The sequence below is a fragment of the Streptomyces sp. NPDC046716 genome (genome assembly GCF_040645755.1).
Taxonomy (GTDB): Bacteria; Actinomycetota; Actinomycetes; order Streptomycetales; family Streptomycetaceae; genus Streptomyces.
In genome coordinates this window covers 1-115343 of sequence record NZ_JBEYYU010000017.1, presented here as the reverse complement: position 1 = coordinate 115343, position 115343 = coordinate 1, and the positions used below count along the sequence as shown (strand labels likewise).

Here is a 115343-nt window from a genome sequence, read left to right as displayed (position 1 = left end):
GAGCGGGTCGTGCGCGCCGTACGCCTCGCCGGATCGCTCACGCAGGCGGAGATCGCGAGGACGACGGGCCTGTCCGCGGCGACCGTCTCCAACATCGTCCGGGAGCTCAAGGACGGGGGAACGGTCGAGGTGACGCCCACCTCGGCCGGCGGCCGCAGGGCCCGCAGCGTCTCGCTCAGCGGGGACGCGGGCATCGTCATCGGTGTCGACTTCGGCCACACGCACCTGCGCGTGGCGATCGGCAATCTCGCGCACCAGGTGCTCGCCGAGGAGTCCGAGCCGCTGGACGTGGACGCGTCCGCCGCGCAGGGCTTCGACCGCGCGGAGGAGCTGGTCGAGCGCCTGATCGCGGCGACCGGCGTGGACCGCACCAAGGTGGCCGGCGTCGGCCTCGGCGTACCGGGGCCCATCGACGTGGAGAGCGGCACGCTCGGCTCCACCTCGATCCTGCCGGGCTGGACCGGCACCCGGCCCGCCGAGGAGCTGAGCAGGCGGCTCGGCGTCCCGGTGCACGTGGACAACGACGCCAACCTGGGCGCGCTCGGCGAGCTGGTCTGGGGGAGCGGGCGCGGGGTCAGGGACCTCGCCTACATCAAGGTCGCCAGCGGCGTCGGCTCCGGTCTGGTGATCGAGGGCAAGATCTACCGCGGGCCCGGCGGCACGGCGGGCGAGATCGGGCACATCACGCTCGACGAGTCCGGCCCGGTCTGCCGCTGCGGCAACCGCGGCTGCCTGGAGACCTTCACCGCCGCCCGCTACGTCCTGCCGCTGCTCCAGTCCAGCCACGGCACCGACCTGACCATGGAGGGCGTCGTGCGGCTCGCGCGGGACGGCGACCCCGGATGCCGCCGCGTCATCGCGGACGTCGGCCGGCACATCGGCTCGGGTGTGGCCAATCTTTGCAATCTGCTCAACCCCAGCAGGGTCGTCCTCGGGGGCGATCTGGCGGAGGCCGGGGAGCTGGTCCTGGGGCCCATAAGGGAGTCTGTGAGCCGCTACGCGATCCCCAGCGCAGCCCGCCAACTCTCGGTCCTTCCCGGGGCGTTGGGCGGCCGTGCGGAGGTGCTCGGGGCGCTCGCCCTGGCGCTGAGTGAAATGGGCGATTCGACCCTTTTGGAAGGGATTGGCGGGGGCTCTGTTCCCGCAGCTACACCTGCCTTCACTTAGAGAACGCATGACACCGTTGCCATCTCGTTAAGTATTTACTCCTTGACGCTTGTGTTGCGGCCGAGTTGACTCCCAGCTACCTCGGCCGCAACGACGCGGCCTCGTCAGGGAGGTTTCTGAAGTGAACATGCGTATGCGTCGTGCGGCCTTTGCCTTCTGCGCCACCACCATGGCTGTCTCGCTCGCCGCCTGTGGCTCCGCCAAGGAGTCCAAGGACGACGGCGACAAGGCCAGCAGCGGCTCCAAGAAGGGCGACGCCATCACCGTCGGCCTGCTGCTCCCGGAGAACCAGACGGCTCGTTACGAGAAGTTCGACAAGCCGATCATCGAGAAGCAGATATCCGAGCTGACCAACGGCAAGGGCAAGGTCGAGTACCTCAACGCCAAGCAGGACGCTTCCCTGCAGTCGCAGCAGATCGACACGATGATCACCAAGAAGGTCGACGTCCTGATCCTGGACGCGGTCGACTACAAGGCCGTCGCCAACGGCGTGAAGAAGGCCAAGGACGCCGACATCCCCGTCGTCGCCTACGACCGCCTGGCCGAGGGCCCGATCGCCGCCTACACCTCGTTCGACAACACCGAGGTCGGCAAGACCCAGGGCAAGGCCCTGCTGGACGCCATGGGCTCGGACGCCAAGGCCAGCAGCAAGATCGTGATGATGAACGGCGCGATCACCGACCCGAACGCCAAGCAGTTCAAGGACGGCGCGCTCTCGGTGCTCAAGGGCAAGGTGGACATCGCCAAGTCCTACGACACCAAGGAGTGGAAGCCGGAGAACGCCAACGCCAACATGGAAGGCGCCATCTCCGCGATCGGCAAGGACAAGATCAAGGGCGTCTACTCCGCCAACGACGGCATGGCGGGCGGCATCATCACCGCGCTCAAGGGCGCGGGCCTGAGCAAGCTTCCCCCGGTCACGGGCCAGGACGCCGAGCTCGCCGGTGTGCAGCGCATCATCACCGGTGACCAGAACATGTCGGTCTTCAAGTCGTACCCGCAGGAGGCCGAGACCGTCGCCAAGATGGCCGTCGCGGTCGCCAAGACGGGCAAGATCGACTCCGCCGGTCTGACCACCAGCACGGTCGACAGCGGCACCGACAAGGGCATCGCCTCGGTCATCGTGCCGGTCGTCTCCCTGACGCAGAAGAACATCAAGGAGACCGTCATCGACCAGGGCTACTACACCCTGGACGAGATCTGCACGGCCAAGTACAAGTCGGCCTGCGACAAGCTCGGCCTGAAGTAAGCCGGACGGAGCCACCCCCGGGCCAGTGGGTCTTCCCGCCGGCCCGGTAACTCCTCCGTTCCGTACGGGACTTGCGCACTCCTCGCAGCAGCGCTCCCGTGGAAGACACGTCCGGCGCCCCGCCGCCGACAGCCCCGCAGCTCAACGGCGCGGCGCCGGACGGAACAACCCCCCTCATACTTCTTGGTTCAACCTCCCGCCGGGTCAGGCCTTTGGCGGCGAAGGAGATGGTTCACGTGTCCGCTACGCCTGTGCTGGCGTTGCGCGGGGTCTCGAAGCGATTCGGTGCCGTTCAGGCGCTCACCGATGTCGAGCTCGAGGTCCACGCCGGAGAGGTGGTCGCCCTGGTGGGCGACAACGGCGCCGGCAAGTCCACCCTGGTCAAGACGATCGCCGGCGTGCACCCCATCGATGACGGCGTCATCGAGTGGAACGGCAAGGCCGTCGCGGTCAACAAGCCGCACGACGCCCAGAACCTGGGCATCGCGACCGTCTACCAGGACCTCGCGCTGTGCGACAACCTCGATGTCGTCGGCAACCTGTTCCTGGGCCGTGAGATCAAGCGCCGCGGCGTCCTCGACGAGGTCGAGATGGAGCGTCGCGCCCGCGAGCTGCTCGACACGCTGTCGATCCGCATCCCGAGCGTGCGCATCCCGATCGCCTCGCTCTCCGGCGGTCAGCGCCAGGTCGTGGCCATCGCCCGCTCCATGCTCGGCGAGCCCAAGCTGGTCATCCTCGACGAGCCGACCGCGGCCCTCGGTGTCGAGCAGACCGCACAGGTCCTCGACCTCGTGGAGCGCCTTCGCGAGCGCGGTCACGCGGTCATCCTCATCAGCCACAACATGGCCGATGTGAAGGCCGTCGCCGACAAGGTCGCCGTGCTCCGGCTCGGCAGCAACAACGGCGTGTTCGAGGTCAAGACGACCTCGCAGGAAGAGATCATCTCCGCCATCACCGGCGCCACGGACAACGCCGTGACCCGTCGTGCGGCGCGCAGCAACGCGGAGGCTCAGAAGTGAGCATCGACAAGGGCTCCAACGTGAGCACCGACAAGACCGACGCCTCGCAGGCCCCGGTGGACGCGGCTCCCGTGGCCGCCGGCGCGTCCGTCGCCGCCGTCGACCCCCGCCTCCTCGTGCGCGAGCAGGGCTTCGCGGGGTACGTCAGCGAGTTCAAGCGCAAGATCAAGGGTGGTGACCTGGGTGCGATACCCGTCGTCATCGGCCTGATCGTCATCTGCGCGATCTTCCAGAGCCTCAACTCGGCGTTCCTCGGCGCGGAGAACCTGAACAACATCTTCGTCGCCATGGTGGCCACCGGCATGATGTCGGTCGGCATCATCTTCGTGCTGCTGCTCGGCGAGATCGACCTCTCGGTCGGCTCCGTCTCCGGCGTCTCCTCGGCGATCACCGCCGTCCTGAGCGTCACGCACGGCATGAACGAGTGGCTCGCCGTCCTCGTCTCGCTCGCCGCGGGTGCGGTCATCGGCGCCCTGCACGGCTTCTTCTTCGCCCGCGTCGGCGCCCCCGCGTTCGCCGTCACCCTGGCCGGCCTGCTGTTCTGGAACGGCTTCATGCTCCAGATCCTGGGCTCCAACGGCACGATCAACCTCGACAGCGACGGCGTGGTCGGCAAGCTCACCACGTACTACTTCTCGGACGTCGCCGCCGCCTACGGCCTGGCCCTCATCGCGGTCCTCGCCTACTTCGTGCCGAGCTTCCTCGCCAACCGCCGCCGCGAGGCCGCGGGCATCCCGTCCCGCCCGCTGAGCGACCTGCTGGTGCGTACGGTGCTGCTGGCCGTCGGCGTCTTCGGCGTCGCGGTCATCTTCAACAACTACAAGGGCCTGCCGCTCGCGGTGCTGCTCTTCGGCATCGTCCTCGTCGGTTCGGACTTCGTGCTGCGCCGCACCTCCTACGGCCGCAAGGTCTTCGCGCTCGGCGGCAGCGTCGAGGCGTCGCGCCGTGCCGGTATCAACGTGACGGCGGTCCGCATCTCGGTCTTCGCCATCGCGGGCCTCTTCGCGGCGGTCGGCGGCCTCTTCTGGGCCTCCAAGATCGCGGCGGCCAACCAGGGCGCCGGCTCCGGCGACCTCCTGATGAACGTCATCGCCGCGGCCGTCATCGGCGGCACCAGCCTCTTCGGTGGCCGGGGCCGCACCTGGAACGCGCTCCTCGGTGTGCTGGTCATCACCTCGATCCAGTACGGCCTGGCCCTCCAGGGCATCGCCACCCCGATCCAGTACATGATCACCGGTGGTGTGCTTCTCGCCACGGTCGTCATCGACTCGGTCACCCGCAAGACCCAGAAGTCGGCAGGCCGTGCCTGACCCCTTCTGAGCTGGGATTCCCGGACTGACTGTGCCCGGTGTCAACGGTGACGCCGGGCACAGTCATGCCCCGAACGCACGGCCCGGACGCCGCTCGCAACGGCGGAACATTAGACTCGACAGACCCGGCAAGCTCGAACAGCTCAACCAGCTACTACAGCTCTACTGCAAGGAGGCACGGGTGCCGCTGCTGACCCGCATCACGGGACCGCGCGATCTGGACCGGCTCAGCCTGGAGCAGCTGGACCAGCTGGCAGGAGAGATCCGGACCTTCCTCGTCGACGCGGTATCCAAGACCGGCGGCCACCTCGGGCCGAACCTCGGCGTGGTCGAGCTCACCATCGCCCTGCACCGGGTCTTCGAGTCGCCGCAGGACAAGATCCTCTTCGACACCGGCCACCAGTCCTACGTGCACAAGCTGCTCACCGGCCGCCAGGACTTCTCCCGGCTGAAGATGAAGGGCGGCCTCTCCGGCTACCCCTCGCAGGCCGAGTCCGAGCACGACGTCATCGAGAACAGCCACGCCTCCACGGTCCTCGGCTGGGCCGACGGCATCGCCAAGGCGAACGAGCTGCGCCGCACGGACGACCACGTCGTCGCGGTCATCGGCGACGGCGCGCTGACCGGCGGCATGGCCTGGGAGGCGCTGAACAACATCGCGGCCGCCAAGGACCGCCCCCTGGTGATCGTCGTCAACGACAACGAGCGCAGCTACGCGCCGACCATCGGCGGCCTCGCGAACCACCTGGCGACCCTGCGCACCACGGACGGCTACGAGCGCTTCCTGGCCCGCGGCAAGGACCTCCTGGAGCGCACCCCGGTCGTCGGCAAGCCCCTCTACGAGACGCTGCACGGCGCCAAGAAGGGCCTCAAGGACTTCATCGCCCCGCAGGGCATGTTCGAGGACCTCGGCCTGAAGTACGTCGGCCCCATCGACGGCCACGACATGGAGGCCCTGGAGTCGGCGCTGATCCGCGCCAAGCGCTTCGGCGGCCCGGTGATCGTGCACTGCCTCACCGAGAAGGGCCGCGGCTACCGCCCGGCCCTGGAGGACGAGGCCGACCGCTTCCACGGCATCGGCCCCATCCACCCCGACACCGGCCTGCCGATCAAGGCCGCGGGCGCCGACTGGACCTCCGTCTTCGGCGACGAGATGCTCAAGCTCGGCCAGGAGCGCGAGGACATCGTCGCGATCACCGCGGCCATGCTCCAGCCGGTCGGCCTGGACAAGTTCGCCAAGGCCTTCCCCGACCGCGTCTACGACGTCGGCATCGCCGAGCAGCACGGCGCGGTCAGCGCGGCGGGCCTCGCCACCGGCGGCCTGCACCCGGTCTTCGCGGTCTACGCGACGTTCCTCAACCGTGCCTTCGACCAGGTCCTGATGGACGTCGCCCTGCACAAGTGCGGAGTGACGTTCGTGCTGGACCGGGCGGGCGTCACCGGCACCGACGGCGCCTCGCACAACGGCATGTGGGACATGTCGCTGCTCCAGGTCGTCCCCGGCATCCGGATCGCCGCGCCGCGCGACGCCGACCAGGTCCGCGCCCAGCTGCGCGAGGCCGTCCAGGTCGAGGACGCGCCCACGGTCGTGCGCTACTCCAAGGGCGCGGTCGGCCCGGCCGTCGAGGCGGTCGGCACGGTCGGCGGCATGGACGTCCTGCGCGAGCCGGGCCCCGACGCGGCTGCCCGCCCGGACGTCCTCCTGGTCTCCGTCGGCGCCCTCGCGCCCATGTGCCTGGAGATCGCCGACCTGCTCGACAAGCAGGGCATCACCACGACCGTCGTCGACCCGCGCTGGGTCAAGCCGGTCGACGAGGCGATGGCCCCGCTCGCCGAGCGCCACCGCGTCGTCGTCACCGTCGAGGACAACTCCCGCGTCGGCGGTGTCGGCTCCTCGGTCGCGCAGGCCCTGCGCGATGCGGGCGTCGACGTGCCGCTGCGCGACTTCGGCATCCCGCCGCGCTTCCTCGACCACGCCTCCCGCAAGGAGGTCATGGCGGAGATCGGCCTGACCGCCCCGGACATCGCGCGCCAGGTCACCGGCCTGGTCTCGAAGCTGGACGGCCGCCGCGAGGCCTCCGTCGCCGAGGAGATGGAGCCGGCGCGGGACTGACGTCCGTAGCGACCGCATGGGCCGGTCGAGCCTCCTTCGGGTGGTTCGACCGGCCCATTCGCGTGAATAGCCGTGACTGACCGGGTATCCGGTGGCTACTCGTCCCGATCATGTCGGGACCGAGGACCGAGCCGCATGGAGGTATGCCGGTGACCACGCAGCCAGACTCAGGCCCAGAGCCGGGTACGCGACGGACGAGCGGCCTGTTGCGCACCAAGTCCATCGAGCAGTCCATCAGGGACACCGAGGAGCCGGAGCACCAGCTCAAGAAGTCCCTCTCCGCACTCGACCTCACCGTCTTCGGCGTCGGCGTCGTGATCGGCTCCGGCATCTTCGTCATCACCGGCACCGCCGCCACCGACTACGCGGGCCCGGCGGTGACCATCGCCTTCGCGGTCGCGGCCGTCGTCTGCGCCCTCGCCGCGCTCTGCTACGCCGAGTTCGCCTCGACCGTCCCGGTCGCCGGCTCCGCGTACACCTTCGCCTTCGCCTCGCTCGGCGAGTTCCCGGCCTGGATCATCGGCTGGGACCTGATCCTCGAACTGGCACTGGGCTGCGCCACCGTCGCCGTCGGCTGGTCCGGCTACGTCCAGTCGCTCCTCGACAGCTGGGGCATCCCGCTGCCCGAGGCGCTGCGCGGGCCGGGGGAGGGCAGCGGCTTCACCTTCAATCTCGCCGCGTTCCTGCTCGTCCTCGCGGTCATGACGGTCGTCGTCCTCGGCATGAAGCTGTCCGCCTGGGTCACCTCCGCGGTCGTCGCCATCAAGGTCACCGTCGTCCTGATCGTGATCGCGGTCGGCGCCTTCTTCATCACGGGCTCCAACTACGACCCGTACATCCCGCCGAGCAAGCCCACCGAGGGCGGCTCGGGCCTGTCGCAGACCCTCCTGGAGGGCATCGCCGGGTTCACCCCGTCGAACTTCGGCATCATGGGCATCTTCACCGCCGCGGCCGTCGTCTTCTTCGCCTACATCGGCTTCGACGTCGTCGCCACGGCCGCGGAGGAGACCCGCAACCCGCAGAAGGACGTGCCGCGCGGCATCCTCGGCTCCCTCGCCATCTGCACCGTCCTGTACTGCGCCGTCGCCGTCGTCGTCACCGGCATGCAGAACTACAAGGACCTCGACCCGGAGGCGCCCCTCGCGGAGGCGTTCAAGGCGGTCGGCCACCCGTTCTGGGCGGGCGTCATCTCCTTCGGCGCGGTCGTCGGCCTCACGGTCGTCTGCATGATCCTGCTGCTCGGCCAGAGCCGGGTCTTCTTCGCGATGAGCCGGGACGGACTGCTGCCGCCCGTCTTCAGCGCCGTCCACCCCAGGTTCCGCACGCCGTACCGCTCGACCATCATTCTCGGGGTGCTCACCGCGTTCGTCGCGGGCTTCGTCTCTCTGACGGAGCTGTCGAAGCTGGTCAACATCGGCACCCTGTTCGCCTTCGTGATCGTGGCCATCGGCGTGCTCATCCTGCGCCGCACCCGGCCCGATCTGCCGCGCGCCTTCAAGGCCCCGTGGGTGCCCGTGCTGCCGATCGCGTCGGTGGCGTGCTCGGTGTGGCTGATGCTGAACCTGTCGGTGGAGACCTGGCTGCGGTTCGCGATCTGGATGGTCGTCGGCGTGATCATCTACTTCGCGTACGGGCGACGGCACAGCCGCGCCGCGGAGGGCGCCGAAGCCCTGGGGGCCGACAACTCCCGGTAACCGGCAATCCCTTGCCTCGGCCCCGTATGTTCCGCTTCGGCGGGAACTGCGGGGCCGGATAGTTTGGCGTGATGCTCACCCAGGCGCCGCAGCCGCTACCGTCCGTGTCCGACGTCCGCCGCGCCGCCCCGCACTCCGGCCCCACCGGCCGCCCCGGCTACTGGAGACGGCTGCTCCCGCTGCTCGCCCTCCTCGCCTGTGCCACCCGCCTGCCGTCCTTCGCGCGGCCGCTGTGGAACCCCGACGAGGGCTATCTCGCCGTCCAGGCACGGATGTTGGCGCACGGCGGCGCGCTGTACGAGTCGGTCGTCGACCGCAAACCGCCGTTCCTGCCCTGGCTGTACGAGGCGGTGTTCGCCCTCTTCGGTTCGCAGTCGCTCACCCCGCTCAAGTGGTGTGCCGTGGCGGCGCAGTTGGTGACGGCGGTGCTGCTCGCGTCGACCGCCCGGCGCCGCTGGGGCGACGGCGCCGGACGCACGGCGGGCGTGCTGTACCTGCTGATCTCCGTCGGCCTCAACCCGGAGGACGCGCAGGCCGCGACCTTCGAGGTGTTCATGCTGCCGTGGACGGCGGCGGCCGTGTGGTGCGCCGACCGGCGCCGCTGGGGCTGGTGCGGCGCGGCCGTCGCGGGCGCCTTCCTCACCAAGCAGACCGGCGCGGCCGTCCTGATCCCGGTGGCCTGGACGCTGTGGCGGTGCGGGGCGCCGCGGGCGGCTGTGGTGCGGTGCGCGGTGGGCGTGACGGCACCGGTCCTCGCGGCGGCCTGCGCCACCGACCCGGCCGGCTTCCTGTTCTGGACGGTGACCGGCTCGGGCGCGTACGCCTCCTTCACCGGCTCCGAACTCCACGTCCTCGTACGGGGGTTGGTGAACGCGGCGATCCTGGGAGTCGCCTGCGCGGGCATCCTGCCGCCGATCGTCCGTGTGCTGCGCCTCGCCCGCACCGGCCACGGCGACCTGTGGCTCTGGCTCGGCTCGTCGGGCGTCGCGGTCCTGGCCGGCTTCCACTTCTTCGGCCACTACTACCTGCAACTCACCCCGCCCCTGGCCCTCCTGGGCACCGCGGCGCTCCAGATCCTGCCGCGCGAACGCGCCGTGGACGCCCTCCTCGTCTCCGCCTGCTGCTGCGCCCTCTTCATCGGCTGGGGCCTGCTCGCCCCGCGCCCCGACCTCGCCCACGCCCAACGGGTCGCCGACGCGGTGCGGGCCCGCACGCTCCCCAGCGAGCCGGTCCTGATCTGGGGCATGCACCCGGAGACGTACTGGCTGGCCGACCGCCCCCCGGCCACCCGCTTCCTGACCGCCGGCCTGCTCACCAACTACAGCGGCGGCCGGGACGGCCCGCGGGTGGGGGAGCGGTGGGCCGTCCCGGGCACCTGGCACACCTTCCGCACCGAGTTCGCGGCCCGGCCGCCGGGGCTCGTGGTGGACGACTCACGGGGCGGTCCGTACGGGGTGGGGCGGGTGGGGGCGGTGCGGCGGATGCTCGGTTCGTACGAGGAGGTTGCGCGGGTGGACGGGGCGGTGGTGTACCGGCGCCGGGGCTGAGACCGGTCGATGTTCAGGGAGCCGCACACAGGAAGACCCCACCTTGTTCACCGGGCGGCCACTCTATGATGGGACCGCTCGGTGCGCACACAGGTTCGGAAAACGTGATCGACGGCGCCCGTGAGCAGGGAAGGGACAGGTCACGTCATGCGGACCGGATCCGGGCGCGGCGCCGCCCGAGACAGAGTGACTCTCGACACGGAGCGTACGTCGGAGCCCCGTCAGCGGGCCGAAGGTCCCGTCGACGGCCGCTGGCTCGTGCTCGGCAAGGACGGTCGGCTGACCGCCTACGCACGTACCGCGAGCGCACTGCTGCGGTGGACGGAGCAGAGGCCGGGAGGCCCGGAGTGGGACGGCCCCGAGGCGTTCCCGGTGGCCGGGCTGACCCACCTCTCCGTCGCCCAGGGCGCCGATACCTACGTGCACTTCGTCGGCCGCCGCGAGGTGCGCAAGGGGGAGGGCGCTCCTGTGGTCGACATCGTCCATGCCATCCAGTACCAGACGGGGCGCGCCGTCACCGAGTGGCGCTCGCTGGGCAACCCGCACAAGGACCAGGCCAAGGCCGTCCGTCTCGGCATACCCGCAGCGGCGATCAGCTCGTCCGGCACCGTGTACGTCTTCACACGCAATGCGGGGGGCGGGGTCATGCTGCGCCGGGAACTGCCGGGCGGCAAGTGGGGTCCCTGGACCGATCTCAAGGGCAGCCAGGCGCAGGATCCGATGGCTCTGGTGGCTCACTCCTCCGGTCATGTGGAGGCGATGGTTCCAGGGAAGGATGTCGTCATGCGGTGGGTCCAGGACCAGCCCGAGGGCGATTTCCGCCAGGCTCCCAACATCCCGGTCGCCGTGGCCCGCGGTAGCGCGGTGGCGCTGGAGACGGCGCCCGGCCGGACCACGTACTTCTGGACCGACCCCACGACGGGAGGTCTCGCGGCGCACCGTCCGGGCAGTTGGGTGTTCCCGCTCGGCGGTGCCCCGGACGACAGCCCCGTGGCCGCGCTGCGGACCGTGCTGGACGGCTACGACTGCACGGTGCTGGCCCACCGGGATGTCCAGGGCCAGGTCATGCTGTCGGCCTTCGGCACGGAGAACGAGCAGGCGGGCGCGTGGTGGTCGGCCACGGGTGAGCGGTGCACAGGGGCCCCGGGGCTGGCGCGGGACGCGCACGGGAGGGTCGTGCTCGGCATGATCGGCGCCGACGGAGCGCTCCACATCGCGCGGCAGACCGGGCACGGAGGCTTCGAGATGGCCCGGTCGGAGCGCGTCTGAGGCGGCGCCGTCGGCCGGTCCGCGGCCGCGCGACGTGAGGAGGGGGTGGACCCGGCGGGTCCACCCCCTCCTCACGTGTCCGTGCCCCTCAGTTCGTCGTTCCTCCGCCGGCCGGTGACTTCTTCGCCGACTCGGGGATCTCCTCGCCCGTGCGCAGCGCCTTCCACAACTGCGTGGCCTGCGGCTCGGCGGCGACGACCCGGTTGGGGTCGGCGGTGTCGTACTGCACCGGGAGCATGATCGTCTCCATCGTCTCCGGGTCGACGCCCTTGAGGCTGCGGCCGAACTCTGCGAGCGCCTTGAGGTTCGCGAGCTCCGAGTCGGTGGTCAGCGAGGCGGTGAGGCTGTCCGCGATCTTGTACGACTTGGTGGGGCTGCCGAGCAGGTCCTGCTTCTTGATCTCGCTCAGCAGGGCGATCATGAACTGCTGCTGGAGACCGATGCGGCCGAGGTCGCTGCCGTCACCGATGCCGTGCCGGGTGCGGACGAACGCGAGGGACTCGGTGCCGTCGAGCTTGTGGGTGCCCTTGGTCAGGTCGAGCCCGCTGGACTTGTCGTGGATCGCCTGGTCGACGGTGACGTTCACGCCGCCGATGGCGTCGACGAGGTCCTTGAAGCCCGCGAAGTCGATCTCCATGAAGTGGTCGAGGCGGACCCCGGACATCTTCTCGACGGTCTTGACCACACAGGCCGGACCGGCCAACGAGTAGACGGAGTTGAACATCACGCGCTTCGCCGACGGCAGGGTGGTGCCGTCGGTCTTGGCGCACTCGGGGCGGGTGACGAGGGTGTCGCGCGGGATGCTGACGGCCGTGGCCTGCTTGCGGCCCTCGGGTATGTGCATCACGAGGGCGGTGTCCGAGCGGGCGCCCGAGACGTTGCCTGTCTTCAGCTTCGCGTTGGCGCCGGCCCGCGAGTCCGAGCCGAGGACCAGCACGTTCGTACCGCTGGTCGGCAGCTTCTCGGGGCGGTCGGTGCCGATCGCCTTGTCGAGGTCGACGCCGTCGATGTTGCCGTTGAGGTTGCTGTAGAGCCAGTATCCGGTGCCGCCCGCGGCGAGCACGACGAGCACGAGCGCCAGCAGAATCCACCGCCAGACACGACGGCGTTTCTGCGGCTTCCCCTTGCGGCGCCCGCCGGGCGCGCGCCTGGATCTCTGGTTCTCCTGCGGCTCCGTCAGGGCGTGCGTCATGCCGCGTTGTCCTCTCTCACAAGTGGCTCGGTGCGTGCGACACCGGCCCGGGATGGTGACGGGCGTGGGGGCCACGAGTGGGGGGAGAGGCCGGGCCGTGGGCCGGCCGAAGGGCCGTGCTGTCTTCGAACTATAGACCGGCTCTGTTGTCGAACGGGGCTGGAGAGGCCTTATGTCCGAATTGATCAAAGTTGCGCAAGTTATAACTGCTGTTGACATCAAGGTAAGAGAATGGTGAAGATGTGCGCGACCTTTGATGGGTTTATTCATTCGTTTTACGACCGAATACGACATCTCGTAGTTGGTCTGTGAGTGGTCGCAGTTCGAGCCGGGGGGCACGAGGGCGTGCGATCGCTGTGGCTCGTCCATGCCCCTTCGGGCAGACGAGAAGAGGAGGGTTGCCAGGTGCTGCCTGTGCGTTTCCGTGAAGGGCGGCGGCCGTGACCACCTTCTCCGAACCTGCGGTTCGGGGGACGGGGCCCGCTCCTACCGCACTGTCGAACCCGTCGGCCGGCGCCGCTCCGCGTATCGCCGCGCCGCGGTCGACCACGGCACCCTCCGGCGAGCACTCCGACGTCTACGTCGAGCAGGACCTGACCCCGCTGGCGGCCCGCGAAGCCAACCGGCGCGCCCTCACCTCACTGCTGGACACAGCGGGTGTGCCGCACTTCACGGTCCGCGGCACCTCGGATCACGGCACGACCGTCGCCGTCGCCGATCACCACCGCGAGCAGGCCCTCGCCGCGATCTTCCAGGGGCTCGGCCACTATCCCGGTCACCTGAGCGTGATCGACCCCGACGCCCTCCGCACCGCCAAACCCGTCTCGTCGCGCGACCCCCGTGCCTGGCGCGACGTCTCCGACGCCCGGATCGTCCAGGTCAGCTGGTACCGCACCGATCCCGGACGACACCTGCTCCTCGGCCACGAGTACGGCTGCGCGGTCGAGTTCTGGCAGCAGCAGGGCACGTATCTGATCGCGCCGCGTGCCAACCGGGCCACCTGGGCGGTGGCGGCCGACGGAGTCAATGTGCTCGGCGCCGCCCGGCTGTTCAGCCGCTTCGTCTCCGACTGGACGGACCCGCGCTTCGCCCCCGCACTGCCCACCCGGCCCGAGTTCCTGGTCAACAGTGCCGACGACATCACTTTCCCGGTCGACGCCGTGTACACCTGGGTCGACGGCAACGACCCGGTCTGGCAGCGTCGCAAGGCCACGGCGAAGGGCGAGGCCTATCACGCCGAGTCCGCGAGCGACGCGCGGTTCATCAGCCGCGACGAGCTGCGGTACTCGGTTCGTTCCCTGCACCTGTTCGCGCCGTGGATACGGAACATCTACATCGTCACCGACGACCAGGTTCCGCCGTGGCTGCGCGAGGACATTCCGGGATTGCGGATCGCCTCGCACCGGGAGATCTTCCACAACCCGGCCGACCTGCCGACGTTCAACTCGCACTCCATCGAGAGCCAGTTGCACCACATCGAGGGACTGGCCGAGCACTTCCTCTACTTCAACGACGACATGTTCATGGGGCGCCCCGTCGCCCCCCACGCGTTCTTCACCCCCAGCGGCGTCGCCCGCTACTTCCCGTCCCGCAACCGCATTCCGCAGGGCCCGGTCGTCGAGACCGACACCCCCGTCGACGCGGCGTGCAAGAACAATCGTGCGCTCCTGTACGAGCGATTCGGGCGTGTCATCACGCAGCCGATGGAACACATTCCGTACGCGCTGCGCCGGTCGTCGATGGAGGAGGCCGAGCGGGACTTCCCCGAAGCCTGGGCGCGCACATCGGCCAGCCGGTTCCGGGCGATGACCGACCTCTCGCCCACCTCGTCCTTCGCCCTCTACTACGCGGCGCTGCAAGGCCGGGGGCAGCCGGGTTCGATGCCCTTCACCTATCTGCAACTCGCGGTGCCCGACCTGGCCGACCGGCTGCAAAGGCTCCTCGACGGCCGTGACCAGGACTCCTTCTGCCTCAACGACGCCTTCTCCACCCCCGAGGACATCGAGGCCCAGCAAGAACTCCTGGACGGCTTCCTCACTTCCTATTTCCCGACCCCAAGTCCCTACGAGCGATGAGACGGAGTTCCTGACGTGGCAGACCAGACGTCACTGAGCTCCGCGGCTCATGTCTACCGACGCCTCGTCCCGCAGCCGGTGCGCTCCGTCGCCGCCACCACGGTCCCGGGGCGCGTCCGGCGCAAGGTCAAGCGCTCGCTCGCACAGACCCTCGTCCGCCGCGAGGCCCGGCTGCACCGGCGCGCCCTGCAGCGCGTCCGCAAGGCCGGGCTGGGCAGCTCCGAGGCGCGGGTCGACGCGCCGGACGGCCGGATCGGGCATCTGCACACCGGCCTCAGCGTCGACCTCGCCCGCCGGCTCGACCACGACCTGGTCACCCAGGCCCTGGACGCGGCCGGTGTCCCGTGGTTCGCGGTACCCGCCCTCGACGACCGGCGCATCGCGCTGGCCGTGGACCAGCGGGACAAGGGCGCGGTTCGGCGATCCCTGCGAGCCCTGCTGGAGGAGCACACCGGATACGTGGTGTCGGTGTCGCCGGCCAACAGCGACACCGAGATGATCCCCGGCAGCCATGTGAAGGCGTGGAAGCACTTCGGCAGGGCCCGGGTCATCCGCCTGGTCTGGCTGCGCACCGAACCCACCGGCAACCTGTGGGTCGGTGAGGACCAGGGCATCGAGATCGAGTTCTGGACCGTCAACAACGACCTGCCGCAGGAACGCCTCATCGGCCCTCGGCCCAACCGGGTCCAGCGTGCCGTGCCCGCGGACGCGCCCGGCGTCGACATCGGTCTGGACCGCCTCTCGGGCTACTGCGACGTCGACGGCGACCTGGAACCGACGGTCACCCTGGAGGATTTCGACGTTCCACGGCTCGAAGAGATCACCTTCCCGGTCGACATGGTCGTGCTGTGGCAGCACGCCACCCCCTGGGGCGAGGAACTGCTGCGCGCCGCGCTGCGCTCGATCCACCAGTACGCCCCCTGGACGGACGTCGTCCACGTGGTCGCCCAGGCCCCGGTGCCCGGATGGGTGCGCGCCGACGAACGGCTCACGGTCGTGCCCGCAGGCCCGGGAGCCGAATGGCGGCTGCACGAACTCCCCGACATCGCGGAGCATTTCGTGCTGCTGCGCCCCGGTGCCCTCTTCGGCCGTCCGGTGCGGCCGTTCGACTACTTCGGACCCCACGGCGTCACCCGTCCCCGCAAGGGCCGGTGGACCGCCGAGGAATCGTTCGCTCCATGGACCCGCGCCGCGTACGCGGCGACCATGAGGGTCACCGCACACAGCTACGCGGGTGGACCCCAGCCCCACCGCTGCGTGACCCTTGATCACCTTGGCGGGGCGGGCATCACCGTGCCCCCGGTCTTCGACGGCCAGGCCGTGGCCATGGTCCCCGGTGGTCACCCGATGGACAGTCTGCTCCACCACATCGCGTACGCCTCGGGACTGGCCGACCCGTCCGGCGAGACATCGACGACGCTGCACGCCGCCCTGCCCGGCATCGAGCACCGCCTGAACCGGATGCTCGTCCGCAGGGACACCCAGCAGATCCAGTTCTACGGCTTGGGGGACGCGCATGCCCTCCAGGGCGGAACCGAGGCCGTCAGCCGCTTTCTGCGCCGTTACTACCCCGTCCCCAGCATCTTCGAGTACGGGGTACCCAAGGAGTCGGACAACCAGTCGTGAGCATGGGAAATCCCGAGGCGTCAGCGGTCGTGGGGGCCTACCGCACCCTTGTCCCCAGAGGTCTGCGACGCCAGGTCGCACGCCGTGTACCGGCACGCCTGCGGAGCGGACTGAAACAGGTCCTCCGGCACCTCCAGGCGACGACTCTGATCGCGCGGCTCGTGCGGACCAGGCAGGCGCGTCGGCGCTGGCCCCACCTGTTCAACACGGACGAGCGGCTCGCCGTCCTGGCCGGCCACGGCAAGCAGATCGCGCTCATCCGGCCGACCGTGTCACCACTCGGACTGCGCGAGGCCAATCTCGAACTCGTCTCCACCCTCCTGGAAGAAGCGGGCGTCGACTACTTCGCCGTACGCGGCGACTCCGAGTTCCGATCTTGTCTGGCCGTGGCCGAGGCTGACCGGGACCGCGTGGCGCACGCCCTGATGCGCACCGCCGACACCGGCCCCGTCTACGTCAGCGCCTGCCGAGGCGATGTGGCGGTGGGCCGCAGGGCCCTGTGCGCCTCCAAGCACGGGCAGCAACTGGTGCGCACCGCTTCGGTGCTGCGTACCGGCATGGTGTGGAGCGATCCCGCGGCCTCACTCGTACTGGGTCTCGCGCACGGCTGCGACATCGAGTTCTGGCAGTTGCGGGAGGGCCGTCTGGTGGCGCCCCGGCCCAACCGCGTCACCGAGGACGTAGCCTTCGACGAGCCGCGGGTCACCGTTCCCGTCAGCAGACTCACCGCTTTCGCGGCCCTGCACACCCGCCGCACCCGGTCCGTGCGCACCATCGCGCCGTGCGCCGACGCGCTGCCCGAGGACGTCCGCTTCCCCATCGACGTCGTCTATACCTGGGTCGACGGCAACGACCCCGCGTGGCAGCGCCGCCGGGCCGCGTACGGAGAGGGCGGCTACCACACGGAGTCCGCGAACGCCGCGCGCTACATCAGCCGTGACGAACTGCGCTACTCCCTGCGCGCGTTGGAGCAGAACGCCCCCTGGGTGCGCCACGTCTACGTGGTGACCGACCGGCAGCGCCCGTCCTGGCTCACCGACCGTCATCCGCGCATCAGCGTGGTCGACCACTCGGAGATATTCGACGAGGCCGACGCGCTGCCGACCTTCAACTCCCATGCCATCGAGAGCCGGCTGCACCACATCAAGGGGCTGTCCGAGCACTTCCTCTACTTCAACGACGACATGTTCCTCGGCCGTCCCGTCACCCCGGGTGACTTCTTCCTCTCCAACGGCATGACCAGGACGTTCCTGTCGCCCTCTCAGGTACCGCGGTGGGAGCGGACGCTGGGGGACCGGCCGGTGGACGCCGCGGGCAAGAACAACCGCCGTCTCATCCATGACAACTTCGGCTCGTCTCTCGTCCAGAAGATCCGGCATGCCCCCTACGCGCTGCGTCGCAGCGTGCTCCAGGAGATAGAGCACGAGTACGCCGAGGCGCACCGGCAGACGTCCCGGAGCCGGTTCCGCAGCGCGGACGACATTTCGATCCCGTCGTCGCTCTACCACTACTACGCCTACTTCACCGGCCGGGCCGTCCCCTCCGAGATCACCTTCGCCTACCTCGACCTGGCCCGCCCCGAGATCCAGCGTCGTCTCGGCATCCTGCTGGCCCGTCGCGACCGGAAGGCCTTCTGCATCAACGACACGCTCTCCGACGGCCATGACACGGCCCGGCAGACGGCGATGCTGCGCCGATTCCTCGACGGCTATTACCCCGTGCCCAGCCCGTTCGAGCGCAAGGAGGGCGAGGTCCGGTGAAGATCTCCTTTCTCATCAACAACATCTACGGGATCGGCGGCACCAACCGCACGGTGATCAACCTCGCGGAGGCCCTCGCCGTCCACCACGACGTCGAGATCGTGTCGGTGTTCAGGCGCACCAACATCACCAAGTTCGAGATCTCCCCCAGGATCACCGTCCGAGCTCTGATCGACCTGCGCCCCGGCTCCGCGGACCGTTCGGCCGCGGGCAGCGATCAGCCCAGTGACGTGGTGCCGCGCCAGGAGGAGTACTACGCGCAGTACAGCAAGTTCACCGACCAGCGCATCATCCGCGATCTGGAGCGCACCGACGCGGACGTCGTCGTCGGCACCCGCCCCAGTCTCAACCTGTTCGTCGCCCGGTACACCCGGGACGGCGCGCTGCGGGTCGCCCAGGAGCACATGACGCATCTGGCCATTCCCCCCGCCGTGCGCGCTGAGATGGCCCGGGTCTACCCGCGCCTCGACGCGATCACCACGGTCACCGACGCCGACGCCCACTCCTTCATGGAGAACACCCCGGTTCCCGGTATCCCGGTCGTCGGCATCCCCAACAGCGTGCCCAAGCCGTCCGTGGAGCCCTCCGACTGCAGGGGCAAGGTCGTCGTCAGCGCCGGCCGCATGCACCACATCAAGCGCTACGACCTGCTCATCAGGGCGTTCGCGGCACTCGCAGACGAGTTCCCCGACTGGCAGCTGCGCATCTACGGCGACGGCGGCGAGGCAGGGAAGCTGCGAGCCCTGGTCACCGAACTCGGCCTGACCGGGCGGGCGCTGCTCATGGGCGGCTTCTCGCCGATCGAGTCCGAGTGGGCCAAGGGATCCATCGCGGCGGTCACTTCGAGCGCCGAGTCGTTCGGCATGACCCTCGTCGAGGCCATGCGGTGCGGGCTGCCCGTGGTCTCCACGGACTGCCCGGTCGGACCGCGCGAGATCCTCGCCCACGGGGAGGACGGATTCCTCGTGCCCAACGGTGACGTGGACGCGATCGCCTGGGGGCTGCGGCGCCTGATGGAGAACGACGCGCTGCGCGAGGCCATGGGCACAGCCGCGCTGCACAACGCGGCCCGTTTCGACCCCGCCGCGGTGGCGGACACCTACGTTCGGCTCTTCGAGGACGCGGCCCGCCGCCGTGCGGCAGCGGAGCGTGGCTACCGCCAGCCGGCCCGAGCCCGCCGGGACACGCACGCGGTGGCCACGGTGCCCCCGAAGTCCATCGGCGCGACCACCGTGAACGTCACCACGGACGAGGAAGGCCGGCTGCGGTTCAGTGCCGACGGCCCGGCCGAGGGCAGGCACCGCTGGCAGTTCGTCCTGCGGGACAAGCCCTCCGACGGCCACGCGCGGCCCAAGCTGCCTCTGACGACCGAGCGTGCCTTCCTGGACAACGGGGGGACCCGTTACACCGCCTCCCTCGATCCCAGTGCCCTCGACCGGCTGGGCGACGGCCGCTGGCAGGTGACCATGGACTCCACGAAGATCTCGGGGGTCCACATGAAGGCCGGACTGCGCGACACGAGGTCCCTGATCGTGGCACGTGAGCGGCTGATGGCCCGGCCGGGCGCCCATCGGCTCGGCTGGAACCTCCCGTACGCACAACCCAACGGCCGACTGATGCTCCGTACCGTGCTGCGCGAACAACACGCCGAATGCGTCGGTGTCGAGGTGACGGACACCGCCATCCACGTCGAGGGCGTGCTGTGCGGCAGCGCCGTGCTCAGGCAGGGCGCACGGTTCGTCGTCAGCCGCCGAGGACGGCACGGAACGAGCTTCTCGGTACCGGTCCGGCTGCTGGGCAGCAGACGTTTCAAGGCTGAGCCGCCGATCGAGGCCGTGGTCGAGCGACGGCTCGAACGCTGGGAGGACTGGGACTGGTGGCTGCAGCCGGATCCGGAACTCCGGCACAAGATCCGCGTCTGCCACCTCCTCGAGGACTTCCCCGACGTCAAGAGCGCGTACGCGTACCCACCGGTGCCGCTCGCGGGCGAGGAGTCCTCCCCGTACGCCGTGGTGCATCCCCAGCGCCCCGTCTGGGTGCGGCCCTACTGCTCGGCCTCGGGAGCCATGGCCATGAACGTCGTCGACCGCTAGGGGCGGATGAGAGATGAAGCGGACCGTATTCGTGCTCGGAGACTCCGTCCCGGCACCGCGCACGGACGCCGAAGCACCCATGGCGGGCTGGGGGCAGAAGATCGGGGAGTTGCTCGCGAGCCACTTCGATGTCGCCAACTACGCGCGCAGCGCGATGACGACGCGCAAGTACTTCACCGAGCGCTTCCCCGCGATGCTCAACCGAATGCAGCGGGGCGACGTCGTCCTGATCGGCTTCGGCTACGTGGACCACATGATCCACAACGGCACGCGATACGTGCCGGTTCCCGAGTACCAGGAGTTGCTGCGCCTCTTCGTGACGTACATCCATGGAGAGGGCGGGATACCCGTCCTGGTCACTCCGATGGCGCGCTACGCGTTCTCCGAGCACGGTGAGGTGCTCAACACACTCGGCCACTACCCGCGTGCCATGGCCGACGTCGCGGCCCGGCTCGGAGTGCCCCTGGTCGATCTGACCTCCCGGACCATGCAACTGTGGGCGCAGCTCGGGCCGACCCGACTGCGTCAGTACTTCTGCTGGACGGACCCGGGCGAGCACCCGCTGCATCCGGACGGCACGATCGACTCCACTCACCTGAACCACACGGGGGCCTTCGAGGTGGCCCGGCTGATCGTGGCCGAACTCTGCAACCTGGGTGTCCTCGACAAGTCCGAGGTGGACGTCGCGGCTCTCAGAGAACCTCCGATGATGCCGCCGGTCTCCGGCGAATTCACCGTTCAGTCCCCGGAGTCGGCGCTCCGGTTCACCCAGCGGACCGGTCCCGCACCGGTGATCACCAAGCCGGCTCCCGGTGGCGTCGCGGGCCCGATGGCGAAGTTCTCCGGCAGTTGTGTGCCCGGCACGGAGTACCTCCTCTTCTTCGAACAGGGCCGCTACCTCGGTGGCACCGGTGTGGGCGGCGCAGGGCAGTGGAGCTGGCGCCGGTCGGTGAGCTGGTCCGCGGGTGATCACCTCGTCCAGGGCGTCGCGCTGCGCGGGGACGCGGTCTCGGAGATTACGGAGCACGGCTTCACCGTGCGCACCGACGTGCCGAGTCCGGTTGTCACGGCACCCGTGGAGGGAGCGTTCACCGGCCCCCGACCTCGCTTCTCCGGCAAAGTGCAGGCGGGTGTCACCAAAGTGGTGATCATGGAGCGCGGTGTGCTCATCGGTGCCACAGGGGTCGACGACGAGGGAGAGTGGGCGTTCACGCACGCCCATGCCTGGCGCCCGGGAACCCACACCATCGAGGTGATCGCCCTGTTCGGCGCGACCGAGTCGGCCCCGGCACCGCGTACGTTCAAGGTCGTCGGTGTCCCGCAGGACAGCCCGATCAGGTCGGCCGGTGCCACCCGCCACGACTGTGCCGGACTGTGCGAGCACAGGCCGTTCACCGGGGATTTCTGAGGAAGGCGTTGCGGCGGTGCCGTTGAGGCGCGGAGAGGGAGAAGCGGCGACGCGCGGGAAGTTGGCCCCGTGGATCGGGTCCGGGACAGGTGTGCTGCTCGTGCTCGCCGCTCTGCTGTGGGTGCTCCCGAGTGAGAAGGACTCCACGGCGTCGGAGCCGCGGACCGTCCGCGTCGTCCAGTACAACCTCTGCGGGGCGGCACACGCCTGCCCGTGGAACTCCGGGCGATCCGGACGTGGGACGTCGGTCGCCCGGTTGGTGAAGGAGACGGTCGCGTTCAAAGCGGACGTGGTCACGGTGAACGAGGTGTGCCTCACCCAGTACGCCGAGCTCAAGCGGCAACTCTCCCGGGCACGCTGGCCGATGGACGGCACCTACGCCTCGGCGCAGGACAACGTGCCGGCGTGCGGACCCACGGGCCGGTTCGGAAGCGCGGTCCTCAGCCGCGGGAACGTACCCGACGGCCGGCAGGACTACCGCCGCTTCGTGCACTCCGGAGGCGAGACCTACGTCAACGGTGGCCGCACGGTGTCGGTCCGACGAGGTCTGCTCTGCGCCCACACCCGGTTCGGAGGCAAGCCTTTGACGGCCTGCACGGCTCACACGTACAGCCGCGCGCCGGAGCAGTTGCGGGAGATTCGCGACTGGACGGACACGTTCCCGTCGAAGGTGCCGGTGGTGCTCGCCGGGGACCTCAATCTGCCGCCGGACGCGCCCGCTCTTCGCTGCCTCATCACACGGTTCACGGAAGCCGACCACGCGAAAGCCGGACCCACTGCCGACGGCCGGAAGATCGACTACCTCTTCGCCAGGAGCGACCACGTGCGGTCCTCCGGCGCGGAGACGGTCAAGTATCCCGAGTCCGACCACTCCCTGATGCGGGGATGGTTCGTCCTCACCCGCTGACCGCAAGCATGATGTGATCATTTCGCAATGCTCAGGGGTGCAACGTGTGAAGAGATCGGGAAGTCGGAGGGGGCGTGAGAGTCTTCCTGGCCCGATGGGCGCTGAGCATCCTGGTCCTGTCCGTCGCCACGAGCGGTGCCGCCGTCGGTCCCGCCGTGGCGGACGCGAACAGCCCGAAGCTGGTGGTGGGCGGCGACCAGCCGGCGACCAGACCGGCCGTCGGCGATACGCGGCCGCTTCCCGTCGCCTTCCGCAACGTCGGCAAGGCATCCGCGAGCGGCGTGCTGATGGTCTTCCGCTTCACCGAGGGCAGCGAACCGTCCCGGCGGTTCGCCAACTGCGCCTATGGCGAGGGGCGTGGCGCCGGGGAGCGGCACATCGCGCTGTGCTCCTTCGACGTGACCGTCCCGCCGGGCGGTGAGTTCCGGCTGCCGGACGAGGCGTCGCTCAAGTTCGGCACCGCCGCCTTCCACGAATTCGCACAGGTCTCCGTCTACGCTGACGCCCCCGGCTTTCTCGCCCAACTGCGAGAAGGGCTCTCACTGGCCGCGGGCAGTGGCCCGGCAATGGAGCTGCGCCCGGTCGACGACCCGTCCGGCCAGGATTACGGCAACGACAGCACCTGGCTCTCGACCTACTACGTGACGAACACCGCGGATCTCTCCGTCACCGGCGCACGGCTCAGCGGCGGTGCCGGTGACGAGGTCGTCGCCGATCTCGTCCTGCGCAACCATGGGCCCGCCTGGCTGGGTGACGCGCAGGACCCGACGGAGTTCGCCTCACTCGAGGTCGAGCTCCCCGACGGAGTCACCGTTGTCGATCAGCCGAAGGACTGCCTGGCCGTGCCGGGACACAGGTATGTGTGCACGCTGGGAGACCTCGCCTCTGACGCCCGGGAGTCCTTCCGGTTCCGGCTGAGGATCGAGAAAACCCTGACGCAGTCGCGAGGCACCGTCCGCGTGCGGCAGGCGGAGTGGTCCGCGTACGACAAGAACGCCGACAACGACTCCGCGGACATCGACTTCATCGTCCCGGACGCGACCCCGGACGCGACCCCGGACGCGACCCCGGGCGCGGATGCCGGAGCCACGGCCGAGCCGGGAACGGGTGGGGGGACCCCCTCCGGTGACGCCTCACCCACCGCCACCGCCACCGCCACCGGCGCCACGTCCTCCGGCGGATCTGCGGGCACGGGCGGACTGGCCTCCACCGGCGCGGGCTCGGCCGCCTGGGGGGTGTCGGCCGCTGCCTTGCTGATCGGCGCAGGCATCGCCGCCCGCGCGGTGACGCGCAGGCGCCGGGCATAGCCGCTCGCCGTCGGCGGACCCGAGCGGCCGTGAGAACCCGCGCCAAGAACAGAACGCCGGTCAGGAAGAAATCAACGATGGAGAGAACGTCCGCATGACGGTACGCAACCGTGGCGGGTCGCCACTCGCTCGCGCTCTGCTGGCCGGGTCCCTGCTCGCGGCAGCGGTGCTCCTGCCACAGGCGCAGACCGGCGCCGCCGACACCGGTCGAATGCCCTTGGGCCCCGACGACGCGGTCACGCAGTACGGCGTGACGCGCACACTCGCGCCCGGGGTGACGTACCAGACCTTCACCCAGGGCGCCGCCACGGATCGCTGGACGGTCTGGGCCCGGACGAAGAGCGGGACGGAGACGTTCGGCAGCAAAGCCGCAGCCGACGCCTTCGCGGCACAGCTCGCCGACGAGGGATTCAGCGGAGTCGTCGACTCCTTCACCGCTCCGGCGTCGGCCGACGGGGACGGCGGACTGTTCGGCTACGGGGTGCGGGTCGGCTCCTTTCCCACGGACCGCAAGGATTCCGCCGACCGCCTGGCGGGCTGGCTGGCGACGGCGGGTTTCGACGGCAGCCGGGTCATCTACACGGCCCTGGACGGTGAGCCCACCACCGGACCCTGGAAAGCACACGTCCTGAGAGTCTCGCCGAGTGCCGCGGTGACGTTCAAAGCGGTCCACGGCGCCTACGTGTCCTCCTCCGAGACGGTGCGGAGCATGGCCACGGCGGAGGGAGCGCTCGCCGCCGTCAACGGCACCGAGTTCGACATCAGTACGTTCCCCGGCTTCCCGGGCTACGAGGGCGTGCCCCAGGGGCTCTACGTCCAGGACAACGTCCTCTTGAGCGCGGCCAACAACGGCCGCACCGCACTGCTCCTGGAAGGCGCGGGTGCCCGCGCCCGCATCGCCGAGGTCACGTCCAGCGTGCAGGTCACGGCGCCCAACGGCGACGTGCGCGTCCTCGACGGCATCAACCGTGCGCCCGGCAGGGTGCTCGGCTGCGGGGGAGTGGGCGGTGACCAGCTCATGATGAACGGCGTCCTGACGCAGACGGACCGCCCCTGGCGCAATCAGCTGTGCACCGACGACAGCGAGATCGTCGTCTTCCGTCCCGAGTGGGGCGCGACGACACCCCCGCCCATCAAGGAGGGTACGAAAAGCGTCGATGTCGTCATGAACGGCAATTGGGTCGTCCGGGAAGTCCGATCTCCGGCGGGCGGCGCCCTTCCGACAGGTAGCAGGGTGCTCCAGGGCATCGGAGAGGGAGCCGACTGGCTCACCGAGCACGCCAAGGTCGGCGCGGCGTTCACACCGGGGGCCTCCATCAAGGACGCGGCCGGGGCCTCCGTCACCAGCCCCACTCTGTCGGCCGTGGCCGGCGGTGGTCCGGCCCTGGTGCGCGACGGGAAGATCTTCCTCAACACCAAGGCCAATGGGATGACCAACTTCTCCTACGGCCCGAACAGCACGATGGTGCAGCGCCACCCACGGAGCATGGCCGGCGTCACCGCATCCGGTGAACTGCTCCTCGTCACGTTCGACGGTCGTGACCCGGCGGTCAGCGTCGGTGTGAGCTGGCCCGAGGCCGCAGAAGTCATGAAGTGGCTGGGGGCGACGGACGCCGTCGGTCTCGGCAACGGCGGCGACGCGACGATGGTCGTGGACGGATCCCTCGTCAACAGTCCGAAGGACGACTGGGGTTCCCGGACGGCCGAGAGAAAGGTGAGTACCGCGGTGGTCGTCGTGCCGAGGTAGCGGCGGCCGCCACGACCATCGGTGCGGTCAGCACGCGCACCCTTCCGCACAACCGAAATGATGAGAACGACGAGAGTGACGAGGACAGGGAAATGCGCGATCTCTTCTCCACCGCGCGGAGGGTTGCGGGTGCGCTGAGCGCTCTGCTGCTCGCCGCCGTCTGCGCGGCTCCCTCCGCGGCGGCAACGGCGGAACCCAAGAACCTGCAGGTCATGTCCTGGAACATGTGCGGATCGCAGCGCGACAGCTGGAACTGTGCGGGCACCGGGACACCGGCGCAGAAGATCGGCGTGGTGAAGTACCACGTGCTGAACAACTACGTGCAAGCAGCACTGCTCCAGGAGGTCTGCGAGGACGATCTCGCACAGCTCATGGGTGAGCTGGGCACGGGCTGGGACGCCAGTTTCCAGCCGTACCAGTGGTCGCAGGCCGGCGTCAGGTGGAACAGCCGGTGCGGCAACGACGACGGGCGCGCGGACCGTATCGGAACGGCTGTCGTGATCAAGGCCGGGATGGCGGACGCGCGGAGCCATCCGCTGACCCAGCCCTGGACCGGCCTGCAGAATCCGTTCCACTGCGCCACCGCGACGTACTGGAACGTGCGGCTGTGCGTCGTGCACGCGGCACGCCTGGGCAGCAATCCGGACCACCCGGACTGGGACTACCGGGACGACCAGTTCGCCGAGATCGAGGGCGTGGTGCGGTCCTTCCCGAAGGTCGTCTTCGGCGGTGACTTCAACTCGCTGTCGCCGGACGATCCGGGCAACGACGCGGCGTGGGTGTGGCCCGCGAACCTGTACTCCAAAGGGCCGGGAACCGACGGATACCTGGAATGCGACCAGGCCGGAACGGAACGGGTGGGGCGCCCTACCCACGACTACGGCGCGAAGATCGACTACCTCTTCAGCAGTGAGCCCCGGCGGTGGTGCGCGGTGGCCGACTCGGCCTACTCGGATCACCACGTCCTGATAGAGAGCGTGAGTGTGGTCTAGCGCCCCGGCGGCCACACCGTCCGCGGCCCCACACACCGCGCCCCCAGCGCCTCCACCCTCCGCCGCAGTTCACGGTCGGCGGTGACCACCACCACGGGACCCTCGGCCCGCTCGACGAAGGCCACGATGTGGTCGTCGCCGCTGCCGGGGGCGGACTCGACTGTCACGCCCGGCACCGACTCCACACCTCGCGCGGCGCCCTCGACGACCAGGACCACCGACGCCCCGGTGCGCTCGGTGTGCCCGGCGAGATGGTCCCGCAGCCGCTCGGCGGCCCCGCGCCGGTCGCGCCACCAGCCGTCCGGCACCGATCCGACGACATTGGCCCCGTCGACCAGCAAGAGTTCGTCCATGGGGACAGGATCGCAAAAGGTTGTACGCGGAGCCGTTGCGCTTTGACATAGATCCAGGGGCGGTTGCGAATCACTTCCACCGGGCGTCCGTGATGTCCGAAAGGCCGTGAAGGCATGGACCTGTGTGTGGTTAGTGTGAAGGAGTCCGACGATCATGAGAAGGCGCAGGTCACCGCCGCGCCAGGAGACAACCGTGCCAGTCAAGAACACCCGCGCCCGCAAGGCCGTCATCCCCGCCGCGGGACTCGGTACCCGCTTCCTCCCCGCCACCAAGGCGACCCCCAAGGAGATGCTGCCGGTCGTGGACCGCCCGGCCATCCAGTACGTGGTGGAGGAGGCCGTGCGCAGCGGACTCGACGACGTGCTCATGGTCACCGGCCGCAACAAGCGGGCCCTGGAGGACCACTTCGACCGTGCCTACGAGCTGGAGCACCTGCTGGAGCTGAAGGGCGATGCCGCCAAGCTGGCACACGTCCGGGAGTCCAGCGAGCTGGCCGACGTCCACTACGTCCGGCAGGGCGACCCCCTCGGTCTCGGGCACGCGGTGCTGGCCGCGGAACCGCACGTGGGCGACGCTCCCTTCGCGGTGCTGCTCGGCGACGACCTCATCGACGAGCGCGACCCGCTGCTCGCCCGGATGCTGGAGGTCCAGGAACAGCGCGGGGGCAGCGTCGTCGCCCTCATGGAGGTGGAGGACGACCGGACGCACCTCTACGGGTGCGCCGCGGTGGGCCCGGTGGACGGCGGCGCCGACGACGAACTGGTCGTGACCGATCTCGTCGAGAAGCCCGAGCCGGGCACCGCGCCCAGCAACCTCGCGGTGATCGGCCGCTACGTCCTCGCCCCGCAGGTCTTCGGGATCCTGCGCGAAACCCCGCCGGGTCGCGGCGGCGAGATCCAACTGACGGACGCCCTGCGACAGCTGGCCCTCGACCCGGCGCTGGGCGGCCCGGTGCACGCCGTGGTCTTCCGAGGCCGGCGCTACGACACCGGGGACCGCGGCGACTATCTGCGCGCGGTCGTCCGCCTGGCCTGCGAGCGCGAGGACCTCGGCCCGGAGTTCCGGACCTGGCTCGGCGAGTTCGTCCGGGAGCAGGGCATTCTGCCCGTCTGACCCGACACGGCCTTCTGTATGCGGCCGCATAAGCTGACAGTGTGAAGGGCACCTGGCTGATCCGTGGCCGCGACGGCGGCCTCTGCGTCTACGCGTGCGCCTCCGAGGGCGACGCGATCGTCTGCCGTGCCGAGATCCACCCCGGCGGTCCCTGGTCACCCCCGCGCACGGTCGGCGGCGACCAGCACGTCCATCCGTCCTTCGCCGTGGCGCGCAGCGCGAAGGGCTACGCACACCTGGTCTCCTGGCGCCCCACCGTCCCCGGCGAATCCGGTCTGGTCCACACGACCCACTTCCAGTCGCGTCTCGCGGCCCTCGACTGGACGCCCATCGGCCACCCGAACAAGAAGGGCGACCGCACGGGACCGCCCGCCGTCGCCGTCGACGCGCAGGGCCGCGCCCACGTCCTCGTCCGCAACAACGGCGGCGGGATCAGCATGCGCGCGCAGGCCGAGAAGGGCGGCTGGGAGCCGTGGCGCGACCTCAAGGGCTCGGACGTACGCGGCGAACCCGCGGCGGTGACAGGGGAGTCGGGCCTGATCGAGCTGTACGCGGCCACCTCGGACGGGCTACTGCGCTGGCGCCAGGAGAAGCCGGGCGGGGTCCCGGTCCTGGACGAGGAGGTCCAGACGGCGGCGCCCGGCCCCGACACCTTGTGGGCCCTCGCCACCTCGCCGGAACACACCACGCTCTTCTACGTGAACGGGGACGGCGGCCTGTGCGCGTGGCGCGGTGACGCCGACCCGGTCCTGGTTCTGGACGCGGCGGGCGACGGCCCCGTCACGGCGGTCCGCTGCCGCCTCGACGACGTGGACTGCACTCTTCTGGCCCAGCGGTCCCGGAACGGCCGGATCGCGTTCGCCGCGTATCCGACGGAGGTCGAGAGCGCGGGGGCCTGGTGGACGGAGTCGGGCGCCCCGCTGCCGCCGGACGCCCGCCTCGCCCTGACCGAGGACGCCGACGGCCGGGTGGTCGCCGCCGCGCATGTCCCGGGCGCTCCGGCCCGCCTGTTCCTCACCCGCCGCAAGAACGAGCCGGGGCTGGCGCTGGAAGCCTGGCGTCAGGCGTTCTGACTTCGGCTACCGGGCAGGACCTTTCCGCTTCGTACGCGGCTGACGGCCGGTGGCCGCTTCTCGCGCAGTTCCCCGCGCCCCTGAAGCGAGCGGAGCACGCCTTTCAGGGGCGCGGGGAACTGCGCGACCAGCCACGACGAGAGCCGCGGACGAAAACGACGATGGCCGCCCCCCTACGCACAGGGGAACGGCCACCGACGAAACTCCGTGCTACGCCGGGACGGAAGCCACCCCGGCCTCCAGGAACGGCTTGCCGTTCACCCGCTGCGAGACACCCTCACGGTCCAGGTACGGCGTGATGCCGCCCAGGTGGAAGGGCCACCCCGCACCGGTGATCAGGCACAGGTCGATGTCCTGCGCCTCGGCGACGACACCCTCGTCGAGCATGAGCCCGATCTCCTGGGCGACGGCGTCGAGCACGCGGTCGCGGACCTGCTCCTCGGTCAGGACGACGTCGCCCTGCTTGAGGAGCGCGGCGACCTCGGGGTCCAGCTCCGGCTTCCCGGAGTCGTACACGTAGAAGCCGCGCTTGCCGGCCTTGACGACGGCGGCCAGGTTCGGGGACACCGTGAAGCGCTCCGGGAAGGCGCGGTTCAGGGTCTCCGAGACGTGCAGACCGATGGCCGGGCCGACCAGCTCCAGAAGCACCAGCGGCGACATCGGCAGACCGAGCGGCTCGACGGCCTTCTCGGCGACCTCGACCGGCGTGCCCTCGTCGATGACGTTCTGGATCTCGCCCATGAAGCGGGTCAGGATGCGGTTCACGACGAACGCCGGGGCGTCCTTCACGAGCACCGCGGTCTTCTTCAGCTTCTTGGCGACACCGAACGCCGTGGCCAGCGCCGCGTCGTCCGTCTGCTCGCCGCGCACGATCTCCAGGAGCGGGAGGATCGCGACCGGGTTGAAGAAGTGGAAGCCGACGACCCGCTCGGGGTGCTTCAGCTTCGACGCCATCTCGGTGATCGACAGCGACGAGGTGTTCGTGGCGAGGATCGCGTGCGCCGGGACGACGGCCTCGACCTCGGCGAACACCTGCTGCTTGACGCCGATCTCCTCGAAGACGGCCTCGATGACGAAGTCGGCGTCGGAGAAGCCCTCCGCCTTGTCGAGCACACCGGAGACGAGGGCCTTCAGGCGGTTGGCCTTGTCCTGGTTGATGCGGCCCTTGCCGAGCAGCTTCTCGATCTCGGCGTGGACGTAGCCCACGCCCTTGTCGACGCGCTCCTGGTCGATGTCGGTCAGCACGACCGGCACCTCGAGGCGGCGCAGGAAGAGCAGGGCGAGCTGCGAGGCCATGAGGCCCGCACCGACGACACCCACCTTGGTGACGGGACGCGCGAGCGACTTGTCCGGCGCACCGGCGGGACGCTTGCCGCGCTTCTGCACCAGGTTGAACGAGTAGATGCCGGCGCGCAGTTCGCCGCCCATGATGAGGTCCGCGAGGGCCTTGTCCTCGGCGTCGAACCCGGCCTGGAGGTCCCCGCTCTTCGCGGCGGCGATGATCTCCAGCGCGCGGTACGCGGCCGGGGCCGCGCCGTGCACCTTGGAGTCGGCGATGAACCGGCCGCGCGCGACGGCCTGGTCCCAGGCCTCACCGCGGTCGACGTCCGGACGCTCGACCTTGACGTCGCCCTTCAGGACCTGGGCGGTCCAGATCAGCGACTGCTCCAGGAAGTCGGCGCCCTCGAAGATCGCGTCGGCGATCCCCAGCTCGTGCACCTTCTTGCCGTTGAGCTGCTTGTTCTGGTTGAGCGAGTTCTCGATGATCACCGAGACCGCGCGGTCCGCGCCGATCAGGTTCGGCAGCAGCGCGCAGCCGCCCCAGCCGGGGACGAGACCGAGGAAGACCTCGGGCAGCGAGAACGCGGGGAGCGCCTTGGAGACGGTGCGGTACGCGCAGTGCAGACCGACCTCGACGCCACCGCCCATCGCGGCACCGTTGTAGTACGCGAACGTCGGCACGGCCAGGCCCGAGAGGCGCTTGAAGACCTCGTGGCCGCCCTTGCCGATGGCGAGCGCGTCGTCGTGGTTCTTCAGCAGCTCGACGCCCTTGAGGTCGGCGCCGACCGCGAAGATGAAGGGCTTGCCGGTGATACCGACACCGACGATGTCGCCGTCGGCCGCCTCCTTCTCGACCTGGTCGATGGCGACGTTCAGGTTCGCCAGCGAGCCCGGGCCGAAGGTGGTCGGCTTGGTGTGGTCGAAGCCGTTGTCCAGCGTGATCAGCGCGAACCGGCCGGCGCCGTACGGCAGTTCCAGGTGGCGTACGTGCGCGGAGGTCACGACCTCACCGGGGAACAGCTCGGCCGCACCCTTCAAAAGCTCAGCGGTGGTGCTCACTTGTCCCCCTCGAAGTGCGGGTTTTCCCAGATGACCGTCGCGCCCATGCCGAAGCCGACGCACATGGTGGTGATGCCGTAGCGGACTTCCGGCTGCTCCTCGAACTGCCGGGCCAGCTGGGTCATCAGGCGTACGCCGGACGAGGCCAGCGGGTGACCGAAGGCGATGGCGCCGCCGTACTGGTTGACGCGCGGGTCGTCGTCGGCGATGCCGTAGTGGTCGAGCAGGGCGAGCACCTGGACGGCGAACGCCTCGTTGATCTCGAACAGGCCGATGTCGTCGATCGACAGGCCCGCCTTGGCGAGGGCCTTCTCCGTCGCCGGGATCGGGCCGTAGCCCATGACCTCCGGCTCCACGCCGACGAAGGCGTAGCTGACGAGGCGCATCTTGACCGGGAGGTTGTTCTCGCGGGCGAAGTCCTCGCTCGCGAGCAGCGACGCGGTGGCACCGTCGTTCAGACCGGCGGCGTTACCGGCGGTGACCCGGCCGTGGGTGCGGAACGGCGTCTTGAGCCCGGCGAGGTTCTCCAGGGTGGTCCCCGGGCGCATCGGCTCGTCCGACGTCACGAGACCCCAACCGGTCTCGCCCACCTCGGCGTTGGTGTTGCGCACCGAGATCGGCACCAGATCCTGCTGGATCTTGCCGTTCGCGTACGCCTTCGCCGCCTTCTCCTGCGAGCGCACGGCGTACTCGTCGGCGCGCTGCTTGGTGATGTGCGGGTAGCGGTCGTGCAGGTTCTCGGCGGTCATGCCCATGAACAGGGCGGACTCGTCGACCAGCTTCTCGCTGACGAAGCGCGGGTTCGGGTCGACGCCCTCGCCCATGGGGTGGCGGCCCATGTGCTCGACGCCACCGGCGATGACGGCGTCGTACGCGCCGAACGCGATGGAGCCGGCCGTGCTGGTGACCGCCGTGAGCGCACCGGCGCACATACGGTCGATGGAGTAGCCCGGGACCGACTGCGGCAGCCCCGCCAGGATGCCCGCCGTGCGGCCCAGGGTCAGGCCCTGGTCGCCGATCTGCGTGGTCGCGGCGATGGCGACCTCGTCGATCTTGGCCGGGTCCAGGTTCGGGTTGCGGCGCAGCAGCTCCCGGATGGACTTCACGACGAGGTCGTCGGCGCGGGTCTCGTGGTAGATGCCCTTCGGGCCCGCCTTGCCGAACGGGGTGCGGACGCCGTCGACGAAGACGACGTCCCTGACGGTACGAGGCACGATGGCTCTCCTCCAAGATGCGGGACGGCACTGCCGCGGCGCGCGACTGAGCGCGCGCTCACCCCTTCATGCTACTTGCGGGTAACCATGCTGCCCAGCCCCCTCGCCCGGAGCGGCGAACGTCACATCCGCGGGAGCCCGTCTTTCGGGTGCGCATGCCCGCGCCCCTGGGCGAGCGAAGCTCGCTTCAGGGGCGCGGGGAACTGCGCGACCAGCCACGACGAGAGCCGCGGCCGACGACGGATCAGGCGTGCGCGGTGGACAGGGCCGCGACCAGCCCCGGGGTCACCTGCTCGATCTGCCAGCGCCGGGCACCATGACCCGCCAGCGCCGCCGCAACAGACTCGGCGTCCACCGAGGACGGCGGCTCCCAGCACACCCGCCGCACGGTGTCCGGCGTGATCAGGTTCTCCTGCGGCATGTTCAGCGTCTCGGCCAGCGCCGTCACCCCGGCCCTCGCCGCGGACAGCCGGGCCGCGGCGGCCGGGTCCTTGTCGGCCCAGGCGCGCGGCGGCGGCGGCCCGGCGACCGGCTGCCCGGGCTGCGGCAGCTCGGACTCGGGCAGCTCCCGGGCCCGGTCGACGGCGGCCTGCCACTGCTCCAGCTGACGCCGGCCCATCCGGTGCCCGAACCCGGACAGCGCGGACATGGCCTGCACGTTCAGCGGCAGCGCCAGCGCGGCCTCGACGATCGCTCCGTCACCGAGCACCTTGCCCGGCGAGACGTCGCGCCGCTGGGCGACCTTGTCCCGCGCGGTCCACAGCTCCCGTACGACGGCCATCTGCCGGCGGCGCCGCACCTTGTGCATGCCGGAGGTCCGCCGCCACGGGTCCTTGCGCGGCGGCGCGGGCGGCGCCGAGGCGATCGCGTCGAACTCCTCGTGGGCCCATTCGAGCTTGCCCTGCCGGTCTAGCTCCTTCTCCAGGGCGTCCCGCAGGTCGACGAGGAGCTCCACGTCGAGCGCGGCGTAGCGCAGCCAGGGCTCGGGCAGCGGCCGCGTCGACCAGTCGACGGCGGAGTGTCCTTTCTCCAGGACATAGCCGAGAACGTTCTCGACCATGGCGCCCAGGCCCACGCGCGGGAACCCGGCGAGCCGCCCGGCCAGCTCGGTGTCGAAGAGCCGCGAGGGGCGCATGCCTATTTCGCGCAGGCACGGCAGGTCCTGGGTGGCGGCGTGCAGATCCCACTCGGCGTCGGCGAGCGCGTCGCCGAGGGCGGAGAGGTCGGGGCAGCCGACGGGGTCGATGAGCGCGGTGCCCGCGCCCTCGCGGCGCAGCTGCACCAGATAGGCGCGCTGCCCGTACCGGTACCCGGACGCGCGCTCGGCGTCGACGGCCACCGGGCCGGTGCCACGGGCGAAGGCCGCGACGACATCGGCCAGCGCGGACGGGTCGGCGATCACCGGAGGGATGCCCTCGCGGGGTTCGAGCAGGGGGACCGGTGCCCCGTCAGCAGTGACGTCGGTGTCCGGAGCCGGGTGCGTCTGCGGCTGCTGCCGCGGGGCTCCGGTGGTGCGCAGTGAGCTGTCTGCTGCGGTTTCTTGGGCGTCGGTCACCTGTCAAGGGTATCTGTGAACGGACGGCGCCCGTCGACGGAACGTTCCGTCGACGGGCGCCCAAGGTGCGTAAACCGGAAAGATCCGGCCAGCTGGCGAAAGCGGAGGTTCAGTGAATGATTCCGGTCCGGAGGGCGACCGCCACCATCCCGGCGCGGTCACCCGTGCCGAGCTTGCGGGCGATCCGGGCGAGGTGGCTCTTGACGGTCAGGGCGGACAGGCCCATCGAGACTCCGATGGCCTTGTTCGACTGACCCTCGGCGACGAGCCGGAGCACCTCGACCTCACGGCCGGAGAGCTCGCGGTAGCCGCCCGGGTGGCTCGGGGCACCCGGGGGGCGGCGGTGCATCCGGGCGGCGGCTGAGCCGATCGGAGCGGCACCGGGACGGGTCGGCATGCCGACGTTGGTACGGGTACCGGTGACGACATAGCCCTTCACGCCGCCCGCCAGGGCATTGCGTACGGCGCCGATGTCGTCGGCGGCGGAGAGGGCGAGGCCGTTGGGCCAGCCCGCGGCGCGGGTTTCGGAGAGAAGCGTCAGTCCGGACCCGTCGGGCAGGTGGACGTCGGCGACACAGATGTCACGGGGGTTGCCGATGCGGGGACGAGCCTCTGCGACGGACGAGGCCTCGATCACATCGCGTACTCCGAGCGCCCACAGATGGCGGGTGACGGTGGAGCGTACGCGCGGATCGGCCACGACGACCATCGCGGTCGGCTTGTTCGGGCGGTAGGCGACCAGGCTTGAGGGCTGCTCGAGGAGAACGGACACCAGGCCTCCTGGGGTGCGGGACGGGGCCGGCTCGGGGATGAAGCCGGGACGAACCGTGCTTTCAAGGTCACTGAGGTCTTCGGCAGCAAACCCGCCCGCCTTTAGAGAAAGATCACGATTTGGTGAGTAACAATTCACCCAATTCGGACAGGCGATCGATCATCCGAAGATCGAACCGAATCGATTCCCCCGGACAGCGGACATGCGAGAGGGGCGGTACGGCCTATGCGGCCGAAAACCGCCCCTCGAATCAGTGTGTCTGGGGACCCCTGCGCTGCGGCAGCGTCACGACCGCGCCGCCGTCACCGCCCTGCGGACCGGCCGGCGCCGGCGGCAGCCCGGCGAGCTGGCACAGCAGCTCGCACCACGCGGCCAGGTGCGCCGCCGTGTCCGGCACCCCGCCCCGCCCCTCGCGCGGCGTCCACGACGCGCGGATCTCGATCTGTGAGGCGGCGGGCCGGTCGCCGATCCCGCCGAAGTAGTGCGAGCTCGCCCGGGTGACCGTGCCCGACGGCTCCCCGTAGGAGAGCCCCCTCGCCCGGAGCGCGCCGGTCAGCCACGACCAGCACACGTCCGGCAGCAGGGGATCGGCCGCCATCTCCGGCTCCAGCTCCGCGCGGACCAGGGTCACCAGGCGGAACGTGCCGTGCCATGCCTCGTGCCCCCCTGGATCGTGCAGCAGCACCAGACGGCCGTCGGCCAGTGCCTCCGCGTCGTCCGAGTCGGGGCCCGGCTCGACGACCGCCGCCTCCAGCGCGTACGCGAAGGGGGCCAGGCGCTGGGGCGGGCGCGTGGGGTCGATCTCGATCTCCGGGCGCAGCCGTGCGACGCGCAGGGCGTCGACCGCCGTGCGAAAGGCAGGAGGGGCAGCGGGCGCCGTGTCGTCCTTCTTCTGTGCAGCGTTCATGTCCCGAGCGTTCTGCCCGTCCCTCACTGATTCACTCATTCTGTCGGCGTCGTCCGCGTGGTCGCCGGCCGCGGCCATGCCGGGAAGGTTAAGGGGAACGGAGGCCCGGCGCGGGTAGGGACACCCGTCGCGGACGCCGTTCCCGGGGTGACGCGCGAGCGTGCGAAACTCTCTCGTGTGAGTGCCAACACCGAGGCCACGGGCCAGCAGCCGTCAGCGACGACCGACGCAGTCAAGGATTCAGCTTTTCTGAAGGCATGCAGGCGCGAGCCGGTGCCGCACACCCCGGTGTGGTTCATGCGGCAGGCGGGCCGGTCGCTGCCCGAGTACCTCAAGGTCCGTGAGGGCATCCCGATGCTGGAGTCGTGCACGCGGCCCGAGCTGGTCGCCGAGATCACGATGCAGCCGGTGCGCCGCCACAAGGTCGACGCGGCCATCTACTTCAGCGACATCGTCGTCCCGCTCAAGGCCATCGGCATCGACCTCGACATCAAGCCCGGTGTCGGCCCGGTCGTCGCCAACCCGATCCGCAGCCGCGCCGACCTGGCCCAGCTGCGCGACCTGACCCCCGACGACGTCTCCTACGTCACCGAGGCCATCGGCCTGCTCACCGCCGAGCTGGGCGGTACGCCGCTCATCGGTTTCGCCGGCGCGCCGTTCACCCTCGCCAGCTATCTCGTGGAGGGCGGCCCGTCCCGCAACCACGAGAACACCAAGGCCCTCATGTACGGCGAGCCCCAGCTGTGGGCCGACCTGCTGGACCGGCTCGCCGAGATCACCTCCGCGTTCCTGAAGGTGCAGATCGAGGCCGGCGCGAGCGCCGTGCAGCTCTTCGACTCGTGGGTCGGCGCGCTCTCCCCGGCGGACTACCGCCGCTCGGTGATGCCCGCCTCCGAGAAGGTGTTCCGCGCGGTGGAGCCCTACGGCGTGCCGCGCATCCACTTCGGTGTCGGCACCGGTGAGCTGCTCGGCCTGATGGGCGAGGCCGGCGCGGACGTCGTCGGCGTGGACTGGCGCGTCCCGCTCGACGAGGCCGCGCGCCGCGTCGGCCCCGGCAAGGCGCTCCAGGGCAACATCGACCCGGCGATCCTCTTCTCCACCCCCGAGGCGGTCGAGGAGAAGGCGCGCGAGGTCCTGGACTCCGCGGCCGGCCTGGAGGGCCACGTGTTCAACCTCGGCCACGGCGTCCTGCCGACCACGGACCCCGAGGCCCTGACCCGCCTCGTGGACTACGTCCACACGCAGACCGCCCGCTAGGTCGCGACGGACGCGCGGGCGCTAGCCGCCCGCGCGCACCGCCGTCACCGCCTTGCGCGCCGCCACCAGGACCGGGTCCCACACCGGGGAGAACGGCGGTGCGTAGCCCAGGTCGAGCGCCGTCATCTGTTCCACCGTCATCCCGGCGGTCAGCGCGACCGCCGCCACGTCGACCCGCTTCGCGGCGCCCTCCCGGCCCACGATCTGCACCCCGAGCAGCCGCCCGGTGCGCCGCTCGGCCAGCATCTTGACCGTCATCGGCGCGGCCCCCGGGTAGTAGCCCGCCCGGCTCGTCGACTCGATGGTGACCGTCACGTACTGCAACCCGGCCCGGTCGGCGTCCTTCTCGCGCAGCCCGGTCCTGGCGATCTCCAGCTCGCACACCTTGCTGACGGCCGTGCCGACGACACCCGGGAACGTGGCGTACCCGCCGCCCACGTTCGACCCGATGACCTGACCGTGCTTGTTCGCGTGCGTGCCCAGCGCGATGTGCCGCTCGCGCCGCGACACCAGGTCGAGCACCTCGACGCAGTCGCCGCCCGCCCAGACGACCCCGCCCGCCGCGGACCCCCGCACCCGCATCGCCAAGTCCGTGAGCAGGCCGCCGTGTTCGCCGAGCGGCAGCCCCGCGGCCCGCGCCAGCGTCGTCTCGGGGCGCACTCCGATGCCCAGGACCACGACGTCGGCGGGGAACTCGGCGTCCCGCGTGACCACGGCCCGCACCCGCCCGTCGTCCCCGGTGCGGATCTCCGTCACCTCGGCGTCGTCGACCATGGTGATGCCCATGCCGGTCATCGCCTCGTGCACCAGGCGGCCCATGTCGGGGTCGAGCGTGGACATCGGCTCGGCGCCCCGGTTGACCACGGTCACCTCGTAGCCCCGGTTGAGCAGCGCCTCGGCCATCTCGACCCCGATGTACCCGGCGCCGACGACCACGGCCCGGCGCCCCGGCGTCGCCCGGAGCGTGTCGAGCAGCGCCTGCCCGTCGTCGAGCGTCTGCACCCCGTGCACCCCGGCCGCGTCGATGCCGGGCAGCTCGGGACGGACCGGCCGGGCGCCCGTCGCGATCACGAGCTTGTCGTACGGCGTCCAGGACTCGGCCCCGCTGTCGAGGTCGCGGGAGCGCACCCGGCGTTCCCGGACGTCCAGCTCCACCACCTCGGTCCGCATCCGCAGATCGATGTCGCGGGCCCGGTGCTCCTCGGGCGACCGCGCGATCAACTCGTCGCGCTCGCCGACCTGTCCGCCCACCCAGTACGGGATCCCGCAGGCCGAGTACGAGCTGAAGTGCCCCCGCTCGAACGCCACGATCTCCAGCTCCTCCGGGCTCCGGAGGCGGCGTGCCTGGGACGCGGCGGACAGGCCCGCCGCGTCGCCGCCGATCACCACAAGTCGCTCAGCAGTCATGGGCCCACGCTACGTGGATCACCCACGTCAGTCCTGCTCACCCGTGTCGGAGCGAGGGTGCGCGGGCAGCGGGCCGACCGCCGTGCGCAGCGGCTCCGGCGCGGGCCGCTTCGGCAGCCGGGGCCGGACCACCCGCAGCCACACCAGCACCAGCAGCGCCACCAGGGCCGCGAACGGCAGCACGGCCGCGAGGACGATCACGACCCACCTCAGGAACGCCACGAAGGCGCCCCAGCCGCCCGCCAGCGCGTCGAGGAACCCGGGGCCGTCGTCGTCCCCGCCGCCCGTCTTCGCCGGCGCCTCGGTCAGCTTCAGCGTGATCGTCGCCATCGTCGTGCGGTCCTTCAGGGACGCCTGCTGCGCGAGCAGCGACTCCAGCGCGGACTCGCGGCTGCTCAGCTCGCCCTCCAGCGCCACGACGTCGCTCAACCTCGTGGCCTTGTCCATGAGTTCCCGCACGCGCGCCACGCTGGCCCGCTGCGACGCGACCCGGCTGTCCACGTCCACGACCTGGTCGGTGACGTCCTGGGCGCTCTGGTTGCGGGACAACAGGCGTCCTGTACCCGCGAGTCGGCCGATCACCTTCTCGTACGACCCCTGCGGAACCCGCAGCGTGACCCGGGTGCGCTCGCGCCCGTGGCCGTCGCGGTCGGTCTCCTCGTCGCCGACGTAGCCGCCCGCGTTCTCGGTGGCGGCACGCGCCGCGTCGAGCGCGTCCGGCACGTCCTTGACCCGGACCGACAGGGAGGCGGTGCGGATGATGTGGGTGCCGGTCAGCTTCGGCGGCTTCGTCTCCTTCGCGGCGCCGTCGTTCGCCGAGCCCTCACTGCCGGAGCGGGCCGCCCCGCCGCCCGTGGCCTGCGAGTCCGCGTCGTTCCCCCCGCCCGCGGAGTCGGCCCGCGCGCCGGACTTGGCGTTGTCCCCGCCGGAGGTCGAGTCCGCACCCGAGCAGCCGGTCAGCGCCAGGGCCGCGGCGAGCAGCAGCGGAGCGAGAAGGCGCGGCGCCCGCCGCGGCGTGGTCGTGCCGGATGCCTGCATGGACGTACCCCCAGAGAAACGCCGGTCGTCGGACGCTTCCTTTGACGCGCGAGTGCGCCATTCGGTGATTGCCGGGCGGCGGCGAACCGGTAACGGTCGGGACTCGGCGGAGACGGCCGTCCGTTCTGAGAGAGTGGGAGACATGCGCGAAGCGGACACACGTACGGAAACAGAGACCGTCAGGGACGTCCTGGTGGTCGGGGGCGGCATCACGGGCCTGGCGGCCGCCCACCGATTGCTCGACCGGGATCCCGGTGTCCGGGTCACGGTCCTGGAGAGCTCCGACCGGCTCGGCGGCAAACTGCGCGCGGGCGAGATCGCCGGCGCGCGCGTCGACCTCGGCGCCGAGTCGATGCTGGCCCGCCGCCCCGAGGCCGTGGGACTCGCGAGGGAGGCCGGACTCGGGGACCGGCTCCAGCCGCCGTCGACCGCGACCGCCTCGATCTGGACCCGCGACGCGCTGCGCCCCATGCCCAAGGGCCATGTCATGGGCGTCCCCGGCACCGCCGACGCGCTCGCCGGTGTCCTCTCCGACGAGGGCCTCGCCCGCATCGCGCAGGACGCGGACCTCCCGCCCACCCCGATCGGCGACGACGTCGCCGTCGGCAGTTACGTCGCGGCGCGCCTCGGCCGCGAGGTCGTCGACCGCCTCGTCGAACCGCTCCTCGGCGGCGTGTACGCGGGCGACGCCTACCGCATCTCGCTGCGCAGCGCCGTCCCGCAGCTCTTCGAGGAGGCCCGCCGCCACACGTCCCTGACGGCGGCCGTCCGCGCGATCCAGGCCCGCACCCCCCAGCCCGCCGACCGGCCCGCCCCGGTCTTCATGGGCATCGAGGGCGGCGTCGGCACCCTCCCGGAAGCGGTGGCGAGGTCGGTCCGCGAAAAGGGCGGCGAGATCGTTCTCGGCGAACGCGCGGTCCAGCTGGGCGCGCGGGGAACGGTGCGGGCCACCACGAACGACGCGCACCCGACCGACAGGCGCACCCCCCTGTGGCGACTGGTCACCGAATCGGGCCGCACCTACCAAGCCCCCCGAGTGATCATCGCCCTCCCGGCCCCCGCGGCGGCCGGCGTCCTGCGCACCGCGTCCCCGAACGCCGCCCAGGAGCTGAGGGCGATCGAGTACGCGAGCATGGCCCTGATCACCCTGGCCTACCGCACGAGCGAGGCCGACCTCCCGCCGGGCAGCGGCTTCCTCGTCCCCCCGGTCGACGGCCGCACCATCAAGGCCGCCACCTTCGCCTCCCACAAGTGGGGCTGGATCGCCGAGGCGAACCCCGATCTGCGCATCGTGCGGACCTCCGTGGGCCGGTACGGCGACGACAAGGACCTCACCCGCGACGACGCCGACCTCGTCGGCATCGCCCGCCACGACCTGCGTGAGGCCGTCGGTCTGACCGCCACCCCCGTCGACGCGCACGTCACGCGCTGGCAGGACGGCCTGCCCCAGTACCCGGTCGGCCACGCCGACCGCGTCACCCGCGTCCGCGAGCACATCGGACGGCTGCCCGGTGTCGCCGTGTGCGGTGCCGCGTACGACGGCGTCGGCATCCCGGCGTGCATCGCGAGCGCGAACGCGGCCGTGGACGAGGTGTGCGGGGACCTCGCCGCCCGCGAGGAGCTGAAGGCCCACCCGGTGCAGAGCCTGCACGGCGGCGCGGGAGAATGAGGGACATGAGCGACGAGAACACCACCCCCGACGCGGCGGCAGCCCGCATCCCGAACAAGGGCAAGTTGGCGAAGGATCTCAACGAGACCATCCGCTACACGCTCTGGTCGGTCTTCAAGCTGAAGGACGTCCTCCCCGAGGGCACCGGGCGGGCCGGGTACGCCGAAGAGGTCCAGGAGCTGTTCGACCAGCTCGCGGCGAAGGACATCACGGTCCGTGGCACGTACGACGTGTCGGGCCTGCGCGCCGACGCCGACCTCATGATCTGGTGGCACGCGGAGACGGCCGACGAGCTGCAGGAGGCGTACAACCTCTTCCGCCGCACGAAGCTGGGCCGCGCCCTGGAGCCGGTCTGGTCGAACATGGCGCTGCACCGCCCCGCCGAGTTCAACCGCTCGCACATCCCGGCGTTCCTCGCCGACGAGACGCCGCGCGACTACGTGTCGGTGTACCCGTTCGTGCGCTCCTACGACTGGTACCTGCTGCCCGACGACGAGCGCCGCAAGATGCTCGCCGACCACGGCAAGATGGCGCGCGGCTACCCCGACGTGCGGGCCAACACGGTCGCCTCGTTCTCGCTCGGCGACTACGAGTGGATCCTCGCCTTCGAGGCCGACGAGCTGTACCGCATCGTCGACCTGATGCGTCACCTGCGCGCCTCCGAGGCACGGCGGCACGTCCGTGAAGAGGTGCCGTTCTACACGGGGCGCCGTAAGTCGGTCGCCGAACTGGTGGCAGGGCTCGCCTAAGCACAGTCAAGCCCCTCCGGCGATTGAGGAGCGGGGTCCGGGGCAGAGCCCCGTGACCTCAGCCCCTTCGGCGGAGGGGCTCTAACGGAGCGGCGTCGGCTCCGCGTGGGCCGCGCAGGACACCCCGCGCCGCTCCGGCACCCGGCCCTCCAGTACATACGCGTCGAAGTAGCCGTTGACGCAGGCGTTGGCGCCGCCGCCGATCCCGTGCGTCCCGGCGTCCCGCTCGGTCACGAGCACCGATCCGGCGATCCGCCGGTTCAGCTCCCGCGCGCCCGTGTACGGCGTCGCCGCGTCCCGCTCGGCGGCCAGGATCAGCGTCGGCGGCAGCTCACCGGGCGCCGTGCGCACATCGACCGGCCGCTGCCGCGGCGTCGACCAGTACGCGCAGGGCAGGTTCATCCACGCGTTGTCCCAGGTCTCGAACGGCGCCTTCCTCGCCAGCGCCGTGTTGTCCCGGTCCCAGACGCGGAAGTCCGTGGGCCAGGGCGCGTCGTTGCACTCGACGGCCGTGTAGACGGCGGTGCCGTTCTCGTTCTCCTGCTCGGCGCGCGCCCCCGACGGCGGCGTGGCCTGGCCGATCAGCGGCTTCGGGTCGCCCTTCAGATACGCGGACAGCGCGGCCGCCCGCATCGGCCAGTAGTCGTCGTAGTACCCGGCCTGGAGGAACGCCGACTGCAACTGCCCGGGGCCGACCTTGCCGCCGGCCGGCTCGTGCGCGAGCTCCGCGCGCACCTTCTCGTACGAGCGCAGCACCTCCTCGGGCGTCGCCCCCAGGCGGTACGTCCTGTCGTGCTTGGCGACCCACGTCCGGAAGTCGTTCCAGCGGCGCTCGAACGCCGCCGACTGCTCCAGGTTGTTCCGGTACCAGATCTGCTGCGGGTCCGGGTCGACCGCCGAGTCGAAGACCATCCGGCGCACGTGCGAGGGGAACAGCCGCGCGTACACGGCGCCGATGTACGACCCGTACGAGGCGCCCATGTACGTCAGCTTCGGCTCGCCCAGCGCGGCCCGCAGCACGTCCAGGTCACGGGCGTTGGCGAGCGTCGTGTAGTGCTCGATCCCCGGGTTCTTCGCGCAGCCCGCCGCGTACGACCTGGCCTGCGCGACGCGCTCCTTCTTGTACGAGGCCGAAGGGTGCGTCGGCGCCTGGGTCGGCGCCTTCGTGAAGTGCTTCGGGTCCTGGCAGGAGAGCGGCGCGGACCGGCCCACCCCGCGCGGCGCGTACCCGATCAGGTCGTAGGCCGCGCCGATGCGCTTCCACTCCGGCATCACGCCGGCCAGCGGGAAGTACATGCCGTTGCCGCCGGGGCCGCCCGGGTTGAACACGAACGCGCCCTGCCGCTCGCTCTTCTTGCCGCGCGCGGCCACCCGGCTGACCGTCAGCTCGATCTGCCGGCCGGCCGGCCGGGCGTAGTCGAGGGGGACGGAGACGGTGCCGCAGCGCACCGGATCGTCCAGGTCCTCCACCGCCGGGCAGGCTCCCCAGGTGATGCCCTCGACGGCGGCCCGCGCGGCGGCGACCGCCACACCGGCCTGTTCCGGCGCGGCGGCGGGGCCGGGGAGCGGGACGGGGGAGGCGGGGGACACGGGGGCGGCGGCCGGCGCGGACAGGACCAGCGTCCCCGCGGCGGCGCAGAGGACGAACGTGGCTCGCAACGCGTGTCTCATACGCGGATACTTCGTGCGGCGGTTGGTGATGTAAAGCACCGGTTCGCCGGTGTCGGATCAATGACCCCGATGCGTCGGCCCGGGGCCGCCGCTCATTCGGAGAGCGCGGCCCGCACCTGCGGATCGTCCACCGCGCGCAGCCCGCGCAGAGCGACCGCGAACAGGCTTCCCGCGGCCGCCGACCGCGCGGCGAGCAGCCGCTGCCCGACCGGCGAGGCCCAGCGCGTGTACGGGTGGATCTCGATCCGGGCGATGGCCAGACAGCTCAGGGTGAGCAGCAGCGGCAGCGCGAACCAGAGCGCCACCGGGGTCCGCTGCGCCTCGGCGCCCTCGCCCGGGGTGAACGTCGCGAGCGCGCCGAGCACGATCACCGCGACGGCCGCCGCCCGCACCTGCCGCACCGCTCCCGTGATCGCCGAACGGGCGGCCTCCGGGACCGCGAGGCCCGCCGCGACGAGCCCGTCGGCCAGGGCGCGCACCGTGTCGCCCGTGGCGGTGGCGGCACGCAGCGGCGCCGTCCGGGACTGCCCGCCGGGCCCGATCGCGCCGACCACGGAGCGCTCCATGGCGTCCGCGCCCACCGGGTCGACGACCGTCGCCCAGCCGGTGTGCGCGAGCAGCAGCCGGCGGCCGCGCGCCATCGACACCAGCGTCACGTCCACGACCCGCACCGGCCCGCCGGACAGGAACGCCGTCTCGTACAGGGACAGTTCGCGGTCCGGCGGGACGTGCGCGGCGGTGTGCGCGGTGCCTCCGGCGCGCTCGCCCTCGGCGGCGCGCACGGCCGCGAGGCACAGCCGTCCGCAGGAGACGGCGGCGGCCGCGCAGGCCAGGAGGAGGAACAGGACCCAGAACATGTGGTGTTTCTATGACAGGGGTTCGGGTCTCCGCTACGGCATATTCACCATGCGGACACTCATCGCCCGGCCGCCGGGCTGGACGCCGCGGGCGGCAGCGAGAACGTCGGCGACGGGGTGACCGGCGTCGCCGGGTCCGGGGACGCGGTCGGGCCGGGCGGCGCGGGGGAGCGGGTCCCGGGCGGCGGGCTCGCGGTGGCCGCGTTCCGCGCCAGCGTGTCGAAGTCGACCAGCCCCGTCGCCTCCAGGACCTTCATGTGGTCCAGGACCGTGGTGTTGGCGTCGTCCGCGAGCTCCCGTACGAGCGTGTTGCGGGTCTGGGCGCGCACCTGGGCGACGAGCGCGAAGACCTGGCCGTGGGCGCCCCGCAGGATGTTGGCGAACGTGCGCTCGTAGTCCAGGCCCTTCGCCGCGGTCAGCGTCCGCAGCCAGCCCCGCTGCTGGGCGTCGGGCTGGTTGGGCAGTTCGAGGTGGAGCCGCGCCGCGACCTCCCGCACCCGCGCGTCCAGGAACGTGTGGCCCTCGACCAGGTGCTCGCCCGCCGTCTCGATCGCCTTGCTCGGGGCCCGCTCCTCGGCCTGCTGTCCGGCGGGCAGCTCCCACAGCCCGGCGAGCCGCACCTTGGTGAGGAAGAGCCGGTCGGTCGCCGACAGCGGGCCGAACCGGGTCGGCACCGTCTGCGCGTCGAGCGTGTCCAGGCCGGTGGCCGACCGGTCCGCGTAGGACCAGATGGGGAAGGCGAGCGCGGCCAGAGTGGCCAGCAGTCCGGTGATGATGAGCGCCGTCCCGTCGATACGGGGGCCGGTACGGGTGCCGCGGGTCGGCGAGAGCAGTCGCATGGTGCCTCCTGGTGCGGCACCGCACGCTAGTGCGCCCCCGGCACCGGGTGCCGGGCATCCGCGCGGACTACGCCAGCCGCCGTACGGGACGCGGGGGTTGTGCGGGCCCGCGCGCTCCGACCCGGTGCGTACCCGGCCGGGGCACGCGGACCGCACCCTCCGGACCCCTGGGGCGCGCCCGGACGACGGTCAGCCCCTGCGCAGTGCGAACCGCGCGGCCCGCAGCGCCCTCGCCACAGGACGCCCCGCCAGCGGCGCGGGGCCGGACCGCTCCAGCCACCAGGCGGTCAGCTCCCGGCGCGGGCCGGCCTGCGGGACCCGCTGCTCCAGGAGCAGGTCCTCGGCGAAGTCCAGCGCGTCGCGCCGGTAGCCGTCGGTCATCGGCCGCCGCGCCGCGTAGGCGAGGAACGCCGTCCGGTATGCCGACGCGCCCAGGATCACCGGCAGTTCGGGCGCCACCTTGGCGACGACGTCGGCCCGCTTGCCCGCCAGCGCCCGGCTCTGCACGCCCAGCCGGACCCGGTCGAAGCCCTCCGGCGCCGGGGTGCCCGCGACCAGTGCGGAGAGCAGCGCGGTCTGGGCGAGGGCCACTCGTGCCCGTACGCCCTCGCCGGCCCCGGTCACGGCCGGGACCGGCGCGTCCGCCGTGGCGGCCGGTGCGGGACCGCCCGCAGCCCGCACCGTGGCCCGGATCGTCTCCACCTCGCGCCCCAGCTCTGCGGGGTCCTCGGGGAAGTTCTCGTCCCGTTCGAGCAGCACGCCCGGCGGTGTCACCCGGGAGGCCAGATCCGCCAGGATGTCCAGCACCGGCCGCGGCACCGGGTGGGCGTGGCTGTCGTGCCACACCCCGTCCCGCTCGAAGCCGCCCGCCACATGCACGTAGGCGATCGCCTCGACGGGCAGCTCGTCCAGCGCCTTGGCCGGGTCCTCGCCCCGGTTGACGTGGTTCGTGTGCAGGTTCGCCACGTCGATCAGCAGCCGGACGCCGGTGCGCTCCACCAGCTCGTACAGGAACTGCCCCTCGGACATCTCCTCGCCCGGCCAGCCGAACAGCGCCGCGATGTTCTCCACCGCGAGCGGCACCGGCAGGGCGTCCTGCGCGATCCGGACGTTCTCGCACAGCACGTCGAGCGCGTCCCGGGTGCGCGGCACCGGCAGCAGATGCCCGGCCTCGAGCAGCGGCGACGCGGTGCGCTCGCCGCCCGCCCTGACGAACGCGATGTGTTCGGTGACCAGTGGTGCCCCGAGCGCCTCGGCGCGCGCCGCGAGGTCGGCGAGCCGCCCCGCGTCGGGCCGCTCGGCGCCGCCGAGCCCCAGCGACACCCCGTGCGGCACGACGGTCACACCCCGCTCGCGCAGCCGCACCAGCGAGTCCGGCAGATGGCCGGGGCACACGTTCTCGGCGACGGTCTCGACCCAGTCGATCCCGGGCATCGCCTCGACCACTTCGGCGATCTCCGGCCGCCACCCGATACCGGTCCCCAGCCGCGGAAGCTGCCGCATGTCCGTCCCCCTCCTCCGCGCCGACGCTGTCCAGGTGTCATGGCCCCGGCGCGTCCGGCCGAACCCACGGGGAGAGACGTTCAGAGGAACATTTGAGGTTCCGCGAGGGCGCCGAGCGGCCGCCGCCGGCGGCTGAGCCGGCATCGGCGGCGGCCCTGGAACACGGGAACCTGCGCCTCCCCCTGCGCGGCTCGCGTGCTCACCGTCCTCGTCGGCCGGGGCGGGCGGGAGACCACCCCGAAAGAGTCGACAAGGACGAGAGGCCGGGGCCGAACGACGGCGTGAACGCCCCCGGCCGCTCGGGGTACGGCGGACGGAAGGAACCCGGGGTCTCGGGGGCGTGGTGCGAACGGACCGGGGGCCTCCCCGGCCGGCTCCACCCGCTGCTCCGCATCTCAGCCGATGCGGACACTGCATCCTTCGATGCTAGGCCTCCACGGGCCGGACCGCCAGGGTCCGATTAGCTCGCGTTCGAGGCGGACCACCAGGGTCGGCTCGGGTCCGCTCGGGCCGCGTTCGAGGCGGTCGGCCCTGCGCTCCCCATGCGTCACGCGTGCGTCACGCGTGCCCGAGCTCCGGCGACCAGCTGCCGTCCCGGGGGCCCTCGGCGACGACGGTGCACGAGCCCGGCGCGATCTCCGTGAACCCGGCGTCGCGCACCACCGGCAGCCCGGCGCGGGTCAGCGCCGCCCAGCGGTCCCGGTCCTCGCACACCCGCACCGTCAGCGGGAAGCCCGCCTCGCGCCACTCCTTGCGGCGCCCCTCCGGCAGCTCCCACCAGGCGAGCTGGGCGCCGTGCCCGGCCTGCGCCATGGCCTTGCCCGCGGTCATGTCCAGCTCCGGGTTGAGCCAGAGTGTCACCCCCGCCGCGCTCGGCGCGGGCGGCGGCTCGGGGTCGTCGAGATCCGTGCCGGAGACCTGGAGGCGGGCCAGGTCCTTGGGCCAGCCGTCGAGCGGGACCGGCGGAAAGACCCGCACCTCGGTCCCGCCGGCACCGGTCACCGTGATGCCCTCCAGCGCCTCGGCGCGCCGCCACTCGGCGCCCCGTGCCCGCCGCACCACCTTGCGGATCCGGGCGTCCTGCCAGTCGCTCATGGCCTGCGCCCACTCGCCGTCGCCGAGCGAACGCTCGTCCGAGAGGATCGTCAGCACGGCGCGGGCCGCCGTCTCCAGCGCGTCCGTGCGGGCGGGCGGCGCGGCCCGCTCGATCCGCACGACGAGCGGCAGCACGAACTGCGGCGCCTCGTCCCGCGCGGTGGGCTCGGACCGGAAAGGGCTGTCGGTGGCGGTGTCGTCGCTGGTCACGCCCTCCAGTCTGCCAGCCCGCCGGGCGCGCTCCCGGCCGCGTCCCCGCCCGGACCCGGCGTGCGGGACGATGTCCCCATGCGCCCCACGCCCACCGTCGCCCTCGAACGCGCCGGCCGCCGCTACGCGCTCCGCGGCCCCTGGGTGCTGCGGGACGTCGACCTCGCCGTGCCGCCCGGGTCCCTGGTCCGCGTCCGAGGAGCCAACGGCACGGGGAAGTCGACCCTGCTGCGGCTCGTCGCCGGGATCGACGCGCCCAGCCGGGGCCGGGTCGTCGGCCGCCCCCGCACCGCGTACGTACCCGAACGCTTCCCGGCCGCCCTGCCGTTCACCGCGCGCGGCTATCTCACGCATCTGGGCCGCATCCACGGTCTCGGCCGGGCGGAGGCGGCGCGGCGGGCGGGGGAGTGGCTGACACGGTTCGGTGCCGGGGGATACGCGGACACGCCCCTCGGCGAGCTCTCCAAGGGCAGCAGTCAGAAGGTCGCCGTCGCCCAAGCGCTGCTCTGCGCACCGGAGTTGCTCGTCCTCGACGAGGCGTGGACCGGTCTCGACACCGCCGCGCGCGAGGAGCTGGACCGGGCCGTCGCCGAGCGCACCGCGGCCGGCGGCGCCGTCGTCTTCGTCGACCACGACCCGCGCCGGCTCGCCGGAGCCGCGGACATCACGTACGTCATCGAGGGCTCAACCGTGCTGCCCGCCGCGGAAAGTGACGCTCCGTCGGCTTCGGGCGGCACCGTCGTCATCGACGCCACCGGCACCGGCGACCCGCCCGGCCTGACCCACCCGCACACCCTCACCCGCCTCGACGACCGCACCGTCCGCTTCACCGTGCCCGCCACCCACTCCGACACCGCCCTGCGTACGCTGCTGAACGCCCGCCCGCCCTGGCACATCACCGCCGTACGACACCCCGCGGAGAGCCGATGAGCATCGCCCTCCTCTCCTACCAGTCCGGCCTGCTGCTGCGCTCGCAGCGCTGGCTCGCACCGGTCGTCCTGTACGCGGCGTCCCTCGCGGTCGGCGTGCAGCAGGGCCAGCCGGTGCTCGACTCGCTCGGGTACGCCGCCGCGCTGCTGCTGCCCGTCGGGGCCTGGCTGGTGCGGATGTGCGTCTCCAACGAGCCGCCCGCCGCCCGGAGTTGCACGGCCGCCGCGACCGCGCCCTGGCGCGCGCACCTGGCGAGCCTGGTCACCGGGTTCCTCGCGACGGTGGTCATCGGCGCCGCCGCGACCGCCGTCGTCGCGCTCATCAGCGACGGCGCGAGCACCGACCACCGGACGAGGGTGGCGGTGCCGCCCGCGGCCGGAGCCGGGTTCCTCGCCGTGCTGGTGTGCGCGCTCGTCGGCGCCGGGGCGGGTGCGCTGACCACCTGGCCGGCGGTGCGCTCCACCGGCTTCGGGGTGGCCTCGATGCTGCTGTGCGCGGTGCTCGCCCTGGTCGCGCCGGTCTCACCGGCGAACGCGGCGGTGAGCTCCCTGATCACGGGCTCGCAGGACGGCGTGATCCCCGTACCCCTGCTCCCGCTGGCGGGCGCCGCGGCACTGGCGGCGGTCTGCGCGGCCGCCGCCTGCTCCCTGTCGTCGCGCCGCTAGCCGGAGCACGCGGCGCGCTGCGCCTCCTGCCACTCGCACACCGGGCACAGCGTCGCGCCCTTCGTGGACTCCGGGTGCTCCGTGGGCTTGCGGCACAGCACGCACTCGGCGAACGGTCCCTCGGCCTCGACGGGCGCCGCGGGGCGGGTGGCGGGGGTGCAGTAGTCGGCCATACGGCCAGCGTACGGCGGCGCGTCACGCCTTCCGGGCCGCGGCCCCCACCAGTTCCGACACCCGCACGAACCGGTAGCCCTTCGCCCGCAGCGCCGGCACCACGTCCCGCACCACGCGCTCCGTCGTCGGCGCGGCGCTGCGCGTGCAGTGCATCACGACCACCGATCCCGGCCGCACCCCGTCGAGGACCTGCCGGGTCACCGCTCCTGCGTCCGTCGCGAACGCGTCGCCGCTGACCACGTCCCACTGGATCGCCGTGACGCCGGCGGGGGTGAGGGCCTTCAGCGCCCGCTTGTCGTAGCAGCCGCCCGGGAAGCGGAAGTACGGCACGACGTGCCGCACCCCGGCCTTGCGGAACGCGGTGAACGCCTTCTCCACGTCCGCCCGCATCCCCGTCGCCGGCACGGTCGGCAGGCCGTAGCAGTCGCCGGTGAACGCGTAGTGGCTGTACGAGTGGTTGGCGACCTCGAAGAGCGGGTCGCCGCCGATGTCCTTCGCCTCGGCCGGGTACTCCTCGGCCCAGCGGCCGGTCATGAAGACGGTCGCCGGGACCTTCAGGCGGCGCAGCGTGGAGATGAGCCGCGGGTTGTCGAAGTGCTCGCCCGCGGCGGCCCGCGGTCCCTGGTCGGCGGTCATGTCGGCGTCGAAGGTGAGCGCGACGGTCCGCTCGGCCGCGTCCCGGGAGCCCCGGGCCCGCTCGGCGCTCTTGAAGACGGGGGTGAGCCCCGAGGGGCCGGGGGCGAGGCGGGGCGGACCGGTCGGTGTCGCCGCGGCCGACGGGCTCGCGGCGGGCCGCCCTGCCTGCCCCGGCGGCGCGTGTCCGGAACCGCCCGAGCAGGCGGCGGCCCCGAGCGCGAGGGCGCCGATGGCGCACGACAGGACGGCACGGCGAAGGGAGCGGTAGCTGATCACGCCGTGACGATAACTGTGTAAATGAGATTATTCGGTCATCGTCGCGGTGGGCTCACCCGGTCAGCGGGCCCGGGCCTCCCGCCCGCCGCGCATCCGCCGCGCGGCTCTGATCAGCCGGGCCCGCTCCCGCTCCGTGGTGCCGCCCCACACTCCGTTGGTCTGCCCCGTGGCCACGGCCCAGTCGAGGCATTCCGTGACGACCGGACATCGGCGGCAGATCTGCTTCGCCGCCTCGGCGTCGTGCACGGCGGGCCCGGCCGAACCGACCGGGAAGAACAGCTCCGGGTCCTCGTGGGTGCACGCGGCCCAGTCCAACCACTCCATTTCCGTCTCCCTCAACGGCATCTGGACTGCCGCGCGGGTGCCCGGAACCCCGAGAGCGGAAACCTGTCTCAGCCGTCCCCGCGCAAGGCCTCGGCGAGCCGCTCGAAGAACGCGGCGTGCGCGGTGGCGCTGGCCGGGGTCTCCGGGTTCCACGGCAGTACGACGGCCCGCTCGGCCACGGCCGCCCAGTGGGCGTCACCGGCGTACACCGCGGACGGCGCCGCGTTCGCCCGGGCGTCCAGGAGCACGACGTCCGGGGCGAGTTCGGCCGCGTCGGCCCAGGTTCCGGTGTGCCAGTTGGCCCCGGGCCCCTCGGGTGGCTCGACGGTGTGCACCCCGAGGCCCGTCAGGGCGCTCAGGTCGGGCCACTTGCCGGGCCGCGCCAGATGGACGCTGTCCGGACCGCCGGGCGACAGCGCCAGCACCCGGGCCGTACCCCGAGCGGACGCCGCGAGCTCCGCCAGGCCGGACTCCGCCCGGGTCAGCGCGGCCAGCGCGTCCGGTCCCTCCGCCGTGCCGAGCGATCTGCCGAGTTCGGCGAACCGTTCCCGCACCCCGGCGAGGGTCCGTCCCTGTCCCACGTCGATCACCACGACCGGGACGTGCTCCTCCAGATGCTTCGCCGTGTCGGGCTCGATCCCGTAGACCTGCCCGCCCCCGTAGGTGAGCGCGACCACCAGATCCGGCCGCACCGCGAGCACGTCGTCCAGGCCGAGCCCGGCCCCGGCCCCCAGATACGGCACCTCGCCGAGCGGCAGCGAGCCGGACTTGGCCCGGTCGGCGCTGTCCCCGTCGTGGTACGAACCGAAGATCCCCACGGGCCGTGTCCCGAGATCCCACAGGCTCGCCCCGGCCTGTATGTAGGCGACGACGCGCGCCGGTGTGTCGAGCGAGGCCGCCAGGTGCCCCCGGTCGTCCGTGAACTCCCATGACTGTGCGGAAGGTTGATTCATATCGCCACCCTGCCCACGGGGCACGGCGGACATGTCCGCGACCGGTTCTCCCGGCCCGCCCGGTGCGGTCAGTCCATCGCCAGCAGCCGCCGTCGGCAGTCCGCCACGTCGAACTCCGCCTTGGGGTACTGCGGATCGAGCGCCTCCAGATGCTCCAGGAGCAGCGTGCTGACCGCCCAGTTGCGGTACCACTTGCGGTCCGCCGGGATCACGAACCAGGGCGCCGCCTCCGTCGAGCAGCGCTCCAGCGCGATCTCGTACGCCTCCTGGTACGCGGGCCACAGCGCGCGGTCCTCGATGTCGCCGGGGCTGAACTTCCAGTACTTGTCCGGGTTGTCGAGCCGTTCGAGCAGGCGGCGCTTCTGCTGCTCGTACGAGATGTGCAGGAAGCACTTGATCACGGTGACGCCGTCGTCGGCGAGGGTCTTCTCGAACCGGTTGATCTGCCCGTAGCGGCGCCCGAGCGCGGCGCGCGGCACCAGCTCCCGCACCCGGGCGACGAGCACGTCCTCGTACTGGGACCGGTCGAAGATGCCGATCTCGCCCGGCTCCGGCAGCTCCTTGACGACGCGCCACAGGAAGGGATGGTTCAGCTCCTCCTTCGTGGGGGCCTTGAACGCCTTGATGCGGCAGCCCGACGGGTTGAACTGGCCGATGACGTGCTTGACCGTGCCGCCCTTGCCGCTGGTGTCCATGCCCTGGAGGATCAGCAGGACCCGGCGCCGGTCGCCGGCCGAGCCCGCGGCCCACAGCCGCTCCTGGAGCCCGGCCAGGCGCACGCCGAGCTCCGCGGTGGCCGCGATCCCCGACGCCTTGTCCCGCGGCCCCGCCGGTGTGGCGGCCGCGTCGTATGCCGAGAGGTCCACCCGCTCGCCCCCGGGGACGCGCAGCAGCTCGCGCAGCGCGGGCGCCGCCTTCTCGGCACCGCCCTTGCCGCCCTGCTTGTTCTTGCCCTTCGCCACCGCGCGCCCCTTCCGGTCAGGTCCTACGATCCTGCGTCGGTCCCGGCGCCGCCGCTACTCGTGCCAGGGGCCGGTCACCGCGAACGTCGTCCCGGGCGTGTACACGTTCACGTACATCGTCTTCCCGTCGGGCGCGAAGGTGACCCCGGCGAACTCGCCCCACGCGGGCTCCTCGGCCGTCCCGATGTTCTGCCGCCCGCGCGCCATCGGGTACACCTCGCCCCTGCGGGTCACGCCGAAGACGTGCTGCGCCCCCTCGCCGTCCTCGCACACCATCAGGCCGCCGCTGGGCGCCAGACAGATGTTGTCCGGTTCCTCGCCCGGCAGCTGGACGTCGGTGCCGGGCCCGAAGACGACGACCAGGGTCAGACGGCGGGACGAGGGGTCGTAACGCCAGATCTGGCCGAAGTGGTCGGCGGCCGAGCCCTCGCGGCTGCGCGCGTACGACGACACGAAGTAGACGCAGCTCCCGCCCCAGTAGCAGCCCTCCAGCTTCTGGGCGTGGGTGATGCCCCGCGGGCCGAAGTCCTGGTTGCGGATCGCCGTGGTGGCGGCCAGCGGGTCGGGTACGTCGACCCACTCGATGCCGCCGAAGGTGGCCCCCGTCTCCTGGACCGCCGACAGGTCGGGCACGCCCGGCACCCGCATCGCCTGGAGCGTGCCGCCCGCGCGCAGGGAGCCGAGGCCGCCGCGTGGCCTGTCGGGCAGGAAGCGGTAGAAGAGGCCGAACGGCTTGTCGAAGGCGTCCTCCGTCTCGTAGACGACGCCGCGCCGCGGGTCGACGGCGATCGCCTCGTGCTGGAAGCGGCCCATCGCGGTCAGCGGCACGGCGCCCGAGCGGCGCGGGTCGACGGGGTCGACCTCGAAGATGAAGCCGTGGTCCTTGGTGTAGCCGTTGGTACCGGCCCGGTCCTCGGTCTCCTCGCAGGTCAGCCAGGTGCCCCACGGGGTGGGCCCGCCGGCGCAGTTGACGGCGGTGCCGGCGATGGCGACCCGCTCGCCGAGGACCTCGTTGTGCCGGTCGAGCGTGAGCGCCGTACAGCCGCCCTTGGCCATCGGGTCGTACGTGATCCCCTCGACGGTCGGAACCGCGATGCGGCCGGTGACTCTGTTCTCGTGGTTGCGCACGAGACGCACCCGGCCTTTTTCTCCGGCGAAGGCGGCCATCCCGTCGTGGTTGCTGGGCACCTTGCCCTCGCGCGAGCGCAGTTCGTCGCCCTCACGGGACAGGACCTTGTAGCGGAACCCCTTCGGGAGGTCGAGCAGACCGGCCGGGTCCTCGACGAGGGGGCCGTATCCGGCGCGGCCCTGCGCGGCGGCCGAGCCGGTGAACAGCTCGGACAGCTCCCCGGCGAAGGCGATCCCCACCCCCAGGGCGCCGGTGCGGGCGAGGATCTGACGTCGTGTCGCGGACTGTCGTGCATCAGTGGTGCGCGCATCAGTGGTGCGTGACATGGGTGCAACCTCCTGCTGGCGGACAGGAACTGTGACCCGGCTGTGTCTACCACGTGTCCGCGCGCCCCGGCAGACGGCCGGGGCGCGGTACCTCAGGCGTCGACCAGCCCCTTGGCGTCCCGGGCCAGCGCGGTGAGCCGGGATATGGCGCGGAAGTACTTCTTGCGGTAGCCGCCGTTCAGCATCTCCTCGCTGAACAGCCGGTCGAACGGCTCGCCCGCCGCGAGCACCGGGATCTCCCGGTCGTAGAGCCGGTCGGCCAGGACGACCAGGCGCAGCGCCGTGGACTGGTCGGGCACGGCGGACACGCCGGTCAGGCAGACCGCCGTCAGATCGTCCGTCAGCGCGCCGTACCGGCTCGGGTGCACCCGTGCGAGGTGTTCGAGGAGCTGCGGGAAGGCGTCGAGCGAGGCGCCCTCGGTGGCGTACGCGGCCCGGGTGACCTGCTCGTCCGAGAACGGCGGCGGAGCCTCGGGCAGGCCCCGGTGGCGATAGTCCTCGCCGTCGATGCGCAGCGGCCGGAAGTGCGCGGACAGGCCCTGGATCTCGCGCAGGAAGTCCACGGCGGCGAACCGGCCCTCGCCCAGCTTGCCGGGCAGCGTGTTGGAGGTGGCGGCGAGCGCGACGCCCGACTCCACGAGGCGGGCGAGGAGCGAGGAGACGAGGACGGTGTCGCCCGGGTCGTCGAGCTCGAACTCGTCGATGCACAGCAGACGGTGTCCGCCGAGCGTCTTCACCGTCTGCTGGAAGCCGAGGGCGCCGACCAGGTTCGTCAGTTCGACGAAGGTGCCGAACGCCTTGAGCGCGGGCTCGGCCGGCGTCGCGTGCCAGAGGGAGGCGAGGAGGTGGGTCTTGCCGACGCCGTAGCCGCCGTCGAGGTAGACCCCGCGGGGGCCGGTGGGGGCGGCCGGCTTCTTGGCGAACCACTTCCGCCTGCCCGAACCGGAGGAGTGCGCGCCGCCGAGTCCGGCGGCGAAGGAGCCGAGGACCTCGACCGCCCGGGTCTGGCTCGGCTGGTTCGGATCCGGGAGGTAGGTGTCGAAGCGGGCCGACGCGAAACGGGGCGGCGGCACCATCTCCGCGACCAGGCGCTCCGCGGGGACGTGCGGCTCGCGGGCGCACAGGGAGTGCGGGGAGGCGGGGGCGGAAGGCCCGTGGGCGGAGGACGACTGGGTGGAGGACGACACAGCTCATCAGCTTAATGGCCGTGCCACACTGCACGTCATGCGACGCCTGTTCCCTGTGACGTACGAAACAGCAGATCACCTGGGCCGGGAGGAGCCCCGCGGCGGCGAGTGGAGCCTGGACGCGCTCGCCGACGCCTACGCCTATCCGGCGGAGGCCGCCGGGCGGCCGTGGCTGCGCGCCAACATGGTCTCCACGCTCGACGGCGCCGCCCAGCACGACGGCCGCTCCCAGCCGATCTCGAACGACACCGACATGCGGATCTTCGGCACCCTGCGCGGCCTCGCCGACGTGGTGGTGGTCGGCGCCCAGACCGTCCGCCAGGAGGGATACCGGCCGGCCCGCGCGCGTGAGGCGTTCGCCGCCCGCCGCGCCGCTGCCGGGCAGGGCGCCGCCCCGTCGATCGCGGTGATCAGCGCGAGCCTGGACCTGGACTTCACCCTCCCGCTGTTCACCGAGCCCCTGGCCCCCACCTACGTGATCACCGGCTCGGGCGCTCCGGCCGACCGGATCGAGGCCGCCCGCGCGTCGGGCGCCGAGGTGCTGCTCGCCGGCGAGGGCGCGACGGTCGCACCGGGCCTCGCGGTCGCCGCGCTCGCCGAGCGCGGGCACCGGCGGCTGCTCACCGAGGGCGGGCCGCGGATGCTCGGTCAGTTCGTCGCGGGCGGGGTACTCGACGAGCTGTGCCTGACGGTGTCGCCGATGCTCACCGCCGGCGATGCCCAGCGCATCGCGGGCGGCTCCGCCCTGCGCGTGCCGGAACGTTTCGAACTGGTCTCTCTGTTGGAGGAGGACGGTTTCCTGTTCACCCGATACGGTCGGAGGCGACACTGAACGGAATGATCTGTTCCGTTTAGTCTTCGCTGGGCACACTAAAACTCGCAGACCCCGTGCGGTGACGGGGCAGGATGGTTTCCGCAGTTCCGCAGGGACCCGTCGAAGGACGGCCCACGGTAGGAGAAGAAGGGCGCCCGTCGTGTTCACGAGCGTATTGATGATCGAGAAGGCCCTGACGTCTGCCGACGTGGAGTTTGTCACCACCTTGCACGGTGACGAAGAGGTCGCCTTCCATGTGCTGCTCCAGCCCCGTGGCGACCAGGCCGACCGGCTGCTGCGGGCCATCGACGACGTGGCGATGGGCGAGCTGGACGAGGCGGCCCGCGAGGGCGAGGTCCCCGAGGGGGACGAGGCCAAGGGCCCCGCCGAACAGGCGCTCCAGGTCTCCCTGACCGCCCTGCACCAGGCGGGCAGCGCCGCGCAGGGCAGGCTCATCGAGGACCACCCGCTGAACGCGCTCAAGGCGCTGGTCGACGAGGTGGGGGCGGACGAGGTGATCGTGCTGACCGACCCGCACTACGTCGAGGAGTTCTTCCACCGCGACTGGGCCTCGCAGGCGCGGCACAAGGTCGGCGTGCCGGTCCTGAAGCTGTTCTCGCACAGCAAGGCGTAGCACGGGCCGTGCGGGGTGCGGGGCGGCCGGTCCCGAGGCAATAGGCTGGGCCCGGTCCGTGGCCGTACGCGCCGCGGATCACGACGCACCGGAAACCTCAGGGGAGTAACACGCATGGCACCCGGCCTTCCGCATTCCAGCGCCGCCATGGAGCGACCGCACTTCATCGGCATCGGCGGCGCCGGAATGTCGGGCATCGCCAAGATCCTCACCCAGCGCGGCGCGCGCGTGGCGGGCAGCGACGCGCGCGATTCCGCCACGGCCGGGGCCCTGCGCGAGCTCGGCGCCACCGTGCACATCGGGCACGACGCCGCGCACGTGGCCCCCGACACCAGCTGTGTCGTGGTCTCCTCCGCGATCCGCGAGGACAACCCCGAGCTGGCCCGCGCCCGGGAACTCGGCATCCCGGTCGTGCACCGCTCCGACGCCCTGGCCTCCCTCATGGACGGCCTGCGCCCCATCGCGGTGGCGGGCACCCACGGCAAGACGACCACGACGTCGATGCTCGCCGTGTCGCTGACCTCGCTCGGCCTCGAGCCCTCGTACGCGATCGGCGGCGACCTCGACGCCCCCGGCTCGAACGCGCTGCACGGCGCGGGCGACCTCTTCGTGGCCGAGGCCGACGAGTCGGACCGCAGCTTCCACAAGTACACGCCGGAAGTCGCGATCATCCTCAACGTCGAGCTCGACCACCACGCCAACTACGCGTCGATGGACGAGATCTACGAGTCCTTCGAGACGTTCACCACGAAGATCGTCCCCGGTGGCACGCTGGTGATCGCCGCCGACCAGTCGGGCGCCGCTGAGCTGACCCGCCGCATCCGCGACACCACGTCCCTGAAGGTCGTCACGTACGGCGAGTCGGAGTCGGCGGACATCCGCATCCACAAGATCACCCCGCGCGGTCTGACCAGCGAAGTGACGGTCCTGCTCGACGGCAAGCTGCTCACCTTCACCGTCTCGGTCCCCGGCCGCCACTACGCCCACAACGCGGTCGCGGCGCTCGCGGCGGGCGTCGCCATGGGCATCCCGTCGCGCAACCTGGCCGGCGCGCTGAAGTCCTACACGGGCGTCAAGCGCCGCCTCCAGCTCAAGGGCGAGGTGAACGGGGTCCAGGTCATCGACTCCTACGCCCACCACCCCACGGAGATGTCGGCCGACCTCGAGGCGATGCGCTCGGCGGCCGGTGACGCCCGGCTGATCGTCCTCTTCCAGCCGCACCTGTTCTCCCGCACCCAGGAGCTCGGCAAGGAGATGGGCGACGCCCTCGCCCTCGCCGACGCCTCGGTGGTCCTCGACATCTACCCGGCCCGCGAGGACCCGATCCCGGGCATCACCAGCGACCTGATCATCGACGCGGCCCGGGCCGCGGGCGCCGACGTGCAGGCCGCCCGGTCCGCTGACCGCGACGCCGCCGTGGCCGCCGTCGCGGGAATGGCCAAGCCGGGGGATCTTGTTCTCACCATGGGCGCGGGCGATGTCACCGACCTCGGCCCGCGGATCCTGGACCATCTGAAGGGATGAGCGACATGGCGTACGACGTCGAGAAGCCGGACGAGCAGTGGCGCGCGGAGCTGAACCCGGCGGAGTACGCGGTACTGCGCCAGGCCGGCACCGAGCCCGCCTTCACCGGTGAGTACACCGACACGAAGACCAAGGGCGTGTACTCCTGCCGCGCCTGCGGCACGGAGCTGTTCACGTCCACCGAGAAGTTCGAGTCGCACTGCGGCTGGCCGAGCTTCTACGACCCCAAGGACTCGGCGGCCGTGGAGCTGATCGAGGACCGGTCGCACGGGATGGTGCGGACCGAGGTGCGCTGTGCGCGCTGCGGATCGCACCTCGGCCACGTGTTCGAGGGTGAGGGGTATCCGACCCCCACGGACCAGCGCTACTGCATCAACTCGATCTCGCTGAAGCTGGAGCCCGCCGAGTAGGCGGCAGCGGTCACCGAGGAGACGGTTCGGGGGTCACCGTCTCCTCGCCGATCTGCGCCTCCGACTTGTAGATCGTCACCAGATCCCCGTGGATGACGTAGCGGTACGGGTCGTTGGTCGCCTCGTAGCCGTCGCCCGTCGTCGTCGCCCGCATGGCGATGCCCGCCTCGCGGTGGTCGCTGAACTCGCCGTAGTAGTACAGCTCCCCGGCCGTCGTGCGGCAGAGCGTGATCTGCTTGTTCTCCGTGCGGTACGCCTCGACCAGCTCGGCCCCGCCGCCCGAGGGCAGCTCGTCGGCGATGCGCGTCGGGCAGGCCGCGACGGTGCCGGAGCCGTCCGTGCCGTCGCCGCCGGAGTCGTGCGACTTCAGGTAGGTCTGCGCCCCGAACAGCAGAGCGCCCCCGACGACGAGCGCGATCAGACAGCCCCCGCAGCCGTTCGGCTTCTTCCTCGGCGGGGGCGGCGTCCAGGGCGCCGGGGCCGGGGGCGGCGCGGGCGCCGGGAGCGGTTCGGTGGGGACGTAGCCTGTCGACACGGTCGGCGGCGGATGGAACAGGCTCTCCGGGCGCGGGCTGCTCGCGGCCGCGGCGGCGGTCTTCCTCGGCGGCGGCCTCTTGGGGGCCCGCTTGGCCGGTCCCTTCTTCCGCGCGACCGGTTTCGCCGCCGACTTCCAGCCCGCGCCGCAGACCAGGCAGGTCGTGTCGTCCCCGGTGTTGTTCGTGTCGCACATGGTGCAGCGCCAGGCCGCGGAAGGCCGGGGCTGCGCGGGCCGCTTCGCCGCCGGGCGCGGGGCGCTCCGGCGGGGCGGGGCGGCGGCGGGGCCCGGCGCGCGCCGGCCGCCGCCGCAGATCGTGCAGGACTTCTCCGCGGGAGCGTTGAAGGTGTCGCAGTCCCCGCAGCGCCAGTTCTCCGTTGCCGCCACCCCTGATCACCTTTCCTGGCCCGGCCGCCGGGGCCTCAGTGCGGATCGTTCTCGATCCGGTCCATGACATGGGCGAAGAGCTCTCCGGACTCCGGTCCCGCGGGCGCGAGCAGCCAGCCGTCCTCCTCGCCGGGTACCTGTTCGAGGCGCACCGTTTCGTCCTCGTCGGCGGGACGGTCGGGCACACCGTGCTCGTGGTGCAGCGCCCCGACCAGCTCCCGCGCCCCGGGCACCTCGGCGGCGGGAACCGTGACCCGGACCACGACCAGGTCCGCCGTCTCCCTGCGCGTCGTGCGGAACCGGAACACCAACTGGCCCTCGCCGTCCGGCGACCGGTGGCGCAGCGAGACCTCGGCGCACTGCACGACCGAGAACTGGGAGAAGGAGATTCCCTCCCACGCGAGCTCCAGACACCCCTCGGCCAGGGTGATCTGGCAGTCGTCCCAGCCCAGTCGCCGTTTCACAGGCTGTTCGCGATCGTCTCGATGATCTCGTCCATCTCGAACTCCTCCAGTCCCTCGCCCGCCTTCGACTCGAAGTGCAGGGTGAGGTCCCACTCCTCGGAGATCGGGTCCTTCCACGGATCCTGGTCCGGAGCGAACAGCACGAGCCGCTTGGCCGACTGCTCCATGACGGCGGTCTGGCTGCGGGCGTATCCCCACTGCTCGAAGAGGGCGTCGATGCTGCGCGGGATGTGCGCCGGGTACGACTGCGCGGACGCGCCGACCGTGCCCAGCGGGTGCGCGGGCGCGTCCGTGAACATCACGATGACGTGCCGCCTGCGGTCCAGACCCGTCTCCCAGCGGGAGTTGATGGCGAGGGCGAGCGCTTCGAGGCCCGACTCCGGGATGTCGCCGCCGCCGCCCGCGTCGATGCTCCGCACGAACCGCTCGAAGTCCGCCGCCTGCTCCGGCAGGCGCAGGAACTCGGTCTGCTCGATCGCCGACGCCGGATCGTCGCCGAAGTCACGGAAGGCGATGGTCTTCAGCCGCAGCTGGCTGATCGCCTTGCCCTTCTTCGCCATGACGTCGTTCAGCCGGTCGTGGAACTGCAGGGCGCTCGCCTTCACGGTGTCGAGGACCGGGTACATGCTCCCGGTCGCGTCGATGCAGAACACGATGTCGACGGCGTACTGAAGATTGCCCTGGTACTGGTCGTTGCTGGCATTCATGGACGGCTCCTGGTTCACGGTGCGTTGCGGTCCCGGCGCCGGTCGCCGAGGTTGATGCGGACCCGGGAAGAGCGGGGCGAGCGGGGCGCGGCGGCCGGCTCCGGCGCGGGCTCGGCCGGGGGCGCGGACGGGCGGGGCGCGGGCGCCGGATCGCCCGTCCGGGGCTTGAAGTTGGCGCGGATCCGGCTGGTCCGCGTCGGTGACCCCGTGGGGGCGGCCGGTTTCCGCTCCGGGGCCACGGTGCCGGGGCGGCGGTGCCGCAGCGCGCAGACGTCCGGGTCCGACAGGGTCTTCAGATACGCCGTCATGCCGGGCCTGCGCTTCGGGTCGCCCTGCGTCATGGCCCGCAGCAGCTCCTGGATCACGTCGGACAGCCGCGGATCGAGCCGCAGCCGGTCGCCGCCGTCGACCGCGTCGGCCGGGGAGCCGAACCGCGCGTCGTGGCGCGGCAGTTCACCGGTCAGGTACAGATGCGTCATCAGGCCGAGCGCGTACACGTCGACCGCGCAGGTCAGATCACCGGCCGAGGCGGAGCCGTCCTCCCGCAGATAGCGGCGCCACTCCGGAGCCCCGTACAGCGAGTCGCCGGAGATGTCCGCGGGCGCGGGCGGCTTCCCGGCGACGTAGCTGTCGTCGAAGTCGATCAGCTTCGCGGTGTGGAACGCCGCGTCGTCCCGCTTCTGCACCAGCACGTTGAGCGGCTTGAGGTCGCCGTGCACCACGTCGATGTCGTGCAGCTGCTTCAGACTGGTCCCGAGCGTCTTGAGCAGCACCATCTTCTGGCGCGGCTCCAGCGCCTGCGGCTTCTCCAGGCTGGAGGTGTCGATGCGCTCGGTGACCTTGTAGTACGTGCTCGCCTCGTGGAAGAAGTCGGTGGCGAGCACGAGATTGCCGCCGCCCCGGGCGTCCGGGCGCAGCCGCTTCATGATCGTGCGGTGCCGCTCCTCGAACTCCAGGGCCAGCTGCCGCCGGATCCGCAGGCTCGGCGAGTCCCGGGCGTCGTCCTTGGGCCGCTTCGGCTCCAGGAACTGCTTGATGAAGTACGCCGTCCCGGCCTTCTCCGCGAAGGCCCAGATGCACTTGCCGCCGCCCGCGTTGGTGGGCGCGGTGGTGATGCGGTAGCCCGCGATCACCTCTCCTTGTTTCATGCGGACTCCTCGGGCGCGGGCGGCAGATGCCTCTCGTAGTCGGGGCGGTACGCCCGCCAGGTCTGTTCCTGCCACGCCTTGATCCCGGCCGCGGCCTCCCGCGGGTCGGCGCCCTGGCCGGGCGCGCCGTCCAGGGCGCCCGGCCGGCCCAGCGTCAGCTGATCGGTCAACTGCCCCCGTCGGGGCGCGAAGTCGGCCCGCAGCTCGCCGAAGTCCCGGTGGCCGAGGGCCAGCAGCGCGAGCGAGGCGTCGTCGGCCGTGTACGCCTGCACCTCGCGGCGCAGCAGATCGGCCCAGCTCAACGCGGAGTCCGCCTGTTCCAGCGTGCGCAGCAGCAGGTGCTCGAACTCGCCGGGGGTGTGGACGTAGCCGAAGAAGCCGTCCGTGGCCACGACCAGCACGCACGGCAGCGGCAGTGTCAGCGTCCGGGCGGCGACCTCGAACTCCCGGTCGGCGCAGACGAGGTTCGTCATCGGCGGGTCGCTGCGCAGGAGTTCCAGGGCGTCGCTCTCCCGGGTGTGGTCGCGGGTGAGCACGTGCAGCCCGCTGCGCGGCAGCAGCGCGTAGGCCCGTGAGTCGCCCGTCCACAGCGCACGGACGTCTGCCTCCGTCTCGTCCTTGCCGACCTGGTAGTGCAGTGCGGCCAGCGTGGTGGGCAGCTGGCGGCGCATGGTCCCGCTGATCTTGCTCTGCCGTTTCGGCGCCTGCTCCAGGAAGTACTTCACGTAGGCGTGCAGCGAGTCCTGGTCGGGGTCCTGGCGGTCCCGTACGACGTCGTGGAACCAGCATTCGGTGGCGAGCCGTGCCGCCCGCGCGCCGACCCAGGCGCCGGTGCGCGCGGTGCCGTCGGGCGTCTGCCAGGCCGGGGCCGCGCCCGCGCCGCCGGACCCGTCGAAGACGCCGAGCAGGCCCTGCGTCGAGTCCCAGTGGTGGCAGAGGAACGGCTCGGCGTCCTCGCCGCGGCCCGGGACCCGCTCGGTCCACACGGACACCGCCTGGACCGCGCCGCGGCCGAAGCCCCAGTAGAGCTGGGGCACCGGGCCACGGCCAGGTGCGGGGGCGCCCGGGCCCGGTCCGGCCGCAGGCGGGAGGGTCGCCGCCGCGGACCAGGAGGCCGGCAGCGGCGGAGGAGGTGGCTGGTTCATCGCGGCTCCCTGCCGGGATCGGTGGTGCGGCGTGCGGCGGTGCCGCGCACCCGGCTCGCCCTCGGCCCCGCCGGTTCGGCGGCGCGTGCGGTGTGCGCGGTCGGGGACGGCTGCCCGGGGCGGCGCGGTGGCGACGGGGCACCGTCGCGCGGCGGCAGCGGCTCGTCCTCCGGCGGCGCGTCCGGCGCCGGGCGGCGGCCGGTGCCGCGCAGCCGGGGGCCGTCCCGCAGCACCTCGCCCTTGAGCGTCGAGGGCCGGGGCGCGCCGCCGGGACCGTCGGGCGCGGACGACGCGCGCGCACCGGGCGGGTCCCCGGCATCCGGGTACCCGGCGCCCGGATCCCCGGCGCCCGGGTCTCCGGCGCCCGGTTCCAGGGCGCGGGACAGGGATCCGGTCAGTCGGCCGCGTCGGGTCGCCGTCGAGAACAGGCCGTCCCCGCCGCCGCGCAGCACCTCGTCGAGGACGGCGCGCTCCAGCTCGGTCTGCTCGAACGGCTCCCGGTCGGCGTCGCCGCGCTCCAGGACCATCCGCATGACCTCGCGCCTGACCTCGCGCTGCTCCGCGTCGCTCTTCTCGATCCAGGCGAGCGCGGCGCGCGGCCCCTCCTTCTCCATGATCTCCGCGATCAGGCCGTCGACGCCCTCCTCGCGCATCATCTCGACGTGCCGGGTGCGCCGCATGCGCGAGAGCCGGGTCTCGCGCTCGACGTCCCTGAACTCCCGTCCGCTGGTGACGATCTCGTCCTCGTCGACCAGCAGCTCGACGTGGACGCCCCGCAGGCGCACGGCGTCGTCGCCGGCGAACGACGCCACCGCGCCGTTCAGCGCGCGCTCCGCCTGGTGGAACTCGGCGATGTCGTAGTCGCGGGCCACCTCGCGCAGCGTCTTGCGCACGAACCCGTACAGGGCGCCGCTCATGTCCCGGATGCCGCGGGCCACGATCTTCGCCGGGTCCGTGACCCCGCAGATCAGGTCGACGCGGCTGCGGAAGGAGAAGGTGGGGTCCCGGCTGAGCAGCGGGACGTCCAGGACGAGCCGGTGCTCGCCGAGGTCCACGGTGTGCACCGAACGGTAGCCGCCGTACCGCGCCGAGGGGATCTCCTCGCCGCTGCGGACCGTCAGCGACGGGCCGCTGTCCCTGACCAGGACCAGCGCCCGGCCGGGGTCGGGCGGGCGCAGCGGACTCGTCAGACGCCACCTGGACAGCTCCGTGACCTCCAGGACGGGGTCGTAGGTCTGTTCCTGCATGGTCTGTCTGTCACCTCGCTCTCTCGTATCCGTCTCCGGTGTCCATCTGTCGTGTGCTCCGTACGGGGATCAGACCCGGCGGCGCAGTACGGCCGAGCCCGACGACGGCCGGTCGCGGTCCGCCGCCCATTTCTCCAGCCACCAGCGCAGCCGCTCGCGGTGCTTGCCCGGCCGGCGGGCCACACCGCGCAGCAGCTCCGCGATGTCGTCGAGCGCGCCGGGGCACAGCGGCGCGAAGGTGTCGATCCACTCCCGCAGCGCGGGCAGCGCCGCGTCCTGCACCGGGCTGCGGGCCAGCGCCCGCGCCCACAGCTCGGTCAACTGCGCGCTGTGCGCGCGGAACCGGCTGAGCAGGACCGGCACCCCCGGCACCCCTCTGACGGTCTCCGGGGTCCCGGCCGGACGCTCGTACGGCCGGGACACCGCGAAGACGAACGCGGAGAGCGTCTTGTTGACCATGGGGGAGTGGTCCTGCGGCGCGGACCACTCCAGATGGGCGTCCAGGAGCGCGGACGCCTGCCCCTGGTGCAGCAGGTGGACGCCGCCCCACGCCACGTACGGCAGCGTTCCCCAGTCGTCGCCCCGGTCGAGCGCCGCGCGCAGCACCTCGACGGCGCGGTCGGGCGCGGCGCGGCCGAGGAGGGTGCCCACGGCGTTCGCCGCGGTCCCCGCGAGCCGCCGCTCGTACGCCGAACTGCCGCCGCGCGCCCAGCCGTCCAGCAGCTCCCAGACGGCGTCCGCGGACGCGGGGCGGCTGCCGGCCACCCCGAGCGCGGTCGCCGCGCCCTGCCGCTGCGGCCACGACGTGCTGCCCGCCCACGCGGTGAGGAACCGGTGCACCGCGTAGTGGTGGTCGGCCCAGGACAGCACTCCGGCGGCGACGGAGGCGCGGGCCCGCACCTCCAGGTCGCGGTGGCCGAGCAGCCGCCGCAGCCAGTCGAGGACGGCGTTCCGGCGCCCGTCCAGGGTGGTCCACGCGTGAATCAGGACCGCCTGGCCCAGCAGCGGACTGCGGAACCGCACCAGGGGCGCACCGTCCGCCGCGTGGTCGACCCCGATCCACTGCTGCTCGTGGCCGAGCCGGTCGGCGAAGCGCAGGTCGGGCGGGACCGGTTCGGGCGGGGTCAGCGCGGCGTGCAGCTTCACCGCCGCCTCGGCGACCGTGAGGTAGCCGCTGCCCTCCAGTACGGCGGCGGCGAGCGCGAAGGCCACCGCCGCGGGCGATCGGTGCTGCTGGAACCAGGCCCTGACCTGGTCGCTCGGATCACGCAGCGCCGCGACCGTCGCGGCCAGGTCGCCGTCGGCGGTGATCACGGACGCGAGCCGTACCGCGTGCCGGGCCGCGGGCTGCTCGCGCAGGGCGCGGGTGGCGTCGCAGGAGTCCAGGAGCGCGCGCAGCCGGGCCCGCGCCTCGGGCTCGGGGCCGTGGCCGAGCACCCGCCGCTCCAGCACGAGGAGCGGGTCGAGCGGAGCGAGCGCGTACCGGCCGTACGGCTCGGTGCCGGCCTCCCCGGTGGCGGCGAGCGCCAGGTCGTGGCCGCCGGTCAGGACGAGACGGCAGCCGGACGCCCGCAGCGCGGCGGCGAGCGACGTCAGCCGCCGCACCCCGAACGGCTCGGCCCCCGCCGGGCCCTCGTCGACCTCCGCGAGATAGCCGCAGTCCTTCGCGGGCGGCGTCCAGCCGGGGTCGGCCAGGACCGCCGGATCGAGCAGCCGGTGGCAGCCGCCGTCCCGGGCCCCGCCGAGCGCCACGGCCTCGGACAGCAGATTGACGGCGGTGGCCGCGCGCCCGCTGCCGGGCGGTCCGGTCAGCACGAGCAGCGCCTGCTCGCCCAGGTCGCCCAGAGCGGTGTCGTACCCCGGGGGCTGCACGAACAGCTCGGTGTGGTCGGCCAGTTCGACGGCGTCGAGGGCGACGGTCGCGCCGGAGCCCCGGGCCGGACGCCCGCCGCCGGTGTGGAAGCCGCCGCCGAAGCTGACGGAGTCGTGGAACAGGGCGAGCGTGCCGATCCGGGTCCCCGCCGCGTCGTCGCCGAGCCGGGCGGCGATCAGGTCGGCGATCGCGGCGGCCCGCCGCGCCTCGGAGCGCTCCGCCTCGTCGGGCCCGGCGCCCGCGGCGAGCGAGCGCAGCGCGTCCTGCTCGCTGACGGGCCCGTCCCGCTCCTCGTCGAAGGGGCGGGGCCCGGTCCCGGGTGACTCCGCCGCGGCGGGTGCGGAGTCCGTGGGAGCGCCGTCGGCGTCGGCGGCCGACCGGGGCTCGGATGCTGCTTCCTCGTCCAAAGGATCTCGGTCTTCCGTGCGGGGCACCGGTCCTGCGGACGGCAGGCGTCAGGGACGCGCCGACGGCGGACGGTCGCGGTGCGGACGGTGAGCGAAGGCTAGGAGATGTTCCAGTCGCCCTGGATCTCGACCTTCTCGTTGAACACCGTGGCGTTCTTGATGACCCCGGCGCTGACCTGCGACCCCTTGGTCCGGGCGGCCTCGGCCTCGGCCACGACGCGGCGCAGCTCCGCCTCGAAGGCGTGGTCGCGCAGCATGTGCGCGGCGAGCAGGCGCTCGAGGTGCGCCAGGGCGCCCTCGTCGTCGGGCGCCCGGGTGACCCCCTCGAGCGCGGCCTCGGCGGCGTGGTCGCCGCGGAACCGCGCGCGGAGGCGCTCGAGCAGCCGGGCGCCCCCGGCCCAGCCCGCGCGCCCGGCCTCCTGGGCGGCGCTCTCCAGTGCTCCCTTGGCCACGAGCGCGACGCTCGCGGCGGCGACAGCCGTTACCGGATCCATCTCGTTCCCCCGATTTCGCCCCCACGGTCCACCAACGTGCGTGAACCGAGCGGCCAATGTAGGACGCACGAGTGGCGGGAAAACGGGACTTTGCGCTTCTTGCCCGAGTTCGACCGAAGGCGACTGGCCCGTCAACTCGGCCTTACCGGAAGTGTCTTGATTCCGTTGATGAAGTTCGACACGAGGCGGCGCGGCGTCCCCGCGAGCGTCAGCTCGGGCAGGGCCCGCCCCACCTCCTCGTACAGCACGCGCAGTTGGAGCCGGGCGAAGTGCGCGCCGAGGCAGACGTGCGGGCCGTCGCCGAACGACACATGGGGGTTCGGGGTGCGGGTCAGGTCGAGGGTGAAGGGGTCGGGCCAGACCCGTTCGTCGTGGTTGGCGGAGGCGTGCAGGACGACGACCTTGTCGCCCCTGGCGATCCGGACGCCGGCCAGCCGGGTGTCCTCGGTGGCCGTGCGGCGGAAGGTGAGGACGGGCGGATGGCGGCGCAGCAGCTCGTCCGTCGCCGTCGTCGGGTCCACCGCTCCGGTGCGCAGCCGCCGGTACGCGGCCGGTTCCCCGGCCAGCAGGGCGAGGGCGCCCGGGGCCGCGCCGCGGACCGTGTCGTTGCCCGCGACCGTGAGCAGGAAGAAGAACATCTGCCGTTCGGACGCGGTGAGTTCGGGGTCGGCGGCGAGCGTCGTCAGCACGTCGTCGGCCGGGTGCGCCCGCTTGTGGGCGGTCAGTTCGTCCGCGTACGCGAACATGTCGGCCAGCGCGGCGGGCGAGCGCGGGTTCACCCGTGGGCCGTCCTGGGGATCGTCCGCCGCCTCGTCCGGGTCCTGGTATCCGATGACGCGGCGCGTCCAGTCCAGCATCAGGGTGCGGTCCGACTCCGGGACGCCGAGCAGATCGGCGAGGTTGAGCAGGGCGTAGTCGTCGGTGACCGTCGCGACCAGGTCCACCACGTCGTGCCCCGCGACCGCCTTGGTCAGTAGGGACGCCGCCCGCTCCCGGGCCGCCCGCTCGAAGGCCTCCACCCGGCGCGGCGTGAACGCCCGGCTCACCAGGCGGCGCAGCCGTCCGTGCGCCGGCGGGTCCTGGTTCAGCATCATGGAGCGGATGAAGGGCAGGTCAGCGGGGTCGGGGTCGCGGATCTGCGTCGCGCCCAGCGCCGAGGAGTACGCCGAGGAGTCCTTCAGGACCCGGACGACGTCCGCGTGCCGGGTCACCGCCCAGAACCCGGGCCCCTCCGGCCAGCCGAGGACCGCCGGCTCGGCCTGCCAGGAGACCGGACGGTGGTCGCGCAGCACGCGGTAGCGGTCGTGCGGGACGCCGTGCGCGTACACCCGCGGGTCGAAGACGTCGGGGATGTCCGGCCGCGTCGTCATGCCCGGTCCGCCCGCAGGAAGTCCTCCGCGACCCGGATCAGCGCGAGCGGTGCCTCGTCCATCGCGTAGTGCCCGCACACCGGCAGGTCGACCAGCTCGCCGCGGACGAACCAGCGCAGCCACGTCGCCCGCATCAGGTCCGCCGGGAGCGCCGGGTCGAGCTGACCGGTCACCGCGAGCGCCGGCACCGTCGAGCCCTCGACACCCGTGTGGAAGTCGTCGCCGGTCCACGAGTCGAGCCAGCTCCGGAACGCCTTGGCGTCGCTGCGCTCCAGCGAGCGGCGCACCATCCGGTCCAGCCAGGCAGCCGGGCGGACGCCGCCCGTGGTGACGTCGAGGATCGCGCGCCGGTTGCCCGGCCTGGTGTCCGCCGTCGAGAACAGCTCCCACTGCTCGGGCGGCAGCGGCAGGCCCGACGCGGGAACCGGCGAGACGCCCACGAGACGGCGCACCCGCTCCTCGGCCGCCGCCACCACGCGCTGCGCCACACTGGCGCCCATCGAGTGCCCGATCAGCGAGAACCGCCGCCAGCCGAGCCGGTCCGCGAGGTCCAGGACGTCCGCGGCGCCCTCGGCCGTCGTGTACGCGCCCGGCACGTCCTTCGCCTCGCCGTAGCCCCGCAGGTCCACGAGCGCGTACTGGAACGTCTCGCGGTCCAGATCGGGCACGATCGGCGCGAACGCGGCACGGTCGGCGAACCAGCCGTGCACCGCGATCACCTTGTGCGGCCCGTCGCCGTGCAGCTCGTGCGGGAGCCGGAACGCCGACTCCGACGACGGCTGCAAGGGCGATCGGGCAGGACGGGGGGAACGGGGGGAGTGGGGGGAGCGGGAGGAGTGGGAGGAGGCCACGTCGACTCCTGGAGGTCTGGGGCGGTGCCGGTCGCGTCCACGGTTGCGCGCCCCCGGGCCCCCCACAAGGGGGCGTACGCCGTCGATCGGTGACAATGGGGGCGTGACCTCCTCCGGCTCCGCTTCCGAGCCCGCCTCCGACCGCACCGATCCGCGTGCCGCCCTGCGTGCCGACTGCGGCAGCTGCTTCGGCCTGTGCTGCGTGGCGCTGCCCTTCGCCAAGTCCCACGACTTCGCGGCGGACAAGAACGCGGGCACGGCCTGCCGCAACCTCCAGGAGGACTTCCGCTGCGGCATCCACGCGCGGCTGCGCGACGAGGGCTACCGGGGCTGCACGGTGTTCGACTGTTTCGGCGCCGGGCAGAAGGTCTCCCAGATCACCTTCGAGGGCGTCAGCTGGCGCGAGCGGCCGCAGACCGCGCGCACCATGTACGAGGTCTTCCCGGTGATGCGGCAACTGCAGGAGCTGTTGCGGTACTTGACCGACGTCCTGGACCTGCCGCGCGCCGCCCCCGTGCACCGGGACGCGCGCCGCGCCCGCACCGACATCGACCGCCTCACGCGCGCGGGCGCCGACGAACTCCTCGCCGCCGACGTCCCCACGATCCGCGCCGACGTCAACACGCTGCTGCTGAAGGCGAGCGAACTGGAGCGCGCCGCCGTTCCGGGCCGCAAGAAGAACCACCGCGGCGCGGACCTGATGGGCGCCCGCCTGCGCAGGGCAGACCTGCGCGGCGCCAATCTGCGCGGCACCCTCCTCGTCGCCGCCGACCTGACCGGAGCCGACCTGCGTGCCGCGGACCTGATCGGTGCCGACCTGCGCGATGCCCGGATCGAGGGCGCCGACCTGCGCGGCGCCCTCTTCCTCACCCAGGCCCAGCTGAACGCGGCGCGCGGGGACTCGGCCACCCGCGTCCCGGACGATCTGACCCGCCCCGAGCAGTGGAGCGCCCGGTAGCAGGAGCGGGCCTCACCGGCGCAGGGTGTGGAACTCGCACCGGTCCGGGTCGGACGTGTACATGTACAGGACCGGGTGGGCGCGGGTGCCGCTGACGTCGTACGTCAGGACGGTGCCGCCGCCCTCGGGGGCGGCCGGGTCGTCGAGGAAGTCCAGGTCGAGCCGGAGTCTGCCCTGCTCCATGCCCGGCGTGAGCGACCACGTGCCGTTCGAGAGACCGGGCCGCTCGTCGGGCGCGAGATCGCCGAACGGGGTGGCGTCGGCGGGCCAGTCGGTGAGGGTGGCGGCTCCCGCGGCGCGCAGTTCGAGGTGTCCCCTCGGGTCGCCGCGCCAGCTCCCGACGAGGTCGGACGAGGTCAGCCCGGCGGGCGAGGGGCCCTCGGGTCCGCACGACTCGTAACGGGTCATGCACCCGCTCGCCGCCATGGCCAGAAGCGTGAGCGCGCAGGAGAAGACAGCGGTACGGAACACGGAACCCCCCAGGTTTTTGAACGTGTTCAACCGAGTGGCAGCGTACCCCGCGCGCGCCGCCGATTCCCCGCCGGGGCCCGTTTCACTCCTCGTTCACGCGATGGTGCGATCATCTCCCCGCCCGCGGATGCCCGTTGACGGTCACGGGTAGGGCCGCGCACATGACTGAGCAGTCCACCGCCGCGGCCTCGCAGCCGTTCCAGTTGCCGCGCTTCTACATGCCGTACACGGCACGCCTCAATCCCCATCTCGACGAGGCCCGCGCCCACTCCACCGGCTGGGCCCGGGAGATGGGCATGCTGGAGGGCTCCGGCGTCTGGGAGCAGAGCGACCTGGAGGCCCACGACTACGGACTGCTGTGCGCGTACACGCACCCCGACTGCGACGGCCCCGCGCTCTCCCTGATCACCGACTGGTACGTGTGGGTCTTCTTCTTCGACGACCACTTCCTGGACATGTTCAAGCGCACCAACGACCGCGCCGCGGGCAAGGCCCACCTCGAACGCCTGCCGCTGTTCATGCCCATGGATCTCGAGGACCCGGCGACCGCGGTGCCCGAGCCGGAGAACCCGGTCGAGGCCGGGCTCGCCGATCTGTGGCGGCGCACCGTGCCCGCCATGTCGATGGACTGGCGCCGCCGCTTCGCCGAGTCGACCGAGCACCTGCTCAACGAGTCGATGTGGGAACTGTCCAACATCGACGAGGGCCGGATCGCCAACCCCGTCGAGTACATCGAGATGCGCCGCAAGGTCGGCGGCGCCCCCTGGTCCGCCGGACTCGTCGAGTACGCCACCGCCGAGGTCCCCGCCCCCGTCGCCCGGTCGAGGCCGCTGCGCGTCCTCATGGAGACGTTCTCCGACGCCGTGCACCTGCGCAACGACCTCTTCTCGTACGAGCGCGAGGTCCGGGACGAGGGCGAACTCTCCAACGGCGTGCTGGTCCTGGAGACCTTCTTCGGCTGCACGACGCAGGAGGCGGCGCGTGCCGTCAACGACGTGCTCACCTCACGGCTGCACCAGTTCGAGCACACCGCGTTCACCGAGGTGCCGACGCTCGCCGCCGACAAGGGGCTCACCCCGGACCAGGTCGCGGCCGTCGCCGCGTACACCAGGGGCCTCCAGGACTGGCAGTCCGGCGGCCACGAGTGGCACCTGCGGTCCAGCCGCTACATGAACAAGGGCGCGGTGCGCGAGCGCGGCCCGCTGGACGGCCCCACCGGACTCGGGGCCCGGGGCACCGATGTGCGGGCGCTGTTCGACGCCCTCGGGGTCGAGCGGCTGCGGGCCTACACCCACGTGCCGTTCCAGAAGGTCGGCCCCTCAATCGTCCCCGACCTGCCCCTGCCGTCCGAGCTGCGGCTCAACCCCGCCCTCGACGGCGCCCGCGCCCGCCTCCTGCCCTGGGCGCACCGCATGGGCATCCTCGCGGAGGGCGTCTGGGACGAGGACCGGCTCGCGGCGGCCGACCTCGCCCTGTGCGCGGCGGGCATCGACCCGGACGGCACGCCCGACGCGCTCGACCTGAGCACGGCCTGGCTCGCCTGGGGGACGTACGCGGACGACTACTACCCGCTCGTCTTCGGCGGCCGGCGCGACATCGCCGCCGCGAAACAGTGCACGGAGCGGCTGTCGGCCTGCATGCCGGTCGCCGGCGAACCGGTCCCACCGCCCGTCAACGCCATGGAGCGCGGCCTCGTCGACCTGTGGGCGCGAACGGCCGCGGGGATGAGCCCCGAGCAACGGGCCACGCTGAAGCGGGCCGTCGAGGCGATGACCGAGAGCTGGCTGTGGGAGCTGGCCAACCAGGCGCAGAACCGCGTCCCCGACCCCGTCGACTACCTGGAGATGCGCCGCGCCACCTTCGGCTCCGACCTCACCATGAGCCTGTGCCGGCTCGGCCACGGCCCGGCCGTGCCGCCCGAGGTGTACCGCAGCGGGCCCGTGCGCTCCCTGGAGAACGCGGCGGTCGACTACGCCTGCCTCGTCAACGACGTCTTCTCTTACCAGAAGGAGATCGAGTACGAGGGCGAGCTGCACAACGCGATCCTCGTCGTGCAGACCTTCTTCGGCGTCGACTACCCCACGGCCCTGCACATCGTGCACGACCTGATGACCCAGCGCCTTCAGCAGTTCGACCACGTGGCCGCGCACGAACTGCCCGTCCTGTGCGAGGACCTCGGTCTGGGCGCGCCGGCACGCGAGGCCGTCGACGGGTACGTCCGGCAGTTGCGGAACTGGATGGCGGGCGTCCTCAACTGGCACCGGGAGGTGGACCGTTACCGCGCCGGGCACCTCGCCGCCCGCGCCCACGGCTTCCTGCCGGGCCGCGTCCCCGCGTCGCCCGTCCCTTCGGCGGCACCGGGTTCCGGATCCGGTTTCCGTATCTTCTCGTCCGGAATGACGGGTTCAGGGAACTTTGCCGGGGTGCCCGGGGTCTTACAGGGTGAGACGGCCACTGACCGGCCGTAAGACCGGGGGACTTCACGAGAACACACGGGGGTGTTCTTTCCATGACCGAGACCGCTGAGGTCTTCGACCACGCCACGACCCGCTCGACCGACCGCGCCGCCGACCGCACGACCGCCGCCGAGCCCGCCGAACTGACGCCGTACGCCGCGCCGCTGACCGTACCGCCGGTGCTGCGGCCCGCGTCCGGCGACGTCCTGCGGGAGACCGAGATCGCGGTGCGCCCGGTGTGGCAGCGGCTGCACCCGCAGCTCCCGCCGACCCTCATGTGGGGGTACCGGGGCTCGGTGCCGGGCCCCACGATCGAGGTGCGGCGCGGACAGCGCGTCCGCATCGCCTGGACCAATCACGTGCCCAAGGGCAGCGAGTACCCGGTGACGGCGGTGGAGGTGAGCAACGCGACGCCGGGCCCGGCCACCCTGCCCGGCCGTGCCGGCGTGGCGCCGAGCGCCGACGTCGCCGCACTGCCCGCCTGGCTCGTCACCCATCTCCACGGCGCCCAGACCGGAGGGGGCAACGACGGCTGGGCGGACAACGCGGTGGGCGCGGGCGACGCCCAGCTCTCCGAGTATCCGAACGACCATCAGGCGGTCCAGTGGTGGTACCACGACCACGCGATGAACGTGACCCGGTGGAACGTGCAGACCGGGCTCTACGGCACCTACCTCGTCCGTGACGACGAGGAGGACGCGCTCGGCCTGCCGTGCGGCGAGCGGGAGATCCCGCTGCTCCTCGCGGACCGGAACCTGGACACCGACGAGGACGGCCGCCTGACCGGACGGCTGCTCCACAAGACCGTCAAGGTCCAGGAGGCGAACCCGGAGACGGGCAAGCCCGTGACACTGCCGTTCACCGGCCCGTACACGACGGTGAACGGCCGGATCTGGCCGTACGCGGAGGTGGACCCGGCGTGGCACCGCTTCCGCCTGGTCAACGCGTCGAACGCCCGGATCTACCACCTCGTGCTGATCGACGAGGACGGCGAGCCGGTACCCGGCGTCCTGCACCAGATCGGCAGCGACGGCGGACTGCTGCCGCGGCCGGTGCCGGTCGACTTCGACGCCGCGCTGCCGGAGCTGACCGTCGCCCCGGCCGAGCGGACGGATCTCCTCATCGACTTCGCGGCGCTCGCCGGACGGCGCGTCCGCCTGGTCAACAAGGGGCCCCGGCAGCCGGCCGGGGTGCCGGACGTGCCCGGCGACGTGCGCTACCCGCACGTCCTGGAGTTCCGGGTGCGCGACTGCGCCGAGCCGGACTCCTTCACCCTGCCCGAGGTGCTCTCCGGCTCCTTCCGGAGGCTGACGCACGACATCCCGCACGGCCACCGGCTGATCGTGCTGACCCCGCCCGCCACCAAGGGCGGCGGCGGACACCCGGAGATCTGGGAGATGGCGGAGGTCGACCCGGAGGAGGCCGCGGAGCTGCACCTGCCCGCCGAGGGAATCGTCCAGGTCGTCGACGACAAGGGAGCGCTGAAGACCTACCGGCGCACCGCCCGGACCTTCAACGACGGACTCGGCTTCACCATCGCCGAGGGCAGCCACGAACAGTGGAGCTTCCTGAACCTCGCGGTGAACCCGCCGGTGGTGCACCCGATGCACATCCACCTCGCCGACTTCCAGATCCTCGGCCGGGACGCCTACGACGCCTCGGGCTTCGACCCGGCCGTCGGCGGCACGGCCGAACCGGTGACGTACGACGCGGCGACCACGGTCCCCTTCCCGCCGAACGAGCACGGGTACAAGGACACCTTCCGCGCGCTGCCCGGGCAGATGCTGCGGGTCCTCGGCCGGTTCGACGGCGCGTACGGGCGGTTCATGTACCACTGCCACCTGCTGGAGCACGAGGACATGGGCATGATGCGGCCGTTCGTCGTCATGCCCGAGGAGGCGATGAAGTTCGACCACGGCGCCGGGCACGGCCACGGAGGGCACGAGGGGCACACGGGGTAGCCGGGGCGGACCTGGAGGGGGGTGCGCTCGCGCCGCCCCTCCAGGGCGGGCAGGATGCTGCCGAGACAGCGGCAGCAGCCCGAAACCCGCACACACCCCCGGAGGACCGGACATGACGACCGGCACACCCGCGCCCTTCACCGCGGCCGACTACCAGGCCCGCATGGACCGTGCCGCGCGGTCCGCCGCCGACGCCGGGCTCGCCGGGGTGCTCGTCGCGCCCGGCCCCGACCTGGTCTGGCTCACCGGCTACCACGTGCCGGCCGACACCGAACGGCTCACCCTGCTGGTGCTCGCCGCCGGACAGCGGCCCACCCTCGTCGTGCCGACCCTGGAGGCGCCCGACGCCGCGAAGGCCGCGGGCGCCGACGCGATGACGCTGCGCGACTGGACCGACGGCAGGAACCCGTACGACGTCACGGCGCCCCTGATGGACGGGTCCGGCCGCTTCGGCGTCAGCGACAACGCCTGGGCGATGCACCTGCTCGGCCTGCAGAAGACCCTCCCCGACACGTCGTACGTGTCCCTCACCGAGGCGCTGCCCATGCTGCGCGCCGTCAAGGACGCCGCCGAGCTGGAGCGGCTCGCGGCCGCGGGCGCCGCGGCCGACGCCACCTACGAGGAGATCAAGAAGGTGCCCTTCGCGGGCCGCAAGGAGATCGACGTCTCCCGTGAACTCGCCGATCTGCTGCGACGGTTCGGGCACGAGCAGGTCGACTTCACGCTCGTCTGCTCCGGTCCCAACGGCGCCAACCCGCACCACGCGCCGGGCGACCGCGTCATCCAGGACGGCGACATGATCGTCCTCGACTTCGGCGGTCTCAAGCACGGCTACGGCTCCGACACCTCCCGCACCGTGCACGTCGGCGAGCCGACCGCCGAGGAGCGTGAGGTCCACGACATCGTGCGCGCCGCCCAGACCGCGGCCTGCGACGCCGTCCGGCCCGGCATCGCCTGCCAGGACGTCGACCGTGCCGCCCGCGAGGTCATCACCGACGCCGGGTACGGCGAGTACTTCATCCACCGCACCGGGCACGGCATCGGCGTCACCACGCACGAACCCCCGTACATGATCGAGGGCGAGGAGCAGGAGCTGGTGCCCGGCATGTGCTTCTCCGTGGAGCCCGGCATCTATCTGCCCGGCCGCTTCGGCGTACGCATCGAGGACATCGTCACGGTCACCGGGGAGGGCGGGGGAGGCGGCATGCGCCTCAACGCCACGTCGCGGGAGCTGGCCGTCGTCGGCTGACGGCTCCCCGATGAGATGCGCACGCAGTGCGCATCTCAGGGGCGCGGGGAACCGCGCGGTATCCGGCCCCTAAGGCGCCTCCACCACCGCGGCCGACTCGGGCGGGACCGTCAGGAGGCCGTCCGCGCCGGGGATCTCGATCGGGGACCAGGCGGCGAGGAGGCGGGTGACCGGGCGGCCCAGCGGGATCGACACCGACGCCCCGGACAGATTCACCGCCACCCGGACGTCCCCGCGCCGATAGGCGACCCACCGCGCCCGCTCGTCGAAGGCGACCCGCACCGCGGCCAGATCCGGATTCTGAAGATCGGCACGGGCGCGCCGCAGCGCGATCAGCGCCCGGTACCAGGCGAGCACGCGCGCGTGGTCGCCCGTCTCGCGCTCCGGCCAGTTCAGACAGGACCGCTCGCGGGTGGCCGGATCCTGCGGATCGGGAATGTCGGCCTCGGCCCAGCCGTGCGCCGCGAACTCCCGGCGCCGCCCCTTGCGGACGGCCTCGGCGAGCTCCGGATCGGTGTGGTCGGTGAAGTACTGCCAGGGCGTACTGGCCGCCCACTCCTCGCCCATGAACAGCATCGGGGTGAAGGGGCCCGTGAGCACCAGCGTGGCCGCGCACGCCAGGAGCCCGGGGGAGAGGGAGGCGGCCAGGCGGTCGCCCTGCGCGCGGTTGCCGACCTGGTCGTGGGTCTGGGTGTAGGCGAGCAGCCGGTGCGCGGGCACCCGGGCACGGTCCAGCGGACGGCCGTGCCGACGGCCGCGGAACGTCGAGTACGTACCGTCGTGGAAGAAGCCGTGCGTGAGTGTCTTGGCCACGGCGGCCATCGGCTCGCGCGCGAAGTCGGCGTAGTAGCCCTGCCCTTCGCCGGTGACGGCCGCGTGCACGGCGTGATGGACGTCGTCGTTCCACTGCGCGTGCAGACCCAGGCCGCCCTCGGCGCGGGGCGTGATGACGCGCGGGTCGCCGAGGTCGGACTCGCCGATCAGGAACAGCGGTCGGCCCAGACGCGCGGCCAACTCGTCGACCTCCGCCGACAGTTCCTCCAGGAAGGGCAGGGCGCGACGGTCGTGGAGTTCGTGGATCGCGTCCAGCCGCAGCCCGTCCAGGCGGTAGTCGCGCAGCCAGGCGAGCGCGCTGCCGATGAGATAGGCGCGCACCTCGTCGGAGCCGGCCGCGTCCAGGTTCACGGCGCTGCCCCAGGGCGTGTGATGGGTGTCCGTGAAGTACGGGCCGAACGCGGGCAGATAGTTCCCGGACGGGCCCAGATGGTTGTGGACCACGTCGAGGACGACCCCGAGGCCCAGCCCGTGCGCCGCGTCGACAAATCGCTTCAGTGCCTCCGGGCCGCCGTACGGCTCGTGCACGGCCCACAGGCTGACCCCGTCGTAGCCCCACCCGTGCCTGCCGGGCACGGGACACAGGGGCATCAGCTCGACGTGGGTGACGCCCAGTTCGGCCAGATGCCCCAGACGCGCGGCGGCCGCGTCGAGCGTGCCCTCCTTCGTGTACGTGCCGACGTGCAGCTCGTACAGGACGGCGCCGGTCAGATCGCGCCCGGCCCACTCGCCGCGCCAGGCGTACCGCCGGTGGTCGACGACCGCGCTCGGCCCGTCGGGCCCGTCGGGCTGGCGCGGTGAGCGGGGGTCGGGCAGCAGCGGGCCGCCGTCCAGCAGGAACCCGTAGCGGTCCCCGTCGGCGGCGTCCGCCGTCCCCGTCCACCAGCCGTCCCGGTCCGTATCGCGTTCCAACGCGCGCGTGGCGTCCTCCAACCGGAGTTCCACACGCTCGGCCTGTGGTGCCCACACCTCGAACTGCACGGACGTTCCCCCTCGTGCGACAGGTTGTCTGCTCACGGTGACGATCCGTCCCATGGTGCGTCAGACGTGATCGCCGCGCCGCCGGTTCGCCGAGGTGGGTTCCGTGTCACACGAAGATCACACGTGGCCGGCGCGTCAGGAAATCCCCCGAGGAGCGCTCCGCGGGGCCCGTCGTCGTGCTCACGCCACAGCGGTCTCCGCCCGACGCTCCGCATATTCTGGACACCCCGGCCGTCACTGCCGGACAATCGCCACTGTGACGTCCTCGTTTGAACACCACACGTACCCGGCTCGGCTCTCCGACGCCGAGCGGGACCGTGCGCTGAGGGTGCTCAGGGACGGTGTCGCGCTCGGCCGGCTCTCGCACGACACCTTCGTGCGCCGCATGGAGCTGGCCCTCACCACGCAGAAGCCCGACGAACTCGCGGCGCTCACCGCCGACCTGCGGCCCGAGAACCGCTGGACCCGGGCGATGCTCGGCGCCGTGGGCGCCGTCTCCGGCTTCACGGTGCGGCTGCACCGGGCGTGGACCGTGGAGCGGCTGCCGAAGCTGCTGCTGCCGCCCGCCGACCGGCAGCACCCGCTCCGCATCGGCCGCGACCCGGCCAACGGGCTGCGGCTCAGCCACGAGACGGTCTCCCGCGTGCACGCCGAGCTGAGCCGCCAGGGCGGCCTGTGGATACTGCGCGACCTCGGCTCCACCAACGGCACGTCCGTGAACGGGCGGCGGGTGATCGGCGCGGCCGTCGTCAGGGACGGCGACCAGGTCGGGTTCGGCCGCATGTCGTTCCGGCTGTCCGCCGACGGCGGCCCCGCGGTGGGCCGGGGCTGACCGGCACCGCTCAGCCCTGCGCGTGCCGGACGGCCGCGACCGTGGTCCGCGCCTGGTGCTCGATCTGGTGGGCCACCGGCACCCACCGCGCCCCGAACCGGTCCGCGTACACCTCGCACCAGCGGGTGACGAGGAGATCGAGCCGGGGCGCGGCCCGGTCGTCGGCCTCCTCGAGAACCCGCAGCAGCATGGCGGCGGCCCGCAGCGGCAGCCGCCGGCCGAACGCGTCGATGCTGCCGATGTACGCCATCGTCGCGTCCGGCGGTGGCGGCTGCATCCAGTCGTCCGCGAGCCCCGGCACCAGGCTCAGCGCCCAGCGCGCCGCCCGCAGCAGCGGCCCCCGGGTGTCCGGGAGACGGGGCAGCGCCTCCATGAGGATGTCCTCCACGAGCCGGGTGTCGCGGCTGATCCGCACCGACAGCCGCCGCAGGGCCCGCTCCGGGGCCGGATGCGGCGCCGGGTCGTCCACCAGGTCGCTGGCCCACATCGGGACCTCCACGATCGCCGTGGACCCGCCGTACCGGTGGGCGTGGTGCCAGGTGGAGTGCCGGGCGTCGTCGGGCAGGCTCGGGAACGCGGCCTGCGCGTCCGGGTCCGGCATGACATGCACGCCCGGCCCCGAGACGGGCCAGCCCGCCGCGTCCGACGCGCCCGTCTCCACCGGTATGTGCAGCTCGGCCGCCGACTTGGCGAACGGCTCCGCGAGACCCGGGATGTCCCGGGTCAACTGCACCCAGCTGCCGCCCAGTTCCGTGCCGTGCAGGGACACCTGGAGATACGGGCGCAGCTCGTCGATGATCCCGGTGAGCGTGGTGGTCTCCGGCGGCAGCCGGTCGGCCGGCAGGACCGACGGCGACCACTCGGGCTGCTCGGGCCCGGCCGGACGGAAGAAGTGACGGTGGTACTCGAGGAGCGTGCGCGGCGCCGGGGTCGTGTGCAGGGCCGCGCCGTCCGGGTCGGCGCACAGCAGGAAGTGCCAGGACCGGTCGGATCTCAGGGACTGGTCGTAGAGGGCCTGTTGGGCCAGGTGCAGCGCCGTGGCGCCGCCGGTGGGTTCGTTGGCGTGTGCGCCCGCGACGACCAGGACCGTGCGCCGGTCGTGGCCCACGGACAACAGGTGCAGGGGACGCCCCCCGCGCGAAGTCCCCACCTGGCGCAGTCGGCACAGGTCAGGTCGTACAGTCGTCAGCTCCCGCGCTGACCGGGCCAGTTGGGCCGCAGTGGGGTACCGCTGGTCCGTCAGATGACTCACCCCCGTTGGTGCTCCCGCCGTCGGCAATCCGCAGTACCCCACGCTTGCCGGTCCCTGTCAAGAAGGTCTGTACCGGTGCCCGCCGCCGGTGCGCCGGCTCCCGCAATCATCGCGGAAAGGCCCGGCCCGCCGAGGGGGATTCGCGGTTCCGGTCCACCGTCCACGGCACCGTACGCCGTCCGGACGCGGTCCCGCCTGCGTATCGTCCTCCCGCCACGGCCGCCGGGGACAGGGAGTTCACACCGAGTTCATACCCGCGCCGGGGTGCTCCGGCGGCCGCCTCCGTCACCCGTACGGCCGCACGGGTGCTGCGCGCCCCCGCCGGCGGTGGTGCGCTGGGAGGATCCGTGCGCGGCACCCGGCGCACCGGCCCAGAGAGGGAACCCCGCGGTGCTGTGCCCCCTGGAACCCGCCGCGCGCCCGGCCGTCGAGGGACCGCGCCGCCGCCGCACGCCCCCGAGCCTCGCCGAGCCGGACGTCGCCCGCGACCCGTACCCGCTCTACCGCACCCTCCGCGACGCCCATCCGCTGCGCCACGACGAACCCTTCGGCGCCTGGCTGCTCAGCCGGCACGTCGACGTCCGCGCCGCGCTCGCCGACCCCCGCCTGGTGGCCCCGCCACCCGGACGCACCTTCACCCACCTCGAACAGGGCACGCACGCCGCGCACCGGGCGCTCGTCTCCCCGGGCCTGCAAGGACGCGCGCTGGCCGCCCTGCGCGCGGGCGTGGAGCGCGGCGCGTACGTCCTGGCCCGGCGTCTCGTCCGGCGCGAGGAGGCCGACCTGGTCGAGGAGTTCTGCCGCTGGCTGCCGTCGGCCGCCGTCGTCGCCGCGCTCGGCCTGCCCCACGAGGAGACCGCCCGCGTCACCGCCTGGAGCCGCACGGACCTGACCCACCTCGGCGCCGTGCCCGCCGACGTGGAGGACGCCCTGCGCCCCCACATCGCCCGCCGCCGCGCCCACCCGGGCGGCGACCTCCTGTCGGTCCTGTGCACCGCGCGGGCCGACGGGCGCCCGCTGCCCGACGAGGCCGTCGCCGGGCTCGTGGCCACCCTGCTGGGCGCGGGCGGCGAGGCCACCGGACACGCCCTCGCCGCGCATCTCGCCAACCTCCTCGACCACCCCGCCCAGCTGGCCCTGATCCGGGCGCGGCCCGCGCTGACCGACGCGGCCTGGGCGGAGTCGCTGCGCCGCGACCCGGCCGTGCACGTCGTGCTGCGCCGCGCGCTCGCCCCGGTCCCGGTGAGCGGCGGCACGATACCGGCCGGGGCCACCGTGGCCTGCCTCGTCGGCTCGGCGGGCCGGGACGCCGCCCGGTTCACCGACCCCGACCGCTACGACCTGTTCCGGGCCGACCCGGGCCAGCTGGCCTTCGGCGCCGGCCGGCACCGCTGTCTCGGCGTCCCGTTCACCCGCATGATCGCGGGCTCGGGCCTGACCGCCCTGCTGGCGGCCCTGCCCGGACTGGCCTGGGCACCGGGCTTCCGCCCCGCCCCGGAGGGCCTGCTCACCAGGGCACCGGCCGCCCTCCTCGTCCGCACCCACTGACGGGCGGGACTCCCGACCCGCCTCCTACTGGTCGGCCCGCACCAGCAGCGCCACCGGGAGCTCGCCGAACAGCTCGCCCACGCGCGCGGGTCCGCGGAACCGCCGCCCGGGGACGAGGAGTTCCGACCAGTCGCCCTCGGGGAGGATCAGCTCCGTCTCCCGCCAGCCGCCCGCCTCGGCCAGCCGCAGCGAGAGCCTGGTCGCCGCCACGACGACCCGGCCGGAGCGCCCGAAGGCCAGACAGTGGGCCGCGCCGGGGCCCCGGGCCGTCAGCGGCTCGTACGTCGCCGTCCCGCCGAACCACTCGGGACGCTCCCGGCGCAGCCGCAGCGCCGCCCGGGTCAGGGCCTCCTTGTCCCGCGACAGCGCACCGTCGGCCTTCTCGTCGAAGCGGGCCGGAGCGCGGTTGTCCGGGTCCACCAGCGCGCGGTACTCGCGCTCACTGCCCTGGTAGAGGTCGGGCACCCCGGGCATCGTCAGGTGCACCAGGGCGGCGCCCAGGACGTTCGCCCGGACATGGGGCAGCAGCCCGTCCATGAACCGCAGCACCTTCTCGCCCGGAGGCCCGCACGGACCGGACGCCACGAACTCCCGCACCGCGTCCTCGTAGGCGGCGTTCTGCTCCGTCCACGTCGTGAACAGGCCCGCCTCGCGCGCGTGCTTGAGCATCGCCTGCTGCAGCCGCTCCGGTTCGGCCGGGCCGAGGCCCGCCACGAGCTGCCAGGCCGCCCACGCCAGCTGGGGGTCGGGTGCCGCGGTCCGCCCGGCCACCTCGCCGAGCAGCGCCTCCCACCGGTCGGGGCACTGGGAGAGCACCGAGATGCCCGCGCGGACGTCGGCGCTGCGCTTGGTGTCGTGCGTGGACAGCACCGTCGAGGTGTCGGGCCAGTCGCGCTGCACGCGCGCGCAGTACGCGTGGAACGCCTCGGCGGAAACGGCCGGATCCCGCGGGCAGCCGCCCACCTCGAGGGCCGACAGGAGCGGCGTGTACCGGTAGAACGCCGCGTCCTCGACGGACTTGGCCCGCAGCGCCGACGAGGTCTGCGCGAACCGGGCCCGGAACGCCTCGTGCCGGGGCCCCGTCCCGTGCAGGCCGAGCGCGAGGTCCCGTACGGCGTCGACCGCGCGCGCCTCCTCGGGCACCGCGAACACCGCCTTCGCCTCCTCGGCGGCCGCGGCCGTCAGGACCGTCTCGGGGGCGTCCCCGCCGGACACGTACGACCGGTAGACCGGCACGCGCACCAGCAGCTCGCACAGGGCCGTGCGCAGCGCCCACGGCGCGTGGTCGCGCAGCCGGGGGTCCGGGGCGCACAGGGCGGTCGCCTCGCGCGTCAGCCGGTCCACCTCGGCCGCCAGACCGTGCGCGACCACCTGGTGGGCCGCGCGGTCCACCGTCCGCTCCCACCGGCCGCCCGCGTCGGCGGAGACGTCCGTGAAGCGCCGGAAGTGGCCGAGGAGCCGGTCGGCGCCGACCGGGTCGGTGAACAGGCCGTCGATGCGGCGCAGCGCGTCGTAGCCCGTCGTGCCGGCCACCGGCCAGCCGGCGGGCAGCCGCTCGTCGTCCTCCAGGATCTTCTCCACCACGGTCCAGCGGCCGCCGCTCGCGGCCGCCAGCCGCTCCAGGTAGGCGCCCGGGTCGGCGAGCCCGTCCGGGTGGTCGACGCGCAGCCCGTCGACGACGCCCTCGCGCAGCAGCCGCAGGACGGTGGCGTGGGTCGCGTCGAACACCTCCGGCTCCTCCACCCGCACCGCGATCAGGTCCGAGATGGTGAAGAACCGGCGGTAGTTGAGGTCCGTGCGGGCCAGCCGCCACCAGGCGAGCCGGTACCACTGGGCGTCGAGCAGCTCCTGCAGCGGCAGGGACTGCGTTCCGGGCCGCAGCGGGAACGCGTGGTCGTAGTAGCGCAGCACGTCGCCGTCGACCGTCAGACGGGGCAGTTCGTCGCCCACGGGAGCGCCGAGGACCGGCAGCAGCACCCGGCCGCCCTGCGCCTCCCAGTCGATGTCGAACCAGCGGGCGAACGGCGACGACGGCCCGTCGCGCAGGACGTCCCACAGGGCGTGGTTGAGGCGTGCGACCGCCGCCATGTGGTTGGGCACGATGTCCACGACGAGGCCCAGCCCGTGCGCGTGGGCGGCGCGCGCCAGGGCCCGCAGTCCCTCCTCGCCGCCCAGCTCCGCGCGTACGCGCGCGTGGTCGACGACGTCGTAGCCGTGCGTCGAACCGGGCACCGCCTCCAGGACGGGCGACAGGTGCAGATGCGAGACCCCCAGGGAGGCCAGGTACGGGACGGCCGCCGCGGCCGCGGCGAACCCGAATTCCGGTTGCAGCTGGAGCCGGTAGGTGCCCGTCGGGGCGTGAGGCGTCATGCGAATCTACGTACCCCTTGGGGCGGGTTTCGTGTCATCGCCGCATGCGGGGGCCGCGCCGCACCTCGTTAGTTTCGGACGATGACCGGCACTCCCGTGGACACCAGCACCTCCGGCAGCACGCTCGACGCCTACCGCGGCGTGCTCGCTGCGACCGGGCGGCCGCTGCCCGCCGTCTCCTTCCTCGGGCGGCTGCCGGTCGCCGTGATCCAGTTCGGCAGCGTCCTGCTGGTGACCCGTACCAGCGGCTCGCTGGCCACCGGCGGCACGGTCGCCTGCGCGCTCGCCCTCGGCCAGGTCGCCATGGGCCCCTTCGTGGGGCGGCTCGCCGACCGGCGCGGTCAGCGCCCGGTCGTGCTCGCCTTCGCGCTCGCCAACTCCCTGGCCATCGCGCTCTACACGCTGGGCGCCCTGTACCACCTGCCGACGCCCGCGCTCATCGCCCTGGGCATCGCGGCGGGCGCCACCGTGCCCGGCATCGGTCCGCTCGCGCGGGCCCGCGGGGTCGCCCTCGTCCGCCGCGACGGAGCCGACGAGCGGGTCGTCGACGCCGTGCTGTCCCTGGAGTCCACGATGGACGAGCTCTCCTTCGTCCTCGGCCCGGCCCTCATCGGCGTCGCCTCGGTGGTCGCGCACCCGGCCTACGCGTTCGGCGCGGCCGCCCTCCTGGTCGCCGTCTGCGGCACCGCCTTCGCCCTGCACCCGACGGCGACCGCCGTGCCGCGGGCGGCCCCGGACGCGCGGACCCGCCCCGCGCGGCGGGCGCCCATGCCGCGCCAGGTCCACGTCGTCCGCGTCGGACTCGTCCTCCTGGGGGTCCTGCTGGGCGGCTGCGGCGCCGGGATCACCGCGCTCACCCAGGAGCTGGGCCAGGAGAACCAGGCGGGCCTGGTCTACGCCGCCATGGGCGTCATGAGCGCCGTCGTCGGCCTGTCCATGGCGGCCGTGCCGGAACGCTTCTCGCTGCCCGCCCGCTGGCGGGTCGCCACGGCCGCCGCCGCGCTGCTGTCACTGCCGCTGATCGTCACCGACACCATGCCGCTGCTGTACGTCGTCGTGACCGTCTTCGGCGCCCTGTTCGCCCCGAACCTCATCACCGGCTTCGGGCTCACCGAACGCGCCGTGCCGCGCGAGCGGCTCGCCGAGGGCATGACGGTCGCCGCGAGCGCCTTCGTCGGCGGGCAGGCCGTCACGCTCGCCGTGGCGGGGCGCCTCGCGCAGTCCCACGGTCCCGCTGCCGCGTTCGCGGTGGGCAGCGTGGCCGCGGGGCTCGCCTTCCTCGTGGCGCTGCGCGTACGCCCGCTCCGGGGCGCCGCCGATCCGGCTACGCGGGCCGTCGCAGCACGGTGAGGCTGCGGCCCGCCAGCGTCAGCCGGTCGCCCGCCTGCACCTTGGGGCCCTCGTCGGCCGGGATCCCGTCGGCCAGCGCCGTGTCGACCACCGCGTGCCACTGCCGTCCGTGGTTGACCGGCACCAGGAACTCCTGCGCCTCCGGCTCGGCGTTGAACAGCAGCAGGAACGAGTCGTCCGTGATCCGCTCGCCGCGCGGCCCCGGCTCCGAGATCGCGTTCCCGTTCAGGAACACCGACAGCGCGCGGGCCTGCGCGGCGCCCCAGTCCTCCTGCGTCATCTCCTCGCCCTCGGGGGTGAACCAGGCGATGTCCGACAGCTCGTCGTGCGTCCCCTCGACGGGGCGGCCGTGGAAGAAGCGCCGCCTGCGGAAGACCGGATGCTCCCGGCGCAGCCGCACCATCGCGCGCGTGAAGGCCAGGAACGGGTCCTCGGGCGCCTTGCCGTCCCCGGATCCGTCCGCCCAGTTCACCCACGCCAGTTCGTTGTCCTGGCAGTAGGCGTTGTTGTTGCCGCTCTGGGTGCGCCCCAGCTCGTCACCGTGGCTGAGCATCGGCACGCCCTGCGACAGCATCAGCGTGGCGACGAAGTTGCGCATCTGGCGCGCCCGCAGGTCGAGGACCTCCGGATCGTCGCTGTCGCCCTCCTCCCCGCAGTTCCAGGACCGGTTGTGGGACTCGCCGTCCCGGTTCTCCTCGCCGTTGGCGTCGTTGTGCTTGTCGTTGTACGAGACCAGGTCGCGCAGGGTGAAACCGTCGTGGCAGGTCACGAAGTTGATCGACGCCAGCGGCCGGCGGCCGTCGTCCTGGTACAGGTCCGACGAGCCGGTCAGCCGGCCCGCGAACTCGGCGAGCGCCCGCGGTTCGCCGCGCCACAGGTCTCTGACGGTGTCCCGGTACTTGCCGTTCCACTCCGTCCACAGCGGCGGGAAGTTACCCACCTGGTAGCCGCCCTCGCCGACGTCCCACGGCTCCGCGATCAGCTTCACCTGGGAGATCACCGGATCCTGCTGCACCAGGTCGAAGAACGACGACAGCCGGTCCACCTCGTGGAACTGCCGCGCCAGGGTCGCCGCGAGGTCGAAGCGGAACCCGTCGACGTGCATCTCCTCGACCCAGTAACGCAGCGAATCCATGATCATCTGCAGGACGTGGGGCGACCGCATCAGCAGCGAGTTGCCCGTACCGGTGGTGTCCATGTAGTAGCGCTGGTCGTCCGTCAGCCGGTAGTACGACGGGTTGTCCAGCCCCTTGAAGGAGAGCGTCGGACCCAGGTGGTTGCCCTCGGCCGTGTGGTTGTAGACCACGTCCAGGATGACCTCGATCCCCGCCTGGTGCAGCGCGCGGACCGCGGACTTGAACTCCAGGACCTGCTCGCCCCGGTCGCCCCAGGAGGCGTAGGTGTTGTGCGGGGCGAAGAAGCCGATCGTGTTGTAGCCCCAGTAGTTGTTCAGGTCCATCTCGACCAGCCGGTGGTCGTTGACGAACTGATGGACCGGCATCAACTCCAGTGCCGTGACGCCCAGTTCCGTGAGGTGGTCGATGATCGCCGGATGGGCGAGGCCCGCGTACGTGCCGCGCAGCTCCTCCGGCAGGTCGGGATGGGTCATCGTCAGGCCCTTCACATGGGCCTCGTAGATCACCGTCTCGTGGTAGTCGGTGCGCGGCGGCCGGTCGTCGCCCCAGTCGAAGTACGGGTTGACCACCACGGACGTCATCATGTGCGGCGCGGAGTCCCGGTCGTTGCGCTCGTCGGGGGAGCCGAAGGGGTAGCCGTACACCGACTCGTTCCACTCGATCTTCCCGCTGATGGCGCGCGCGTAGGGGTCGAGCAGCAGCTTCGCCGAGTTGCAGCGCAGGCCGTGCTCGGGCTCGTAGGGGCCGTGGGCGCGGTACCCGTACCGCTGACCCGGCATGATTCCCGGTAGATAGGCGTGCCGCACGAAGGCGTCCGACTCGCGCAGTTCGACCGCGGTCTCCGACCCGTCGTCGTGCAACAGGCACAGTTCGATGCGGTCGGCGGTCTCCGAGAAGACCGCGAAATTGGTTCCGGCGCCGTCGTACGTGGCACCCAGCGGATACGCCTGTCCAGGCCACACCTGCATGCTGACGACTCTTCCACTTCCGGCCCGGGGATCCGGGCGCATCGGTCAGTCTGCCCCGAACATGGCGGAACCAGCCGGGAGTTGTGTCCCTCTTACAGGAAGACCACGCAATACCGGTATGCCCACCGGTGGGACTGCCGGGGACAAAGGGGGAAGATGTGCGCGCGCTAGCAAGACGCCATCTCGGGAAGATCGTGGCGGGAGCGGCCCTCGCGGTCGCCGGGGCCGCGGTGGCGGTCGGCGTGAGCCTGCCGCAGAACAGCGGGGGTGACACGGAGAAGGCCGCCACGGCGCAGCAGGACGCCGTGGCGCCCGCGGGGAGGATCGAGGCCGCGCCCGCGGAGGGGGAGAAGGGCGTCGGCCGCGACCCGCTGACCGACGCCGAGACGGCCCGCGCGGAGCGGCTCGCCGAGGCGGCGAACGGCCTGCGGATGAACGCGAGGGACGCCGAGGGGGACCGCGGCCCCCAGCACCTGTCGACGAACCTGACGGAGGCCGACCCGGACCTTGCGCCGGCCGCCGCGGCCCAGCGCCGGGCCGACGTCGTCTTCTACGACTACCGGACCGACTCGGTCGTCACCAGGACGGTGAACCTGGACACCGGCAAGGTCGAGGACACCGCCACCGACAAGGGCGTGCAGCCCCCGCCCAGCCAGGACGAACTGAAGCAGGCCGCCGAGCTGCTGATCGGCAGCCCGCTCGGCGCCGGCCTGAAGAGCGACTACAAGGACGCCACCGACAAGCCGCTGACCACGGCCGGCCAACTGCAGCTGAGCGGCATGGTGTTCCGCAAGGAGACCGTCGCCGAGGTGCCCTCCGACCTCACCGCCTGCGGCAAGCACCGCTGCCTGCGCGTCGTCGCCAAGGTGAAGAACGGGCCGTGGATCGACACCCGTGCCCTCGTCGTCGACCTGAGCGACCGCGCCGTCGGCCGCCTGTCCTGACGACCGGGGCCCGGGCCCCGCCGACCACTTCCGCTGCCGTTTCTCCTGCACGAGGGAGCCCTTCCGTATGCACGTCACGCACGTCAACAGAGTCCGGCGCGCCCGCTTCCGGCCCGCCGCCGCCCTCACCGGCCTCACGGGCCTCGCGGTCACCGCGCTGCTCGGCACCGCCCTCGCCACCGCCCCGTCCGCCGCCGCCGGGCCCCAGAAGGCGCCCGCCGCGGCCGCGCCCGCCTGTTCGGCCGCGTACCAGATCGAGCAGGTCCTCGACGGCGGCACCACCTGGCGCATGTGCTGGCACTACAACACGCTGTCCGGGCTCGTCCTGGACAACGTCAGCTACCAGCCCAAGAGCGAGCCCAAGCCGATTCCCGTCCTCACCAGTGCCCGCCTCGCGCAGGTCCATGTCCCCTACGACGACGGGGAGGCCGAGTACGACGACATCACCGGCACCGACTTCGGCCAGGCGCTGCAGAACCTGAAGCCGGCCGAGTGCCCCGGCGGCACCATCAAGACCGTCAAGGTCCCCGACATGGGGAACGTCAAGGGCCTGTGCACGACCACGCGTGCGCGCGGGCACGCGTACCGGCTCAACGACGACGCGTCGACCGGCGGCAACGGCAAGCTGTACAGCGCCCAGGGCAAGGACCTGCTGGTCTACACGGTCAACAAGGCGTCCTGGTACGAGTACATCACCGAGTGGCGCTTCTCCTCCGACGGCACCATCACGTCGAACGTGGGCGCCACCGGCAGCCTCTCCCCGTACGACTACAACGGCACCGACGGCAAGGGCTGGCCCATCGGCAAGGGCGCGACCGCCTACGCGGAGAGCCACAGCCACAACGTCTTCTGGCGGCTCAACTTCGGCCTGGACGGCTCCAGCAAGGCGAAGGTCGAGCAGTACGACTCGAAGGTCACCCCGCCGCGGGGCAACGGCTCGCCGACCACGAAGACCACCCGCACCCCCGTCACCAAGGAACTCGCCGGTGACGTGAAGGACATGCGGTGGTGGCGGGTGGTGTCGACGGCGGGCAAGAACAAGGACGGCCACCCCAGGTCGTACGAGTTCGTGCCCGGCCGCTCCAGCACGTTCCCCGGGCGCTCCTTCACCAAGCACGACGTGTACTTCACGGAGTACAAGAAGTGCGAGCAGTACGCGAGCGACAACCCGTCGGCGAACTGCGGCGGGACGAGTGTGGACAAGTGGGTCTCGGGCCAGACGCTCACGCACCCGATCACCTGGGTCAACATCGGGTTCCACCACATCGCCCGTGATGAGGACCAGCAGCCCATGCCGGTCCACTGGCAGGGCTTCTCCATCGCCCCCAGGGACGTGACCGCTATGAATCCGCTCACTCCCGCGGATCTGGCCGGACAGAACGGCGTTCCCGGAAACGGTAGTTGAGAAACTCACCGGTCCATCCGGCTGCACCGCCTGCCGCTCCCGGAGTACCCTTCCTTGATCGTTGGCTGGGGGAGTGCTCGACATAGCTCGGGGGAGCGGAAGGCGGTGCGGAGCGGGTGAGCTCGGGTGGTCTGGAGCTGCCCCCTGGTGACGACGGTCACGAGGGTCAAGAAGGGCAAGGGGCAGGCTCATCGGACATCCCGCCCGGAGCGGTGTCACTGGCTCGGCCCATGGACGTGGGATCGCAGATCGGACCCGAACTGGACTGGGGCGCCGACGCCTGGCGCGAGGTCCGTACGCGTGCGCAACGAGCGGGGCGCGCCTACATCTGGCTGAATCTGGTCGAGCAGCGGCTGCGGGCCGTGGTCGCGGCCGTGCTGCGCCCCATCTACGAGCCGGTGAACGGGGACGACTGGGTCGTCGCCGCCGCCGGTCCCGCCGGGCAGGAGTGGGTGCAGCGCGCCGTCGCCGTGCGCGAGGTCAGCCGCCGCAAGGGCTATCTCCTCGACCCGGCGGACGACAACGTCCTCTCCTTCCTGACCCTGCCCCAGCTGCGCGAGCTGATGGTGCAGCACTGGCCGTGCTTCGAGCCGTACTTCGACGACCGGCGCGACGTCGAACTCGCGCTGGACGAGCTGGAGGTCACCCGCAATGTGGTCTCCCGCAACCGCGCCCTGTCCGAGACGGTCCTCGCCCAGGCCGAGCGCGCCTCGGCCCGGCTCCTGGAGATGCTCGGCGCCGGATCCGACGTCCCCTCCGCCCGCCGGCTGCCCATCGACGCGGTCGAGGACCTGGTCGGCGACCGGTACGCGGACGTGGTCGGCGTCCACTCCGACCGGGTGCGGCTGCTGCGGCAGTTCCCCGCCGAGGACCTGTTCGGCGGGGCGCGACGGCTCGACGCCATCGGGATAGGCCTGAACCTGCTGGTGCAGAACTTCTCGGGGCGGCGTCTGGTGCGGCTCGCCGAGTCCGGCTGCCGGGTCCGGCTGCTCTTCCTGAACCCGGCCTCCAGCGCCGTCAAGCGGCGGGAGCGGGAACTGGGACTCAAGCGCGGCGAGTTGAGCCGCGCCGTCGAGATGAACATCCTGCACATGCGCCGGGTGCGGGCCCGTCTGAAGGATCCCGGGGCCTTCGAGATCCAGGTCTTCGACGAGACCCCGCGCTTCACCGCCTACCTCGTCGACGGCGACGGCTCGGACGGCGTCGCCGTCGTCCAGAGCTACCTGCGCCGCACCCGGGGGATGGAGGCACCGGTCCTCGTGCTGCGCGGCGGCGGCCGCGTGGTGAGGTCGGGTCCCACCGCCGACCGGGACGAGAACGGACTTTTCGTGACGTACCGCGACGAGTTCGAGCAGGCGTGGGCAGACGGGCGCCCCGTGTCGTAGCCGGACCGGGCCGCGGACCGATTGTCAGTGGCGCATGCGATCGTGGTGGTCATTGGGGGAACGCACCACGAGATAGGGGGCAGCCATGAGCTGGCACCGAGAGCTGTTGATCGGCTTCGACCTGGAGACGACCGGGACGGATCCGCGCGAGGCGCGCATCGTCACGGGCGCCGTCATCGAGGTCAGGGACGGCACGGTCCTCGGCCACCGGACGTGGCTGGCCGACCCGGGCGTCCCGATCCCGGACGAGGCCGTCGCGGTCCACGGGATCAGCACCGAGCGCGCGAGCGCCGAGGGCGAGCCGGCCGACCGCGTCGCGGACGCCATCGCCACCGTCCTCGTCGGGTACTGGCTGACGGGCGTCCCGGTGGTCGCGTACAACGCGACGTTCGATCTGACGCTGCTCTCCGCCGAGTTGGCCAGACACGGCCTCCCCTCGCTGCGCGAGCGCCTCGGCGGCGCCGAGCCCGGCCCGGTCGTCGACCCGTACACGATCGACCGCAGCGTCGACCGCTACCGCCGCGGCAAGCGCAACCTCGAAGCGGTCTGCACCGAGTACGGCGTCACGCTCGACTCCGCGCACGACGCCTCCGCGGACGCCCTGGCCGCGGCGCTGCTGGCCCGCGCGATCGGCGAGCGGCACACCAAGGTCGCCGCCCTGGGCCCCGCCGAGCTGCACCGCAAGCAGGTGGAGTGGTACGCGGACTGGGCGACCGACTTCCAGAAGTTCCTGCGCAAAAAGGGCGAGACGGATGCCGTGGTGGACCCGATGTGGCCGATACGCGCTGCCAACAGCCCGTCCGGCGTTTGAGGACGGCGGCTCCGGGGGCGAAGCCCCCGTGCCACGGCGGGAAGCGGGTGCACGTCCCTAGAAGGGGTACCACCGCACGGAGGCATCCCCGTCCCGCAGCGAAGCCACCCGCCGCCGAAACTCCACCAACGCCTTGGGATTGCCCGGCGCGTGCTGGGCGACCCACGCACAGGACGCGGTCTCCCGAGCCCCCCGCAGCACGGCACACCCGTCCCACTCCCGCACATCCCACCCGTACGCCTCGACGAACCCGTCATAGGCCGCCGCGGGCAGCCCGTACCGGTCCCGCGACAGCGCCATGACCACCAGATCGTGCTCCCGGAGATCCGCGGAGAACGTCTCGAGGTCGACCAGGACGGGCCCCTCGGGCCCGATGTGCACATTGCGGGGCAGCGCGTCACCGTGGATCGGGCCGACGGGCAGCCGCGGGGTGAGCGCGGCGGCGGCCGAGGCGAACCCGTCGCGCCGCTCGCGCAGATAGTCGGCGTCCGCCGGATCGATCGCGTCGCCCGCGAGCCGCAGCCAGCGCTCGACCCCGCCGAGCAGATCACGGCGGGGCAGCTCGAAGCCGGTGGGCGCCGGCAGCGCATGCACCAGCTTCAGCAGTTCGGCGAGGTCGCGGGGCTCGGCCGGGCGCACGGCCGCCGGGACGCGGTGCCAGAGCGTCACCGGGTGCCCGTCCACGACCAGCGCCTCGTCCTTGGCGGCGCGCACCGCGGGGACCCCGTGCTCGGCGAGATAGGAGGCGACGGCCACCTCGCGGCGGGCCCGGTCGAGGAGTTCCGGAGCCTGCTCGGTGCTCCGGCCGACCTTGACGACGAGGTCGCCCGCGCCGAAGACCGCGTTCTCCCCGAGGGCGAGCAGCTCCGCGCCGTCGGCCGCGCCGCCGATCCCCGCCCGCGCCAGCACGTCCCGTGCCCGTGCCTCGTCCATGTCGTGCCTCCCGCGTTCCAGCTGGTACCGGGCCAGTCTCGCACCCGGCCGCGCGCACCCCCGTACCCGTCCGGATGTCTTGACGGCTTCCGGCGTTGTCAGGACCATGACGGGGGCCGCCGGGGCGGCCGGAAGCCGTGCGCGTCAGCCGAACCGTGCCATCCGAACCGCCCGAAGGAGCCCGCACCCATGACGACGGCGATCACGCCGCGGACGGCACGGGCCGACGCGCGGCAGCGCGGGGCCTGGTTCCTGGTGCTGCCCGCGCTGATCCCGATCCTCGGCCTGAGCGTCGGCCCGATCCTCTACGGGATCGGGCTCGCCTTCACCGACGCCCAGTCGGGCCGCACCGCCGCCACCCAGTGGGTCGGCACCCTCAACTTCCAGGATCTGCTGCACGACACCCTGTTCTGGGAGTCGTTCCGGATCGGGCTGGTGTGGGCGGTCGGGGTGACGGTCCCGCAGTTCGTGCTCGCCCTCGGACTCGCCCTCCTGCTCGACCAGAACCTGCGGCTGAGGTGGCTGGCGCGGGCGCTCGCGATCATCCCGTGGGCGATGCCGGAGGTCGTCGTCGGCATCATGTGGCGCCTCGTCTACCACCCGGACGCCGGTGTCCTCAACGAGACGCTGCGCGACCTCGGCCTCGGCGACGGCCGCGACTGGCTCACCGGCCTCGCGACCGCGCTGCCCGCCGTGATCGTCGTCGGCATCTGGGCGGGCATGCCGCAGACCACGGTGGCCCTGCTCGCCGGGTTGCAGAACACCCCGCGCGAGCTGCACGAGGCGGCGGCGATGGACGGGGCCGGGGCCTGGCGCCGGTTCCGCACGGTGACCTGGCCCGCGCTGCGGCCCGTCGCGCTCGCCATCACCGCGCTCAACTTCATCTGGAACTTCAACTCGTTCGCCCTCGTCTACGTCCTGACGAACGGCGGACCCGGCGGCCGCACCCGACTGCCGATGCTCTTCGCCTACGAAGAGGCCTTCCGCTACGGCCAGTTCGGCTACGCGGCGGCGATGGGCTGCGCCATGGTCGCCGTCATCTCGATCCTCCTCGCCGTCTACCTGGTGGGCCGTCTCAAGGGAGGCGACGAGTGATGTTCAAGGTGAGCCGCCCCGCCCGCGCGGGCCAGTACCTCGCGCTCCTCGCGTACCTCGTCTTCCTCGCCTTCCCGTTCCTGTGGCTGATCTCCACGGCGTTCAAGCCGCCCGGCGAGCTCGCGAGCCTGCACCCCACCTGGATTCCCCGCCATCCCACCCTCGCCAACTTCCGGCAGGCCTTCGACGAGCAGCCGCTGCTGCGGGCCGCAGGGAACTCCCTGCTCGTCGCCGTCTGCGCCGCCGTGATCGCGATCGTCATCGCGACCCCGATGGCGTACGTCATGGCGCGCCACCGCAGCCCGCTGTCGCGGGCGGCGACCGGCTGGGTGGTGATCAGCCAGGCGTTCCCGTTCGTCCTGCTGATCATCCCGCTGTTCCTGGTCCTCAAGAACCTCCATCTGATCAACTCGCTGCCCGGCCTGATCCTGGTGTATGTGGTGTGGGCGCTGCCCTTCGCGCTGTGGATGCTGGTCGGCTATGTCCGGGCCGTACCAGAGGAGTTGGAGGAGGCCGCGGCGGTCGACGGCGCGGGACGGCTGCGCATCCTGGTCTCCGTCACGGCGCCGCTGCTCGCGCCCGGCCTCGTGGCGACGGGCCTGTTCGCGTTCATCACCGCGTGGAACGAGTTCTTCTTCGCGCTGGTGCTGATGAAGACCCCCGAGAGGCAGACGCTGCCGGTGATCCTCACCCACTTCCTGGGCGCGGAGGGCGCCGCCGACCTGGGCCCGCTGGCGGCCGGGGCGTTCCTGGCGACCCTGCCCTCCCTGCTGATCTTCGCCGTGATCCAGAAACGCATCACGGGCGGCATGCTGGCGGGGGCGGTGAAGTGATGCGCGGCGCGCGCCGGTCGGCGGCCGTGTTCGCCGCCGTGACGGCCCTGCTGCTCGCGGGCTGCTCCGGCGGCCCGGGGACGACGGACCACGGCCGCGTCACCCTCGAATTCCAGTCCCTGGCCTGGCAGAAGGAGTCCGTCGACGCCAATCGGCAGCTCGTCGCGGAGTGGAACCGCGAGCATCCCGACATCCAGGTCAGATACGTCCAGGGCAGCTGGGACAGCGTCCACGACCAGCTGCTGACGGCGTTCGAGGGCGGCGAGGCGCCCGACATCATCCACGACGCCTCCGACGACCTGGCCGACTTCGCCTACGGCGGGTACCTCGCCGACCTGAGCGACGATCTTCCCGCCCGCCTGAAGTCCGACATCCCGCGGCGGAGCTGGCGGACCACGACCTTCGGCGACGGGATCTACGGGGTCCCCTTCCTCCAGGAGCCGCGCGTGCTCATCGCCAACGCGACCTGGCTGAAGAAGGCGGGGGTGCGCATCCCGACGGCGGACGACCCGTGGACCTGGGACGAGTTCCGGCAGATCACCGAGGAGCTGAGCGGGGACGGGAAGTACGGCGTCGCGTGGCCGCTCAAGGAGCCGGTGTCGGCGACCCTCAACCTCTCCCTGTCCAGCGGCGGCACGATGTTCCACCGCGGTGCGGACGGCAAGGTGACGGTCCGGTTCGAAGCGGCGGACGAGGTGATGCCGCGCACCGTGCACGACCAGGTGGCCACCGATCGCAGCGCCTCCGCCACCACCCTCGGCATGGGCGGCTCCGACACCCTGCCCGGCTTCTTCGCGGGCAAGTACGCGATGGTGCCGCTCGGCTTCTCCTACCGGCAGCAGATCGTGCAGCAGGCCCCGAAGGGCTTCGACTGGCAGGTGCTGCCCGCGCCCGCCGGCGCCGACGGCCTCGCCCAGGGCGTCAGCCCGCAGACGCTCTCCGTGTCCGAGGACAGCCCGTACAAGAAGGAGGCGGCCCGGTTCATCGACTTCCTCCTCCAGCCGCGCAACATGGTGCGGCTCGCCCTCGGCGACTGGATGCTGCCGACCGGCACCGAGGCCCTGAAGGACCCCGCGCTGCACACGCCGAAGAACGACTGGGCGGCCGGCACCGCCCTCGCAGCCGACCTCCGCCCGGCCCCCGCGCAGACCGTGCGCGGCTACCCGGAGTGGAAGGACAAGGTCGCCACCCCCGCGCTCCAGGAGTACTACAGCGGGGCGATCGGCCTCGACGAGCTGCGCGCACGCCTGGTCGACGACGGAAATCTGGTGCTGGCGCGCTACCAGCGGTGAGGGCGCGGACGGCCGCGTCTCGGCGGCGGGAGACGTGCGCGTAAAGAGTTGTACGAGACGTCTCGTCTCGTTTACGGTGGACGCATGACGCACCCGGAACACACCCAGGACAGCAAGCGCGCCCACATCGCCATGTTCTCCATCGCCGCCCACGGGCACGTGAACCCGAGCCTGGAGGTGATCCGGGAGCTCGTGGCCCGTGGGCACCGCGTGACGTACGCGATCCCGCACCTCTTCGCGGACAAGGTGGCCGGGACCGGCGCGGAGCCGGTCCCGTACCGCACCACGCTGCCCGGCCCCGACGACGACCCGGCGGCATGGGGGACCACCCTGCTGGACAACGTGGAGCCGTTCCTGAACGACGCGATCCAGGTCCTGCCGCAGGTCATCGAGGCGTACGAGGGTGAGGGCGGGGCCGGCGTGCCCGACCTGGTGATCCACGACATCACCTCGTACCCGGCGATCGTGCTCGCCCGCCGCTGGGGCGTCCCCGCGGTCTCCCTCTCGCCGAACCTCGTGGCCTGGGACGGCTATGAGGAGGAGGTCGCCGAGCCGATGTGGGCGGGGCCCAGGAGCACCGAGCGCGGCAGGGCGTACTACGCGAAGTTCACCGGCTGGCTGCGGGAGAACGGGATCGCGGACCACCCCGACCCGTTCGTCGGGCGCCCGCCGCGCTCCCTCGTGCTCATCCCCAGGGCGCTGCAGCCGAACGCCGACCGGGTCGACACCTCGCGGTACAGCTTCGTCGGCGCCTGCCAGGGCGACCGGTCCGCGGAGGGCGACTGGCGGCGGCCGGACGACGCCGAGCGGGTGCTGCTCGTGTCGCTCGGATCGTCGTTCACCCGGCAGCCCGATTTCTACCGCGCGTGCGTCGAGGCATTCGGCGATCTGCCGGGCTGGCACGTCGTGCTCCAGATCGGCAGGCATGTCACCGCCGACGACCTCGGGGCGGTTCCGCGGAATGTCGAGGTGCGGAACTGGGTGCCGCAGATGGCGGTCCTGAAGCAGGCCGACGCCTTCATCACGCACGCCGGCGCGGGCGGCAGTCAGGAAGGGCTCGCCACCGCCACCCCGATGGTCTGCGTACCCCAGGCCGTCGACCAGTTCGGGAACGCCGACGTGCTCCAGGCGCTCGGGGTCGCCCGGCACGTCCCGAAGGAGGAGGCCACGGCGGCCACCCTGCGCGAAGCCGTCCTCGCGCTCGCCGACGATCCGGAGGTGGCCCGTCGCCTCGCCGTGATCCGAAAGGAGATGGCCGACGAGGGCGGTACTCCGCGCGCCGCCGACCTCATCGAGGCGGAGCTGCCCCGCTAGCGGCCGCGGGGGACGACGGGAAACGGAGCCGATCGGTTCCGTTCTCCCGTGAAAAAGATGTGACCATGCGATAACGGGCGGGGGTATGCCGTAACGCTCGTATAACGCCAGGTGGGAGCGACCCTTACCCCTTCTCAAAGGTTGTACTCGGGCCGTCTTGAACTTGGTGGGAACCGATTCTTACTGTGAGGTGAACCTGCTCTGAATTATCGAAAGTTGGCGCCCCCATGCCCCGTGACATACCACCGCTCTCCGACGTTCGTCGGCTCACGCAGAAGAAGCGTGACGCGTGGTGGACCGTGCTGCTCGTCGACCCGGTCGCGACGCCGCTCGTGCGGCTCACTGCCCGGTGGACACGCATCACGCCGAACCAGATCACCTGGGGGGCTCTCGTCCTGGGCCTCGGCGCGGCCGGCTGCTTCGCCATGGGGGACTGGCGCTGGCTGATCGCCGGTGCCGTCATCTACCACGTGAGCTTCATCCTCGACTGCATGGACGGCAAGGTCGCCCGGCTCACCGGACAGGGCTCCGTGTTCGGCGCCTGGCTCGACTACATCTTCGACCGGGTCCGCGTCATGGCCTGTGCCGTGGCCCTGATGGGCGGCCAGTACCACCGCACCGGTGACATCTGGTACGTGTGGCTCGCGGTGGTCGTCGTCTTCCTCGACGGACTGCGCTACCTCAACGCGCTGGAGATCTTCAAGACCCGGCACACCATGCGCAAGAAGATCAAGGCCCAGGTGCGGGCCGCCCGCCGCGCCCAGAACGAGCAGAGCCTCGCCTTCATGGAGGACCTGCTGCGGGCCAACCCGTCCGCCGACATCGAGCAGGACCTGAGCGGTGCGGCCGCCGACGCCGAGACGGGCGTCGACGAGGACGGCGACGTGGTGGAGGCGCGGCGCGAGGCCGAGGAGCCCGAGGCGCAGGAGACGCCGGCCCCGGAGTCCAAGCGCCAGGTCGTCGACCTGCACCAGGAGTTCCGCAGCCGCTTCCCGGCCTATCTGCGGCTGCGCTCCTTCCTGCTGCGTCACCGGATCCGCACCCACCTGATCAGCGGCATCGAGTTCCAGATGGCCGTCTTCATCGTCGGCCCGCTGCTCGACCAGGTGATCGGCGCCACGGTGGTGGCCGGTGCGCTGCTGCTCGTCTTCGAGCTCGCCATCATCTACAAGCTGCTGCTGTCCACGCGCGACTTCGGCCGCACGCTCGAGACCTTCGAGCAGGAGGCCCAGCGGCAGGAAGCCCTGAGGGAGCAGGAAGGCGTGCCCACCCCCGCGTGACGCGGCGGGCGGGCACACCGTCCCGGGACGGGGCGGGGGCGGCGGTCGTCAGACGCGCAGCTCCTCGCCCCCCTTGGCGGCCGCCGTCGGCGCCGGGGCGGGCGCGGGCGGCTCGTCGTGCGTCAGGTCCGGCATCCGGTGCAGCCACCGCGGCAGGTACCAGTTGCGGTCGCCGAGCAGCGCCATCACGGCCGGGAGCAGCACTCCGCGGATGACGGTCGCGTCGATCAGGACGGCCGCCGCGAGACCCACGCCCATCTGCTTCATCGACTGCATGGACAGCGTGCCGAAGATCGAGAAGACGGCGACCATGATGACGGCGGCGCTGGTGACCACGCCCGCGGTCGTCACGACACCGTGCCGGATCGCGTCGGTGTTGCCGCGTCCCTGAAGCCGTGCCTCCCGGATCCTCGACACCACGAACACGTGGTAGTCCATCGACAGGCCGAACAGGATCACGAACAGGAACAGCGGCAGCCAGGAGATGATCGCGCCGACCCCCTCCGCGCCGACGAGGGACGCGCCCCAGCCGTGCTGGAAGACGGCGACGAGGATCCCGTAGGCGGCGCCCACGCTCAGCAGGTTGAGCGCGATCGAGGTGATCGCGACGGTCAGCGAGCGGAACGACAGCAGCATCAGCAGGAACGCGAAGGCGACCACGAAGGCGAAGACCGGGACGACCGAACCGACGATCTGGTCGTTGAAGTCCTTCGACCCGGCGACTTGGCCCGTGATCGGCGCCTCGACACCGTCGACCTCGCCCAGTGTGGCCGGCCGCACCTCGTCCCGCAGCAGCGCGAGGCTCTTCTCCGCCCTTCCCTGGTCGGAGCCGCCGACCAGCGGTACCTGGACGAGCGCGACGTTCTGCGCCCCGTGCACCGTCACCTCGACCGGGCCGCGTGAGGCACCCGAACTCACGGCCCGCGCACGGAAGTCGGCGATCGCCGAGCGCACCTCCGGCGCGTTGATGTCATCGGCCCCGATGACCACCTGGGCCGGTTCGGAGCCGCCCGGGAACGCCTCGTTGACCCGGTCGTACGTCGCCACGATCGGCAGCGAGTCCCCGAACTCCTGGTCGAGGGTGAGGTTCTGCGTCTTCATCCCGAGGGCCGGAGCGGCGATCGCGAGCAGCGCGCAGACCGCGACGGCCACCGAGGCGGCGGGCCGCTTCAGCACGACCCCCAGGACGCCGGTCCAGAACCTGCTGCCGCTCTCACCCGTGCCTGCGCCGCGCCGCTTGTCCGGGTGCAGGAAGGGGATGCGGCCCTTCTCGACGCGCTCGCCGAGCAGGGAGAGCAGCGCGGGCAGCACGGTCACCGAGCCGACCATCGCGACCGCGACCACCATCAGCGAGGCGAGTCCCATCGCCTGGAACTCGGCGATGCCGGTGAACAGCATGCCCGCCATCGCCACGCACACCGTGACGCCGGAGACGATGATGGCCCGCCCGCTGGTGGCCGCCGCGATCCGCAGCGCGGTCCCCGCGTCGTGGCCCTTCATCCGCTCCTCGCGTTCGCGGCGCAGATAGAACAGGCAGTAGTCGACGCCGACCGCCAGCCCCACGAGCAGCATCACCGAGTTGGCGGTGTCGCTCATCGGCTGGAGATGGCTGACGATCGCCATCAGGCCCATCGTCGCCACGATCGCGGTGACCGCGAGCGCCACCGGCAGCAGCGCCGCGACGAGCGCGCCGAACGCGATCAGCAGGATGCCGAGCGCCACCGGCACGGCCGAGTACTCGGCCCGCTGGAAGTCGTCGCCGAAGGCGTCGTCGAAGGTCTTGTTCATGCTCGCCGCGCCGATCTCCTCGATCCGCAGCGAGCCGTGGTCGTCCGCGACGCCCGCGACGGCCTTCTGGACCGGCTCGACCCGGTCCGAGGCCGTCTCGGGGTCGCCCCGCATGTCGAACTGGACGAGCGCGGTGCGGCCGTCCTTCGAGATCGTCTGCGCCTGGGCCGCGTAGGGCGAGCGGACGTTCGTGACCGCGCCCGTGCCCTCGACGGCCTTGACGACGTCCGCGACCGCCCGCTTGAACTCCGGTGCCGTGGCGCGCAGTCGGCCGTCCTTGGCCTGGACGAGCACCGTCTCGCCGGCGGGCTCGTCGATGCCGGCCCGTTCGATGATCTGCTCGGCCCGGCCGGTCTCGCCGCCCAGCTGGTCGCTCTCCTTGACGTCGGCGCGGCCCACCGCGTTCCCGATGCCCATCGTCAGGACGACGAACAGCACCCAGATTCCCACCGCCGCCCATCGATGACGGGCGCTCCACCCGCCGGCCCGGGCCGCGACTCCGCGCACCCGGCCGTCCTGCCGTTCCCCGTTCCTCGCCATGAGGTCACCTCCGGATTCGAAGGTATGGGCGGAGTAAGCGCGCTTCGTCGTGCTGTCCGGTGAGGTGCGGGGGGCGCGGGTCGGAGCAGAGGATGACGAACGCCCCTTACATCTATCGGGGTTGATCTGTCCGTTTTGTTATTACAGAACCTTGTTGAACAAGTCACAGGTGTATGTAGGTCTTGATCTGGTCGCGTCAATCGGTCAGGGTTTCGTCTCAACCCCCGGAGATCTTCCGGAGATTGCCGGAGGTTGCACGAAATTGCGCGCCCCCACGCGCGTAGATGCCACACAACCCCCCACACACCACGAGGAGTTCACTCTTCATGGCACTTCACAAGCGTGCACGTTCGATGAAGCTCACGGCCGCGATAGCCACGGCGGCCACCGCCGTCGGCGTCACGGTCCTCACCGGCGGCCTCGCGGACGCCGCCCCCGCCGAAGGCACGGTCTACGGGCTGGGCGCCAAGGGCGCCGTCAGCGGCAGCTATGTCGTCCTGCTCGACCAGAAGGCGAACGCCGGCGCCAAGAAGGACCTGGCCAAGGAGTACGGCGGCACCTTCCGCCGCAACTACGACTCGGCCGTCAACGGCTTCTCGGTGAACGGTCTCTCGCAGACCGAGGCCAAGCGGCTCGCCGCCGACAAATCGGTCTCCAAGGTCGTCCAGAACAAGAAGTTCCACATCGACGCCACCCAGGACAACCCGCCGTCGTGGGGCCTGGACCGCATCGACCAGGCGGAGACCGCGGGCGACGGCAAGTACACCTACCCCGACACCGCCGGTGAGGGCGTCACCGCGTACGTCATCGACACCGGCGTCCGCATCAGCCACAAGGACTTCGGCGGCCGCGCCTCCTCCGGCTTCGACGCCGTCGACAACGACGACAGCGCCGACGACGGCAACGGGCACGGCACGCACGTCGCCGGCACCATCGCCGGTGACGCGCACGGCGTCGCCAAGAAGGCGAAGATCGTCGCCGTCCGCGTCCTCGACGACCAGGGCTCCGGCACCACCGAGCAGGTCGTCGCGGGCATCGACTGGGTCACCGAGCACCACTCGGGCCCGTCCGTCGCCAACATGTCGCTCGGCGGCGGCGTGGACGAGGCGCTCGACGCCGCGGTGAAGAAGTCGATCGACTCCGGCGTCACCTACGCGGTCGCGGCCGGCAACGAGTCGGCGGACGCGTCCACCAGCTCCCCGGCCCGCGTCCCCGAGGCCATCACCGTCGCCTCCTCCACCAAGGACGACGAGCAGTCCGACTTCTCCAACTACGGCGAGGGCGTCGACATCTACGCCCCCGGCTCGGACATCACCTCCGACTGGAACACCGGCGACGACGCCACCAACACCATCTCCGGTACGTCGATGGCGACCCCGCACGTCGTGGGCGCCGCCGCCGTCTACCTCGGCGGGCACCCGGACGCGGCCCCCGCCGACGTCGCCACGGCGCTGACCGGCGGAGCCACCGCCGACGCCATCACGAACGCCACCGAGGGCACCCCGAACAAGCTCCTGAAGATCGTGGAGTAGTACCTCCGGGTTCCCACGGACCGGCGGCCGTCGTGCCCACCCCCACGGGGCGCGACGGCCGCCTTATCGTGTCCCCATGGCGATCACCCGGTACGCGGCGCTGCTGCGCGGCATCAATGTGGGCGGCAACAAGAAGGTCCCGATGGCCCGACTGAGGCCCGTCGTCGAGGGATTGGGCCTCCACGACGTGACGACGTATCTGCAGAGCGGCAATGTGACGTTCGCGGCCGAGGACGGTGACGAGGACTCCCTCGCAGCTGCGATCGGGCAGGGGATCGCCGACACGTTCGGCTTCCCCGTCGACGTCCTCGTCCGCGACCACGCCTACCTGGCGGCGGTCAGGGACGCCTGCCCGTTCCCGGCCGCCGAGCTGGAGGGCAGGCAACTGCACGTCACCTACCTGTCGCAGGCGCCGGACCCCGACCGGTACACCGGGATCGACCTGCCCGCCTACGCGCCCGAGGACTTCCGGCTCGGCGACCGCGCCCTCTATCTCTACGCGCCCGACGGGCTCGGCCGGTCCAAACTGGGCGAGCAGCTGGCCCGGCCCGCCGTGCACAAGGGGCTGATCGCGACCAGCCGGAACTGGAACACCGTCGTCAAGCTGGTGGAGCTCACGCGCCCGGCGTCGTGAGCGCGTCGAGCCGGTCCATGTCCTCGGCGGTGAGCCGGAGTTCGTCGGCCGCGACGTTCTCCTCCAGATGCGCCACGGACCCGGTGCCCGGCGTCGGGCACAGCACGGGGGAGTGGTGCAGCAGCCAGGCGAGCGCGACCTGCGGCGGCGTCGCGCCGTGCGCCGCCGCGATGTCCGTCAGCTCCTGATGGCCCGTCAGCGAGCCGTTGCCCAGCGGGAACCAGGGCAGGAACGCGATGCCCCGCGCCTCGCACAGCGTCAGCAGCGGCTCCGAGACGCGGTCCAGGACGTTGTAGCGGTTCTGGACCGAGACGATCGGCACGATGTCCAGGTCCAGGACCTCCTGGAGCCGCTCGGCCGTCACGGAGTCAAGGCCCACGTGCCGGATCTTCCCCTCGTCCCGCAGCTCGCGCAGCACGCCCAGCTGGTCGGCGAGCGGCACCTCCGGGTCGATGCGGTGCAGCTGGTACAGGTCGATCCGCTCCAGCCGCAGCCGCCGCAGGCTCGCCTCGCAGGTCTCGCGCAGCCAGGCGGGGCGACCGTCGACGTGCCAGGCCTCCGCCGAGGTGCGCACACAGCCGCCCTTGGTGGCGATCACCAGATCGTCGGCGTACGGGTGCAGCGCGGCGGCGACCCGCTCCTCCGCGATGCCCGGACCGTAGTTGTCGGCGGTGTCGATCAGCGTCACGCCCAGCTCCACGGCGCGCCGCAGCACGGCCGTCGCGTCGGCATCGGTTCCGCGCGGACCCCAGACGCCGGGCCCCGTCAGCTGCACGGTGCCGTAGCCGAGACGGCGTACGGGCAGGTCGGAGCCGATGGCGAAGGTCGTCTGCGGGGCCGTGTGCGTCATGGGGCGACGGTAACCGATGGCCTGTGCATCTGGTTCGGGAGGACCGGTCTGTGCCAGGGTCGACGCCATGCGCTATCTCATCATCGGGGCAGGAGCGGTCGGCGGCGCCATCGGTGCCCGGCTCGCCGGGGCCGGTCAGGACGTCGTCCTGGTGGCGCGCGGCAGGCAGTACGAGGCGCTGCGCGAGCGGGGACTCAGGTTCGAGGCGCCGGACGGGGTGCGCGTGCACCGGCTGCCCGTGGCCGACGGGCCGGAAGCGGTCGGCACCCTGCGCGCCGACGACGTCCTCGTGCTCTGCGTGAAGACCCAGGACAGCGCCGCCGCGCTGGCCGCCTGGGGCGCGGCCCCCGTCGAGGGCGGCGGCACCGCGGCCGGCCGGCTGCCGCTGGTGTGCGCCCAGAACGGCGTGGAGAGCGAGCGGCTCGCCCTGCGCACCTTCCAGCGCGTGTACGCGATGTGCGTCTGGCTGCCCGCCACCTTCGTCGAGCCGGGGGTGGTGCGCGCCGCGGGCGCCCCGCTCACCGGCATCCTGCACCTGGGCCGCTACCCGGCGGGCAGCGACGCCACGGTGCGGGAGATCGCCGCGGACCTCGAGCGGGGTCCGCTCGCCGCGCCCGTCGTCGACGACGTGATGCGCTGGAAGTACGCCAAGCTCTTGGCCAACCTCGCCAACGCCGTCGAGGCGGTCTCCGGGGTCCTCACCGACGAGGAGGGCATCGCCCTGTTCCGCCGGGCCCGCGCCGAGGGCGAGGCCGTGCTCGACGCCGCCGGGATCGCGTACACCGGCCCGGAGGAGGAGAAGAAGGAGCGCGCCGACCGCATCCGCTTCGAGCCCTTCGACGGAGCACCGCGCGGCGGCGGCTCCACCTGGCAGTCCCTGGAGCGGGGCGCGGGCAGCGTCGAGGTGGACTACCTCAACGGCGAGATCGGCCTCCTCGGACGGCTGCACGGAGTACCGACCCCGGTCAACGACGTCCTCCAGGAACACGCCAACGAAGCCGCCGGACAGGGCCGCCCGGCCGGCGCGACCCCGATCGCCGACCTGGTGGCGGCGGTCGACGCCCGGATCCGGGTTCCCTAGGGCCTGTCGCGTTTGTTCAAGAGCGGCAGGGTCCCCCGCTCGTACCGTCGACGGCATGGAAGAACGCAGGGACACCATCCATCCGTACCTGATCGAATGCGTCGCCGAGGCGGCCCGCGTCGCCGCGGGCGTCGAGCCCGACCGGCTCGACGCGGCCTCCGGCTGCGGCGACTGGGACGTGCGCACCCTCGTGAACCACTGGGTCGCCTACACCGGCGACGGCATGGAGCACCGGGCGCACCGCGCACCCCTGCCCGAGGAGCTGGCGGCACGCGACTTCACCGCCGAGAGCGACTGGGCCGACCGGTACGCGAAGCAGCTCGACCGCGCCCTCGCCGCCTGGTCCGATCCGGCCGTCTGGGAGGGCGAGGTGGACCTCGGGTTCGCCTCGCAGCCCGCGCCGGAGGTCGCCGCCCTGCTGTGGGCCGAACTCGTCCTGCACGGCTGGGACGTGGCCCGCGCCACCGGCCAGGAGTTCCGCGTCTCCGACGGCGCCGCCGCGCTGCTCCTGCACGTCGTCGACAAGAACGCCGTCCTCTACCGGCAGTACGAGGGCTTCGCCGACCCCGTACCGCTGCCGGACGACGCCCCCGTGTACGCGCGGGCCCTCGCGCTCAGCGGGCGCGACCCCCGGCCCTGACGAATGGCCCACCCGGACGGGGCAGGAATGGACCACGGGCCGGGGCCACCCGGCGGCTAGCTTCGGGGCATGACCACTGACCCGGCCTCCGGATCCGCCACCCGCGTCGACTTCTGGTTCGACCCCGCCTGCCCCTTCGCCTGGATCACGTCCCGCTGGATCCTGGAGGTCGAGCGCAGCCGTCCGCTCGACCTCCGGTTCCACGTCATGAGCCTGTACCTGCACAACGCCGGCAACGAACTCCCCGACTGGTACCGGGATCTCGTCGACCGGTCGATCGGCCCGGTGCGGGTCGCCGCGGTCGCCGCCCGGCAGCACGGGGACGGCATCCTCCGCGACTTCTACACGGCGCTCGGCACCCGCATCCACCAGCACAAGCAGGACGACTTCGACACCGTGACGGCCGAGGCCCTCGCCGAGCTCGGGCTGCCCGCCGAACTCGCCGCCGCCGCGCACGACCCGGCCCACGACGACCTGGTGCGGCGCAGCCACGACGCGGGCCGCGAACCCTCATCGGAGTCCTACGTCGGCACGCCCACGATCCACGTCGACGGCACCGTGTGGTTCGGGCCCGTCCTGCGGGCGATTCCGCGCGGGGAGCGGGCCGCGCAACTCTTCGACAGTTTCCGGGTCCTGGCCGGCGAGCCCGACTTCTTCGAGCTCAAGCGCACCCGCACCGGCGGCCTCGACGCCGGCTGACCCGGCCGGTCACTCACCCCGCCACTCCGCGTCCCGCCGAGCCCACCGCACGGCGGGACCCACCGCCAGACCGGCCGCCACGAACAGCGCCCCGAGCACCACCCAGCCCGCCGCGCCGTGCCGGATCGCGGTCACGGTCACCAGCGCGGGCGCCGCCATGGTCGCCGCGGCCTGCCCGGAGTTGAACACGCCCTGGTAGACGCCCTGCGCACGGGAGTCGGCGAGCCCGTACCCGACGGTCCAGCCGCCCGCCGCCGACAGCACCTCGGCGAACACCTGCACCACCGCGCCCACGACGAGCACGGCCAGCGCCCCGAGCGGGGAGAGCCCGGCCGTCACCGCGAACACCGCGCACGACAGCGCGAGCAGCAGGCCCCCGCGGCGCATCGCCCGCACCGCGCCCGGCAGATCCTCGACGCCGCGGGTCGCGCGCACCTGCAACAGCGCCACCAGCACACAGTTGAGGACCATCACCAGCGCCGCCGACCAGCGCGGCGCCTCGGTGTGCTCCGCGATCCACAGCGGCAGCCCCACCTCCAACAGGCTGTACTGCAGGGCCAGTACGGCATTGAGGAAGGTCACCGCGAGGAACGGCAGATCGCGCACCGCCCGCCAGCGGTCGCCCGCCGGGACGTCGTCCGCGACCCGGCGCCCGCCCCCGCCGGGCAGCCGCAGCACCAGCAGCGCCGAGGTCACGAACATCGCCGCGTCCAGCAGGATCAGCACCGTGTACCCGGCCCGGCTGTCGACCTGGAGCGCCAGGGCGCCGAAGACACCGCCCACGCCCATCCCTACGTTCGTCACCATCCGCAGATGCGCGCGGCCCTCCACCCGTGATCCGGCGGTGAGCACATCGGCGTAGAGCGCGTTGCGCACGCCCATGCTGGCCTGGCACAGCGCCGCGTAGGCGATCGCCGTGACGAGGAACGCCGGGTAGGACCCGATCACCGTGTACGCGGCGAGCGCTCCGCCGCAGCCGATCCACAGCGCGGTCAGCATCGTGCGGCGCCCCCACACGTCGGAGGCCCGGCCGGCCGGAGCCCCCGCCGCGATCCCGAACAGCCCGGCCACGGTGAGCCCGACCCCCACCGACGTGGCGCTCAGGCCGATGACCCGCGTGAAGTACAGGACGCTGACGGGGAAGAAGAGGCCGCGCCCGAAGGCGTTGAGCAGCGTGAGGACGGAGAGGTGGCGCAGCAGGGTGTCGGCGGGCAGCAGCCCGCCGAACCGGGTGGCGGACGGGGCGGCCCCGGTGGGACGCGCCGCAGGCGGTGACGTGGTCATGCCCCCAGCGAAACGGGGTTCCGCGCGCCGCGACATTTCTTTAGCGTGGGACTAAAAGAACAGCACTGCACGGCACGGCACGGAACGACAAGGGGACCGCCGCGGGTGATCGAGTTCCGCTTCGTCATGGGCGACCTGGCCCGCACGTCCTTCGCCTACTCGCCGCTCCAGGAAGCCGTCTACTCGCTGCGCGCCTGGCGCGAACCCGCGCGCTACCCGCACCAGCGGCCCTGGCTGCGCCGCCTCGGCCCCGCCTTCCGCCGCCAGGACACCGAACTCCTCGGCGCGCTGATCGCACCCCACCTGTGGATCCCGGACTTCCTCACCCCGCGCCCGGACCGGCCGCGTCCCGCGTTCGCCGTGCAGATCGCCGCGCTGCGCCGGGTGCCGCCGCGGCTCCTCGCCCCCGAGTTCACGGCCGCGTACGACACGACGGCCGACCGGCTGCCGGAGGTGGTGCGCACCGGGCTCGCCGACCCGGCCGCCTTCCGGCACCGCATCGCCGACGCGCTGGAGTCCTACTGGCACGACTGCCTCGCCGCCGACTGGTGGCCGCGCGCGCAGTCCGTCCTGGAGGCCGATCTCACCCATCGCGGCAAGGTGCTCGCGGAGGAGGGGGTGTCCGGACTCTTCACCGGCCTCGACCCGCGCCTGTCGTGGGACGGCGAAGTGCTGACCCTCGTCCAGACCAACAGCCACGGCTACCTCCCGTGGCCCGCGGCCGACATCCCCATCGGCGGGCGCGGTCTCGTCCTCGTGCCCACGCTGTTCGCGCACGGCGCCCACACGATGATCGACCCCGGCCTCCCGCCCCTGCTCAGCTATCCGGCGCGCGGCCGCGCCACGATCTCCGAGACCGCGCCACCCGCCTCGGGCGAGGCCCTGACCCGGCTGCTCGGCGCGGCCCGCGCCCGCCTCCTCCGCCTGCTCACGGAACCCGCCTCCACGACCGAGCTCGCCCACCGCCTCGCCGTCACGCCCGGCGCCGTCAGCCAGCACCTGTCGATCCTCTACGACGCCGGGCTGCTGACCCGGACCCGCAGCGGACGCAGCGTGCGGTACGGGCGCAGCGAACTGGGGGAGCGGCTGTGCGGCTCCGACGAACCGGAATCCGGCTGACCACCTCTCACGAAGCCCCAGCTCAGGTGGTGTTGTCAGACCCGGCCGTTACCTTCGGGACCATGAACGCCGCACCCCCGGCCCCCTGGCCCACCAGCGAACCGGCGCCGCCGTTGCGCCGACTGCGGGCCGCGCTGTCCGGACCCAGCTCGGCGCGCTGCTGCCCCTGGTCCACCGGGTGGTCGCCGACGAAGAGGCACCCGACGACCGGCGCCGACTCGCCCGCTGGATCCAGCACGACGGGGTGAGGAGCGGGCCGGCTCAGGCGCCGACGGCCAGCAGCTCGCGTCCGGTCGCGGCCGCGTCGTCGTAGCGGCGCAGCAGCACCCGCGCCACCTCCGGCGCGGCACCGAGCACCCCGCCCAGGACGTCCGCGCCGACGGCGCCCGCCGCGATCCGGTCGGGGAGCCGGCCGGGGGCCAGGACGTAGGGCGCCACGGCGACGCGCTCGCAGCCCAGGTCCCGCAGTGCGCGCACGGCGTCCTCCGTGCGCGGCAGAGATGCGGAGGCGAAAGCAGGCCGCACGGCGCACCAACCGGTGTGCCGCCACTCCCGCGCGATTTCTGCGATCACTGCGATCGCCTCCGGGTCACTGGAGCCCGCCGAGGCCAGGACGACCCCGGTCGTGGGCTTGTCGGCCGGGTCGAGCCCGGCCTCGTACAGCCGGCGTTCCAGGGCCGACACCAGCAGCGGTGACGGACCGAGGACGTCGGCCTGGCGGACGCGCAGGCCCCGCGGGGCCTCCCGCAGTACCGCGGGGATGTCGGCCTTCGCGTGGAAGGCACGGGTGAGCAGCAGCGGGAGGGCGATCACGTCGCGGACGCCCTCCGCCGCCAGGGACTCCAACACCCCCGGAACAGAGGGGATGTTGAAGTCCAGGAACGCCGTCTCCACCCGTACCCCCGGGCGCTGCGCCCGCACCTCGCGCACGAGGGCGTGCACGGTCGCGGCGTGCCGCGGGTCGCGGCTGCCGTGGGCGATGACCAGCAGGACGGGGGCGGGGGCGGAGTAGTGCATGACAGGCTGCTCAGTTCTTGACGAGGAGACCGCGGCCGCGCAGCACGCGCCGCTCCAGCGGGCTGAAGATCAGCAGGTCGATGACGATGCCGACGATCAGGATGAGGAAGATGGCGAGGAACACCATCGGCATGGACGAGGCGTTGCGGCCGTTCTCCAGGAGCTGGCCGAGGCCCACCCCGAGGTCGGGCGAGGACGCGATGATCTCCGCCGCCATCAGCGAGCGCCACGAGAACGCCCAGCCCTGCTTGAGACCGGCCAGATAGCCGGGCAGCGCCGCCGGGAGCACGATGTGCCACAGGCCGCGCACGCCGGTCGCGCCGAGGGTGCGGCCCGCCCGCAGGAACAGCGGGGGCACCTGGTCGACGCCGGAGACCAGGCCGTTCGCGATCGAGGGGACCGCGCCCAGCAGGATCACCGCGTACATCATCGAGTTGTCCAGGCCGAGCCAGAGCACCGCGGGCGGCACCCAGGCCACCGACGGCAGCGACTGCAGCCCGGACAGGATCGGGCCGATCGCCGCGCGGACGAACTTGACCCGGGCCACCAGCAGGCCCAGCGGGGTGCCGATGGCGAGCGCGAAGAGGAAGCCGAGCAGACCGCGGGACACGCTCGTCCAGATGTAGCCCAGCAACTCGCCCTTCAGCCAGGCGTTTTGGACCTCGGCCCAGACGTCCGACGGTGCGGGCAGCTTCGTCGGATCGTCGACGATCTTGAAGGAGATCAGTGCCTGCCAGACCACCAGGACCACGACGACCGCGGTCAGCGGCGGCAGGATCTTCTCGCGGAACGTCTTCGAGAACGGCGTGCGCCCCGACTGCACCGTCTCCAGTGCGTCCAGGCCCGCTTCGAGTCCGGCGAGGTCGTCCGCGCGTACGGTGTCGGCCGGTGCGTTCGTCTCGTCGTTCTTGTCGACGACGGCCGTCGGTTCAGTCCTTGCCATGGCGGCGGATCTCCCCCCGGAGCTGTTCGGTGATCTCGACGGAGAGCTCCGCCACGGCCGTGTCCTCGATGCGGCGCGGCTGCTCGATGTCCACGGTCCACTCGTGGGCGATCCGGCCCGGCCGGGACGACAGCAGCACGACGCGCTGGGCGAGCCGTACCGCCTCGCGCACGTTGTGGGTGACGAACAGGACGGAGACGTTCGTCTCCGCCCAGATCCGGGTCAGCTCGCCGTGCAGGACGTCGCGGGTGATGGCGTCGAGCGCGGCGAACGGCTCGTCCATCAGCAGCAGCCGGGCGTCCTGGGCCAGCGCCCGGGCCAGCGCGACGCGCTGGCGCATACCGCCGGACAGCTCGTGGACGCGCTTGCCGTACGCGTCCTGGAGCCGTACCAGCGTGAGCAGTTCCTCCGCGCGGGTGCGCCGCTCGGACTTCGCCACGCCCCGCAGTTTCAGGGCGAGTTCGATGTTCTTGCCCGCGGTCAGCCACGGGAACAGGGCGTGCTCCTGGAACATCAGGGCGGGCCGCCCGTCCGTCGTGATGGAGCCGGCCGACGGGGCGTCGAGCCCCGCGACCAGGTTGAGCAGGGTCGACTTGCCGCAGCCCGAGGCCCCCAGGAGGGTGACGAACTCGCCCGGAGCGACATCGAGGCTGATGTCGTCCAGGACGAGCTGCGGCCCGGCCGGTGTGCCGAAGGACTTCGATACGTGCTCGATACGGGCCGCCGTGCCGCCCGTGCCGACGGCGGAGCCGGCCGCCGTCGTGGCGAGGGTGGTCGCCATGGTCGTCACCTCCTGGGAACTCGGTGGGCAGGACGGTTACTTGACGCCGAGACCGGCGTCGTCGACCGCGGTGCCGCCCTCGGCCTTGAGGATCTTGTTCAGCGGCGCCAGGTCATAGATGCCGTCGAGGTCCGGCTTCTCCAGGAGACCGGCCTTGACCGCGTGGGCCGCCTCGGTGTCGAGGGTCGAGGCCAGCGGGTCGTCCGTGAACTCGATGGACTTCCACGCGGGGTCGAGCACGTTCGCCGGGAGCGCCTTGCCGGAGTCGGTCTCCAGCTGCTTGTTCGCGGCGGCCTTCGCCTCGTCGGGGTTGGCGTCGATCCACTTGTTGGTCTTCACGGAGCCGCGCAGCACGGCCTCGACGACGTCCGGGTGCGCCTTGAGGAACTTCTGCGACACGATGATGTTCGTGATCACGAACTTCTTGTCGGGCCACAGGTCGGACTCGTCGAGCAGCACCTTGCCGCCCTCGGCGACCAGCTTGGACGCGGTAGGCTCCGGCACCCAGGCGCCGTCGATGGAGCCGGACTTGAAGGCGTCCGGTGTGATCTTGTTGTCCGTGCGGACGACGGAGACGTCGCCCTTGCCGGAGTTCGCGTCGACCTTCCAGCCCTTCTCGGCGATCCAGTTCAGGAACGCGACGTCCTGCGTGTTGCCGAGCTGCGGGGTGGCGATCTTCTTGCCCTTGACGTCGTCCAGGGACTTGATCTTCTTGGGGTCGACGACGAGCTTCACACCGCCGGAGGCGCTGCCGCCGATGATGCGCAGGGACTTGCCCTTCGACTTGGTGTAGCCGTTGATCGAGGGAGAGGGGCCGATCCAGCCGATGTCGATGGACCCGGCGTTCAGCGCCTCGATCTCCGAAGGGCCGGCGTTGAAGACCTGGTACGAGGCCTTCGTACCCTTCAACTCCTTCTGGAAGAAGCCCTTCTGGTTGCCCACGAGAGCCGTGCCGTGGGTCAGGTTGCCGAAGTACCCGATCTTGACGGTATCGGCGGAGAGCGCCTTGCCCTTCGCGGCGACCTTGTCCTTGGAGCTGTCGTCGGCTTCGGAGCCGTAGCTGCACGCCGTCGCGGTGAGCGCGAGGAGCGGCAGGGCGGCGACGGCGATCAGCGAGCGTCGCGCGAGGGTGGAGCGGCTGGCAGGCACGGGAGGTGTTCCTCTCGTAGGCCCGGCGGGTCACGCCTCAGGGCGTGGCCGGGAGGTCGGCAGGTCTGCGTCTTCGCAGGTAAGGGCGGTGGGGGGTGAGGGCGCGCAAGCAGTGCGCGTACGTCTTCACGCACATCGCGCGACCCCGCCCTGTCCGCTGCCGAGGGAGCCGCTGCCGATGCGGCCGCCCTCCTTGGCGAACGTGCCGTAGTAGTCGATGGTGATCATGATGATCAGAAGTCCCAACCGTCTTCGTCTTCAACGGTGTTGGTGGCCTCGGCGGTCGCGAACGACTCTCCGGCCATACCGGCGGCGAGCGTGGTGCCGTCCGCCGGGTCGATCAGCAGGAACGAACCGGTGCGCCGCGAGTCCGCGTAGGTGTCAATGGCGAGCGCCTCGGCGAGCCGCACCTTCACCCGGCCGATGTCGTTGGCGACGAGCTGCCCGGGGGAGGGGTGCTGGGAGAGGTCGTCCAGCGTGAGCCGCGACGGGATCTCCTTGACGATGGCCTTCACCGTGCGGGTGGTGTGCTTGAGCAGCACGCGCTGGCCGACGGTGAGCGGGGTGTCGGCGACATGGCAGACGGTCGCCTCGACGTCCTGCGAGGTGGCGGGCGCGTCGTGGGTCGGCACGATCAGGTCGCCGCGCGAGACGTCGATGTCGTCCTCCAGCAGGAGGGTGACCGACTGCGGGGTCCAGGCGACGTCGACCGGCGTGCCCAGCAGATCGATGCCCGCGACCTTCGAGGTGCGTCCCGAGGGCAGGACGGTCACGGACTCGCCGACGCGGAACGTACCGGCGGCGATCTGGCCCGCGTAGCCCCGGTAGTCGGGGTGCTCGGCGGTCTGCGGCCGGATCACGTACTGCACGGGCAGCCGCGCGTGGCAGCCCGTCAGATCGTGGCTGACCGGCACCGTCTCCAGGTGCTCAAGGACCGTCGGGCCGCCGTACCAGTCCATGCGGGCGGACGGGTCCACGACGTTGTCCCCGGCGAGCGCCGAGATCGGGATGGCGGTGATCTCCGGCACGCCCAGGTCACCGGCGTACGCGGTGAACTCCTCGGCGATCTTCGCGAAGACGGACTCCCGGTAGTCGACGAGGTCCATCTTGTTGACGGCGAGGACGACGTGCGGGACGCGCAGCAGGGCCGCGACGGCGGCGTGCCGCCGGGTCTGCTCGATGACGCCGTTGCGCGCGTCGACCAGCACCACGGCCAGGTCGGCGGTCGAGGCGCCGGTGACCATGTTCCGCGTGTACTGCACGTGTCCCGGGGTGTCCGCGAGGATGAAGCGGCGCCGGGGCGTGGCGAAGTAGCGGTAGGCGACGTCGATGGTGATGCCCTGCTCGCGCTCGGCGCGCAGGCCGTCGGTGAGCAGCGCGAGGTCCGGCTCGGCGGCGCCGCGCGAGCGCGAGGCGTGCTCGACGGCCTCCAGCTGGTCGACGAGGACCGACTTGGAGTCGTGCAGGAGGCGCCCGACCAGCGTGGACTTGCCGTCGTCGACGGAGCCGGCCGTGGCGAACCGAAGCAGGGTGGTGGCCGACAGCCCGGCCAGCTCTTCAACAGCGGGGGTGGTGCTCATGTCTAGAAGTACCCTTCGCGCTTGCGGTCTTCCATCGCGGCCTCGGACATCTTGTCGTCGGCGCGGGTGGCGCCCCGCTCGGTGAGCCGGGAGGCGGCGATCTCGGCGATGACCTTCTCGATGGTCGTGGCGTCGGAGTCGACGGCGCCGGTGCAGGACATGTCGCCGACCGTGCGGTAGCGGATCAGCCGCGTCTCGACCGTCTCGCCGTCCTTCGGGCCGCCCCAGTCGCCTGCGGTCAGCCACATGCCGTTGCGGCTGAACACCGGGCGCTCGTGCGCGTAGTAGATCTCGGGGAGTTCGATGTTCTCGCGGGCGATGTACTGCCAGACGTCGAGCTCGGTCCAGTTGGACAGGGGGAAGACGCGGACGTGTTCG

Annotated in this window: 97 protein-coding genes (1 of these 97 running past the window's edge); 50 read left to right on the top strand and 47 right to left on the bottom strand. The window is 72.1% G+C overall.

The window, feature by feature from the left end; genetic code table 11:
• The 8 genes from ABZ930_RS15755 to ABZ930_RS15720 all read left to right on the top strand — a co-directional run.
• Positions 1–1167, top strand: partial view of an ROK family transcriptional regulator gene (locus ABZ930_RS15755; RefSeq protein ID WP_361547521.1) — the 3' portion only. The gene continues 45 nt to the left of window position 1, outside the view; 1167 of the gene's 1212 nt are visible here — the last part of the coding sequence; the start codon falls outside the window, past its left edge; its stop codon occupies positions 1165–1167.
• 133 nt (positions 1168–1300) lie between these two features.
• Entirely contained in the window at positions 1301–2416 is a 1116-nt protein-coding gene (locus ABZ930_RS15750) for a substrate-binding domain-containing protein (protein WP_361547586.1), read from the top strand.
• Positions 2417–2643: 227 nt separating this feature from the next.
• Entirely contained in the window at positions 2644–3435 is a 792-nt protein-coding gene (locus ABZ930_RS15745; RefSeq protein WP_361547518.1) for an ATP-binding cassette domain-containing protein, read from the top strand.
• A 20-nt stretch (positions 3436–3455) separates the two neighbouring features.
• On the top strand, positions 3456–4745 hold the full coding sequence (locus ABZ930_RS15740; RefSeq protein ID WP_361547583.1) for a sugar ABC transporter permease: 1290 nt from the start codon (positions 3456–3458) through the stop codon (positions 4743–4745).
• Between the two features lie 181 nt (positions 4746–4926).
• A complete protein-coding gene (dxs, locus tag ABZ930_RS15735; RefSeq protein WP_361547515.1) occupies positions 4927–6858 on the top strand; it encodes a 1-deoxy-D-xylulose-5-phosphate synthase in 1932 nt (643 codons plus the stop codon).
• A 143-nt stretch (positions 6859–7001) separates the two neighbouring features.
• Positions 7002–8552, top strand: coding sequence for an amino acid permease (locus ABZ930_RS15730; RefSeq protein ID WP_361547512.1), 1551 nt, complete (start codon positions 7002–7004; stop codon positions 8550–8552).
• Between the two features lie 71 nt (positions 8553–8623).
• Positions 8624–10099: a glycosyltransferase family 39 protein gene (locus ABZ930_RS15725; protein ID WP_361547509.1), complete on the top strand. Its 1476-nt coding sequence runs from the start codon at positions 8624–8626 to the stop codon at positions 10097–10099.
• A 147-nt stretch (positions 10100–10246) separates the two neighbouring features.
• On the top strand, positions 10247–11368 hold the full coding sequence (locus ABZ930_RS15720; RefSeq protein ID WP_361547506.1) for a hypothetical protein: 1122 nt from the start codon (positions 10247–10249) through the stop codon (positions 11366–11368).
• 88 nt (positions 11369–11456) lie between these two features.
• Here the strand turns inward: ABZ930_RS15720 and ABZ930_RS15715 are convergent, their stop codons facing one another.
• Complete coding sequence (locus tag ABZ930_RS15715; protein WP_361547503.1) at positions 11457–12560, bottom strand: LCP family protein; 1104 nt, start codon at positions 12558–12560, stop codon at positions 11457–11459.
• 440 nt (positions 12561–13000) lie between these two features.
• Between ABZ930_RS15715 and ABZ930_RS15710 the strand changes: the two genes are divergently transcribed.
• The 9 genes from ABZ930_RS15710 to ABZ930_RS15670 all read left to right on the top strand — a co-directional run bounded on the left by ABZ930_RS15710 (position 13001) and on the right by ABZ930_RS15670 (position 26475).
• Complete coding sequence (locus tag ABZ930_RS15710; RefSeq protein WP_361547500.1) at positions 13001–14635, top strand: stealth family protein; 1635 nt, start codon at positions 13001–13003, stop codon at positions 14633–14635.
• Between the two features lie 15 nt (positions 14636–14650).
• The gene (locus ABZ930_RS15705; RefSeq protein WP_361547497.1) at positions 14651–16261 is read left to right on the top strand and encodes a sugar phosphotransferase; all 1611 of its coding nucleotides are present in this window, start codon (positions 14651–14653) and stop codon (positions 16259–16261) included.
• A 161-nt stretch (positions 16262–16422) separates the two neighbouring features.
• Positions 16423–18021, top strand: coding sequence for a stealth family protein (locus ABZ930_RS15700; protein ID WP_361547494.1), 1599 nt, complete (start codon positions 16423–16425; stop codon positions 18019–18021).
• Entirely contained in the window at positions 18018–20114 is a 2097-nt protein-coding gene (locus ABZ930_RS15695) for a glycosyltransferase family 4 protein (RefSeq protein ID WP_361547491.1), read from the top strand. The genes ABZ930_RS15700 and ABZ930_RS15695 overlap by 4 nt, the downstream gene beginning before the upstream one ends.
• Positions 20115–20127: 13 nt before the next feature.
• On the top strand, positions 20128–21522 hold the full coding sequence (locus ABZ930_RS15690) for a GDSL-type esterase/lipase family protein (RefSeq protein WP_361547488.1): 1395 nt from the start codon (positions 20128–20130) through the stop codon (positions 21520–21522).
• 100 nt (positions 21523–21622) lie between these two features.
• On the top strand, positions 21623–22429 hold the full coding sequence (locus ABZ930_RS15685) for an endonuclease/exonuclease/phosphatase family protein (protein ID WP_361547485.1): 807 nt from the start codon (positions 21623–21625) through the stop codon (positions 22427–22429).
• Positions 22430–22503: 74 nt separating this feature from the next.
• Positions 22504–23736, top strand: a complete 1233-nt coding sequence (locus ABZ930_RS15680; RefSeq protein ID WP_361547482.1) for a hypothetical protein — start codon at positions 22504–22506, stop codon at positions 23734–23736.
• 94 nt (positions 23737–23830) lie between these two features.
• Positions 23831–25483, top strand: coding sequence for a phosphodiester glycosidase family protein (locus ABZ930_RS15675; RefSeq protein WP_361547479.1), 1653 nt, complete (start codon positions 23831–23833; stop codon positions 25481–25483).
• Between the two features lie 92 nt (positions 25484–25575).
• On the top strand, positions 25576–26475 hold the full coding sequence (locus ABZ930_RS15670) for an endonuclease/exonuclease/phosphatase family protein (protein ID WP_361547476.1): 900 nt from the start codon (positions 25576–25578) through the stop codon (positions 26473–26475).
• Here ABZ930_RS15670 and ABZ930_RS15665 read toward each other — a convergent pair.
• A complete protein-coding gene (locus ABZ930_RS15665; protein WP_361547473.1) occupies positions 26472–26828 on the bottom strand; it encodes an NTP pyrophosphohydrolase in 357 nt (118 codons plus the stop codon). The two genes, ABZ930_RS15670 and ABZ930_RS15665, sit on opposite strands and share 4 nt — an antisense overlap.
• Before the next feature lie 193 nt (positions 26829–27021).
• Here ABZ930_RS15665 and galU point away from each other — a divergent pair, with 193 nt between their 5' ends.
• Both galU and ABZ930_RS15655 read left to right on the top strand, forming a co-directional pair.
• Positions 27022–27942 carry a UTP--glucose-1-phosphate uridylyltransferase GalU gene (gene galU, locus ABZ930_RS15660; protein WP_361547470.1) on the top strand — a complete coding sequence of 307 codons (921 nt, stop codon included), beginning with the start codon at positions 27022–27024 and terminating at the stop codon, positions 27940–27942.
• 41 nt (positions 27943–27983) lie between these two features.
• A complete protein-coding gene (locus tag ABZ930_RS15655; protein ID WP_361547467.1) occupies positions 27984–29015 on the top strand; it encodes a hypothetical protein in 1032 nt (343 codons plus the stop codon).
• Positions 29016–29225: 210 nt separating this feature from the next.
• Here ABZ930_RS15655 and ABZ930_RS15650 read toward each other — a convergent pair whose 3' ends face one another.
• The 5 genes from ABZ930_RS15650 to ABZ930_RS15630 form a co-directional block, all read right to left on the bottom strand.
• Positions 29226–31355 carry a 3-hydroxyacyl-CoA dehydrogenase NAD-binding domain-containing protein gene (locus ABZ930_RS15650; protein WP_361547464.1) on the bottom strand — a complete coding sequence of 710 codons (2130 nt, stop codon included), beginning with the start codon at positions 31353–31355 and terminating at the stop codon, positions 29226–29228.
• The gene (locus ABZ930_RS15645) at positions 31352–32569 is read right to left on the bottom strand and encodes an acetyl-CoA C-acyltransferase (protein WP_361547461.1); all 1218 of its coding nucleotides are present in this window, start codon (positions 32567–32569) and stop codon (positions 31352–31354) included. The genes ABZ930_RS15650 and ABZ930_RS15645 overlap by 4 nt, the downstream gene beginning before the upstream one ends.
• 244 nt (positions 32570–32813) lie before the next feature.
• A complete protein-coding gene (locus ABZ930_RS15640) occupies positions 32814–34124 on the bottom strand; it encodes a ribonuclease D (protein ID WP_361547458.1) in 1311 nt (436 codons plus the stop codon).
• Positions 34125–34233: 109 nt separating this feature from the next.
• Positions 34234–34896, bottom strand: a complete 663-nt coding sequence (locus ABZ930_RS15635; protein ID WP_188336336.1) for a response regulator transcription factor — start codon at positions 34894–34896, stop codon at positions 34234–34236.
• A gap of 250 nt (positions 34897–35146) precedes the next feature.
• On the bottom strand, positions 35147–35803 hold the full coding sequence (locus ABZ930_RS15630; RefSeq protein ID WP_361547455.1) for a DUF3000 domain-containing protein: 657 nt from the start codon (positions 35801–35803) through the stop codon (positions 35147–35149).
• Positions 35804–35980: 177 nt separating this feature from the next.
• Here ABZ930_RS15630 and hemE point away from each other — a divergent pair, with 177 nt between their 5' ends.
• Positions 35981–37060, top strand: a complete 1080-nt coding sequence (hemE, locus tag ABZ930_RS15625) for a uroporphyrinogen decarboxylase (protein WP_361547452.1) — start codon at positions 35981–35983, stop codon at positions 37058–37060.
• Positions 37061–37081: 21 nt separating this feature from the next.
• Here hemE and ABZ930_RS15620 read toward each other — a convergent pair whose 3' ends face one another.
• Both ABZ930_RS15620 and ABZ930_RS15615 read right to left on the bottom strand, forming a co-directional pair.
• Positions 37082–38467 (bottom strand): FAD-dependent oxidoreductase, encoded by a 1386-nt coding sequence (locus tag ABZ930_RS15620; RefSeq protein WP_361547449.1) that lies wholly within the window; start codon positions 38465–38467, stop codon positions 37082–37084.
• 27 nt (positions 38468–38494) lie between these two features.
• Positions 38495–39505 (bottom strand): DUF4349 domain-containing protein, encoded by a 1011-nt coding sequence (locus ABZ930_RS15615; protein WP_361547446.1) that lies wholly within the window; start codon positions 39503–39505, stop codon positions 38495–38497.
• 142 nt (positions 39506–39647) lie between these two features.
• On the opposite strand from ABZ930_RS15615, the gene hemG reads away from it, so the two are divergent.
• Both hemG and hemQ read left to right on the top strand, forming a co-directional pair.
• Entirely contained in the window at positions 39648–41174 is a 1527-nt protein-coding gene (hemG, locus tag ABZ930_RS15610) for a protoporphyrinogen oxidase (protein ID WP_361547443.1), read from the top strand.
• Between the two features lie 5 nt (positions 41175–41179).
• The gene (hemQ, locus tag ABZ930_RS15605) at positions 41180–41923 is read left to right on the top strand and encodes a hydrogen peroxide-dependent heme synthase (protein WP_361547440.1); all 744 of its coding nucleotides are present in this window, start codon (positions 41180–41182) and stop codon (positions 41921–41923) included.
• An 81-nt stretch (positions 41924–42004) separates the two neighbouring features.
• Here hemQ and ABZ930_RS15600 read toward each other — a convergent pair whose 3' ends face one another.
• The 5 genes from ABZ930_RS15600 to ABZ930_RS15580 form a co-directional block, all read right to left on the bottom strand.
• Positions 42005–43594: an alpha/beta hydrolase gene (locus ABZ930_RS15600; RefSeq protein ID WP_361547437.1), complete on the bottom strand. Its 1590-nt coding sequence runs from the start codon at positions 43592–43594 to the stop codon at positions 42005–42007.
• Between the two features lie 92 nt (positions 43595–43686).
• Positions 43687–44451, bottom strand: a complete 765-nt coding sequence (locus ABZ930_RS15595) for a TIGR04222 domain-containing membrane protein (protein WP_361547435.1) — start codon at positions 44449–44451, stop codon at positions 43687–43689.
• Positions 44452–44510: 59 nt separating this feature from the next.
• A complete protein-coding gene (locus tag ABZ930_RS15590) occupies positions 44511–45290 on the bottom strand; it encodes a DUF4142 domain-containing protein (RefSeq protein WP_361547432.1) in 780 nt (259 codons plus the stop codon).
• A gap of 189 nt (positions 45291–45479) precedes the next feature.
• Entirely contained in the window at positions 45480–46793 is a 1314-nt protein-coding gene (locus tag ABZ930_RS15585) for a DUF692 domain-containing protein (RefSeq protein WP_361547429.1), read from the bottom strand.
• A 558-nt stretch (positions 46794–47351) separates the two neighbouring features.
• The gene (locus ABZ930_RS15580) at positions 47352–48098 is read right to left on the bottom strand and encodes a peptidyl-tRNA hydrolase (protein ID WP_361547426.1); all 747 of its coding nucleotides are present in this window, start codon (positions 48096–48098) and stop codon (positions 47352–47354) included.
• A 78-nt stretch (positions 48099–48176) separates the two neighbouring features.
• On the opposite strand from ABZ930_RS15580, the gene ABZ930_RS15575 reads away from it, so the two are divergent.
• Positions 48177–49028: an ATP-binding cassette domain-containing protein gene (locus tag ABZ930_RS15575; protein WP_361547423.1), complete on the top strand. Its 852-nt coding sequence runs from the start codon at positions 48177–48179 to the stop codon at positions 49026–49028.
• Entirely contained in the window at positions 49025–49693 is a 669-nt protein-coding gene (locus ABZ930_RS15570) for an ABC transporter (protein ID WP_361547420.1), read from the top strand. Before ABZ930_RS15575 ends, ABZ930_RS15570 begins: the two co-directional genes overlap by 4 nt.
• On the opposite strand, the gene ABZ930_RS15565 is transcribed toward ABZ930_RS15570, so the two are convergent.
• From ABZ930_RS15565 to zapE, 7 genes are all read right to left on the bottom strand, one after another.
• The gene (locus tag ABZ930_RS15565) at positions 49690–49866 is read right to left on the bottom strand and encodes a hypothetical protein (RefSeq protein WP_361547417.1); all 177 of its coding nucleotides are present in this window, start codon (positions 49864–49866) and stop codon (positions 49690–49692) included. The genes ABZ930_RS15570 and ABZ930_RS15565 overlap by 4 nt on opposite strands.
• A 22-nt stretch (positions 49867–49888) precedes the next feature.
• Complete coding sequence (locus ABZ930_RS15560; protein ID WP_361547414.1) at positions 49889–50779, bottom strand: polysaccharide deacetylase family protein; 891 nt, start codon at positions 50777–50779, stop codon at positions 49889–49891.
• A 60-nt stretch (positions 50780–50839) separates the two neighbouring features.
• Positions 50840–51103, bottom strand: coding sequence for a WhiB family transcriptional regulator (locus ABZ930_RS15555; RefSeq protein ID WP_361547411.1), 264 nt, complete (start codon positions 51101–51103; stop codon positions 50840–50842).
• A 68-nt stretch (positions 51104–51171) separates the two neighbouring features.
• Positions 51172–52056 (bottom strand): ABC transporter substrate-binding protein, encoded by an 885-nt coding sequence (locus ABZ930_RS15550; protein ID WP_361547408.1) that lies wholly within the window; start codon positions 52054–52056, stop codon positions 51172–51174.
• A 68-nt stretch (positions 52057–52124) separates the two neighbouring features.
• Complete coding sequence (locus ABZ930_RS15545; protein WP_361547405.1) at positions 52125–53018, bottom strand: polyphosphate kinase 2 family protein; 894 nt, start codon at positions 53016–53018, stop codon at positions 52125–52127.
• 54 nt (positions 53019–53072) lie between these two features.
• The gene (locus ABZ930_RS15540) at positions 53073–54473 is read right to left on the bottom strand and encodes an alkaline phosphatase PhoX (protein ID WP_361547402.1); all 1401 of its coding nucleotides are present in this window, start codon (positions 54471–54473) and stop codon (positions 53073–53075) included.
• 92 nt (positions 54474–54565) lie between these two features.
• On the bottom strand, positions 54566–55660 hold the full coding sequence (zapE, locus tag ABZ930_RS15535) for a cell division protein ZapE (protein ID WP_361547399.1): 1095 nt from the start codon (positions 55658–55660) through the stop codon (positions 54566–54568).
• Positions 55661–55697: 37 nt separating this feature from the next.
• On the opposite strand from zapE, the gene ABZ930_RS15530 reads away from it, so the two are divergent.
• From ABZ930_RS15530 to msrB, 4 genes are all read left to right on the top strand, one after another.
• Positions 55698–56492, top strand: a complete 795-nt coding sequence (locus tag ABZ930_RS15530; protein WP_361547396.1) for a pyrimidine reductase family protein — start codon at positions 55698–55700, stop codon at positions 56490–56492.
• A gap of 142 nt (positions 56493–56634) precedes the next feature.
• Positions 56635–57108 (top strand): indole-3-glycerol phosphate synthase, encoded by a 474-nt coding sequence (locus tag ABZ930_RS15525; RefSeq protein WP_361547393.1) that lies wholly within the window; start codon positions 56635–56637, stop codon positions 57106–57108.
• 114 nt (positions 57109–57222) lie between these two features.
• On the top strand, positions 57223–58632 hold the full coding sequence (murC, locus tag ABZ930_RS15520; protein WP_361547390.1) for a UDP-N-acetylmuramate--L-alanine ligase: 1410 nt from the start codon (positions 57223–57225) through the stop codon (positions 58630–58632).
• A 5-nt stretch (positions 58633–58637) separates the two neighbouring features.
• Positions 58638–59042: a peptide-methionine (R)-S-oxide reductase MsrB gene (gene msrB, locus ABZ930_RS15515; protein WP_361547580.1), complete on the top strand. Its 405-nt coding sequence runs from the start codon at positions 58638–58640 to the stop codon at positions 59040–59042.
• Between the two features lie 10 nt (positions 59043–59052).
• Here the strand turns inward: msrB and ABZ930_RS15510 are convergent, their stop codons facing one another.
• From ABZ930_RS15510 to ABZ930_RS15465, 10 genes are all read right to left on the bottom strand, one after another.
• Entirely contained in the window at positions 59053–59964 is a 912-nt protein-coding gene (locus tag ABZ930_RS15510; protein WP_361547387.1) for a hypothetical protein, read from the bottom strand.
• A 35-nt stretch (positions 59965–59999) separates the two neighbouring features.
• Positions 60000–60428 (bottom strand): hypothetical protein, encoded by a 429-nt coding sequence (locus ABZ930_RS15505; protein WP_361547384.1) that lies wholly within the window; start codon positions 60426–60428, stop codon positions 60000–60002.
• The gene (locus ABZ930_RS15500; protein WP_361547381.1) at positions 60425–61135 is read right to left on the bottom strand and encodes a vWA domain-containing protein; all 711 of its coding nucleotides are present in this window, start codon (positions 61133–61135) and stop codon (positions 60425–60427) included. Before ABZ930_RS15500 ends, ABZ930_RS15505 begins: the two co-directional genes overlap by 4 nt.
• 14 nt (positions 61136–61149) lie before the next feature.
• Positions 61150–62283, bottom strand: a complete 1134-nt coding sequence (locus ABZ930_RS15495) for a lipopolysaccharide kinase InaA family protein (RefSeq protein ID WP_361547378.1) — start codon at positions 62281–62283, stop codon at positions 61150–61152.
• Positions 62280–63428, bottom strand: coding sequence for a serine/threonine protein phosphatase (locus ABZ930_RS15490; RefSeq protein WP_361547375.1), 1149 nt, complete (start codon positions 63426–63428; stop codon positions 62280–62282). Before ABZ930_RS15490 ends, ABZ930_RS15495 begins: the two co-directional genes overlap by 4 nt.
• On the bottom strand, positions 63425–64675 hold the full coding sequence (locus ABZ930_RS15485; protein ID WP_361547372.1) for a hypothetical protein: 1251 nt from the start codon (positions 64673–64675) through the stop codon (positions 63425–63427). The genes ABZ930_RS15490 and ABZ930_RS15485 overlap by 4 nt, the downstream gene beginning before the upstream one ends.
• Positions 64676–64744: 69 nt before the next feature.
• Positions 64745–66955 carry a hypothetical protein gene (locus ABZ930_RS15480; protein ID WP_361547369.1) on the bottom strand — a complete coding sequence of 737 codons (2211 nt, stop codon included), beginning with the start codon at positions 66953–66955 and terminating at the stop codon, positions 64745–64747.
• 98 nt (positions 66956–67053) lie between these two features.
• Positions 67054–67449: a hypothetical protein gene (locus ABZ930_RS15475; protein ID WP_361547367.1), complete on the bottom strand. Its 396-nt coding sequence runs from the start codon at positions 67447–67449 to the stop codon at positions 67054–67056.
• Between the two features lie 131 nt (positions 67450–67580).
• The gene (locus tag ABZ930_RS15470; RefSeq protein ID WP_361547364.1) at positions 67581–68819 is read right to left on the bottom strand and encodes a cytochrome P450; all 1239 of its coding nucleotides are present in this window, start codon (positions 68817–68819) and stop codon (positions 67581–67583) included.
• A complete protein-coding gene (locus ABZ930_RS15465; RefSeq protein ID WP_361547361.1) occupies positions 68816–69604 on the bottom strand; it encodes an alpha/beta hydrolase in 789 nt (262 codons plus the stop codon). The genes ABZ930_RS15470 and ABZ930_RS15465 overlap by 4 nt, the downstream gene beginning before the upstream one ends.
• A gap of 169 nt (positions 69605–69773) precedes the next feature.
• Here ABZ930_RS15465 and ABZ930_RS15460 point away from each other — a divergent pair, with 169 nt between their 5' ends.
• The gene (locus tag ABZ930_RS15460; RefSeq protein WP_361547359.1) at positions 69774–70628 is read left to right on the top strand and encodes a pentapeptide repeat-containing protein; all 855 of its coding nucleotides are present in this window, start codon (positions 69774–69776) and stop codon (positions 70626–70628) included.
• Between the two features lie 12 nt (positions 70629–70640).
• Here ABZ930_RS15460 and ABZ930_RS15455 read toward each other — a convergent pair whose 3' ends face one another.
• Positions 70641–71099, bottom strand: a complete 459-nt coding sequence (locus ABZ930_RS15455; RefSeq protein ID WP_361547356.1) for a hypothetical protein — start codon at positions 71097–71099, stop codon at positions 70641–70643.
• A 161-nt stretch (positions 71100–71260) separates the two neighbouring features.
• Here ABZ930_RS15455 and cyc2 point away from each other — a divergent pair, with 161 nt between their 5' ends.
• From cyc2 to ABZ930_RS15440, 3 genes are all read left to right on the top strand, one after another.
• On the top strand, positions 71261–73567 hold the full coding sequence (gene cyc2 / locus ABZ930_RS15450) for a germacradienol/geosmin synthase Cyc2 (protein ID WP_361547353.1): 2307 nt from the start codon (positions 71261–71263) through the stop codon (positions 73565–73567).
• 41 nt (positions 73568–73608) lie between these two features.
• Entirely contained in the window at positions 73609–75516 is a 1908-nt protein-coding gene (phsA, locus tag ABZ930_RS15445) for an O-aminophenol oxidase PhsA (RefSeq protein ID WP_361547350.1), read from the top strand.
• Positions 75517–75628: 112 nt separating this feature from the next.
• Positions 75629–76765 carry an aminopeptidase P family protein gene (locus ABZ930_RS15440; RefSeq protein WP_361547347.1) on the top strand — a complete coding sequence of 379 codons (1137 nt, stop codon included), beginning with the start codon at positions 75629–75631 and terminating at the stop codon, positions 76763–76765.
• A gap of 69 nt (positions 76766–76834) precedes the next feature.
• Here ABZ930_RS15440 and treZ read toward each other — a convergent pair whose 3' ends face one another.
• A complete protein-coding gene (treZ, locus tag ABZ930_RS15435) occupies positions 76835–78580 on the bottom strand; it encodes a malto-oligosyltrehalose trehalohydrolase (RefSeq protein ID WP_361547344.1) in 1746 nt (581 codons plus the stop codon).
• A gap of 256 nt (positions 78581–78836) precedes the next feature.
• Between treZ and ABZ930_RS15430 the strand changes: the two genes are divergently transcribed.
• A complete protein-coding gene (locus ABZ930_RS15430; RefSeq protein WP_361547341.1) occupies positions 78837–79412 on the top strand; it encodes a DUF1707 and FHA domain-containing protein in 576 nt (191 codons plus the stop codon).
• A 10-nt stretch (positions 79413–79422) separates the two neighbouring features.
• On the opposite strand, the gene ABZ930_RS15425 is transcribed toward ABZ930_RS15430, so the two are convergent.
• Positions 79423–80664, bottom strand: a complete 1242-nt coding sequence (locus ABZ930_RS15425; RefSeq protein WP_361547338.1) for a M14 family zinc carboxypeptidase — start codon at positions 80662–80664, stop codon at positions 79423–79425.
• A gap of 390 nt (positions 80665–81054) precedes the next feature.
• Between ABZ930_RS15425 and ABZ930_RS15420 the strand changes: the two genes are divergently transcribed.
• Positions 81055–82212: a cytochrome P450 gene (locus tag ABZ930_RS15420; protein WP_361547335.1), complete on the top strand. Its 1158-nt coding sequence runs from the start codon at positions 81055–81057 to the stop codon at positions 82210–82212.
• A gap of 24 nt (positions 82213–82236) precedes the next feature.
• Here the strand turns inward: ABZ930_RS15420 and treY are convergent, their stop codons facing one another.
• Complete coding sequence (gene treY, locus ABZ930_RS15415) at positions 82237–84582, bottom strand: malto-oligosyltrehalose synthase (protein ID WP_361547332.1); 2346 nt, start codon at positions 84580–84582, stop codon at positions 82237–82239.
• An 81-nt stretch (positions 84583–84663) separates the two neighbouring features.
• Here treY and ABZ930_RS15410 point away from each other — a divergent pair, with 81 nt between their 5' ends.
• Positions 84664–85932: an MFS transporter gene (locus ABZ930_RS15410; protein ID WP_361547329.1), complete on the top strand. Its 1269-nt coding sequence runs from the start codon at positions 84664–84666 to the stop codon at positions 85930–85932.
• Here ABZ930_RS15410 and glgX read toward each other — a convergent pair.
• Positions 85907–88036 carry a glycogen debranching protein GlgX gene (gene glgX, locus ABZ930_RS15405; protein WP_361547326.1) on the bottom strand — a complete coding sequence of 710 codons (2130 nt, stop codon included), beginning with the start codon at positions 88034–88036 and terminating at the stop codon, positions 85907–85909. The two genes, ABZ930_RS15410 and glgX, sit on opposite strands and share 26 nt — an antisense overlap.
• Before the next feature lie 158 nt (positions 88037–88194).
• Between glgX and ABZ930_RS15400 the strand changes: the two genes are divergently transcribed.
• The 4 genes from ABZ930_RS15400 to ABZ930_RS15385 all read left to right on the top strand — a co-directional run bounded on the left by ABZ930_RS15400 (position 88195) and on the right by ABZ930_RS15385 (position 92581).
• Positions 88195–88980 carry a Tat pathway signal sequence domain protein gene (locus ABZ930_RS15400; protein ID WP_361547323.1) on the top strand — a complete coding sequence of 262 codons (786 nt, stop codon included), beginning with the start codon at positions 88195–88197 and terminating at the stop codon, positions 88978–88980.
• A gap of 67 nt (positions 88981–89047) precedes the next feature.
• The gene (locus ABZ930_RS15395; protein WP_361547320.1) at positions 89048–90385 is read left to right on the top strand and encodes a copper amine oxidase; all 1338 of its coding nucleotides are present in this window, start codon (positions 89048–89050) and stop codon (positions 90383–90385) included.
• A 116-nt stretch (positions 90386–90501) separates the two neighbouring features.
• Positions 90502–91770 carry an SAV2148 family HEPN domain-containing protein gene (locus ABZ930_RS15390; protein ID WP_361547317.1) on the top strand — a complete coding sequence of 423 codons (1269 nt, stop codon included), beginning with the start codon at positions 90502–90504 and terminating at the stop codon, positions 91768–91770.
• Between the two features lie 85 nt (positions 91771–91855).
• Entirely contained in the window at positions 91856–92581 is a 726-nt protein-coding gene (locus tag ABZ930_RS15385) for a 3'-5' exonuclease (RefSeq protein WP_361547314.1), read from the top strand.
• Positions 92582–92638: 57 nt separating this feature from the next.
• Here ABZ930_RS15385 and ABZ930_RS15380 read toward each other — a convergent pair whose 3' ends face one another.
• Complete coding sequence (locus ABZ930_RS15380; RefSeq protein ID WP_361547311.1) at positions 92639–93514, bottom strand: aminoglycoside phosphotransferase family protein; 876 nt, start codon at positions 93512–93514, stop codon at positions 92639–92641.
• Positions 93515–93703: 189 nt separating this feature from the next.
• Between ABZ930_RS15380 and ABZ930_RS15375 the strand changes: the two genes are divergently transcribed.
• From ABZ930_RS15375 to ABZ930_RS15355, 5 genes are all read left to right on the top strand, one after another.
• Positions 93704–94609: a sugar ABC transporter permease gene (locus ABZ930_RS15375; protein WP_361547308.1), complete on the top strand. Its 906-nt coding sequence runs from the start codon at positions 93704–93706 to the stop codon at positions 94607–94609.
• Positions 94609–95442: a carbohydrate ABC transporter permease gene (locus ABZ930_RS15370; RefSeq protein WP_361547305.1), complete on the top strand. Its 834-nt coding sequence runs from the start codon at positions 94609–94611 to the stop codon at positions 95440–95442. The genes ABZ930_RS15375 and ABZ930_RS15370 overlap by 1 nt, the downstream gene beginning before the upstream one ends.
• Positions 95442–96734, top strand: coding sequence for a sugar ABC transporter substrate-binding protein (locus ABZ930_RS15365; RefSeq protein WP_361547302.1), 1293 nt, complete (start codon positions 95442–95444; stop codon positions 96732–96734). The genes ABZ930_RS15370 and ABZ930_RS15365 overlap by 1 nt, the downstream gene beginning before the upstream one ends.
• A gap of 84 nt (positions 96735–96818) precedes the next feature.
• Positions 96819–98048 (top strand): macrolide-inactivating glycosyltransferase, encoded by a 1230-nt coding sequence (mgt, locus tag ABZ930_RS15360; protein ID WP_361547299.1) that lies wholly within the window; start codon positions 96819–96821, stop codon positions 98046–98048.
• Positions 98049–98275: 227 nt separating this feature from the next.
• Positions 98276–99328, top strand: coding sequence for a CDP-alcohol phosphatidyltransferase family protein (locus ABZ930_RS15355; RefSeq protein ID WP_361547296.1), 1053 nt, complete (start codon positions 98276–98278; stop codon positions 99326–99328).
• 48 nt (positions 99329–99376) lie between these two features.
• Here ABZ930_RS15355 and ABZ930_RS15350 read toward each other — a convergent pair whose 3' ends face one another.
• Positions 99377–101656, bottom strand: coding sequence for an MMPL family transporter (locus tag ABZ930_RS15350; RefSeq protein WP_361547293.1), 2280 nt, complete (start codon positions 101654–101656; stop codon positions 99377–99379).
• Positions 101657–101982: 326 nt separating this feature from the next.
• On the opposite strand from ABZ930_RS15350, the gene ABZ930_RS15345 reads away from it, so the two are divergent.
• Together ABZ930_RS15345 and ABZ930_RS15340 are read left to right on the top strand one after the other, a co-directional pair.
• Positions 101983–103188, top strand: coding sequence for a S8 family serine peptidase (locus ABZ930_RS15345; protein WP_361547290.1), 1206 nt, complete (start codon positions 101983–101985; stop codon positions 103186–103188).
• Positions 103189–103264: 76 nt separating this feature from the next.
• Positions 103265–103822, top strand: a complete 558-nt coding sequence (locus tag ABZ930_RS15340) for a DUF1697 domain-containing protein (protein WP_361547288.1) — start codon at positions 103265–103267, stop codon at positions 103820–103822.
• On the opposite strand, the gene ABZ930_RS15335 is transcribed toward ABZ930_RS15340, so the two are convergent.
• Entirely contained in the window at positions 103803–104672 is an 870-nt protein-coding gene (locus ABZ930_RS15335; protein WP_361547285.1) for an aldo/keto reductase, read from the bottom strand. The genes ABZ930_RS15340 and ABZ930_RS15335 overlap by 20 nt on opposite strands.
• 67 nt (positions 104673–104739) lie before the next feature.
• On the opposite strand from ABZ930_RS15335, the gene ABZ930_RS15330 reads away from it, so the two are divergent.
• From ABZ930_RS15330 to ABZ930_RS15320, 3 genes are all read left to right on the top strand, one after another.
• Complete coding sequence (locus tag ABZ930_RS15330) at positions 104740–105753, top strand: 2-dehydropantoate 2-reductase N-terminal domain-containing protein (protein WP_361547282.1); 1014 nt, start codon at positions 104740–104742, stop codon at positions 105751–105753.
• Positions 105754–105808: 55 nt separating this feature from the next.
• A complete protein-coding gene (locus tag ABZ930_RS15325) occupies positions 105809–106393 on the top strand; it encodes a TIGR03086 family metal-binding protein (protein WP_361547279.1) in 585 nt (194 codons plus the stop codon).
• Between the two features lie 69 nt (positions 106394–106462).
• Entirely contained in the window at positions 106463–107092 is a 630-nt protein-coding gene (locus ABZ930_RS15320; protein WP_361547276.1) for a DsbA family protein, read from the top strand.
• A 9-nt stretch (positions 107093–107101) separates the two neighbouring features.
• Here ABZ930_RS15320 and ABZ930_RS15315 read toward each other — a convergent pair whose 3' ends face one another.
• Positions 107102–108376: an MFS transporter gene (locus ABZ930_RS15315; protein ID WP_361547273.1), complete on the bottom strand. Its 1275-nt coding sequence runs from the start codon at positions 108374–108376 to the stop codon at positions 107102–107104.
• A gap of 105 nt (positions 108377–108481) precedes the next feature.
• On the opposite strand from ABZ930_RS15315, the gene ABZ930_RS15310 reads away from it, so the two are divergent.
• Entirely contained in the window at positions 108482–109495 is a 1014-nt protein-coding gene (locus ABZ930_RS15310) for a DUF5937 family protein (RefSeq protein WP_361547271.1), read from the top strand.
• Positions 109496–109517: 22 nt separating this feature from the next.
• Here the strand turns inward: ABZ930_RS15310 and ABZ930_RS15305 are convergent, their stop codons facing one another.
• The 7 genes from ABZ930_RS15305 to ABZ930_RS15275 form a co-directional block, all read right to left on the bottom strand.
• Complete coding sequence (locus ABZ930_RS15305) at positions 109518–109733, bottom strand: hypothetical protein (protein ID WP_361547269.1); 216 nt, start codon at positions 109731–109733, stop codon at positions 109518–109520.
• A 23-nt stretch (positions 109734–109756) separates the two neighbouring features.
• Entirely contained in the window at positions 109757–110512 is a 756-nt protein-coding gene (locus tag ABZ930_RS15300; RefSeq protein ID WP_361547266.1) for a sirohydrochlorin chelatase, read from the bottom strand.
• A gap of 10 nt (positions 110513–110522) precedes the next feature.
• On the bottom strand, positions 110523–111455 hold the full coding sequence (locus ABZ930_RS15295) for an ABC transporter permease (protein WP_361547263.1): 933 nt from the start codon (positions 111453–111455) through the stop codon (positions 110523–110525).
• The gene (locus ABZ930_RS15290; protein WP_361547260.1) at positions 111442–112236 is read right to left on the bottom strand and encodes an ABC transporter ATP-binding protein; all 795 of its coding nucleotides are present in this window, start codon (positions 112234–112236) and stop codon (positions 111442–111444) included. The genes ABZ930_RS15295 and ABZ930_RS15290 overlap by 14 nt, the downstream gene beginning before the upstream one ends.
• Positions 112237–112272: 36 nt before the next feature.
• Positions 112273–113385, bottom strand: a complete 1113-nt coding sequence (locus tag ABZ930_RS15285) for an aliphatic sulfonate ABC transporter substrate-binding protein (protein ID WP_361547257.1) — start codon at positions 113383–113385, stop codon at positions 112273–112275.
• Positions 113386–113618: 233 nt separating this feature from the next.
• Complete coding sequence (locus ABZ930_RS15280; RefSeq protein ID WP_361547254.1) at positions 113619–114965, bottom strand: GTP-binding protein; 1347 nt, start codon at positions 114963–114965, stop codon at positions 113619–113621.
• Positions 114966–114967: 2 nt separating this feature from the next.
• Positions 114968–115343, bottom strand: a 376-nt coding sequence (locus ABZ930_RS15275; protein ID WP_361547251.1) for a phosphoadenosine phosphosulfate reductase family protein, incomplete at its 5' end; no start/stop codon positions are given.

Excerpts from the sequence above, each read along its gene's own strand:
- ABZ930_RS15750 (WP_361547586.1), top strand. The coding sequence starts at position 1,301 with ATGCGTCGTGCGGCCTTTGCCTTCTGCGCCACCACCATGGCTGTCTCG.
- ABZ930_RS15745 (WP_361547518.1), top strand. The coding sequence starts at position 2,644 with ATGGTTCACGTGTCCGCTACGCCTGTGCTGGCGTTGCGCGGGGTCTCG.
- ABZ930_RS15730 (WP_361547512.1), top strand. The coding sequence starts at position 7,002 with ATGCCGGTGACCACGCAGCCAGACTCAGGCCCAGAGCCGGGTACGCGA.
- ABZ930_RS15725 (WP_361547509.1), top strand. The coding sequence starts at position 8,624 with ATGCTCACCCAGGCGCCGCAGCCGCTACCGTCCGTGTCCGACGTCCGC.
- ABZ930_RS15720 (WP_361547506.1), top strand. The coding sequence starts at position 10,247 with ATGCGGACCGGATCCGGGCGCGGCGCCGCCCGAGACAGAGTGACTCTC.
- ABZ930_RS15715 (WP_361547503.1), bottom strand. The coding sequence starts at position 12,560 with ATGACGCACGCCCTGACGGAGCCGCAGGAGAACCAGAGATCCAGGCGC.
- ABZ930_RS15690 (WP_361547488.1), top strand. The coding sequence starts at position 20,128 with ATGAAGCGGACCGTATTCGTGCTCGGAGACTCCGTCCCGGCACCGCGC.
- ABZ930_RS15675 (WP_361547479.1), top strand. The coding sequence starts at position 23,831 with ATGACGGTACGCAACCGTGGCGGGTCGCCACTCGCTCGCGCTCTGCTG.
- ABZ930_RS15670 (WP_361547476.1), top strand. The coding sequence starts at position 25,576 with ATGCGCGATCTCTTCTCCACCGCGCGGAGGGTTGCGGGTGCGCTGAGC.
- ABZ930_RS15665 (WP_361547473.1), bottom strand. The coding sequence starts at position 26,828 with ATGGACGAACTCTTGCTGGTCGACGGGGCCAATGTCGTCGGATCGGTG.
- ABZ930_RS15630 (WP_361547455.1), bottom strand. The coding sequence starts at position 35,803 with ATGAACGCTGCACAGAAGAAGGACGACACGGCGCCCGCTGCCCCTCCT.
- ABZ930_RS15620 (WP_361547449.1), bottom strand. The coding sequence starts at position 38,467 with ATGACTGCTGAGCGACTTGTGGTGATCGGCGGCGACGCGGCGGGCCTG.
- ABZ930_RS15615 (WP_361547446.1), bottom strand. The coding sequence starts at position 39,505 with ATGCAGGCATCCGGCACGACCACGCCGCGGCGGGCGCCGCGCCTTCTC.
- hemG (WP_361547443.1), top strand. The coding sequence starts at position 39,648 with ATGCGCGAAGCGGACACACGTACGGAAACAGAGACCGTCAGGGACGTC.
- hemQ (WP_361547440.1), top strand. The coding sequence starts at position 41,180 with ATGAGCGACGAGAACACCACCCCCGACGCGGCGGCAGCCCGCATCCCG.
- ABZ930_RS15600 (WP_361547437.1), bottom strand. The coding sequence starts at position 43,594 with ATGAGACACGCGTTGCGAGCCACGTTCGTCCTCTGCGCCGCCGCGGGG.
- ABZ930_RS15595 (WP_361547435.1), bottom strand. The coding sequence starts at position 44,451 with ATGTTCTGGGTCCTGTTCCTCCTCCTGGCCTGCGCGGCCGCCGCCGTC.
- ABZ930_RS15590 (WP_361547432.1), bottom strand. The coding sequence starts at position 45,290 with ATGCGACTGCTCTCGCCGACCCGCGGCACCCGTACCGGCCCCCGTATC.
- ABZ930_RS15585 (WP_361547429.1), bottom strand. The coding sequence starts at position 46,793 with ATGCGGCAGCTTCCGCGGCTGGGGACCGGTATCGGGTGGCGGCCGGAG.
- ABZ930_RS15575 (WP_361547423.1), top strand. The coding sequence starts at position 48,177 with ATGCGCCCCACGCCCACCGTCGCCCTCGAACGCGCCGGCCGCCGCTAC.
- ABZ930_RS15570 (WP_361547420.1), top strand. The coding sequence starts at position 49,025 with ATGAGCATCGCCCTCCTCTCCTACCAGTCCGGCCTGCTGCTGCGCTCG.
- ABZ930_RS15565 (WP_361547417.1), bottom strand. The coding sequence starts at position 49,866 with ATGGCCGACTACTGCACCCCCGCCACCCGCCCCGCGGCGCCCGTCGAG.
- ABZ930_RS15555 (WP_361547411.1), bottom strand. The coding sequence starts at position 51,103 with ATGGAGTGGTTGGACTGGGCCGCGTGCACCCACGAGGACCCGGAGCTG.
- ABZ930_RS15550 (WP_361547408.1), bottom strand. The coding sequence starts at position 52,056 with ATGAATCAACCTTCCGCACAGTCATGGGAGTTCACGGACGACCGGGGG.
- ABZ930_RS15540 (WP_361547402.1), bottom strand. The coding sequence starts at position 54,473 with ATGTCACGCACCACTGATGCGCGCACCACTGATGCACGACAGTCCGCG.
- ABZ930_RS15530 (WP_361547396.1), top strand. The coding sequence starts at position 55,698 with ATGCGACGCCTGTTCCCTGTGACGTACGAAACAGCAGATCACCTGGGC.
- murC (WP_361547390.1), top strand. The coding sequence starts at position 57,223 with ATGGCACCCGGCCTTCCGCATTCCAGCGCCGCCATGGAGCGACCGCAC.
- msrB (WP_361547580.1), top strand. The coding sequence starts at position 58,638 with ATGGCGTACGACGTCGAGAAGCCGGACGAGCAGTGGCGCGCGGAGCTG.
- ABZ930_RS15500 (WP_361547381.1), bottom strand. The coding sequence starts at position 61,135 with ATGAATGCCAGCAACGACCAGTACCAGGGCAATCTTCAGTACGCCGTC.
- ABZ930_RS15495 (WP_361547378.1), bottom strand. The coding sequence starts at position 62,283 with ATGAAACAAGGAGAGGTGATCGCGGGCTACCGCATCACCACCGCGCCC.
- ABZ930_RS15490 (WP_361547375.1), bottom strand. The coding sequence starts at position 63,428 with ATGAACCAGCCACCTCCTCCGCCGCTGCCGGCCTCCTGGTCCGCGGCG.
- ABZ930_RS15485 (WP_361547372.1), bottom strand. The coding sequence starts at position 64,675 with ATGCAGGAACAGACCTACGACCCCGTCCTGGAGGTCACGGAGCTGTCC.
- ABZ930_RS15475 (WP_361547367.1), bottom strand. The coding sequence starts at position 67,449 with ATGGATCCGGTAACGGCTGTCGCCGCCGCGAGCGTCGCGCTCGTGGCC.
- ABZ930_RS15470 (WP_361547364.1), bottom strand. The coding sequence starts at position 68,819 with ATGACGACGCGGCCGGACATCCCCGACGTCTTCGACCCGCGGGTGTAC.
- cyc2 (WP_361547353.1), top strand. The coding sequence starts at position 71,261 with ATGACTGAGCAGTCCACCGCCGCGGCCTCGCAGCCGTTCCAGTTGCCG.
- phsA (WP_361547350.1), top strand. The coding sequence starts at position 73,609 with ATGACCGAGACCGCTGAGGTCTTCGACCACGCCACGACCCGCTCGACC.
- ABZ930_RS15440 (WP_361547347.1), top strand. The coding sequence starts at position 75,629 with ATGACGACCGGCACACCCGCGCCCTTCACCGCGGCCGACTACCAGGCC.
- treY (WP_361547332.1), bottom strand. The coding sequence starts at position 84,582 with ATGACGCCTCACGCCCCGACGGGCACCTACCGGCTCCAGCTGCAACCG.
- ABZ930_RS15410 (WP_361547329.1), top strand. The coding sequence starts at position 84,664 with ATGACCGGCACTCCCGTGGACACCAGCACCTCCGGCAGCACGCTCGAC.
- glgX (WP_361547326.1), bottom strand. The coding sequence starts at position 88,036 with ATGCAGGTGTGGCCTGGACAGGCGTATCCGCTGGGTGCCACGTACGAC.
- ABZ930_RS15395 (WP_361547320.1), top strand. The coding sequence starts at position 89,048 with ATGCACGTCACGCACGTCAACAGAGTCCGGCGCGCCCGCTTCCGGCCC.
- ABZ930_RS15385 (WP_361547314.1), top strand. The coding sequence starts at position 91,856 with ATGAGCTGGCACCGAGAGCTGTTGATCGGCTTCGACCTGGAGACGACC.
- ABZ930_RS15380 (WP_361547311.1), bottom strand. The coding sequence starts at position 93,514 with ATGGACGAGGCACGGGCACGGGACGTGCTGGCGCGGGCGGGGATCGGC.
- ABZ930_RS15375 (WP_361547308.1), top strand. The coding sequence starts at position 93,704 with ATGACGACGGCGATCACGCCGCGGACGGCACGGGCCGACGCGCGGCAG.
- ABZ930_RS15370 (WP_361547305.1), top strand. The coding sequence starts at position 94,609 with ATGTTCAAGGTGAGCCGCCCCGCCCGCGCGGGCCAGTACCTCGCGCTC.
- ABZ930_RS15365 (WP_361547302.1), top strand. The coding sequence starts at position 95,442 with ATGCGCGGCGCGCGCCGGTCGGCGGCCGTGTTCGCCGCCGTGACGGCC.
- mgt (WP_361547299.1), top strand. The coding sequence starts at position 96,819 with ATGACGCACCCGGAACACACCCAGGACAGCAAGCGCGCCCACATCGCC.
- ABZ930_RS15355 (WP_361547296.1), top strand. The coding sequence starts at position 98,276 with ATGCCCCGTGACATACCACCGCTCTCCGACGTTCGTCGGCTCACGCAG.
- ABZ930_RS15350 (WP_361547293.1), bottom strand. The coding sequence starts at position 101,656 with ATGGCGAGGAACGGGGAACGGCAGGACGGCCGGGTGCGCGGAGTCGCG.
- ABZ930_RS15345 (WP_361547290.1), top strand. The coding sequence starts at position 101,983 with ATGGCACTTCACAAGCGTGCACGTTCGATGAAGCTCACGGCCGCGATA.
- ABZ930_RS15340 (WP_361547288.1), top strand. The coding sequence starts at position 103,265 with ATGGCGATCACCCGGTACGCGGCGCTGCTGCGCGGCATCAATGTGGGC.
- ABZ930_RS15335 (WP_361547285.1), bottom strand. The coding sequence starts at position 104,672 with ATGACGCACACGGCCCCGCAGACGACCTTCGCCATCGGCTCCGACCTG.
- ABZ930_RS15330 (WP_361547282.1), top strand. The coding sequence starts at position 104,740 with ATGCGCTATCTCATCATCGGGGCAGGAGCGGTCGGCGGCGCCATCGGT.
- ABZ930_RS15325 (WP_361547279.1), top strand. The coding sequence starts at position 105,809 with ATGGAAGAACGCAGGGACACCATCCATCCGTACCTGATCGAATGCGTC.
- ABZ930_RS15320 (WP_361547276.1), top strand. The coding sequence starts at position 106,463 with ATGACCACTGACCCGGCCTCCGGATCCGCCACCCGCGTCGACTTCTGG.
- ABZ930_RS15315 (WP_361547273.1), bottom strand. The coding sequence starts at position 108,376 with ATGACCACGTCACCGCCTGCGGCGCGTCCCACCGGGGCCGCCCCGTCC.
- ABZ930_RS15300 (WP_361547266.1), bottom strand. The coding sequence starts at position 110,512 with ATGCACTACTCCGCCCCCGCCCCCGTCCTGCTGGTCATCGCCCACGGC.
- ABZ930_RS15295 (WP_361547263.1), bottom strand. The coding sequence starts at position 111,455 with ATGGCAAGGACTGAACCGACGGCCGTCGTCGACAAGAACGACGAGACG.
- ABZ930_RS15290 (WP_361547260.1), bottom strand. The coding sequence starts at position 112,236 with ATGGCGACCACCCTCGCCACGACGGCGGCCGGCTCCGCCGTCGGCACG.
- ABZ930_RS15280 (WP_361547254.1), bottom strand. The coding sequence starts at position 114,965 with ATGAGCACCACCCCCGCTGTTGAAGAGCTGGCCGGGCTGTCGGCCACC.